Source organism: Gordonia terrae (assembly GCF_001698225.1).
Classification (GTDB): Bacteria; Actinomycetota; Actinomycetes; order Mycobacteriales; family Mycobacteriaceae; genus Gordonia; species Gordonia terrae.
In genome coordinates, this window is record NZ_CP016594.1 from 1,262,810 (window position 1) to 1,378,152 (window position 115,343).

96 protein-coding genes, 4 tRNA genes and 1 riboswitch (2 of these 101 running past the window's edge) are annotated in these 115,343 nt (G+C 68.1%); of the genes, 57 read left to right on the plus strand and 43 right to left on the minus strand.

Features of this window, described 5'->3' with window-relative positions; all coding sequences use genetic code 11:
- The 3 genes in view from BCM27_RS05770 to BCM27_RS05780 are tightly spaced (each overlapping or abutting the next) and all read left to right on the plus strand, a layout consistent with a single transcriptional unit that may run on beyond the window.
- Positions 1 to 4,594: the end of a non-ribosomal peptide synthetase gene (locus BCM27_RS05770; protein WP_004019914.1), read on the plus strand. Its footprint begins 10,397 nt before the window's first position; only the last 4,594 of its 14,991 coding nucleotides appear in the window; its start codon lies beyond the left edge, outside the window; its stop codon occupies positions 4,592 to 4,594.
- Positions 4,588 to 5,178 carry a low molecular weight protein-tyrosine-phosphatase gene (locus BCM27_RS05775; RefSeq protein ID WP_033205307.1) on the plus strand — a complete coding sequence of 197 codons (591 nt, stop codon included), beginning with the start codon at positions 4,588 to 4,590 and terminating at the stop codon, positions 5,176 to 5,178. Before BCM27_RS05770 ends, BCM27_RS05775 begins: the two co-directional genes overlap by 7 nt.
- Positions 5,175 to 6,935, plus strand: coding sequence for a DUF4012 domain-containing protein (locus BCM27_RS05780; RefSeq protein WP_004019910.1), 1,761 nt, complete (start codon positions 5,175 to 5,177; stop codon positions 6,933 to 6,935). The genes BCM27_RS05775 and BCM27_RS05780 overlap by 4 nt, the downstream gene beginning before the upstream one ends.
- A 179-nt stretch (positions 6,936 to 7,114) precedes the next feature.
- Here BCM27_RS05780 and BCM27_RS05785 read toward each other — a convergent pair whose 3' ends face one another.
- Together BCM27_RS05785 and BCM27_RS05790 are read right to left on the minus strand one after the other, a co-directional pair.
- A complete protein-coding gene (locus BCM27_RS05785) occupies positions 7,115 to 8,377 on the minus strand; it encodes an HNH endonuclease (RefSeq protein ID WP_039865859.1) in 1,263 nt (420 codons plus the stop codon).
- A 1,088-nt stretch (positions 8,378 to 9,465) separates the two neighbouring features.
- On the minus strand, positions 9,466 to 10,458 hold the full coding sequence (locus BCM27_RS05790) for a 1,4-dihydroxy-2-naphthoyl-CoA synthase (RefSeq protein ID WP_004019905.1): 993 nt from the start codon (positions 10,456 to 10,458) through the stop codon (positions 9,466 to 9,468).
- Positions 10,459 to 10,637: 179 nt separating this feature from the next.
- On the opposite strand from BCM27_RS05790, the gene BCM27_RS05795 reads away from it, so the two are divergent.
- Both BCM27_RS05795 and BCM27_RS05800 read left to right on the plus strand, forming a co-directional pair.
- Positions 10,638 to 10,865 carry a hypothetical protein gene (locus BCM27_RS05795; RefSeq protein WP_004019904.1) on the plus strand — a complete coding sequence of 76 codons (228 nt, stop codon included), beginning with the start codon at positions 10,638 to 10,640 and terminating at the stop codon, positions 10,863 to 10,865.
- Between the two features lie 34 nt (positions 10,866 to 10,899).
- The gene (locus BCM27_RS05800; RefSeq protein WP_033206368.1) at positions 10,900 to 11,550 is read left to right on the plus strand and encodes a PaaI family thioesterase; all 651 of its coding nucleotides are present in this window, start codon (positions 10,900 to 10,902) and stop codon (positions 11,548 to 11,550) included.
- Position 11,551: 1 nt separating this feature from the next.
- Here BCM27_RS05800 and BCM27_RS05805 read toward each other — a convergent pair whose 3' ends face one another.
- Positions 11,552 to 13,681 (minus strand): Rv1355c family protein, encoded by a 2,130-nt coding sequence (locus tag BCM27_RS05805; RefSeq protein WP_004021365.1) that lies wholly within the window; start codon positions 13,679 to 13,681, stop codon positions 11,552 to 11,554.
- Between the two features lie 170 nt (positions 13,682 to 13,851).
- Here BCM27_RS05805 and BCM27_RS05810 point away from each other — a divergent pair, with 170 nt between their 5' ends.
- Positions 13,852 to 14,610, plus strand: a complete 759-nt coding sequence (locus BCM27_RS05810; RefSeq protein WP_033206365.1) for a hypothetical protein — start codon at positions 13,852 to 13,854, stop codon at positions 14,608 to 14,610.
- On the opposite strand, the gene BCM27_RS05815 is transcribed toward BCM27_RS05810, so the two are convergent.
- On the minus strand, positions 14,556 to 15,761 hold the full coding sequence (locus BCM27_RS05815) for a GGDEF domain-containing protein (protein WP_239450666.1): 1,206 nt from the start codon (positions 15,759 to 15,761) through the stop codon (positions 14,556 to 14,558). The two genes, BCM27_RS05810 and BCM27_RS05815, sit on opposite strands and share 55 nt — an antisense overlap.
- Positions 15,762 to 16,241: 480 nt before the next feature.
- On the opposite strand from BCM27_RS05815, the gene BCM27_RS05820 reads away from it, so the two are divergent.
- Positions 16,242 to 17,447: an EAL domain-containing protein gene (locus BCM27_RS05820; protein ID WP_004021368.1), complete on the plus strand. Its 1,206-nt coding sequence runs from the start codon at positions 16,242 to 16,244 to the stop codon at positions 17,445 to 17,447.
- A gap of 371 nt (positions 17,448 to 17,818) precedes the next feature.
- On the opposite strand, the gene BCM27_RS05825 is transcribed toward BCM27_RS05820, so the two are convergent.
- From BCM27_RS05825 to BCM27_RS05840, 4 genes are all read right to left on the minus strand, one after another.
- On the minus strand, positions 17,819 to 18,265 hold the full coding sequence (locus tag BCM27_RS05825; protein WP_014925585.1) for an Hsp20/alpha crystallin family protein: 447 nt from the start codon (positions 18,263 to 18,265) through the stop codon (positions 17,819 to 17,821).
- Between the two features lie 367 nt (positions 18,266 to 18,632).
- Entirely contained in the window at positions 18,633 to 19,967 is a 1,335-nt protein-coding gene (locus BCM27_RS05830; RefSeq protein WP_004021753.1) for a saccharopine dehydrogenase family protein, read from the minus strand.
- A gap of 57 nt (positions 19,968 to 20,024) precedes the next feature.
- Positions 20,025 to 21,128, minus strand: coding sequence for an AbrB family transcriptional regulator (locus BCM27_RS05835; RefSeq protein ID WP_004021752.1), 1,104 nt, complete (start codon positions 21,126 to 21,128; stop codon positions 20,025 to 20,027).
- A 101-nt stretch (positions 21,129 to 21,229) separates the two neighbouring features.
- Positions 21,230 to 21,847 carry a class I SAM-dependent methyltransferase gene (locus tag BCM27_RS05840; protein WP_004021751.1) on the minus strand — a complete coding sequence of 206 codons (618 nt, stop codon included), beginning with the start codon at positions 21,845 to 21,847 and terminating at the stop codon, positions 21,230 to 21,232.
- An 88-nt stretch (positions 21,848 to 21,935) separates the two neighbouring features.
- On the opposite strand from BCM27_RS05840, the gene menD reads away from it, so the two are divergent.
- Together menD and BCM27_RS05850 are read left to right on the plus strand one after the other, a co-directional pair.
- Positions 21,936 to 23,639, plus strand: coding sequence for a 2-succinyl-5-enolpyruvyl-6-hydroxy-3-cyclohexene-1-carboxylic-acid synthase (gene menD, locus BCM27_RS05845; protein WP_004021750.1), 1,704 nt, complete (start codon positions 21,936 to 21,938; stop codon positions 23,637 to 23,639).
- 54 nt (positions 23,640 to 23,693) lie between these two features.
- Complete coding sequence (locus BCM27_RS05850; protein ID WP_004021749.1) at positions 23,694 to 24,206, plus strand: hypothetical protein; 513 nt, start codon at positions 23,694 to 23,696, stop codon at positions 24,204 to 24,206.
- Here the strand turns inward: BCM27_RS05850 and BCM27_RS05855 are convergent.
- A complete protein-coding gene (locus BCM27_RS05855; protein WP_004021748.1) occupies positions 24,187 to 24,807 on the minus strand; it encodes a Type 1 glutamine amidotransferase-like domain-containing protein in 621 nt (206 codons plus the stop codon). The two genes, BCM27_RS05850 and BCM27_RS05855, sit on opposite strands and share 20 nt — an antisense overlap.
- 108 nt (positions 24,808 to 24,915) lie before the next feature.
- Between BCM27_RS05855 and BCM27_RS05860 the strand changes: the two genes are divergently transcribed.
- Entirely contained in the window at positions 24,916 to 26,070 is a 1,155-nt protein-coding gene (locus BCM27_RS05860) for a glycosyltransferase family 4 protein (protein WP_004021747.1), read from the plus strand.
- Between the two features lie 72 nt (positions 26,071 to 26,142).
- Positions 26,143 to 26,880 carry a demethylmenaquinone methyltransferase gene (locus BCM27_RS05865; RefSeq protein ID WP_004021746.1) on the plus strand — a complete coding sequence of 246 codons (738 nt, stop codon included), beginning with the start codon at positions 26,143 to 26,145 and terminating at the stop codon, positions 26,878 to 26,880.
- Here the strand turns inward: BCM27_RS05865 and BCM27_RS05870 are convergent.
- The gene (locus BCM27_RS05870) at positions 26,877 to 27,836 is read right to left on the minus strand and encodes an oxygenase MpaB family protein (RefSeq protein WP_004021745.1); all 960 of its coding nucleotides are present in this window, start codon (positions 27,834 to 27,836) and stop codon (positions 26,877 to 26,879) included. The two genes, BCM27_RS05865 and BCM27_RS05870, sit on opposite strands and share 4 nt — an antisense overlap.
- A gap of 116 nt (positions 27,837 to 27,952) precedes the next feature.
- A complete protein-coding gene (locus BCM27_RS05875; protein WP_004021744.1) occupies positions 27,953 to 29,212 on the minus strand; it encodes a geranylgeranyl reductase family protein in 1,260 nt (419 codons plus the stop codon).
- 117 nt (positions 29,213 to 29,329) lie between these two features.
- Between BCM27_RS05875 and BCM27_RS05880 the strand changes: the two genes are divergently transcribed.
- Complete coding sequence (locus BCM27_RS05880; RefSeq protein ID WP_004021742.1) at positions 29,330 to 30,346, plus strand: polyprenyl synthetase family protein; 1,017 nt, start codon at positions 29,330 to 29,332, stop codon at positions 30,344 to 30,346.
- A gap of 27 nt (positions 30,347 to 30,373) precedes the next feature.
- Here BCM27_RS05880 and htpX read toward each other — a convergent pair whose 3' ends face one another.
- On the minus strand, positions 30,374 to 31,231 hold the full coding sequence (gene htpX / locus BCM27_RS05885) for a zinc metalloprotease HtpX (protein ID WP_004021741.1): 858 nt from the start codon (positions 31,229 to 31,231) through the stop codon (positions 30,374 to 30,376).
- A gap of 159 nt (positions 31,232 to 31,390) precedes the next feature.
- Positions 31,391 to 31,882 (minus strand): YajQ family cyclic di-GMP-binding protein, encoded by a 492-nt coding sequence (locus tag BCM27_RS05890; RefSeq protein WP_004021740.1) that lies wholly within the window; start codon positions 31,880 to 31,882, stop codon positions 31,391 to 31,393.
- A gap of 127 nt (positions 31,883 to 32,009) precedes the next feature.
- On the opposite strand from BCM27_RS05890, the gene BCM27_RS05895 reads away from it, so the two are divergent.
- The 10 genes from BCM27_RS05895 to rplA all read left to right on the plus strand — a co-directional run bounded on the left by BCM27_RS05895 (position 32,010) and on the right by rplA (position 36,899).
- Positions 32,010 to 32,090: transfer RNA gene (locus BCM27_RS05895), tRNA-Tyr, on the plus strand.
- 117 nt (positions 32,091 to 32,207) lie between these two features.
- A tRNA-Thr gene (locus BCM27_RS05900) sits at positions 32,208 to 32,280 on the plus strand.
- Between the two features lie 21 nt (positions 32,281 to 32,301).
- Positions 32,302 to 32,375: transfer RNA gene (locus tag BCM27_RS05905), tRNA-Met, on the plus strand.
- A 93-nt stretch (positions 32,376 to 32,468) separates the two neighbouring features.
- Positions 32,469 to 32,636: a 50S ribosomal protein L33 gene (rpmG, locus tag BCM27_RS05910; protein ID WP_003929651.1), complete on the plus strand. Its 168-nt coding sequence runs from the start codon at positions 32,469 to 32,471 to the stop codon at positions 32,634 to 32,636.
- Positions 32,637 to 32,733: 97 nt separating this feature from the next.
- Positions 32,734 to 33,831, plus strand: coding sequence for a fused (3R)-hydroxyacyl-ACP dehydratase subunits HadA/HadB (locus BCM27_RS05915; protein WP_004021739.1), 1,098 nt, complete (start codon positions 32,734 to 32,736; stop codon positions 33,829 to 33,831).
- A gap of 241 nt (positions 33,832 to 34,072) precedes the next feature.
- A tRNA-Trp gene (locus BCM27_RS05920) sits at positions 34,073 to 34,145 on the plus strand.
- 39 nt (positions 34,146 to 34,184) lie between these two features.
- Positions 34,185 to 34,658, plus strand: coding sequence for a preprotein translocase subunit SecE (gene secE / locus BCM27_RS05925; protein ID WP_004021738.1), 474 nt, complete (start codon positions 34,185 to 34,187; stop codon positions 34,656 to 34,658).
- 70 nt (positions 34,659 to 34,728) lie between these two features.
- Entirely contained in the window at positions 34,729 to 35,577 is an 849-nt protein-coding gene (nusG, locus tag BCM27_RS05930) for a transcription termination/antitermination protein NusG (RefSeq protein ID WP_004021737.1), read from the plus strand.
- A gap of 85 nt (positions 35,578 to 35,662) precedes the next feature.
- Positions 35,663 to 36,097 (plus strand): 50S ribosomal protein L11, encoded by a 435-nt coding sequence (gene rplK / locus BCM27_RS05935; protein WP_004021736.1) that lies wholly within the window; start codon positions 35,663 to 35,665, stop codon positions 36,095 to 36,097.
- An 85-nt stretch (positions 36,098 to 36,182) separates the two neighbouring features.
- A complete protein-coding gene (gene rplA, locus BCM27_RS05940) occupies positions 36,183 to 36,899 on the plus strand; it encodes a 50S ribosomal protein L1 (protein WP_004021735.1) in 717 nt (238 codons plus the stop codon).
- Positions 36,900 to 36,996: 97 nt separating this feature from the next.
- On the opposite strand, the gene BCM27_RS05945 is transcribed toward rplA, so the two are convergent.
- The 4 genes from BCM27_RS05945 to BCM27_RS05960 all read right to left on the minus strand — a co-directional run bounded on the left by BCM27_RS05945 (position 36,997) and on the right by BCM27_RS05960 (position 42,002).
- Complete coding sequence (locus tag BCM27_RS05945) at positions 36,997 to 38,763, minus strand: HNH endonuclease signature motif containing protein (protein WP_004021734.1); 1,767 nt, start codon at positions 38,761 to 38,763, stop codon at positions 36,997 to 36,999.
- A 241-nt stretch (positions 38,764 to 39,004) separates the two neighbouring features.
- Positions 39,005 to 40,084: an ABC transporter substrate-binding protein gene (locus tag BCM27_RS05950; protein WP_004021733.1), complete on the minus strand. Its 1,080-nt coding sequence runs from the start codon at positions 40,082 to 40,084 to the stop codon at positions 39,005 to 39,007.
- 11 nt (positions 40,085 to 40,095) lie between these two features.
- A complete protein-coding gene (locus BCM27_RS05955) occupies positions 40,096 to 40,899 on the minus strand; it encodes an ABC transporter ATP-binding protein (protein ID WP_004021732.1) in 804 nt (267 codons plus the stop codon).
- A 23-nt stretch (positions 40,900 to 40,922) separates the two neighbouring features.
- Positions 40,923 to 42,002, minus strand: coding sequence for a FecCD family ABC transporter permease (locus BCM27_RS05960; protein WP_033206378.1), 1,080 nt, complete (start codon positions 42,000 to 42,002; stop codon positions 40,923 to 40,925).
- A 47-nt stretch (positions 42,003 to 42,049) separates the two neighbouring features.
- A riboswitch (cobalamin riboswitch) is annotated at positions 42,050 to 42,231 on the minus strand.
- Between the two features lie 116 nt (positions 42,232 to 42,347).
- On the opposite strand from BCM27_RS05960, the gene BCM27_RS05965 reads away from it, so the two are divergent.
- Positions 42,348 to 43,301, plus strand: a complete 954-nt coding sequence (locus tag BCM27_RS05965; protein WP_004021730.1) for an L-lactate dehydrogenase — start codon at positions 42,348 to 42,350, stop codon at positions 43,299 to 43,301.
- A gap of 6 nt (positions 43,302 to 43,307) precedes the next feature.
- On the opposite strand, the gene BCM27_RS05970 is transcribed toward BCM27_RS05965, so the two are convergent.
- The gene (locus BCM27_RS05970; RefSeq protein ID WP_004021729.1) at positions 43,308 to 44,192 is read right to left on the minus strand and encodes an alpha/beta hydrolase; all 885 of its coding nucleotides are present in this window, start codon (positions 44,190 to 44,192) and stop codon (positions 43,308 to 43,310) included.
- Between the two features lie 194 nt (positions 44,193 to 44,386).
- On the opposite strand from BCM27_RS05970, the gene BCM27_RS05975 reads away from it, so the two are divergent.
- From BCM27_RS05975 to BCM27_RS05985, 3 genes are all read left to right on the plus strand, one after another.
- Positions 44,387 to 44,659, plus strand: a complete 273-nt coding sequence (locus BCM27_RS05975) for an excalibur calcium-binding domain-containing protein (protein ID WP_004021728.1) — start codon at positions 44,387 to 44,389, stop codon at positions 44,657 to 44,659.
- A gap of 74 nt (positions 44,660 to 44,733) precedes the next feature.
- Positions 44,734 to 45,435, plus strand: coding sequence for a YoaK family protein (locus BCM27_RS05980; protein ID WP_110117397.1), 702 nt, complete (start codon positions 44,734 to 44,736; stop codon positions 45,433 to 45,435).
- Between the two features lie 10 nt (positions 45,436 to 45,445).
- Positions 45,446 to 46,276 carry a DUF2786 domain-containing protein gene (locus BCM27_RS05985; RefSeq protein WP_004021726.1) on the plus strand — a complete coding sequence of 277 codons (831 nt, stop codon included), beginning with the start codon at positions 45,446 to 45,448 and terminating at the stop codon, positions 46,274 to 46,276.
- Here BCM27_RS05985 and BCM27_RS05990 read toward each other — a convergent pair.
- The gene (locus tag BCM27_RS05990) at positions 46,273 to 47,214 is read right to left on the minus strand and encodes a YihY/virulence factor BrkB family protein (protein ID WP_004021725.1); all 942 of its coding nucleotides are present in this window, start codon (positions 47,212 to 47,214) and stop codon (positions 46,273 to 46,275) included. The two genes, BCM27_RS05985 and BCM27_RS05990, sit on opposite strands and share 4 nt — an antisense overlap.
- A 155-nt stretch (positions 47,215 to 47,369) precedes the next feature.
- Between BCM27_RS05990 and BCM27_RS05995 the strand changes: the two genes are divergently transcribed.
- A complete protein-coding gene (locus tag BCM27_RS05995; RefSeq protein ID WP_033206375.1) occupies positions 47,370 to 47,888 on the plus strand; it encodes a TIGR04338 family metallohydrolase in 519 nt (172 codons plus the stop codon).
- Positions 47,889 to 47,970: 82 nt separating this feature from the next.
- Here the strand turns inward: BCM27_RS05995 and BCM27_RS06000 are convergent, their stop codons facing one another.
- The 3 genes from BCM27_RS06000 to BCM27_RS06010 form a co-directional block, all read right to left on the minus strand.
- The gene (locus BCM27_RS06000) at positions 47,971 to 49,584 is read right to left on the minus strand and encodes a purine-cytosine permease family protein (RefSeq protein ID WP_004021723.1); all 1,614 of its coding nucleotides are present in this window, start codon (positions 49,582 to 49,584) and stop codon (positions 47,971 to 47,973) included.
- 115 nt (positions 49,585 to 49,699) lie between these two features.
- Positions 49,700 to 51,712: a hydantoinase B/oxoprolinase family protein gene (locus tag BCM27_RS06005; RefSeq protein ID WP_004021722.1), complete on the minus strand. Its 2,013-nt coding sequence runs from the start codon at positions 51,710 to 51,712 to the stop codon at positions 49,700 to 49,702.
- 37 nt (positions 51,713 to 51,749) lie between these two features.
- Positions 51,750 to 53,801: a hydantoinase/oxoprolinase family protein gene (locus BCM27_RS06010; protein WP_081487017.1), complete on the minus strand. Its 2,052-nt coding sequence runs from the start codon at positions 53,799 to 53,801 to the stop codon at positions 51,750 to 51,752.
- Positions 53,802 to 54,109: 308 nt separating this feature from the next.
- On the opposite strand from BCM27_RS06010, the gene BCM27_RS06015 reads away from it, so the two are divergent.
- Positions 54,110 to 55,642 carry a PucR family transcriptional regulator gene (locus BCM27_RS06015; protein WP_004021720.1) on the plus strand — a complete coding sequence of 511 codons (1,533 nt, stop codon included), beginning with the start codon at positions 54,110 to 54,112 and terminating at the stop codon, positions 55,640 to 55,642.
- Here the strand turns inward: BCM27_RS06015 and BCM27_RS06020 are convergent.
- The 3 genes from BCM27_RS06020 to BCM27_RS06030 all read right to left on the minus strand — a co-directional run bounded on the left by BCM27_RS06020 (position 55,583) and on the right by BCM27_RS06030 (position 60,226).
- Entirely contained in the window at positions 55,583 to 56,701 is a 1,119-nt protein-coding gene (locus BCM27_RS06020; RefSeq protein WP_004021719.1) for a transporter substrate-binding protein, read from the minus strand. The two genes, BCM27_RS06015 and BCM27_RS06020, sit on opposite strands and share 60 nt — an antisense overlap.
- 95 nt (positions 56,702 to 56,796) lie before the next feature.
- Positions 56,797 to 58,824 carry a CocE/NonD family hydrolase gene (locus tag BCM27_RS06025; protein ID WP_033206350.1) on the minus strand — a complete coding sequence of 676 codons (2,028 nt, stop codon included), beginning with the start codon at positions 58,822 to 58,824 and terminating at the stop codon, positions 56,797 to 56,799.
- Between the two features lie 214 nt (positions 58,825 to 59,038).
- Positions 59,039 to 60,226 (minus strand): glycoside hydrolase family 76 protein, encoded by a 1,188-nt coding sequence (locus tag BCM27_RS06030; protein ID WP_004019498.1) that lies wholly within the window; start codon positions 60,224 to 60,226, stop codon positions 59,039 to 59,041.
- 279 nt (positions 60,227 to 60,505) lie between these two features.
- Between BCM27_RS06030 and rplJ the strand changes: the two genes are divergently transcribed.
- The 15 genes from rplJ to BCM27_RS06105 all read left to right on the plus strand — a co-directional run bounded on the left by rplJ (position 60,506) and on the right by BCM27_RS06105 (position 81,913).
- On the plus strand, positions 60,506 to 61,036 hold the full coding sequence (gene rplJ, locus BCM27_RS06035; RefSeq protein ID WP_004019499.1) for a 50S ribosomal protein L10: 531 nt from the start codon (positions 60,506 to 60,508) through the stop codon (positions 61,034 to 61,036).
- Positions 61,037 to 61,122: 86 nt separating this feature from the next.
- A complete protein-coding gene (gene rplL / locus BCM27_RS06040) occupies positions 61,123 to 61,512 on the plus strand; it encodes a 50S ribosomal protein L7/L12 (RefSeq protein WP_004019500.1) in 390 nt (129 codons plus the stop codon).
- A gap of 436 nt (positions 61,513 to 61,948) precedes the next feature.
- Positions 61,949 to 63,175 carry an ABC transporter ATP-binding protein gene (locus tag BCM27_RS06045; RefSeq protein ID WP_064569568.1) on the plus strand — a complete coding sequence of 409 codons (1,227 nt, stop codon included), beginning with the start codon at positions 61,949 to 61,951 and terminating at the stop codon, positions 63,173 to 63,175.
- 2 nt (positions 63,176 to 63,177) lie between these two features.
- Positions 63,178 to 63,984: an MlaE family ABC transporter permease gene (locus tag BCM27_RS06050; protein ID WP_004023366.1), complete on the plus strand. Its 807-nt coding sequence runs from the start codon at positions 63,178 to 63,180 to the stop codon at positions 63,982 to 63,984.
- A gap of 2 nt (positions 63,985 to 63,986) precedes the next feature.
- A complete protein-coding gene (locus tag BCM27_RS06055) occupies positions 63,987 to 64,868 on the plus strand; it encodes an MlaE family ABC transporter permease (RefSeq protein WP_004023367.1) in 882 nt (293 codons plus the stop codon).
- A 1-nt stretch (position 64,869) separates the two neighbouring features.
- Positions 64,870 to 66,231 (plus strand): MCE family protein, encoded by a 1,362-nt coding sequence (locus BCM27_RS06060; protein WP_004023368.1) that lies wholly within the window; start codon positions 64,870 to 64,872, stop codon positions 66,229 to 66,231.
- On the plus strand, positions 66,228 to 67,310 hold the full coding sequence (locus tag BCM27_RS06065) for an MCE family protein (RefSeq protein ID WP_004023369.1): 1,083 nt from the start codon (positions 66,228 to 66,230) through the stop codon (positions 67,308 to 67,310). Before BCM27_RS06060 ends, BCM27_RS06065 begins: the two co-directional genes overlap by 4 nt.
- A gap of 5 nt (positions 67,311 to 67,315) precedes the next feature.
- On the plus strand, positions 67,316 to 68,422 hold the full coding sequence (locus BCM27_RS06070) for an MCE family protein (RefSeq protein WP_004023370.1): 1,107 nt from the start codon (positions 67,316 to 67,318) through the stop codon (positions 68,420 to 68,422).
- A complete protein-coding gene (locus BCM27_RS06075; protein ID WP_004023371.1) occupies positions 68,422 to 69,753 on the plus strand; it encodes an MCE family protein in 1,332 nt (443 codons plus the stop codon). Before BCM27_RS06070 ends, BCM27_RS06075 begins: the two co-directional genes overlap by 1 nt.
- Positions 69,753 to 71,084 (plus strand): MCE family protein, encoded by a 1,332-nt coding sequence (locus BCM27_RS06080; protein WP_004023372.1) that lies wholly within the window; start codon positions 69,753 to 69,755, stop codon positions 71,082 to 71,084. Before BCM27_RS06075 ends, BCM27_RS06080 begins: the two co-directional genes overlap by 1 nt.
- Entirely contained in the window at positions 71,081 to 72,322 is a 1,242-nt protein-coding gene (locus BCM27_RS06085) for an MCE family protein (RefSeq protein ID WP_004023373.1), read from the plus strand. The genes BCM27_RS06080 and BCM27_RS06085 overlap by 4 nt, the downstream gene beginning before the upstream one ends.
- Positions 72,323 to 72,422: 100 nt before the next feature.
- Entirely contained in the window at positions 72,423 to 73,061 is a 639-nt protein-coding gene (locus BCM27_RS06090; protein WP_033206430.1) for a hypothetical protein, read from the plus strand.
- Entirely contained in the window at positions 73,061 to 74,044 is a 984-nt protein-coding gene (locus BCM27_RS06095) for a hypothetical protein (protein WP_004023375.1), read from the plus strand. The genes BCM27_RS06090 and BCM27_RS06095 overlap by 1 nt, the downstream gene beginning before the upstream one ends.
- Positions 74,045 to 74,404: 360 nt before the next feature.
- Positions 74,405 to 77,893 (plus strand): DNA-directed RNA polymerase subunit beta, encoded by a 3,489-nt coding sequence (gene rpoB / locus BCM27_RS06100; RefSeq protein ID WP_004023376.1) that lies wholly within the window; start codon positions 74,405 to 74,407, stop codon positions 77,891 to 77,893.
- A gap of 63 nt (positions 77,894 to 77,956) precedes the next feature.
- Entirely contained in the window at positions 77,957 to 81,913 is a 3,957-nt protein-coding gene (locus tag BCM27_RS06105) for a DNA-directed RNA polymerase subunit beta' (protein ID WP_004023377.1), read from the plus strand.
- 80 nt (positions 81,914 to 81,993) lie between these two features.
- On the opposite strand, the gene BCM27_RS06110 is transcribed toward BCM27_RS06105, so the two are convergent.
- Complete coding sequence (locus BCM27_RS06110) at positions 81,994 to 82,698, minus strand: TetR/AcrR family transcriptional regulator (RefSeq protein WP_004023378.1); 705 nt, start codon at positions 82,696 to 82,698, stop codon at positions 81,994 to 81,996.
- 111 nt (positions 82,699 to 82,809) lie between these two features.
- Between BCM27_RS06110 and BCM27_RS06115 the strand changes: the two genes are divergently transcribed.
- Entirely contained in the window at positions 82,810 to 84,264 is a 1,455-nt protein-coding gene (locus BCM27_RS06115; protein WP_004023379.1) for an MFS transporter, read from the plus strand.
- Positions 84,265 to 84,273: 9 nt separating this feature from the next.
- Here the strand turns inward: BCM27_RS06115 and BCM27_RS06120 are convergent, their stop codons facing one another.
- The 5 genes from BCM27_RS06120 to BCM27_RS06140 all read right to left on the minus strand — a co-directional run bounded on the left by BCM27_RS06120 (position 84,274) and on the right by BCM27_RS06140 (position 90,074).
- Positions 84,274 to 85,266 (minus strand): alpha/beta hydrolase family protein, encoded by a 993-nt coding sequence (locus tag BCM27_RS06120; protein WP_004023380.1) that lies wholly within the window; start codon positions 85,264 to 85,266, stop codon positions 84,274 to 84,276.
- Between the two features lie 46 nt (positions 85,267 to 85,312).
- Positions 85,313 to 86,827: an acyl-CoA synthetase gene (locus BCM27_RS06125; RefSeq protein ID WP_004023381.1), complete on the minus strand. Its 1,515-nt coding sequence runs from the start codon at positions 86,825 to 86,827 to the stop codon at positions 85,313 to 85,315.
- A gap of 34 nt (positions 86,828 to 86,861) precedes the next feature.
- Positions 86,862 to 87,698, minus strand: a complete 837-nt coding sequence (locus BCM27_RS06130) for an SDR family oxidoreductase (RefSeq protein WP_004023382.1) — start codon at positions 87,696 to 87,698, stop codon at positions 86,862 to 86,864.
- A gap of 53 nt (positions 87,699 to 87,751) precedes the next feature.
- Positions 87,752 to 88,549 (minus strand): maleylpyruvate isomerase N-terminal domain-containing protein, encoded by a 798-nt coding sequence (locus tag BCM27_RS06135; protein ID WP_004023383.1) that lies wholly within the window; start codon positions 88,547 to 88,549, stop codon positions 87,752 to 87,754.
- A gap of 70 nt (positions 88,550 to 88,619) precedes the next feature.
- A complete protein-coding gene (locus tag BCM27_RS06140) occupies positions 88,620 to 90,074 on the minus strand; it encodes an aldehyde dehydrogenase (RefSeq protein ID WP_004023384.1) in 1,455 nt (484 codons plus the stop codon).
- 114 nt (positions 90,075 to 90,188) lie between these two features.
- On the opposite strand from BCM27_RS06140, the gene BCM27_RS06145 reads away from it, so the two are divergent.
- Entirely contained in the window at positions 90,189 to 91,274 is a 1,086-nt protein-coding gene (locus tag BCM27_RS06145) for an AraC family transcriptional regulator (RefSeq protein WP_004023385.1), read from the plus strand.
- On the opposite strand, the gene glsA is transcribed toward BCM27_RS06145, so the two are convergent.
- The 7 genes from glsA to BCM27_RS06180 form a co-directional block, all read right to left on the minus strand.
- Positions 91,205 to 92,419 (minus strand): glutaminase A, encoded by a 1,215-nt coding sequence (glsA, locus tag BCM27_RS06150; RefSeq protein ID WP_004023386.1) that lies wholly within the window; start codon positions 92,417 to 92,419, stop codon positions 91,205 to 91,207. The two genes, BCM27_RS06145 and glsA, sit on opposite strands and share 70 nt — an antisense overlap.
- A gap of 31 nt (positions 92,420 to 92,450) precedes the next feature.
- The gene (locus BCM27_RS06155) at positions 92,451 to 92,822 is read right to left on the minus strand and encodes a VOC family protein (RefSeq protein WP_004023387.1); all 372 of its coding nucleotides are present in this window, start codon (positions 92,820 to 92,822) and stop codon (positions 92,451 to 92,453) included.
- Between the two features lie 205 nt (positions 92,823 to 93,027).
- Positions 93,028 to 93,903, minus strand: coding sequence for an endonuclease domain-containing protein (locus tag BCM27_RS06160; RefSeq protein ID WP_033206459.1), 876 nt, complete (start codon positions 93,901 to 93,903; stop codon positions 93,028 to 93,030).
- 131 nt (positions 93,904 to 94,034) lie between these two features.
- The gene (locus tag BCM27_RS06165; RefSeq protein WP_004023389.1) at positions 94,035 to 94,916 is read right to left on the minus strand and encodes an AlbA family DNA-binding domain-containing protein; all 882 of its coding nucleotides are present in this window, start codon (positions 94,914 to 94,916) and stop codon (positions 94,035 to 94,037) included.
- Between the two features lie 61 nt (positions 94,917 to 94,977).
- The gene (locus BCM27_RS06170; RefSeq protein ID WP_004021206.1) at positions 94,978 to 95,304 is read right to left on the minus strand and encodes a hypothetical protein; all 327 of its coding nucleotides are present in this window, start codon (positions 95,302 to 95,304) and stop codon (positions 94,978 to 94,980) included.
- A gap of 145 nt (positions 95,305 to 95,449) precedes the next feature.
- The gene (locus BCM27_RS06175) at positions 95,450 to 95,989 is read right to left on the minus strand and encodes an RNA polymerase sigma factor (protein ID WP_004023390.1); all 540 of its coding nucleotides are present in this window, start codon (positions 95,987 to 95,989) and stop codon (positions 95,450 to 95,452) included.
- 63 nt (positions 95,990 to 96,052) lie between these two features.
- Positions 96,053 to 96,403 carry a hypothetical protein gene (locus tag BCM27_RS06180; RefSeq protein ID WP_004023391.1) on the minus strand — a complete coding sequence of 117 codons (351 nt, stop codon included), beginning with the start codon at positions 96,401 to 96,403 and terminating at the stop codon, positions 96,053 to 96,055.
- Between the two features lie 215 nt (positions 96,404 to 96,618).
- Here BCM27_RS06180 and BCM27_RS06185 point away from each other — a divergent pair, with 215 nt between their 5' ends.
- From BCM27_RS06185 to BCM27_RS06195, 3 genes are read left to right on the plus strand one after another with little or no spacing between them, the layout of a single operon-like run.
- Positions 96,619 to 98,001 (plus strand): dynamin family protein, encoded by a 1,383-nt coding sequence (locus tag BCM27_RS06185; RefSeq protein WP_239450667.1) that lies wholly within the window; start codon positions 96,619 to 96,621, stop codon positions 97,999 to 98,001.
- A 3-nt stretch (positions 98,002 to 98,004) separates the two neighbouring features.
- On the plus strand, positions 98,005 to 99,888 hold the full coding sequence (locus tag BCM27_RS06190; protein ID WP_004023393.1) for a dynamin family protein: 1,884 nt from the start codon (positions 98,005 to 98,007) through the stop codon (positions 99,886 to 99,888).
- A gap of 45 nt (positions 99,889 to 99,933) precedes the next feature.
- Entirely contained in the window at positions 99,934 to 101,649 is a 1,716-nt protein-coding gene (locus BCM27_RS06195) for an Hsp70 family protein (RefSeq protein WP_004023394.1), read from the plus strand.
- 48 nt (positions 101,650 to 101,697) lie between these two features.
- Here the strand turns inward: BCM27_RS06195 and BCM27_RS06200 are convergent, their stop codons facing one another.
- A complete protein-coding gene (locus tag BCM27_RS06200; protein ID WP_004023395.1) occupies positions 101,698 to 102,285 on the minus strand; it encodes an Rv1733c family protein in 588 nt (195 codons plus the stop codon).
- 306 nt (positions 102,286 to 102,591) lie between these two features.
- On the opposite strand from BCM27_RS06200, the gene BCM27_RS06205 reads away from it, so the two are divergent.
- A complete protein-coding gene (locus BCM27_RS06205) occupies positions 102,592 to 103,269 on the plus strand; it encodes a hypothetical protein (protein ID WP_033206441.1) in 678 nt (225 codons plus the stop codon).
- Between the two features lie 36 nt (positions 103,270 to 103,305).
- Positions 103,306 to 104,436, plus strand: coding sequence for a DNA polymerase IV (locus BCM27_RS06210; RefSeq protein ID WP_004023397.1), 1,131 nt, complete (start codon positions 103,306 to 103,308; stop codon positions 104,434 to 104,436).
- A gap of 232 nt (positions 104,437 to 104,668) precedes the next feature.
- Here the strand turns inward: BCM27_RS06210 and BCM27_RS06215 are convergent, their stop codons facing one another.
- Together BCM27_RS06215 and BCM27_RS06220 are read right to left on the minus strand one after the other, a co-directional pair.
- Positions 104,669 to 105,865 carry an alkaline phosphatase family protein gene (locus BCM27_RS06215; protein WP_033206444.1) on the minus strand — a complete coding sequence of 399 codons (1,197 nt, stop codon included), beginning with the start codon at positions 105,863 to 105,865 and terminating at the stop codon, positions 104,669 to 104,671.
- A complete protein-coding gene (locus BCM27_RS06220; protein ID WP_004023399.1) occupies positions 105,862 to 106,686 on the minus strand; it encodes a GNAT family N-acetyltransferase in 825 nt (274 codons plus the stop codon). Before BCM27_RS06220 ends, BCM27_RS06215 begins: the two co-directional genes overlap by 4 nt.
- 73 nt (positions 106,687 to 106,759) lie before the next feature.
- On the opposite strand from BCM27_RS06220, the gene BCM27_RS06225 reads away from it, so the two are divergent.
- From BCM27_RS06225 to BCM27_RS06240, 4 genes are all read left to right on the plus strand, one after another.
- Positions 106,760 to 107,275 carry a YtxH domain-containing protein gene (locus BCM27_RS06225; protein WP_004023400.1) on the plus strand — a complete coding sequence of 172 codons (516 nt, stop codon included), beginning with the start codon at positions 106,760 to 106,762 and terminating at the stop codon, positions 107,273 to 107,275.
- Between the two features lie 85 nt (positions 107,276 to 107,360).
- The gene (locus BCM27_RS06230; RefSeq protein ID WP_004023401.1) at positions 107,361 to 108,092 is read left to right on the plus strand and encodes a YcnI family copper-binding membrane protein; all 732 of its coding nucleotides are present in this window, start codon (positions 107,361 to 107,363) and stop codon (positions 108,090 to 108,092) included.
- Positions 108,085 to 108,633, plus strand: coding sequence for a copper resistance CopC family protein (locus tag BCM27_RS06235; RefSeq protein WP_004023402.1), 549 nt, complete (start codon positions 108,085 to 108,087; stop codon positions 108,631 to 108,633). Before BCM27_RS06230 ends, BCM27_RS06235 begins: the two co-directional genes overlap by 8 nt.
- A 6-nt stretch (positions 108,634 to 108,639) precedes the next feature.
- Positions 108,640 to 109,545, plus strand: coding sequence for a copper resistance D family protein (locus BCM27_RS06240; RefSeq protein WP_004023403.1), 906 nt, complete (start codon positions 108,640 to 108,642; stop codon positions 109,543 to 109,545).
- Between the two features lie 750 nt (positions 109,546 to 110,295).
- Here BCM27_RS06240 and BCM27_RS06245 read toward each other — a convergent pair.
- Entirely contained in the window at positions 110,296 to 111,219 is a 924-nt protein-coding gene (locus tag BCM27_RS06245; RefSeq protein ID WP_004023404.1) for an alpha/beta fold hydrolase, read from the minus strand.
- 30 nt (positions 111,220 to 111,249) lie between these two features.
- Here BCM27_RS06245 and BCM27_RS06250 point away from each other — a divergent pair, with 30 nt between their 5' ends.
- Entirely contained in the window at positions 111,250 to 112,152 is a 903-nt protein-coding gene (locus BCM27_RS06250; RefSeq protein WP_004023405.1) for an alpha/beta fold hydrolase, read from the plus strand.
- Positions 112,153 to 112,197: 45 nt separating this feature from the next.
- Here BCM27_RS06250 and BCM27_RS06255 read toward each other — a convergent pair whose 3' ends face one another.
- Positions 112,198 to 112,722, minus strand: a complete 525-nt coding sequence (locus BCM27_RS06255) for a hypothetical protein (RefSeq protein ID WP_004023406.1) — start codon at positions 112,720 to 112,722, stop codon at positions 112,198 to 112,200.
- Positions 112,723 to 113,278: 556 nt separating this feature from the next.
- On the opposite strand from BCM27_RS06255, the gene BCM27_RS06260 reads away from it, so the two are divergent.
- Positions 113,279 to 114,832: a hypothetical protein gene (locus tag BCM27_RS06260; RefSeq protein ID WP_004023407.1), complete on the plus strand. Its 1,554-nt coding sequence runs from the start codon at positions 113,279 to 113,281 to the stop codon at positions 114,830 to 114,832.
- On the plus strand, positions 114,829 to 115,343 hold the start of the coding sequence (locus BCM27_RS06265) for a glycosyltransferase family 2 protein (protein ID WP_004023408.1). The gene runs 928 nt beyond the window's last position; only the first 515 of its 1,443 coding nucleotides appear in the window; its start codon is at positions 114,829 to 114,831; the stop codon falls past the right edge of the window. The genes BCM27_RS06260 and BCM27_RS06265 overlap by 4 nt, the downstream gene beginning before the upstream one ends.

A 115,343-nucleotide genomic window follows, 5' to 3' on the forward strand; every position in this document is an offset into this window, starting at 1 on the left:
GGGGTCGACGATCCGCGAAACCGTCGAGCGGGCACGGGATGCCGCCCTGGCCGCACAACTGCACAGCGAGGTCCCGTACGAGGACGTCGCTCGCATGGTTCGCCCCGATGACCGGGCGGCGGGGGACCCGCTGATCTCGGTGTTGCTGGTCAACCAGGACGTCGTGCCCCAATCGTCGGGCGAGGTCGTGCTCGCCGGGCCGTCGTCGAACGACCGAGGACCCGGCGCGGACTCGGTGGTGGCGACCCTGGTGCCGGAGTTCACGGCCACGGTGGACGCGAAGTACGACCTCGAAGTCGTTCTCGCCGAACAGGACGACGAGTTGCACATCACCGTCGTGCACTCCGCATCCGTGCCGACCGAGGTCGCGCGTGCTCTGCTCGACGACTTCCGCGGATTCCTGCTGGCCGCGGCCGGCGATCCGGGGCAACCGTTCCCCGTCGCCGGTGCGCCGGTCGCCGACGATGTGGTGGCCCACCAGGTGCCGGGAGCGCGGTCGGTCGGTGAGCCGGTACCCGTGGCGTCCGTTCGCCCGGCGTCATCGGCTCCACTCGTCCGGGCGATCACCGAGGTGATGTCCGAGGTGCTCGAGGTGCCGCCGGGATCGGTGGGGGAGGCCGACGACTTCTTCACGCTGGGCGGTACCTCGCTGTCGGCCACCCGGGTGACCTCCGCGCTCGGCCGTCGTCTCGGTGTGCGGGTACCGACCCGCGTGCTCTTCGAGAACCCCACCCCGATCGCACTGGCGCAGGCGCTGACCGAACTCCCCGACGAGCCGGCCGACGCCGACCCCGCCCGGGATGCCGTCGCCGTGCCGACGGTGGGCACGGCCGAAGGCGAGGCCGACCACGGCGATCTGCCGCTCGCCCCGACCCAGCGTCGGATGTGGGTCGGCGCGCAGATGCTCGGTGCCGTGCCGATCTACGCGGTGCCCGTGGTGGTACCCGTTCCCACCGGGGTCGGCGAGCCCGCGGTCGTCACCGCGGTGGAGACGCTGATCGACCGTCATCCGGCCCTGCGCACCCGGTACCTCGCCTCACCGGACGGACCTCGGCAGCGGGTTCTGGGTGCGTGGCGGCCGCCCATCCGGCGGGTGGGCACGACCCGGCTCGCGGCCGGCGACGGGATCGGGATGCTCGGGGAGGCCTTCGATCTCAGCGGCGAGCCGCCGGTCCGGGTGTGGCTGATCACCGGCGACGACGAGGTGACGCCGGTGGCGACGGTGCTGATCGCGCACCACATCGCGATGGACGGCGAGTCGGCCGCGATCGTGGAGCGCGAACTCACCGCGCTTCTCGCCGGCACCGACCTCGGCCCGGCGCCGACCGGCTTCCCGGTGGTCGCCCGGCAGATGGTGGCCGACGAAGAGCGATCCCGGGGAGATCTGCTGGACTTCTGGCGTCGTGCCCTCGAGGGGTACAGCGGTGAACTCGACCTCGCGCAGCGACGCCCCGCCGTTCGTGACCTCCGGACCGCCACGATCGAGTACCCACTCGAAGCGGTTGTGGGGCAGGCGGTGTCGTCAGCCGCTCGGCGGTCGCAGGCAAGCGAGTTCCACATCCTGCACGCGGCGGTGGTACTCGCCCTCGCGGTGCAATCAGGGTCCGACGACATCGCGCTGGCCACCCCCGCGTCCATGCGTCGCGACACCGGCACCGCCGGCACGGTGGGCATGCTCATCTCCACCGTCGTGTTGCGTACCCGGGTCGCCCCCGGCATGACGGTCGGCGACCTGATCACGCGTGTCCGCGACGAAGACCTCGCGGCGCTCGACCACGCCGCCATCGCCTTCGATGATGTCGTCGCGCTGATCGATCCGCCGCGCGTACCCGGACGCCATCCGCTGGTGCAGGTCGCGTTCTCGCTCGCGGACCCGGCCGGCGGGCCGAATCCGGTTGCGAACGAGCCTGATTCCGCGGGCGCCGATGCCGACACCGATTCCGCCGACGCCTGGACCGTGCCGCGCAGCGAGTTCGATCTCCACATCGTGGCGGTGCCCGACGCCGGAAGCTGGCGGTTGCGCGTCCACCACGGCCGGGAACTGTTCGACGATGCCATGATCCGAGCGCTCGGTGAGCGGCTGGTGGCCGCGGTGACGGCGGTGGTCGGGGAGCCGTCGCACCGCCTCGCGGCGATCGAACCGCTCACCGGCGCGGAGCGGGGATTCGTCGCAGGCCGGGCGCGGTCGTCGTCGCCGACGGGGGCCGAACCGCTGCTGGCCGAACTCCTCACCGAGGCCGTCGCGGCGTTCGGCGACCGGCCCGGCATCGCCGACGAGAACCGGTCGCTCTCCTACCGCGAGTTCGACGCCTGGGTGTCGGTGACCGCGCGCGCGCTGCGGCGGCGCGGTCTCGGTGCAGGCGACGCCGTGGCCGTGGTGGTGCCGCGATCGATCGAGTCGGTGGTCGCGATCTGGGCGGTGAGCCGGATCGGTGGCGTGTGCGTACCGGTCGACGTCACGTACCCCGCGGCGCGGATCGACCACGTGGTCGCCGGCGCCCGGGCGAGTGTGATCACGTCCGCCGACATCCCCGCACAACCCACGGAACCGGTGATGTCCGAACCGGTCACACCGGTGTCGCGCGATGCGCTGGCCTACATCATCACGACGTCGGGCACCACCGGGACCCCGAATGTCGTCGGGGTGACCCATCGGGGGGTCCACCGGGTGGCCGCGCTCGCCGACGTCGAATCGACGGACCGGGTCGGGATGGCCATCAGTCCCGGATTCGACGCGACGTTCCACGACATGTTGCTGCCGCTCGCCGCGGGTGCAACGCTCGTGGTGGTCCCCGCCGGGATCGCGGGCGGGGACGACCTGACGAGGTTCCTCGACGACACACGCGTCAGCGTGTTCACGGCCACCCCGTCGGTCGTCCGCACGCTACGGCCGGCGGCGATCGGTGCGCTGCGTCTGGTGTACATCGGAGGTGAGGCGCTGTCGGCCGACCTCGCCGCGACGTGGTCCGAGCACGCACAGGTCCGCAACATCTACGGCCCCACCGAGACGACGGTGACGGTGTCCACCTCCGCCTACCGTCGCGGCGACCCGATCCGGCTGGGACATCCGCGCCCCGGCATCGGCGCCGAGGTGCTCGACGCGCAGTTGCGCCACGTCCCGCCGGGCGTCGTGGGAGAGCTGTATATCGGCGGAACCGGGGTTGCCCGAGGCTATCTCGGCGATCCGGCGCTCACCGCGGCGAGTTTCGTCGCCGCCCCCGACGGCAGTCGCCGCTATCGGACCGGCGACCTGGTGCGGTGGGATCGCGACACCGGCGAATTGGTCTACGTCGGGCGGGCGGACCGCCAGGTCAAGATCCGCGGGCAGCGGGTGGAACCCGCCGAGATCGACGCGGTGATCGTGCGGGCGGGTGCCGACCGGTCGGCGACGGTACTACGGTGGGGACCGGTGGGGCCCGCCCTCGTGTCGTACGTGGTGTCGCCGTCGGTGCCGGTCGCCGAACTCCAGGCCGAGTGCCGGTCGTCGCTGCCGCGGCACATGGTGCCGAGCCGGATCGTCGCGCTCGATGACCTGCCCCTCAGCGGTGCGGGCAAGATCGACACACGGCGACTGCCCGAACCCGTCTGGTCGGAGTCGGTGCGCGAACCCGGGACCGAAACCGAGGCAGCGGTTCTGGATGCCTTTCGCACCGTCCTCGGCGAGCCGACACCCGAGCATGGCGCGGGCCGCCATGCCGACGGGAGCGCCACCGGGATACACGTCGGCATGGATGACGACTTCTTCGCCGCCGGCGGGCACTCGCTGGCCCTGCTGCAGTTGCGCGACGAGCTGGCGACCCGGACCGGGAGGGTCCTCGACGCGGCGGACCTGTTCGGCCACCGCACGCCGGCCGAGGTCGCCCGGTTGCTGGACGGGATCGCGGCAGTGGATCTCCCGGCGCGACGCGTGTTGCCCCTGTCCCCGGGCCCCGCCGAGCGGCGCCCGGAGATCTGGTGTGTGCACACAGCAGCCGGCATCGTCGAACCGTTCCGGGTGCTGGGCGACTCCCTGCGATCGGCCTCCGTGTTCGGGCTGCAGCTGCCCGAACTCGTGCTCGCCGGCCGGGAGCTCCCGTCGACGGTCGAGGGCATCGCGGCACTGCACGTCGAGGCCATCCGGTCGACCCAGCCGCAGGGACCGTACCGGCTCGTCGGCTGGTCTGTCGGTGGTGTCATCGCCCACGAGATCGCCCGCCGGCTCGTCGAACTCGGTGCGGAGGTGGCGCTGCTGGTGCTGCTCGACCCCCGGACGCCCGCCGAACTCGCAACGGTCGACGACGAGGAACTGCGCGCCGCCGATCACCCGCTGCGAGAGCTCGCCGAGCGGCACGACCCCGAGGCACTGCGCCGTTTCGACGAACGGACGCGGAGTCTGGCCGGCGCGGCTCGTTCCTACGACCTGGGTCCGGTCGCCGTCGACAAGGTCGTCTACGTTGCGGCGCAGGACAACCCGGACCCGCAGGAGTGGGCACGGGTGGTCGATCCCGGCGGGCGGGGCGTCGTCGACGTGATGTACACCGACGCGACACATGCGCAGTTGGGGAATTCGGACGTGATGGCGCGGGTGGCCCGCAGAATCGAGGAGGAATGGTGACCGTATCCGATCAGGCGGCGACGCCGCAGATGTCGATCCTGTTCGTGTGTACGGGCAACATCTGCCGTTCGCCGATCGGCGAACGCGTGCTGGCCGGTCTCGCCGGCCGGGCCGGTGTCCCCGTGACGTCGACCAGTGCCGGTGTCGGGGCACTCAACGGCCAGCCCATCCACCCGCACGCCTCGGCCGTACTGGTCGAGAACGGCTACGACGCAGCGGGTTTCGAGTCCCGGTATCTGCGGCCGCCGATGCTCGCGGAGTCCGACCTCGTGCTGTGCATGAGTCGCGAACACCGCGCCGCGGCGCAGCAGATGGCGCCGGCTCGGTGGAAGCGGGTCTTCACGCTGACCGAGTTCGCCGCGCTCTGCGACCTCGGTGCGCTGCCGGAGATCATCGCCGGGCGCGGGCGTCTCGACCCCAACGCGGAGCAGCTCGACATCGTGGACCCGATGGGCCGGCCGCGTGAGGACTTCGATCGCGTGTTCGCCGAGATCGAGCCGAAGGTGGAGGCGGTGGTCGGGTGGTTGGCGGCGAATGCCGGCTTGGCGCCGGCGCCGGCGCCGGGAGCGGGGGAGGTCCGATGATCCGGCGTCTCGCGGGCAACCGCGTCGTTCAGGTCGTCGCGGTCCTGCTGGTCCTCGCCGCGGCGGCCACGGTCTGGCTGGCGTATTCGGCGTTCCAGGTGCGCGACGACCTGGAGTCGGTGCGCACGGACGCGAGCCGAGCCCGGACCCTGATGCTCGACGGCGATCAGGCCGGTGCCCGGCAGGCGGCCGAGGCGGCGTCGGCGAGCGCCCGGGACGCCGAGGACCGGTCGTCGGGCTTCCTGTGGTCGGCGGCAGCGGCCGTGCCGCTCGTCGGTTCGCCGTTGAAGTCGGTACAGCAGATGAGCGATGCCGTCGCGGCGCTCTCAGCCGACGTGCTGGTGCCGGCGGCCGACCTCGCCACCGTCCTCGACCCGAACCGATTGCGTACCGGCAACACCGTCAACCTCGCGTTGCTGCGTGACGCCCAACCCGCACTGAAGTCGGTGGCCGAGAAGTCGGCCGAGGTGGCCGAGCAGGTGTCGGCGATCGAGCCGAGCTGGCTGGGCGTGGTTGCCGATGCCCGCGACCAGCTCGCCGAGCAGGTCGATGCCGCCGATTCGACGGTGCAGGCCACGAGCATCGCCGCCGAACTCGTCCCGTCGATGCTGGGCGCCGACGGTCCCCGGAACTACTTCATGGCGTTCCAGACGCCGTCCGAGGCACGCGGAACCGGCGGTCTCGTCGGCGGTTTCGCGGTGCTGAACGCGACCGGCGGGCGGGTGACCATCCCGGAGCTCGGCGCCAACTCGGAGTTCCGTGATCCGGCCACCCCGCAGATCGACCTGGGTCCCGAGTACGACGCGATCTACTCGTACTACCGGCCGTACACCGACTTCCGGAACGGCAATCTCAGCGCCCACTTCCCCGACGCCGCGCAGATCTGGCTCGCGAACTGGCGGGCGCAGACCGGCAAGCAGCTCGACGGGGCGATCGCGCTGGACCCGATCGCGCTGAAGTACGTGCTCGAGGTCGTCGGGCCGGTGACGGTGGGCCGCGAGAAGATCACCGCCGACAACGTCGTCCCGATCACGCTGTCGACGGCCTACCAGCGCTTCGCCGACGACAACCAGGCCCGCAAGGACTACCTGCAGTCCATCTCCCAGGCCGTCGTGAACAAGCTCGTCACGTCCAGTGGGAGCACCCGCAACCTGCTCGAGGCGCTCGGTCGTGGCGTCCACGAGCGACGGATCATGATCTACAGCACCGACGACGAGAACCAGCGGATCCTCGAGTCGACCAAGCTGGGGCACCAGATCTCGGACACCTCCTCGCCCTACCTGCAGGTGGCCGTCGGCAACGCGTCCGGGACCAAGCTGGACTACTACCTGCGCCGCGAGATCAGCTATACCTCCGGCGGATGCAACGGTGACACAAGGGAATCGACGATCACGGTGAAGCTCACCAACACCCTCGACACCGCCGACAGGACCGACTACGTCGCCGGAAACCTCGGCACCGAACTCTCGGTGAAGAAGGGCACCAACCTCGCCAACGTCGAGTTCCTCGCGACCAAGGGCGCGGTCCTGAAGGAGATGACCCTCGGCGAGGGCGGGGCGTTCTATGTGGAGCAGGCCCTGCACGGCCGCCCGTACTACTCGACGCGCGTCGGCATCGCCCCGGGGCAGACCGCCACCATCGTCCTGACGATCGACGAGCCCACCTCCGCGCACGGCGACGCCGAGGTCCCGATCCAACCGCTCGTCGACGACCCCACCGTGAACGTCGACGTCCCCGCGTGCGGCCCGGAGGACTAGCCGAAGCAGCGGGTGAGGTCGTCAACGCCTGGGCGTTCGATCGGGGAGACGGTGATCCGCTGCGGGAGCGACGGGCTGGAGCGGTATCACTGTGGAGTTGTCAAGGGACGGGTGCGATCCCGGGCATCGCCCCGGTGCGGAAGGCGCTGCGCGCGAGTGTGGTGGGCGGGCCCGGTTGGTCAGGCCGCGTCGTCGAGTCGCATGGTGCGGCGGTCGTAGGCGGGTAGTGGTCGGCGCTGCGGGTCGATGGTGGCAGGCGGAACAAGCCAGGGGTGTCGGTCGAAACCCATCACGACGTCCCAGCCGTGGTGGTGGACCTGGGTGTGGCAGCGTTGGCAGAGAAGGCAGCCGTTGCCGAGGTCGGTGGGACCACCGTCGGCCCAGTGCTGGATGTGGTGGACCTGGGTATGTGATGGCGGCGCACCGCATTTGACACAGCATTGGTCGCGCACGATGACCGCCTTGCGTAGATGTGCTGGGAACAGCCGGTGCGTGTGTCCCATCTGCAGTGGTACGCCTTCGGCGTCGAGGATGATCTCGGTGAGAGATCCGTCGCATGACACCTGACGGGTGGTCGTTCGACTGACCGATCCGGTCCACGGCAGGGTGGCGGGATCTGCGCCGGTGGCGGGGATCGTCACCATCAGCTGCGTGCGTGGTGAGCCGACGGTGTCGATGGTGGCACCGATCGCCGCTTGGTCGAGGATGAGCTCGAACGCATCAGCTCGGCGCTGTTCGGCCGAACGCCGGTCGTCGGCGCCGTCGGGTTCGGGTCGTGGGCAGGCTCGTTCGTCGATCATGGAGAGGAACTTCTCACCGACCACCTGTGTGAGGTCGGCACGGATCTCGACGCGTCCGTCGTCGGTGGTGTGGGCGTTGACCGTGTTCAGTGATGCATCGTCGGCGGCGGGAATGCCGCTCTCGGAGGCGTTGGCGATGGTGTTGCCGATACCGCGGGCGTACCTCGCCACCTCCGCCGGTGTTGCTCCTGACAGCCCTTGACCGACCAGAGCAAGCTCGTAAAAGGCGCGATCCTCGTCGGAAAGTGCTGTCGGCGAACGCTTGTCGATCTGAGCCAGGCCGCGGATGATGGCGTCGGCGACTTCCGCGGACAGTCGTCCGTCGGCGGCATGCCGGGCCACGGCGGGTAGCTCGTGGAGAGCGTCGACGCTCCGCAAGGCACGTACAGCCACAGCGGGTGCGTAACCCATCTCGATCAGCACCCCCTTGGTGGTCCCACCGGCCTTGTGTGCCACTCCGAGTTCTTCGAGTTGGGCTGCGTGCGTGACGATCTGGTGATCGATGGCATTGCGGAGCAGTCGCAATGTCTCGAGCGCGTCGAATGTTGCTCTGCCCGTGGGGTCGTCGGCGGGCGGGGTGGTCTCGATGAGCTGCTCGAGGAGGGTGGTGAGCTCTGGCATGACTCCAAGGTACCGGAACATTCATTCGATGACGAGGTGTTTCCACAGCCTGATCATCGCGAAATGTGTTGCTGTTGAGTCGTATTCAGGAACTCTAGACGCGTCTGGCAACAACAGTGAACAGAAGTCACGCCCGTTTCAGATGCGGCCGCTCGCACGCCCCTGGGCTCGTTCGCAGGCAAAGGGTTCGGTTCTGGTGGAGCGGTCTCGGTACGTGCTGTCGGTGGCGGCTGGTAAGGGGCACGTCGGAGGCGGTGCGGAGCTGGCGGTACCGAGGATGTCGGGAGGTGTGATCCGTGTGTCGCGCAAGGGTTAAAGGACTTCATTGCGAGTGCGTGTCCGCCGGTCGAAACCTATCGATTGCGCCGAGGTATCGTCGCGGTTGTGGAGCCGCCGTCAGTCAGGTTGCGGTGACGCACTGGACCACACGGTTGCGCGCGGCCCAAGTCGGTGACGGTGATGCCACCGTGGCGGCGGCAAACGTTCACGTTCTCCGCTGATCCCGAGTTGGGGAGTAGCCAAGTCCAAGCTGAGCCGGGCGCCACCGATCTTGCCGATGCGACGGGGGGGTAGCGGCAGAGGCGACTCGCGACCGCAAGCGAAACGGCACCACGATGCTGTTCGCGGCACTGGAGGTAGCCAAGGGCGTCGTGGCTGATCGATGCTACAAGCCGTCACGGCTGCGCCGATCTCCTCGACGTCATAAAACGGTTGCAAGGGCACATCCGCGCAAGATGGCATCGTGTGCGACGTCCGAAGGCATCCACGCCCACGCCAAGACCTCACCGACTTGAGGCGCGCGACACGAAGCACAGTCGCGTGGTGAGTCGAGCATCTGGGCGGTCACAACACCCGATGGATGCGCCGGCACCAGCGCACGTGGGTCTCGGTGAACCATTGACAGACAACGTATTTCACCCGGACCCGACCCCGGATGCCTGGCCGACGGGGTCCAATCGAGGGTTTGCCCGCCGATGCCCGATGAATCCGGTCAAGGCGGTCGACGCAACTATCGACGTACCCCGCCGGCCGCGTTCCGCGGCGAACTCGCGGCCTGCAGCCGGCGGACGCTCGGGCACCCGCCTCGGTAGTAGTTCAGTAGTGGTGGCTCAGTAGTAGTACGGGTAGTCGTCCCAGCGCGGGTCGCGCTTCTCGAGGAAGGCGTCGCGGCCCTCGACCGCCTCGTCGGTCATGTAGGCCAGGCGGGTCGCCTCGCCGGCGAACACCTGCTGGCCCATGAGGCCGTCGTCGGTGAGGTTGAACGCGAACTTCAGCATGCGCTGGGCCGTCGGGGATTTGCTGTTGATCCGACGCGCCCACTCGATGGCGGTGGTCTCCAGGTCGGCGTGCGGGGCGACGCGGTTGACCGCACCCATCCGGTGCATGGTCTCGGCGTCGTAGGCCTCCCCGAGGAAGAAGATCTCGCGCGCGAACTTCTGCCCGACCTGCTTGGCGAGGTAGGCGCTGCCGTACCCGGCGTCGAAGGAGCCCACATCGGCGTCGGTCTGCTTGAACCGGGCGTGTTCGGCGGACGCGAGGGTCAGGTCGCACACGACGTGCAGGGAGTGCCCACCGCCGGCGGCCCAGCCGTTGACGACGGCGATGACGACCTTGGGCATGGTGCGGATGAGTCGCTGGACCTCGAGGATGTGCAGCCGCCCACCCTCGGCCTTCACCCGCGCCGCGTCGACGGTGTCGGCGCCGGCCGCTGCGACGTCGTCGTCGTGCGAGGTGGCGTACTGGTAGCCCGAACGTCCGCGGATGCGCTGGTCGCCGCCGCTGCAGAACGCCCACCCGCCGTCCCTGGGGCTCGGGCCGTTCCCGGTCAGCAGGATGGTGCCGACATCGGGAGTCCGGCGCGCATGGTCGAGGACGCGATACAGCTCGTCGACGGTGTGCGGTCGGAATGCGTTGCGGACCTCGGGGCGGTCGAACGCGACGCGCACGATGCCGTGCTCGCGCCCCTCGCCGACATGGCGGTGATACGTGATGTCGGTCAGGTCGTCGAAGCCGGGCACCGCGGCCCACGACGCCGGGTCGAAGGGCTGGCCTGCGGAGTCCTGGGTGCCTGGCGTCCCCGTGGTTTCTGGCGTGGCAGTCATGGAATCAGCCTATCGACGCCACGTCCGCGGAGTTCCCCGCGGCCGGCGCCGCGCGGATTGGTATGGAGAGGTCACGAAGTCGACACAACTCCGACGCGGATTGCATTCAAGTACTGGACTGTGGTCGGCCTTCGCCCCAACATCACCGAAATCTCAGTTTCGGGTGCTTAGCTGTTCGTATGGCTGTATGGGGGTGGATTCTGATCGTCGGGGGCGCGTGGTGTGTGCTGGCCGCGGCGGTCGCGGTGATCGTCGGGAGGGCGGTCCGAATCCGAGACGAGAAGGAGCGCGGACCGCGCGGGGTTCCGGACTACATCCCGGAGTCCACGCGACGGCTGGCCCGCGGAGGGGTCTGCGTGGATCTGGCCGACCGCCGACGAACCGGGCGGAAGACCGACACCGGCTAGGCTCCGGCGTCGCTGCCTCTTATACGGTTGATCGGTGAGTGAAGCGAACGACCGCGCCGTCGAGGCCGTCGAAGAGGACCCGCACGAAGGTGGTTTCCGGGCGCACACGGCCGTCACCACCGAGCGCGGCGGCCCACGCTACGGAGAGTTCAGCGAGCAGGTTCGTCTGCTCATGGACAATGCTCGGTACGCCTGCCCCGACGACGCGCTCGTGGACGAACTCATCGACCACCTCACAGCCGTCAACGAGAAGCTGGCGAAGGTCCGGATCGACGAATGGCATTCACCGGCCGGGACCCGCATCGACCTGCCGTCGCGGGGCAACATCACCCTGCCGCCGTACGAGGTCAAGGAACTGACCGAGACCGGGGTCATCGCCGAGCTGACGTTCCGCGATTTCCACCTCGGCGGGAACAACGCCGCACACGGCGGGCACGTGGCGGTCGCATTCGACGACGTCGGCGGCTTCGCGTCGGCGGTAGCGATCCAGGCCGTCAGCCGGACCGCCTACCTGAACGTGCAATACCGGTCCATCACGCCACTGAACACGCCGCTGCGTATCCACGCCTGGGCCGACCGCATCGAGGGCCGCAAGGTGTTCATCAAGGGCTCCCTCCACGATGGTGACCGCCTCTGCGCCGAGATGGACGCGCTGTTCATCAAGCTCAACCCCGGGCAGGCCTAGCTCACCCGCGCACGGGCAGCCGCCGGCTGACCTCCACGGGCGAGTCCGCGCGCGAGAGCCGCAGCACGATGGTCGGCGCCTCGTCGGCGGCGAGCGGCCACGTCTCGAGCATCTCGCGACGCAGGGCGGCCAGTTCGTCGCCGTGATTGCTCGACAGCGCGCGGGCGGTCTCGTCGTCGTCGGCATAGAGGAATGTCGGCGTCATGGGATGGACCGCATAGCCGAGCCGCTCGGCGGCCACCCACAACTGTTCCGCGACGATCCCCCCGCGAAGATAGTCCACCGCTGCCGTGCCCCGCTGCACCAGCACGAGGACCGCGGAGGACGACGCGACCCGTGAGCCGGCGTCGGCGCCGAGCGCGGTGCCGCCACCCCATTCGTCGAGCAGGGCCATCACGTCGGCGCGGCGCAGCACGTCGAGCATGCCCGCCATCGCCGGTGGCAGGTCCAGCGAGGCGACGTCGATGCCCTCGGCGGCAGTCGGGTCGGTGGTGAGCTCCAGGAACATCTCGCGGTGCAGTTCGGGCGTCAGGAACCGGGCGCGGTCCGACCGGGAGATGATCGAGGCGTAGCGGTCGATGTCCCTGCGGTCGGTGAGGGCGATCAGGCGCGTGCGGTCACTCGAGGCGGCGTCGTGCAGCCGACTGCGGTCCGCCGCCGACAGCGGTGACCCGTCCCCGACGCCGCGTCGGGTGCCGCGGGCGAGCAGCGCGCTCAGTTCCGCCTCCGCGTCCGGCGACCGTGAGCCGGTGTCGAGGCCCTTCAACCGTGCCCGACCGGCCAGCGTGCCTGCGTCGTCGGTGATCTCGATGTCGTCGAGCACCCCGCGTGCCGTCGCCGCGACGCGGGCGTTGTACAGCGCCGCACCGACCGCCACCGCCGATGCCCGGTGCTCGACATCGAGGGTGGAGGTACGCGCGCGGTCTAGGGTGATGGTGACGGTGTCGTCGTCGGAGGTGATCTCCCACGGCTGCTGGTTGCCCGCGGACGGCGCGCGCCTCGCGGCGTGCACGACGAGTTCGCGGTCGCCCATCGCCTCGACACGCGAGTCCTCATACGGCGGTGCGAGCGGTTCGATGCTGTGCGCCGCCTGCGGACCGTCGTCGGCGACGGCTGTGTCGATCGGGTCCTCGAGACCGTCGAGCCAGGAGTCACGATCGAAGCGGACGCGTCCCGAACGCAGCGACTTGCCCTGGACGAGGCGGCGAACCGCCGCCGCCACCGTCGCACCGCCCAGCAGGACATCGCCGCCGAGTTGCGGCCAGGCGGTCACCGTGTGGCCCAGTTCGATGGCCGACGCCGCCATCGGCGCGGTCACCTTCGTCGGCTCGAGCACCCGGACGGCCAGCGGGGTGAGGGCCGCCCGGTCGAGGCCGACGAGATCCTCGATCTGCAGATCGCCCGCCAGACCGTGGAAAAGCGGCCGCTCCGGTTCGAGGTCGAACCTCTCGACATCGAGTGTTCCGCCGTCGCTGGTTTCCATCAGGACCGGAATTCCGCGCGACCGACACTTCTCGCGGACGAGGACCTTCACATCGAACGAATCGCATTCTTCGACGACAATATCCAGCCCGTCGAGGAATTGATCGATGTTCTCGGTTGTTATTCCCCCCGAGTACACGACGGTGGTGAGATATGGATCGATCTCGGAAATGCGCCGCGCGGCGACCACGGCCTTGTTGTCGTGAATATCCATGAGCGTCGCCGGAATTCGATTCATATTGGTCAGTTCGAGTTCGTCGAAATCGGCGAGACGCATTTCGCCCGCGAGCCCTTCGAGTGCCAGTGTGAGCGATATCGCATGTCCCACACTCAATCCGACGACACCGATGCGGAGCTCGCCGGCGGCGGCCTGCTGAGCCGCGGTCAGCTTGTGCCGGTTGCGGTCGAGTCGGAGGCGCCGGAACGTGCGCGGACCGGGGATCTTGACGAGAGCGTTGCGCCAGGGGAAGTGCGCGAAACGCGGGCTCTCGTCCCGCAGCGCCGGCTCCGCGGGCGGGAGGAGTTCGTCGAGCGCGCGGCTCGTGCGCCCGGTGATGTCGGACACGATCAGGGCGGGTTCCGCGGTCAACTCGACGGGTAGTTCGTCCGGCGAGTAGAGGGTGGCGGCAGTGTCCGGCGGCGTGTTCATACGCCCATCGTGTCGCACGGGATTGCACGACGCCAACCGTCAATGCGGCGGTTCGGGGAAAAGAAGTGTGCTTGTCGGAGTGCATAAATGCGCCCCTGTGGCAGCATTACACGCGGGGTCGGGGGAGATCTCGTCTCTAAATTTCCTAATTACCGGAAGGCAATACTGCGATGAAAAAGATGTCAGCCACCAATGATCAGGTTCGTACCGGCATGCTGCGAGCGGTCGCGCCCGAAACCGGGACGGAGTACTCGGTGGTCGTGGCGAGCCCGCGGTCCGAACCCGAACTCTGGCACGAGTACCTGTCCGGCGCGGACGTGTCCTACCACCGCCACGGGTGCGCGGCCGCGCTCGAGTACGACGAGGTCGCCGGTGGCGACGGCACGGCGATGTTCTTCGCGGTGCTCGACGCCGAGGGCAAGGTCGTCGGCGGCCTGCGGGTCCAGCCCCGTTTCGATGCGGCCGCGCAGTCCCATGCGCTGGTCGAATGGGCCGGCCAGCCTGGTCAGGTGCAGCTCGTCAACGCCATCGAAGAGCGTTTGCACGGCGGCATCGTCGAGGTCAAGACGGCCTGGGTCGACGAGCGTTCGCCGATCGCCGGCTCGGTTGCGGGGCAGCTGTCGCGGCTGGGACTGGTCATCATGGAGCTGTCCGGGGTCGACGCCATGATGGCGACCGCGGCCGACCACGTACTGCGCCGCTGGCAGTCCGGCGGCGGACGCGTCGACGAGTCGGTGCCGGCGACGCCGTTTCCGGACGACCGCTACCGCACCCGGCTCATGTGGTGGGATCGTGCCCGGCTGAGCGGCCTCACCAGTCCGGAGACCTGGCGTCGCATGCGGCGGGAGGCCGACGCGCTCCAGGCGGTGACGACTCAACGCCCGCTGGTGCGGCTGTCGATGTCGACGAAGTCGGCCGGCCGGCGGTAGAACACCTCGTACAGGCTCGCCGACGGCGGTGACACCGTCCGTTCCGCGTCGGCGGCATGCGCGCTCGGTGCCCCGTCGTTCCAGATCACCTCGTCGATGGACTTGATCACGGTGGTGTCGCGACCGTTCTCCTTCGCCTGATATACGCAGTCGTCGGCCTGTCCGAGGAGATTGCCGATCACGTCGTCGGTGGAGAAGGCGGTCTCGAAGTGACCGGAGACCAGGTGGTCGCCCGCGACGCGCAGCGGCGCGCAGACACCGCCGACGCTGATGGTCACCGGTGCGGCGGCGGCCACCGCAGCCCGTAGGCGTTCGGCGCTGAGCCACAGCTCGTCCGCATCGTGGACGACGTGGAACATGAGGAACTCCTCGCCGCCGTAGCGACACACCTCCGAACCGACGGGGGCGTGTTCCCGGATCGCGGCCGATGCTGCCAGCAACACCCCGTCACCGGCGAGATGGCCGTACTGGTCGTTGATCCGCTTGAAGTGGTCGACGTCGAGCAGCAGGATGCCGATCCAGCCCGTGGACGAGCGTGCGGCCGAGAGCAGTTGCGACGCACGGATCAGGAATCCTCGGCGATTGAGCAGGCCCGTCAGCGGATCGATCCCGACGAGGCGGGTCTGCTGGTCCAGCACGGCTTCCATCGACTTCCGCAAGGCGACCACGAGGAAGACCGGCACCACGATCAGGCCGAGCATCGCGCCGAAGCTGATCAGGTATTCCGGAACGGACGACGTGGTCACGCCCAGGACCACCGACGCGCACACCACCGCGAGCGCCAGATGGGACAAGATGAGCCGGGTCGTGGCGGAGATCGCGCCGATCGCGGGGATGACCGCGACGATCGCCAGGACAAGGGTCGAAGAACGTGGCGAGGCGAGGATCATCGAGGTGCCGCAGATCCCGACGATGCCCAGGCCGCCGAGGAACGCGAACTCGAGATCGGTCAGCCGGGCGCGAATCGCCGTCACCGCGAAGACAACCGCGATGAACGACCAGATGGTGAGCAGGATCGGCATCCCGCCCGGGTAGAGGGTCTCGGGCGCGAGCACGCTGATGACCGGGAGTGGGATGACACCGCCGGTGCTGATCAGCGTCGCCATCGACCGGGCGTCGTAGCGACGAAGCACCCTCCTGATCAACGCCATCAACCACGACCGCTTTCCGTCGGCGGCTGTGGTGTCAACCGCTTGTTCGCCGAACTTCGCTTAAATGCAACTGAGAATCCCTTGGCGAAAATCGCACCGCGGTGTCCTATGCATAGGCAATGAAAGTACCTTACCAGCAGTTTTGAAGCTTCTCCGGGAATCGTTAGCAGAGTTGTCGAAATGAGTCGCGAATCGGCGCTGGGGTCGGCCTCGGCTTTCTTGAACTTCTCATTACAAAGCAATGTGTCAACCCTTGTCGGACCCGACGGGCCACTTTTGTCACCGGATTCGGCGACCGGCGCCGGCGAGGAATGTGAGAACGGTCATATCGGTCGGATGGGCCGCACATCGGTACCGGGTCGTCTTCTTCCCGGGAGCGGGCCGGCTGAGTAGTATCTCCGCGGTAGAGAACTGCGGCGCCCCGGCGCCGCCCGGGGGGATCGGACGGTGGCACGTGGAGCGTGCTCAGCGAATGACGTCGTGTTGACGCTCGGTAGCTCGGTGATCGCGGTGTCGGTCGACCCGTACCACCGAGCCGTGGTCGCCTACGGCTATGAGGCCGCGGCCTCGGCGTCCGAGCGATTCATCGAGCAGGTGCTGATGCCCATCAGTCCGCAGGCCCGATTCCATCGACGGTCGGACTTCTACTGGATCATCTACCTTCCGTGGACCGGCGCCGGTGACGACGAACTCGGACGCAACGCGCTGATCGAGGCCGCTCGCACCAAACTCGGCGCCCACACCGTGAGCGACGGCGATCGAAGTTGGTTCCTCGACGTGTGCATGGGTGTCGCCGTCGGTGACGAGCAGCTCGCGGCGAGTTCCGAGGACGATCTGGTCCGTCATGCCGACGCCGCGCTGTGTATCGCGCTCAGCAGCCGACGGGCCGTCGCATTCGCGACACCCACCATGCAGCGCCACATCCGGGCCGAGGTCGATCTGGCCGGTTGGTTGACCAGGTCGGTCGAGCGCGACTTCTCGGTCTTCTACCAGCCGATCGTCGCGGTGCCCGACCGGCGCGTCGTCGGCTACGAGTCACTGCTCCGCTGGCACACCGAGTCCGGCGTTCTGGCTCCGGACGCGTTTCTCTCGGTGGCCGAGGGGATCTCGCTGCTCGCCCCCATCGGGCGGCATGCCATCGGGGAAGCCATCCGGGACCTGTCGGGGACGATCTCCGATGAGGTCGGCCCGGGTACGTTCGTCTCGTTGAACCTGTCCGGGCAGCAGCTGTGGGACGACGGGCTCGTCTCCTACGTGCACGGTCTGATCGACGGGCACGGTGTGGAGCCGTCGAGGGTGTGGGTCGAGGTGCGGGAGGACCAGGCGATCCGGGTCGACACGTCGGCCTCCCGGGCGATCGACGCGCTCCACGATCTCGGCTGCACCATCTGCATCGACGACCTCGGTGCCGGCTTCTCGGCACTCCGCTATGTCCGCGATCTCCCGGTCGACGTCCTCAAGGTCGACCGCACCCTGATCGCGCAACTCGCCGACAGCTCCCCGGACCGCGCGGTGGTCCGTGCGATCGGCGAGATGGCCGCCGCCACCGGGGTGAAGATGGTGGCCGAGGGCATCGAATCGGAAGAGGTGCTCCCGATCCTGGAGGAGTTCGGGTTCGACTACGCCCAGGGCTACCTGTTCGGCCGGCCCGCGCCGCTGGTGGACCTGTTCGGATCGGATCGATAGGCAGCCCGAACATGTTGTGGCCGAGCGAATCTGATCCTGCTCCCTGAGGAGCGAGCGAAGCGAGCCTCGAAGGGCGTGGTGACTTTTCTCGCCAGGACCTTCGAGGCTCGTCGCTATCGCTCCTCGCACCTCAGGGAGCGAAAGGCTGTCGCTATCGCTCCTCGCACCTCAGGGAGCGAAAGGCTGTCGCTATCGCTCCTCGCACCTCAGGGAGCGAAAGGCTGTCGCTATCGCTCCTCGCGCCTCAGGAAGCGAAAGGCTGTCGCTATCGCTCCTCGTACCTCAGGGAGCGGAATGAATCGTCGTCGATGGCACCTCCCGGTCAGCTCGCGGTTGCCGTGCGAAAAATGTTGTCGGCAAACGAGATCGAATTATGTGACCGTTCCGGTCTCGATCGCCTGTGGTCGGCCGGAACTCTCGACCTCGATCCGTCGCGGCTTGGCTTTCTCGGCGACCGGGATCGTCACGGTGAGCACGCCGTTGTCGTAGCGCGCCGAGATGGCCGAGCTGTCGATGGCGTCGCCGAGGGTCAGTTGGCGGCGATACGTCCCGGAGAAGCGCTCGCTGGTCAACCACTGCACGCCCTCGTCGGATGGCGTACTGCGCTGGGCGGACAACGTGAGGACGCCGTTGTCGACGCTCACGTCGATGGAGCCGGGATCGGCGCCGGGTAGATCGGCGACGAGCAGATAGTGGTCCTCGACCTTGTACAGGTCCAGGGGCATGAATCGCGGAGTGCGGGCGGTTCCGGCCGCTGAACCGGTCATCATGCCTCGTGTCCAGGCATCCATGTCGGAAAAGGGATCGAAACGAAGCACAGCAGTTCACCTCCTGTTCTCAAGGCTGCTCGCCACCCGTCAGACGAGCAGTTCATCGCTGTACTGCCAACGAAGATAGCACCGGATCCGTGGCTCGTCTAGCACTCTGGAGGGGAGAGTGCCAGAAATTTTCCGGACCCGGAAACGACGGCACCCGACCGCGAGTCCTGCTGTGCCGGAGAAGATCCGGACGGCTGCGGAGAACACGATCGGGTGGCGTCTGGGTGGATCGGGGCAGCGGTGCGTGGGTCGCTCGCTACGCTCCCGGCGCCGGGTGGGATGCGGCCCGCTCGCTACGCTCCCGGCGCCGGGTGGGATGCGGCCCGCTCGCTACGCTCCCGGCGCCGGGTGGGATGCGGCCCGCTCGCTACGCTCCCGGCGCCGGGTCGGTGAGCTCGGTCGCGTCGATGCTGAACCCGGCGTTGCGCAGGCGGTCGATGAGGGCGTCGCCCATCGCCACGGCCGTCGTCAGGACCCCGGAGCGCTTGGGTAGGCGGTCGCGATCGAGGGCCAGTGCCAGTGCGCTCTCGGCGAGCATCACCGCGGTGGCCTTGTATCCGGGGTCGCCCTGGGCGCGCATCCGGGCCCGGTAGCGACGGCCGGTGGTGGTCCGGGTGAATGTTCCGACCACGAAATAGCCGTTCTCGCGGGCCTTTTCGCTCGGCCCGTCGCCGGGCTTCGGGAGCACGCGGTCGAGGACTCGACGCGTGGGACCGAAACTCATCGCTCCCATGAACGCGCCGGTGCCGACCGCGACCGCACCGGCGAGCAGTGTCGAGACCGCGGGCACGCTGCCGACGCTCATCGTCTCCGCATAATGGAAATTCTTGCCATAGGCGTTGTCCAGCAGAGCATTCGAGCGTCGGACGATTCGTGTGTTGTGCGCCGCCATGAAGAAGGGGGCGAGTGTGCCGCGCAGCGACGGGTCGACCTTCTTGGCGTTGATGATGGACAGGTCGCTGGGTTCGTCGGACAGGCTGACCCGGGGCACGTCGCCCGGCCCGCTGGACAGCGCCTGCGGGTTGAGCATGAGTCGTCGGGACTGCGCGTTGCGGGCCTCCTCGGCGATCACGCGCATGGAATCGATGGTCCCGCCGGAGATCCCGCCGCGGAACGACTCGACGACGAGGGTGGTGTCGGTCATCTCGCCCGCGGCGTCGTCGGCGATCTTCTTGAACAGCGCGTAGGTGGTGATGTCGGACGGTACGGAATCGAAGCCGCAGGAGTGGACGATGCGAGCCCCCGAGGCGGCGGCGACATCGTGGACCTTGTCGATGGAGTAGCGCACGAAGGGCACCTCGCCGGTCAGGTCGACGTAGTCGGTGCCTGCGGTCGCCGCCGCCACCACGAGGGCCTCGCCGTACTTCAGGTAGGGACCCACCGTGGTGCAGACGACCTGCGTGCGCGCGACCATGGCGTCGAGTGCCGCGGGCGACTCCGCGTCGGCGATGATCAGGGGCCAGTCGTGCGCGCGCAAGGGCAGACGCTCGCGCGCGGCGGTCAACTTCGACTCGTTGCGTCCCGCCAGCGCGATCTTGGTGCCGATGGGTGCGTGGTCGGCCAGATACCGGGCCGTGAGTTCGCCGACGAAGCCGCTGGCGCCGTAGACCACGACGTCGAATTCGCGACCGTGCCCGCCGGGCCCGCCATTCGGAGTCGGTTCTGGAGTGGATGTGGTGTCGGTGTTCGATTCCCCGCTCATCTTCCCGACTTTACGTGGGACGCGGGTCACACGTAACCGCCGAGTCGGATGGAACGGTCATGGTGAGCGCCGCGCCGCGAGACGGGCGGCGAAGGGCGCGACGAACAGCATGAGCAGCACGCGCAGGATCTGGGCGGCGACCACGAAGGCGACGTTGCCGCCGGCGCCGGTCGCGGCCGCGAGCACCGCATAGATGCCGCCCGGTGTGGTCGCGAGATAACAGTCGAACATCGACTCGCCGGTCCAGGCGGACAGCGCCACCCCGAGCAGGGCGCAGCCGGCGCCGATGACGAGGATCAGCACCAGCGCGAGGGGCAGGACGCGGCCGATCGCCCGCAGCCGCGGCATCGTGAAACCGAGTCCCGCCTGCCAGCCGATCACGGCGTAGGCGACGGCGAGCAGGGCGGGGGAGACCTCGGCCGAGCCGGCGATCCCGGTCAGCTCGGCCACGGTGGCCAGCGCCAGCGGACCGAGCAGTCCGGCGGCGGGCATGCGCAGCAACCGGCCGAGCGGAATCCCGACGCCGAGGCACACCGCGAGGAGCAGCAGGCCCCAGGCTTGCCCCTGCAGGGTCTCCGCCGACCACGCGTCGGCACCCGGTGCGACGGCATCCCCGTCGGCGCCGAACACGAGCGAGGCGACCAGCGGGATGGTGACGGTGACCAGGGCGACGCGCAGGTATTGGATGACCGCGACCATCCGTTCGTCGCCACCGAACTCGCGGGCCAGCGCGACCAGCCCGGACGCCCCGCCTGCGACGAGTGCGAGGGAGCCGGTCAGCGGGTCGACGTCGCGGTGCAGGCCGAGCAGGGCGCCGCAGGCGATCGAGATGACCAGGGTGCCCACGCCGATGACGAGAACCGGGAACCACGACGAGCCGAGGCCGCTGACGGTCTCGGGCTCGGCCATCGTGCCGATGAAGACACCGAGGACACCCTGCGACGCCACGAACGCCCACCGCGGGACGATCGGTTCGTCGGCATCGGCCGGTGTTCGGGCGGTTCCGGATTCGGTGCCCGTCCGGCCTGGGGCGCGGCCGGCGATGGCGAGGGCCCCCGCGACCACGAGGCCCGCGAACAGGGCGGCGGCGTCGACGTCGAAGACCTCGAGTACCAGCGTCGCGACCGCGGTGAGGAGTACCAGCAGAATCCAGCGACGCACTGGCTCCACAGTAAGGCCCGCCGCCGGGAGCGGAGCGAGTGGGGCGAGCGGGGCGAATGGTGGCCGCCGCCGGGAGCGAGGTGAGCGGAGCGAGTGGGGCGTCAGGCCGGGCGCGCGGTCCCGAGGCTCAGTGCGCCGAAGGGTTTCGGGACGCCGGGCTGATAGAACGCGTCGACGGGCCCGAGCGCGAAGCCGGCGGCGGTCAGCTCGGCGCGGACGTCGCGGGTGAGGTGGCAGCCGCCCGCGACCCGCTTCTGGATCGGCTCGAGGCGCCGCTGCCATCGACGGACCCGCGCGTCCGGGGCGGATCCGTGCTCGAGGAACGCCAGCTGTCCGTCCGGGCGCAACACGCGACGCAGTTCGCCGAGGGCCGCCCGCACATCGGGGATGGTGCACAGGGTGAAGGTGGTGAGCGCGGCGTCGAAGGAATCGTCGTCGAACTCCAGCCGCTGGCCGTCGAGTCCGGCGCGTTCGATGGGCACCGTGGACGTGGCGACGCGATCGGTGGCCATCGACCATCCGACCGCGGAGGGTTCGACCGCGGCGACCTCCGTGAGAGTGGGCGGGTAGACGCCGACGTTGAGTCCCGAGCCGAATCCGATCTCGATCATCCGACCGGACAGGGGTGCGCAGGCCCGTGCTCGCAGCGGGGTCAGTGCGGCCATGCCGCAGGTGCGTTCGATGAGGTGCGGCAGGACCCGGTCGTCGTAAAAGCCCACGTGACGAGGGTAACGCCGCTCCCCGCCGTGATGTCGGGACTCGGGAGTACCCGGTAGTGGTCCCCGGCCCCACCACTAGGCTTGTGGGATGAACCGACCGGCCCAGAACGCCCCGGGGCCCAATCCGTCCACGCTGCAGGCCCGGGTCATCGTCGACGAGATGATCCGCGGCGGTGTCCGTGAGGCCGTCCTGTGTCCGGGGTCGCGCAACGCGCCGCTCGCCTTCGCCCTCCACGCCGCCGACGCCACCGGCCGGTTGCGGTTGCACGTGCGGATCGACGAGCGTTCGGCGGGTTACCTCGCGCTCGGTCTCGCGGTGTCGTCGGGACAGCCCGTGCCCATCGTGATGACCAGTGGCACCGCGGTGGCGAACATGGGGCCTGCGGTCTTCGAGGCGAACTATGCGCGGGTGCCGCTCGTCGTCGTCAGCGCCAACCGTCCGTACGAGCTCCTCGGTTCCGGTGCCAATCAGACCGTCGAGCAGTTCGGCATCTTCGGGACCCAGGTGCGTGCGGCGATCAGCCTCGGCCTCGCCGAACAGGACCTCGACACCAACAGCCAGTGGCGGTCGGCGGTCGGCCGCGTGCTGGCCGCGGCCCGGGGCGCGCGTACCGGCAACGCCGGCCCGGTGCAGTTCGACATCCCGCTGCGCGAACCGCTCGTGCCCGACCCGGACGAGCTCGCGGGCCCCGACCCGACGGCCGATCTCGGAGCGTTCTCGGGCCGGCCGGGCGGGCTGCCCTGGACCCAGGCACCGGTCGGCAAGCTCGACGTCCCGCTGCCCATCGACCTGTCCCTGGACACCGTGGTCGTGTCGGGACACGGGTCGGGTGTCCATCCGGGTCTCGCCGGCGTACCCACGGTCGCCGAACCGACAGCACCGCGGCCGGCGACGCCGCTGCATCCGCTGGGCCTGAACTCGGTCCGACCCCAGCAGGCGATCATCTGTGGCCGGCCGACGTTGCATCGCGGGGTGTCCCGCCTGCTCGCCGACCCCGAGGTCCGTGTCTACGCACTCACCACGGGGCCGCGATGGCCCGATGTGTCGGGCAACGTCTACGCGACCGGCACCCGCATCGAGGTCGTCGGCGAGCCGCGGGAGGACTGGCTCAAGGAATGCGCGGCGGTACAGGAGCGGGTGGCGTTCGCCGTGACCGCCGAACTCGACGAACCGGGCCCGGCCACCGGACTCCACGTCGCCCGCGCGGTCGGCGACGCCATGGCCGCGGGTGACCAGCTCGTCGTCGGGGCCAGCAACCCCATCCGCGACATCGCGCTGGCCGGCCGGATCACCGACGGTGTGCGGGTGCTCTCAAACCGCGGGGTCGCGGGCATCGACGGGACCAACTCGACGGCGATCGGGGCCGCGATGGCCCTCGACCGGGATCGGGCCGGCGCGCGGACCATCGCGTTGATGGGCGACCTGACGTTCGTGCACGACGCGACCGGCCTGGTCGTCGGCCCGGGGGAGCCGCGCCCGTCGTCGCTGCGGATCGTCGTGGCCAATGACGACGGCGGCGGCATCTTCGGCCTGCTGGAACAGGGTGACCCGCGGTACAACACCGGCCTGTACGCCGGGGCGTACGAACGGGTCTTCGGCACACCTCATCGCACCGACATCGCATCGATGTGCGCGGGTTTCCACATCCCGCATCGGCGGGCGACGGTCGCCGAACTGGGCGGGGTGCTCGCGGAGGAGCCTGCTCCCGGCGGGATCGAGGTCGTCGAGGTCGCCACCGACCGCGAGCGGCTACGGGCAGTGCACGCGGCGATCGCCGCACGTCTCCGGTAGCGCGGCACCGGCCGGGCCGCGAACTCCTCGGGGCGCACCACTAGGCTGAACGGCATGAATCCGGTGATCCAGCGACGCGTGCAGCTCGGTTTGCTCGTCGTCGGCGTCACGATCACCTTCATGGCGCTGACCCTCATCGCCGGGTGCTTCAAGAACGACTCGACGATCGAGGCCAGCAAGGCGACCGTGATGGCCGAGGTCGTCTCGGTGGACAGCCTGCACGCCGCGGTGAACTTCCAGACACCGGACGGCTCGTTCCACAGTCCCCGCTTCGGGCTGCTGTACCCGACGGAACTGAGCGAGGGGCAGCGGATCAGCGTCGACTACGCGGTCTACAACCCCGATCTGGCCCGGCCGACCGGCCGCACCGCGGTGCTGTCGATCATCCCGGCACTGTCGGTGATGGTCGGGGCATGGCTGGTCGTCGGCCTGCTGATGGTCGCGGTCGCGGAGTTCAGCCGCCGCCGGCGACGACGCGACGATGCCGGTGAGAACACGGACGGCCGGGACGCGGACGAGCAAAACGCGGCCGAGCGGGACGAGACGGTCAGCCCGGGATCACCCTGAGCGTGTCGCCGTCGACGACGATCGCCTCGTCGTCACTCAAGAAGTGCAGCCGATGGGTCGCGCCGAATCGTTCCCGCGTCGCCTCGACCGGGCCGCGCCCGCCGACCGTGCCCTCCGCGTGCGGGATCACCGTGGCGTCGATGAGTCCGAGTCCGTCGGTCGAGGTCAGGGGAGCGGCCTCCGTGGGATCGTCGAGCAGTGCCAGAGGTGCGATGTCGGGACCGACCACCGCGGCGCCGGCACTGACCCCGATGTAGGGGAGGCCGGCTCGCACCGCATCGACGAGCGCACCGTCGGCGCCGGCCAGTCGCAGCGCGCCGAGCAGGTGAAAGGTGTTGCCGCCGGCGACGACGACGGCGTCGACGTCACCGAGTCCCCCGGCGAAGGCGGCGGCCCCGATCAGTTCCGGGTCGAGGTCGGTGACCTCGAAGCCCTGTTGTCGCAGCGTGTCCCGTTCCAGGTCGAGCCAGGCGTGGTCGGGATAGATCGACGACGCGGTGGGGACATAGGCGATGCGACGGCGCGGTCCGGTGAGCGGCGCGAGGAAAGCCGGGACGGGGGTGAGCCAGCGGCTCAGCAGCAGGAGATGGATGTCGGCCACCCCTCCAGTCTCCCCGGTGCGCGGGCCACGGACCGTTCATCCCGAATTGGGCGGTCCGTCATGTTCCGGGGTGGAGCCCGGTCAAGTCTCCGGGGGACGATCTCGATCATGCGCGTCGCGATCGTCGCCGAGAGCTTCCTGCCCCAGATGAACGGGGTGGTCAACTCCGTCCTCCGGGTTGTCGACCACCTCGAGTCCACCGGACACACCGCCGTCGTCATCGCACCCGACACCCCGCGCGGGGTGCCGGGTGGGCCGCGGCTGATCGGCCGCCGGACCCCGGTGCATCTGCTGCCCGCCGTGCAGGTGCCGCGGGTGACCTCGCTGCCGGTGGGCGTGCCGTCGCCGCTGCTGTACCGCACCCTGCGCGACTTCGAGCCGGATGTGGTGCACCTCGCGTCGCCCTTCGTGGTGGGTGCCGCGGGCGCCGTCGCCGCCCGAGCGCTCGGGGTGCCGGTGGTGGCCGTGTTCCAGACCGACGTCGCCGGGTTCGCCGCCGCGTATCGGCTGGGTGCGGTCGAGAAGCTCGCCTGGCGCTACACGCGTCGCCTGCATGAGATGTGCGATCTCACCCTTGCGCCGTCGACGGCGACTCTCGAGGTCCTCGCCGCGCACGGTGTACCCCGGCTCGCACGATGGGGCCGCGGGGTCGACGTCGGTCTCTTCTCCCCGGACAAGCGCGACCTGTCGTTGCGGGCGGACTGGCTGGGTACCGCCGACGACAAACTGGTGGTCGGATTCGTCGGCAGGCTCGCGCCCGAGAAGCACGTCGAGCGGCTCGCCGGACTGTCGGGCAACCCGAGGGTGCAGCTGGTGATCGTCGGCAACGGACCCGAACGGGACCGGCTCGAGCGGTTGATGCCGGATGCGGTGTTCACCGGCGAGCTGCGCGGCGAGGCCCTCGCCCGTGCGTACGCGAGCTTCGACGTGTTCGTGCACGCCGGCGAACACGAGACGTTCTGTCAGGCCATCCAGGAGGCGATGGCCAGCGGACTGCCGGTGATCGGCCCCGACGCGGGCGGCCCCCGCGACCTGGTGTCGGCGTTCCGCACCGGATATCTGCTGGAGGTCGAGGCCTTCGCCGCGAAGCTGCCCGCGATCGTCGAGTCCCTGCACGACGAGTCGGTGCGGTCGGCGTTCGGCCGCGCGGCGGTGCAGGCCGTTCGGGCGAGGACCTGGCCATCGGTCTGCGCGGAACTGGTGAACCACTACGCCGCGGTGACCGGCGGCGGGGTCGTGACCGAGGTGGGGCGACCGGCCTGAGGTGCGGGACCGGCGTCTGGGGCGACCCACCTCACGGCAGTCGGACGCGCATCGCCCGGTAGCGTGATCGGCATGGCATCGACGGGCGCGACACCACCGGAACAAGCGGGTCTGGGCGGGACGAGTGTGGGCCGGGCGAGCCTGGAGAAGGACCCGGCCGAGGTCGCCGCGATGTTCGACGGCGTCGCCCGCCGCTACGACCTCACCAACACGGTCCTGTCGTTCGGCCGGGATCGCGGTTGGCGCAAGAAGACCCGTCGGGCCCTCGATCTACACCCGGGCGACATCGTCCTGGACCTCGCGGCGGGCACCGCGGTGTCGACGGTCGAGCTGGCCTCGTCGGGTGCGCACTGTATCGCCGCGGACTTCTCGCTCGGCATGCTCAAGGCCGGAGCCCACCGGGACGTGCCGAAGGTCGCCGCCGACGCCCTGTCGCTCCCGTTCGCCGACGATTCATTCGACGCCGCGACCATCTCGTTCGGACTCCGCAACGTCAATGATGTGCCCACCGCGCTGGCCGAACTCCGGCGCGTGCTGAAACCCGGTGGGCGGCTGGTGATCTGCGAGTTCTCGACGCCGACGCTGAAACCGTTCCGCACGGTGTATATGGAGTACCTGATGAAGGCGCTGCCCGCGGTCGCCACCAAGGTGTCGAGCAGCCCGGCGGCGTATGTCTATCTCGCCGAGTCGATTCGGGCCTGGCCGGACCAGTTCGCGCTCGGCGACCTGATCCGCGAGGCCGGGTTCTCCGGGGTGCGGTGGGAGAACATGACCGGTGGCATCGCCGCGATCCACTCGGCGCGGGCCTAGGAGTTCGCGGCCCGCGGTGTCCCGGCGTCGTGCGACACCGGGCATCCCGGTGCGAACGTACCCAGGTCGTCGACGCGGAAACCGTCGGGGTAGCTGCGGACCTGCTTCGTCTGGCGCCCGAAGAGCGGTTCGGTCCGCGGTGAGGCGAACAGGCGGATGGCGAGTCCGCGTGCTTTGAGTCCGCCCCGCACCAGCACCCGTTCGACCGCCGTCGGCTTCGGGTATCCGAACGCCCCCAGGAGCCGATCGTCCATGAGCGCGAACGACATCCGACGCACCACCGCCCGCGGCAACAGTTTGTACGGCATGAACGTGCCCAATAGATCCAAGGTGGCGTCGGCGACCGCGAGCGAGTCGGGACTGAACGCGAAATGGGCGGTCTCGTACTCGTCGTAGAACTTCTTGAAGTCGTCGTAGGTCTCGGGGATGTCCTTGATGCCCATCAACTGGCCGAGTCGACGGTAGTAGTTGGTGAGGCCGAGGATCTCGTGGTTGGTCAGTGAACGCCATTCGTAGGAGTTCACCCACTCGACCGGGCAGACGACGAAAGTGGCGAGCACGTAGACGAAGTCGTCGTTCGGGATGTCGTACATGCCGTGCATCTGGTTGATGCGCCGGATGCCCGCGCGGCCGGCCGGGCTGTCGACCCCGTGCTCGATCGGGGCGTCGAGCAGCAGCACGGTGTCGTCGTAGCGCTTCTGGGTCGACTCGGTGAACTGGCTGGTCTTGTAGAGGAGGTCGCCGATCGAGGGCACCGCGTAGGTGCGGAAGAGGGCGAAACTCAACGCCTGCGTGATGCCCCAGGGGAACTCCTGGGTGCCGAGTGCGCGGGCGATGGCGGTCGGATCGCCGACGGCATCCATGCGGTCGATCTCGCCGCGCAGGTGATAGCGCTGGGCCAGCCGGTTCTGGAGGGCGTGCTTGGTTCGGGTGGCGAGAGTGGATGCGGCGGACATCTTCCATCTCCTGGGTCGACTGGTGGCCTGATTCTGTCACAGGTGTGGCAGCGACCACACGGTTGGAACATCATAGCCTGAACGTTCCAACGTGCACATCGGCGGATCCGCGGCGCTCAGGAGAACGGCGGACGCGGGTCGATCTGCCGGGAGATGCGTCCGGCGGTGCGCCATGCGCGGGCCACCAGGTCGGCGTCCTCGGCGGTGATCAGGTTGCCCATGACCCGCACCACCATCGACATCAGTTGGGGGGATCGAATGCCGGGCCGTCCGAGCGTGGGCACGGTCTTGGGCATGGTGAGCAGGCCGGCGAGGCGTCGGGCGGCGGAGAACGCGAGTCCGTAGTGCCCCACCAGGACATCACGCCACCGGTCGGTGTAGTCGTCGGTGCCCAGGAGTTCGACGGCGAGTCGTGCGGTCTCCAGGGCGTAGTCGATGCCCTCGCCGTTGAGTGGATTGACGCATGCGGCGGCGTCGCCGATCAGCATCCAGTTGCGGCCGGCGACGCCGGAGACGGCACCGCCCATCGGCAGCAGGGCCGAGGTGATGCGGACGGGCGGCCCGTCGAGGGCCCACTCGTCGGTCACCATCGCGGCGTAATGTTCGAGGATCGGTCGAAGTGCCATGTGCGCCGGGCGTTTCGACGTCGCGAGGGCGCCGACGCCGACGTTGACCTGCCCGCCGCCGGCCGTGCCGAGGGGGAACACCCAGCCGTACCCGGGCAGCAGTCCGCCGTCGGGTCCGCGGAGTTCGAGGTGGGAGCCCATCCAATGTGAATCGGCCCGCGCGGACGGCGCGTACGCGCGGGCGGCCACACCGTAGGCGGTGTCCCGATGCCATTGCCGTCCCAGTGATTTCCCGATTCCGGACCGGACGCCGTCGGCGACGACGAGGTCGGTCACCCGCATGGTGTGGGTGCCCGAGGGGGTCGCGAAGGTGACCGAACCCACCCGGTCACCGTCCATCTCGATGCCAACGGCCTTGACGCCCTGCACCATTCGCGCGCCCGTCGACACCGCGTGTTCGCGGATGGCGTCGTCGAACTCCGTTCGCGCCACCGCGCTCCCGTAGGCCGGGAACCGGCCCGAGGGCCACCGGACCTGTTGGCGTGCACCCCATCCGTTGAGCAGCAGGCCGTCGATGCGCGGACGATCGGCGAGAAGTGTGCCGAGCCCGAGTGCGTCGAGTTCGGCGACGGCGCGCGGGGTGAGTCCGTCGCCACACGTCTTGTCGCGCGGGAACACCGCGGCGTCGGCGAGGACCACGTCCCGGCCGGCGGCGACGGCGTGGGCGGCCGCCGCCGATCCGCCCGGTCCGGCGCCGACGACGAGGACGTCGGCGGAATCGGGGAAAGTGGGGGTCGTGTCCGTGCTCACCCGACCAGTATGTCCGGACCCCCGACGGGATAGGCTCGCAGCAGGTGGGGTCTACGCGGCAATCGCGTGTCCGCCGTCGAGTATTTGCCGGATCAGACGAGATGGGGCCGCGTTTCCGTGAAGTCCACATTCGCCGGGGTTGACCTGGTGTCGGATGAGTTCGCCGACACGGTGCGCTCCTCGCTGCAGCGGGTCGAGGATCTGCTGCTCGCCGAACTCTCGTCGGGTGACGAGGTCATGACCGAGGCGGCGACCCACCTCGCGAAAGCCGGGGGAAAACGTTTCCGGCCGATGTTCGCGATCCTGGCCGCCCAGTTCGGTCCGCGCCCGGACTCCGACGACGTCATCACCTCGGCGACGGTGGTGGAGATGATCCACCTCGCCACCCTCTACCACGACGACGTGATGGACGAGGCCGCCATGCGGCGCGGTGCGGCGAGTGCCAACGCACGCTGGACCAACAGCGTGGCCATCCTCTCCGGCGACTTCCTGTTCGCACGCGCCTCACGCCTCGTCTCGACGCTGGGTCCCGAAGCGGTGCGCATCATCGCCGAGACCTTCGCCGAACTCGTCACCGGGCAGATGCGCGAGACGGTCGGGGTCAAGCCCGGCGCCGACCCCATCGACCACTACCTGCAGGTCGTCTGGGAGAAGACCGGCTCGCTGATCGCCGCCGCCGCCCGTTTCGGCGCGATGGCCTCCGGGGCCACGCCCGATGACATCGAGCGGCTCTCGCGCATCGGCGACATCGTCGGCGTCGCCTTCCAGGTGTCCGACGACATCATCGACATCAGCTCGGTGTCGGTGGAGTCGGGCAAGACCCCCGGCACCGATCTGCGCGAAGGCGTGCACACGCTTCCGGTTCTCTACGCCGTCGCCGGAGACGACGCGACGTCGGCCCGGTTGCGCGAACTGCTGGTCGCCGCCGATGGCACCGCCCGGCCGCTCACCGAGGACGCCGAGGTCGCCGAGGCGATCGAACTGCTCGGCTCGTCGGCGGGTATGACCGCGGCCCGGGCCAAGCTTCAGGAGTTCGCCGACGACGCGCACGCGATGCTCGCGGAGCTGCCGGAGTCGCCGGCCCACCGCGCGCTGGCGTCGCTGGTGGACTACACGATCGAACGCGTCGGCTGAGGGCTTCGCCCAACCGCAGCGACGCGGTCACCGACCGTCGCGGGCCATCTCCTGCAATCTGCGGATGCGTTCGGCGGTCGGCGGGTGGGTGGCGAACATCTTGGCCATCCGGTCGGTGGCACGGAACGGGCTCTCGATCATCATGTGCGACTGCGCGGCGATGTCGGGCTGCGGCGGCAACGGGGCGGCCTGCACGCCCCCCGAGATCTTCGCGAGCGCCGACGCCAGGGCGAGAGGGTCCCCGGTGAGTTCGGCGCCGGACTGATCGGCCTGGAACTCGCGTGATCGGGAGACGGCCAGCTTCACCAGGGTGGCCGCGATCGGTCCCAGGAGTGCGATCAGCAGCATGGCCAGCGGGTTGGGCGCGTTGTCTCGACCGCCGAAAGCGCCCATGAACATCGCGAAATTGGCGAGGCCGCTGATCACCGCCGCCATCGCGCCGGCGATGGAGCTGATGAGGATGTCGCGGTTGTACACGTGCGACAGCTCGTGACCCAGCACGGCGCGCAACTCGCGCTCGTCGAGCAGGTGCAGGATGCCGGTGGTGCAGCACACCGCGGCGTTCTTGGGGTTGCGACCCGTGGCGAACGCATTCGGTGACTCGGTGGGGGAGATGTAGAGCGCGGGCATCGGCTGATGTGCCGTCGTCGCCAGCTCCCGCACGATGCGGTACATGACCGGCGCCTGCAGTTCGGTGACCGGCTGTGCGTGCATCGCCTTCAACGACATCTTCGCGCTGTTGAAGTAGACGTAGGCATTCATGCCGACGGCGACGACCACCGAGCCCCAGAGGATCAGAGGGCTCTGGAACATCGCGCCGATGCCGACGATGATCGCCGACATCAGGCCCAGCAGAGCCGCCGTCTTCAAGCCGTTGAAATGCATCGGGTCCTCGTCTGTCCGGCGCCGCGGGTCTCGGGCTCCTCGGGCCGGTGCCGGACAACCCGCTGCCGGCCGAGGAGTGCTGGCGCCCTCATCCAGTCAAACGACGCAGCACCCGTCTGGGTTTCCGCGGACGGATTCCGGTTCGGGCGCAGGCGCGGATCAGCGGTAGTTGACGAACTGCAGGGCGATGCCGAAGTCCTCGCCCTTGAGCAGCGCGATGACCGCCTGCAGGTCGTCGCGCTTCTTGCTCGACACACGCAGTTCGTCGCCCTGGATCTGCGCCTTGACGCCCTTGGGGCCCTCGTCGCGGATCTTCTTGGAGATCTTCTTGGCGTGGTCGGAGTCGATGCCCTGCACGAGCGAGCCCGTGATCTTGAAGGTCTTGCCCGAGCCGACGACCTCGCCGGCGTCGAACGCCTTGAGGGAGATGTCGCGGCGGATCAGTTTCTCCTTGAACACCTCGAGGCCCGCCTGCGCGCGCTCCTCGGCGTCGGAGGTAATCACGATGTTCTCCTCGCCGGACCACTCGATGCCGGTGTTGGTGCCGCGGAAGTCATACCGCTGGGACAACTCCTTGGCAGCCTGGTTGAGGGCGTTGTCGACCTCCTGGCGGTCGATCTTGCTCACCACGTCGAACGATGAATCAGCCATGTCCGACAGGGTATGTCATGGCCATGGGAGTCCGGTTGACCAGCCGGTTTGCGCGTGGACGTGGTGTTCGTTGTATTCTTCACGGCGTTGTTCGAACGGCTGTCGCGACGGCCTGGGAGAGCGGCACGGCAGGTTGCCCGAGCGGCCAAAGGGAGCGGATTGTAAATCCGTCGCGCAAGCTACATAGGTTCGAATCCTATACCTGCCACAGCGTGGTCCATCTTCGCGAAACTGCACTTCAGACGGTCTCCGACCAGCGATTTGTCTAGCGCAGACGCGAGTGTGTAACCTCGTTAAGGCTCTCGGGCTCAACCGCCCGGGGCACGCCCCCTTAGCTCAGTCGGCAGAGCGTTTCCATGGTAAGGAAAAGGTCGACGGTTCGATTCCGTCAGGGGGCTCGCTGGACGAGAAGTCCGCGGGGCGGTGTAGCTCAGCTGGTTAGAGCGCACGACTCATAATCGTGAGGTCGAGGGATCGAGTCCCTCCACCGCTACACATCGGGTCCGACCGGAACCGAGCGCAAGGGTCGCAAGCCCTGAGGGAACTTCCGAACCCGACCACGTACCACCCGAAAGAAGGCAATCAAGTGGCCTCCTCAACAGATGTTCGCCCCAAGATCACCTTGGCCTGCGAGGTGTGCAAGCACCGTAACTACATCACGAAGAAGAACCGCCGCAACGATCCCGATCGCCTCGAGATCAAGAAGTTCTGCCCGAACTGCGGCAAGCATCAGGCGCACAAGGAATCGCGCTGACGCTGTCGTCGGCCTTTCCGAAGTACATCCAGCAGCGGGCTGCCTCTCCACGAGGCGGCCCGTCTTGCTGTGGTGGGCCCGAAGGGAGTAGTGCTCAATGTCACAGGTAAGCGGAGCCGAGATCCAGGATCGTGCGGACGAGGCGTCGAACGGTGGTGCAAAGCCGACTCCCGAGGAGATCGCCGCCCACACCCAGAGCCTCGTCGGGTTCCACTACACCGTCGACGACTACTACGAGATCGGCCGCGAGGAGATCCGTAAGCACGCCATGGCCGTGCAGGATGCGCATCCCACGCACTGGAGCGAGGAAGGCGCCCGGGCCTTCGGCCACGACCGCCTGATCGCCGCGCCCACCTACGTGTCCGTGCTCGGCATCATCGCCCAGCGCAAGCTGTTCGAGGACGTCATCACCGGCTACGACATGTGGCAGATCATGCAGACCGATCAGCGCCTGGTCTACCACCAGCCGATGAAGGTCGGGGATCGTCTGATCTGCGACGTCTCCCTCGAATCGTTCCGGCACGTCAGCAGCCCCGAGATGATCGACCTGATGGTCACCAAGAACGTCATCTGGAACCAGTACGACGAGCCGGTCATGACCACCTGGACGTCGTTGGCCGCGCGCCCCGGCATGGATGTCGATCCAGAACTCGAGGCCTCCCTCGACCACGTGATGATCAAGGTCGACGCCATCGGCGAATCCGGCCACACCGTCGAGCCGAAGGCCGGTCGTTATGACCTCGACGACCCGACGCAGTCGCCCGGCGCCTTCGGTGCCGTCGACTTCGACACCCTCGCCGTGGGCCAGGAACTGACGCCCAAGCGCTACCTGCTCACGCGCGGCAACCTCGCGAACTATGCGGGCGTCGCCGGCGATCCCAACCCGATCCACTTCTCCGACCACGTCGTGAGCGCGGCCGGGATGGACGACGTGGTCGCCCACGGCATGCAGACGATGGGGCTCGGCGCGAGCTACGTCTCCGAGTTCATCGGTGACCCGGCTGCCTTCTGCGAGTACAACGTTCGTTTCACCAGTCCGGTCTACGTCCCCGCCGACGACAGCGCGGCGGTCGACTTCACCGGCAAGGTCAAGTCCCTTGATCCCGCGACCCGCCGCGGGACCATCGCGATCACGGCCAAGCAGGGCGATCGCCGCATCTTCGGTCGCGCCCAGGCCGTCATCCAGTTCAACTGACCCGATCGTGGGCTGTGCCATCGGCTCGCGGAGGGACGGGTGTACGGTCGTCGGGGGAGCGGAGGCGAGCTCGTTTTGGGTCCACCGCCCCGGTGATCTACACTGAAGTGTCTGATTGATTCAGACTTGCGCGCTACCCATAGGGTGGCGCGTTGGTTTTGTCGGCGACGAAACGCCGGCGGGTCGCGAGACCGGATCGAGAAAGACGGCAACGCCGACCACCCCGGTGGGGGCGTCGCAAAGGGGCGTAGCTCAATTGGCAGAGCAGCGGTCTCCAAAACCGCAGGTTGCAGGTTCAAGTCCTGTCGCCCCTGCCCTGGTGAAGGGCACACGCTGACGAGAGGACCGCGAAGTTGAGCAAGCGAGACCGGGCCGCCCGCGCCAAAGACGCCGCAGAGGGTTCTGCGGCCGATTCGGCTGCGGCTGAGCTCGACGGTCGCGACGAGGCCACCGACGCGGGAACGGTCGACGAGACGTCGACCGAGACCGCCAAGGAGCTGCGTCCGTCCGGTAAACGCTCTGCTCGCGGGCGTCGCTCGTCGGCGGGTGCAACCGATGGTGACACCGACTCCGGATCGGGGTCGGTCGCCGTCAAGGAACGCAAGACCAAGAAGAAGGCGTCTGCCGGGGAGAGCCGGAATCCGATCGTCAAGATCTGGCTCTTCCTGACGCAGGTCGTCGCCGAGCTGAAGAAGGTCATCTGGCCTACGCGGCGCGAGATGATCACCTACACGATCGTCGTGCTCGTGTTCGTCATCGTGATGACCGCGTTCATCTCCGGCCTCGACCTCGCCTTCGCCAAGGGCGTCCTCTGGTTGTTCGGCTGACCCACGCGGTGGGCTCGGCCGGCGACGAGGAGTACGACCGCCAGATGAACCATAAGGAGCGTGGGCTGCAGTGAGCACCCCGGAGAACGAACTCGCCTCGACCGATTCCGTCGACGTGGCCGATGCCGACGTCGACGCAGCCGATGTCGACGCGGCCGTGACCGACGCGGTGGACACCGAGGGTCACGCGGTTGCCGACGACGCGGTCGTCGAGGGTGACGAGGCCGCGGCCGAGGACACGGTCTCCGAGGATGCCGCCGACGCCGACGAGGCCCCCGCCGAGGAGACCGAGGTCGATCCGGTCGAGGAACTGCGCAAGCAACTCCGGCGCGCCCCCGGCGACTGGTACGTGATCCACAGCTACGCCGGCTACGAGAACAAGGTGAAGGCCAACCTCGAGACCCGCGTGCAGAACCTCGATGTCGGCGACTACATCTTCCAGGTCGAGGTGCCGACCGAAGAGGTCACCGAGATCAAGAACGGCCAGCCCAAGAAGGTCAACCGCAAGGTGCTGCCGGGTTACATCCTCGTCCGCATGGAACTCAACGACGAGTCGTGGGGCGCCGTGCGCAACACGCCGGGCGTCACCGGTTTCGTCGGGATGACCAGCAAGCCGTCGCCGCTGTCCCTCAACGAGGTGCTGCAGTTCCTGATGCCGCGCACCGAGGCCAAGAAGCCCGCCGCATCGCGCGGGTCTGCGGCCGACGGTGTCGAGGCCGCAGCGGCAGCCGCGTCGAACGTCATCGAGGTCGACTTCGAGGTCGGCGAGTCGGTCACCGTCATGGACGGCCCGTTCGCCACGCTTCCCGCGTCGATCAGCGAGGTCAACGCCGAGCAGCGCAAGGTCAAGGTGCTCGTGTCGATCTTCGGTCGCGAGACGCCGGTCGAGCTCGGGTTCAACCAGGTCGAGAAGATCTGACCTCAGCTTCCCAAAGCTGGACAAACACAGACTTTCACGTCTCCAGCGGGCGTGAATTCGCAAGGAAACAAGCAAGGAACAGAAGATGCCTCCCAAGAAGAAGAAGCTCGCCGGGATCATCAAGCTCCAGATCTCGGCAGGCCAGGCCAACCCGGCCCCGCCCGTGGGTCCGGCGCTCGGTCAGCACGGCGTGAACATCATGGAGTTCTGCAAGGCGTACAACGCGGCGACCGAGTCGCAGCGCGGCAACGTCATCCCGGTCGAGATCTTCGTGTACGAAGATCGCTCCTTCGACTTCAAGTTGAAGACCCCGCCGGCTGCGAAGCTCCTCCTGAAGGCCGCCGGCCTGCAGAAGGGCTCGGGCGAGCCCCACACCAACAAGGTCGGCAAGGTGAGCATGGACCAGGTCCGTGAGATCGCCAAGACCAAGGCCGAAGACCTCAATGCCAACGACATCGACCAGGCCGCGAAGATCATCGCCGGTACTGCTCGGTCCATGGGCATCACGGTCGAGGGCTGATCTCCACTTACGAACATCCCGTGGGAGGGCCGGCTCGGCCCGCACCACACACCCTGCCGACTGACGGCGGAGAAGGAACAGAGCAATGAGCAAGAAGAGCAAGGCCTACGCGGCCGCGGCCGAAAAGGTCGACAAGACCAAGCTGTACAGCCCGCTGGAGGCTGTGGAGCTGGCCAAGGACACGTCGTCGAAGAACACCGACGCGACCGTCGAGGTCGCGATTCGGCTGGGCGTCGACCCCCGTAAGGCAGACCAGATGGTTCGAGGCACCGTCAATCTGCCGCACGGTACGGGTAAGACCGCCCGCGTGATCGTGTTCGCCGCAGGCGACAAGGCCGCCGAGGCCACCGCCGCCGGTGCCGACGAGGTCGGCGCCGAGGATCTGATCGAGCGCATCCAGGGCGGTTGGCTGGACTTCGACGCCGCGATCGCCACCCCGGATCAGATGGCCAAGGTCGGCCGCATCGCGCGTGTCCTCGGACCCCGCGGCCTGATGCCGAACCCGAAGACGGGCACCGTGACCACCGACGTCACCAAGGCCGTCAACGACATCAAGGGCGGCAAGATCAACTTCCGCGTCGACAAGGCTGCGAACCTGCACTTCGTCATCGGCAAGGCGTCGTTCGACCCGGCCAAGCTGGCCGAGAACTACGGCGCTGCGTTCGACGAGATCATGCGCGCCAAGCCGTCGGCTGCCAAGGGCCGCTACATCAAGAAGGTCACCGTCTCCACCACGACGGGCCCGGGCATCCCGGTCGACCCGGCGGTCACCCGCAACTTCGCGGAGGCACCGCAGGCCTGATCTCGCATCAGGCGCACTGACACCCACGAGGGGCCCGGCATCATGCCGGGCCCCTCGTGTTTATTTCTGCGTGGTCCGTTCGCCGTGTTGCGTGAAGTCACGCGTGGTCGGCGAGTACGCGTGCAAGGGCTGCTTCGACTGGGGTCAGGGGCTGGGTGATGAGGTGCTCCGGCAGTGCCGGTGGGTGGATGAGTTGTCGGTAGGCGAGTTCGAGGCGTCGGCCGCGGTCGCCATAGCCGACGGCGTCGGGGCGCGACGGGTTTGGGCGCGACGGGTCGCCGGGCCCCTTGCTCCCTGAGGAGCGCCCGAAGCTTTCGGAGGGCGCGTCAGCCCAGCTCCCTGAGGAGCGCCCGGAGCTTGCGGAGGGCGCGTCACGAAGGGTCCGGCGACCGAGTCTGCGAAACCCTCGGGTGGTCGGTCCGTGGATCTCGGCGCGTATGTCGCATAGGTGTTCGGCGAACCGCCGGGGTATGTCGGGCCGGCGGTTGATGTGTTCGGGGTTGGGTGGTGCGCCGGGTTCGGCGTTGAGTCGCCAGATGCAGCGGCCTTCGTCGGGTCCGGACCGTTCGATTCGGGTGGTGTATTGCCCGGGTGCGTCACCGACCATGCGGTTGTGGCGGGGGCAGGCGGGTGCGAGGTCGTCGATGTCGGTGAGACCGCCCTCGGCCCAGTCCTTGTGGGCGTGATGGAGTTCGACCTGGGTGGCGGGCTGGTCGCATCCGGGTGCGGAACAGACTTCACCGTCGGGGCGGGCGAAGGAGACGAGGCGTTGTTCGCGGGTGGCGAGGCGTTTGCCGCGTCCGAAGTACAGCGGGACGGCGGTGGCGTCCTTCAATACTGCCAACCATGGTTGAAAGCCGCCGGCCATCGCGACCAGGTCGGGGATGGGCAGCAGGGTGCCGGTGGCGGTGGTGGCGAGCCCGGCTTCGCGGATCAGGTCGGAGAGGTCGGCTTTGATGATCAGTTGCACGGGCAGCCCGCGGTGCGACTTTCCGAGTGCGCCGGCGGCGAAACCCGCGGCCAGGGCGGCATCGAGCGCATCGTGATTGGTCTGCGCGAGGGTGCGCCCATCACGATCGGCCGCGAGCGCCACGGCGTCGGGATCGACAGCTCCCGCCGGCCCGCGGGGCGAATCCGGGTCGTCTAGGTTGTTGAGTCCCGGCTTGCCCCAAACGGCGAACATCATCGTCAGCCGGGCGGCGAGTTCGGGGGTGAGGGTGCCGGAGATGGTGGCGGTGCCGTCGGCGCGTTGGCGTCCGATCCACAGGTTGCGGCGCCGTTTCCGGTCGGTGTCGTGGGCCAGGGTGCCGTCGGGGTCGAGGTGGGCGAGCAACCGCGCACCGAGTTGCGTGATGTCGGCAGGCGTGTGGTCGGCGGCGATCTCGGCCATCTGACGCTCGGCAGCGACTTTCACATCATGCTCGACGGCGTGGGGGATCTGGTCGAGGACATCGAGGGCGGCCTGCACGTGTGCAGAGCCAACCGCTCCCGCAGCGAACGCCTCAGCGAGGCAGGGGTATTCGGGTGGGAGGACCTCGCCGCCGAGGCTGGTCCGGTGGGCGGTGGCGTCCATCTGCTTACGACGCCGCACAGGGTTGGAGACTCGCAGCCGGTGGGTCATGAACTGCATGAGCGTTCGGCAGCCGGTCTTGCGGGGGAGGTCGCGGGCCTCGGCCTGATCGATCTGCCGGTCACCGGCGACGGTCAGTCGCGCGATGGCGCGTTCGGTCTCGGCTGCCACGTCAGTCAACTCGGCGTCGGTACATGGCGCCAGGTCCACGGTCTGCAGTTCGTCGAGGATCGCATGCAACTCGGTGACGAGTTCGACGGCTCGCGGTTTCGGCGTGGCTGATTCGTCAGACATGGCCACCCCCCGAGAACCGTTGCTGCGAATGTACGTTCGAGTGTACACCGACACGGCTACATCGCAACCTCTAAAGCTCTGTTGTGCAACGGTATTCGTCGGACAAGAGTTGTCGGTGCCTCATGGTAGGGGTACGAATCCAGTCAGGTGTTGCGAACTTCGACGGTGGGCGCACTGGATCCCCCAGGGGCGGCGGCACGACAATCGCCGCCGCCCGCGTGCTCTACGAGCGTTCGGCGACTCACTGCAGCCAGTTGTTGCCCCCGAGGTCCAGCTGCGCGACGTCGAGGCTCGGGGTGATTCCGGATTCCGGTGCGAGGCCGTGGTTCTCGAGGACGTTGCGCATGATCTCGGCGGCGTCGATGTTCAGCGGGCTCGACACCCACATCGCGTACGGCAGGTTCACGAATCGGTTCTCGCGTACCGCCTTGAGATTGCGGCTGGCCGGGTTGGACCGCAGCGCGGCGATCTTCTCTTCGACCGTCTGACCGGGGTAGTCCACGAACACGATGACGTCGGGGTCCGCGGTGGTGAGCCGTTCCCAGCTGACGGCGGTCCACGTGTCGTCGATGTCCTCGGTCGCGTTGCGGGCGCCCGCGGCGTCGATGATGCCCTGCGGGCCGCCGTAGGACCCGGAGGAGAAGATGGTGTCGGAGACGCTGTCGAAGACGAAGACCGTGGGCTTGTCGGCGGGTTGCGGTGCGGCGCGGAGCTTCTCGAGGCGGTCGGCGACCTCGTCGGCCGCGGCGGCGCCCTGGTCCGGGTTGCCGGTGATGGTGCCGATGTTGCGCAGGTCGGTGTCGAGCGCGACCCATGGGTCCATGGTGCCGCGCTGCGCCTCACCCTCGACCTGCCGGCACGCCTCGGACAGCTGGTAGACGTCGATGCCGTGGGATGCGAGGATCTCCGGCGTGATCCCGCGGGACTCGCTCATGCCGTAGTTGTATCCGGCATAGAGCACCTGGGGCTTCGCGGCGACGATGTTCTCGAGCGTGGGACGCTCGGCCGCGACCTCGTTCAGGGTGTCCACCTGAGGTCCGTACTCGAGCCGGAGAACATCTTTGTCGCGGGCGAGCGCACTGACCGCCACCATGTTGTCGCGGGCGCCCGCCGCCAGGGCGATCGCGATCATGCCACCGTCGTTGACGAACAGCCGGTCGAGCGGCTGGGGGAAATCGACGTCGGCTCCGCAATTGGCCACCGTCACAGTGTCTTCGGTGGCCGCGGTGCTGTCGGTCGAGCATGCGGCAACCGCGCCAAGGGTCAGTGCGGCGACCAGGACGGCGGCGGTCGGGTGGACTCGGGAGGTGCGCGTACTCAAGGGATGTCCTCTCACAGGGTGTCTGTCGTCAGAGCTCGGGGAGCAGAAGTGTTGGGGGAGTTCAGCAGGAGGTGTGGCAGGCCCGTCGCCGGGTGGGTGACAACGGTCCCGGACACCTCGAAGACGGCCGCCAGCAGATCCGGCGTCAGCACGTCGACGGGTCGGCCCTGGGCGACCACGCCGCCGTCGGACACCACTGCGACACAATCGAAGTGGCGCAGGACGAGGTCGAGGTCGTGCATCGCTGCCAGCACGGTGGCGTCGAGTTCGTCGAGGATCTTCATCAGCCGCAGGCGCCAGGCCGCGTCCAGATGATTGGTGGGTTCGTCGAGCACCAGGATCGGGGTCTGCTGTGCGAGTGCACGGGCGAGGACGACGCGATGCCGCTCGCCACCGGACAGGTGGGTGCACGAGCGGGCGCCCCAGCCGTCGAGGCCGACCTGCGCGAGCACCGCGCCGACCACCGTCGAGTCGTCGGCGTCCCCGGTGGACCAGGCCGATCGGTAGGGGGTCCGGCCCAGGCCGACCGCCTCGGCGACGGTCAGTTCGGCCGAGGGCTGTTCCTCCTGGCCCACCACCGCTATCGAGCGGGCCCGCTGCCGCGACGGGAGTCGATGCAGGTCCTCGCCACCCACGTCGATGGTGCCGGCGACGGGACGTTCGAGCCCACACAGCGTGCGCAACAGGGTGGTCTTGCCGGAACCGTTGGGGCCGACGATGGCCAGTCGGGTGCCCGCCGGGACGTCGAGATCGACATCGCGCAGGACGACGCGGCCGCCCCGTCGACACGCGAGTGCGTTCGCGCGCAACGCCATCGAGCGGATCGGTGGTGGATTGGTCATGAGCCGCCGCCGAACACATACTGGCGTCGACCCATGAGGAACAGGAAGATCGGCGCGCCGATCAACCCGGTGACGATGCCCAAAGGCATCTCCCGAGGCGCGGCCGCGACCCGCGAGATGACGTCGACCCACACCAGGAACAGTGCGCCGCCGCAGACCGCCACCGGCAGCATCGCGCGGTGGGTGGCGCCGACGAGCAGCCGGGCGGCGTGCGGGACGATCAGACCGACGAAGCCGATCCCACCCGCCACCGCGACGAGCACGCCCACCAGGACGCCCTGGATCCCGAAGAGCGCGTTACGCATCGCGCGTACCGGTACACCCAGCGACGTCGCGGTGTCGGTGCCGGCCGCGTAGGCGTCGAGCCAGGAGTGGATGGCGAGCATCGCCACGATGGTGACCAGCACGACCACCCCGGCGATCTGCACCTTCGCCCAGGTGGCGCCGGCGACGCTGCCGAGCATCCAGAACATCACGTTGTCGGCGGCGTGGGGATCCGCGGCGGTGAACACGAGGAGCGACGACAACGCCATGAACGCCGAGGACAACACGACGCCGGACAGGATGAGTCGCAGCGCGGTCAACCCGCCCTGGGCGCGGGCGACGAGGTACACCGTGACGGTGGCCGCGAGCGCGCCGAGGAGCGCGCCGCCGGAGAGTGCCCACACCCCGAGGCCGGCCAGCACGCCGAGGGTCATGACGGCGGTGGCCCCGACCGCCGCGCCGGCGGACACGCCGAGCAGGTACGGCTCGGCGAGGGGGTTGCGGACCAGGGCCTGCATGAGAGCGCCGGCCAGTGCGAGCCCGGCACCGACGAGCGCGGCCAGGACGGACCGCGGCAGCCGGAGATCCCAGATGATCACCGCGTGCGCGGAATCGGTCTCGGCGCCGGTCAGGCGGCCGGCGACGGTGTGCCAGACGTCGCCGACGGGGATGGTCTCGGCGCCGAACGCGGTGGCCAGGGCGATGCTGAGGAGCGTGAGGACGAGCAGAACTGCGGCTAGCGGCGTCGACGGGAGTCGCCGTACCGGCGGGGCGGTGGCGATCTCGGTCGTGCCGTCGATACGACGGGACACGGACTGTACTGCCTTAGGGTCTGGGTATCTGTGCGCGAGATACACGGTGGACTCGAGCGAGAGCGGCCGGTATTCGGACTCGGGTTCGTCCGGAGCCGGCGCCTTCCCGGGTCGCCCCAGTGGCTGTGTGCCGGTTCCGTCCCCCATACCGCTGCGCGCCAGTCCCGGATTCGCACCGGATTCCCTGACACCCACGTGTGCGGGTGTGACCGTTCTCGCCGCACACGCTATCAACACCGTCCAGCGGATCGGTGGGCGGTCGGCGTGCGTCCCCGGACAGCGGCCGTGCGAGGACCTACGCTGGATGCCGACGATCGATGAACCCGACGCGGAAACGGTGAACCGATGGACGTACGAGACACGAAGCTGGCCATCATCGGGGCGGGTGCGGTGGGCACCGCGATCGCCTACTCCTCGCTCATCCGGGGTGTTGCACGGACCATCGCGCTCCTCGACATCAACGCCGCGAAGGTGACCGCCGAGGTGCTCGACATGTCCCACGGCCTCGAGTTCGTCCCTCGTGCCGACATCATCGGCTCCGACGACGTGTCGGTGTGCGCGGACGCCGACGTCGTCGTCTTCACCGCCGGTGCGAAGCAGAAGCCGGGTCAGTCCCGTCTCGAATTGGCCGAGGCCACAATCGGTCTGACGCGCGCCATCCTCCCGGGGGTGCTCGAGGTGGCCCCGAATGCGATCTACGTGATGGTCACCAATCCGGTCGACGTCGTCACCTACGCCGCCCAGCAGATCAGCGGATTGTCGCCCAGCCGAATCTTCGGCTCGGGCACCGTGCTCGACTCGTCCCGGCTGCGTTTCCTCATCGCGCAGCATTGCGGTGTCGCGGTGCAGAGCGTGCACTCCTACATCGCCGGCGAGCACGGCGACACCGAGATCCCGCTGTGGAGCTCGGCGACGATCGGTGGGGTGCCGCTGACGTCGTGGACCCCGCTGCCCGGTCGTCCGGCGCTGAATGTGGTTGCACGCGAACGCATCCACCACGAGGTCGTGCATGCCGCCTACACCATCATCGAGGGCAAGGGGGCCACGAACTATGCGATCGGTCTGGCGTCGACGCGCATCGTCGAGGCGATCCTGAACAACGAGCACCGGGTGCTGCCGGTGTCGACGCGGACCGACGGGATCGAAGGGCTCGACGGAGTGTGTCTCTCGCTGCCGACCGTCGTCGACCGCGGCGGCGCCCAGACCCGGCTCGACGTCCCGCTCTCGGATGCGGAGCGAGCCGGTCTGCTCGCGTCGGCGGAGACGCTGCGGGGGATGCAGGCCCGGTTCGGGCTGTAGTCGGGGTCAGGTCGGCACGGTGGTGCGCAGGAACTGCAGCTGGTCGGCGACGACCTTCTCGAAGTCCTCGCCGATGTAGATGTCGAAGTGCCCGACCGGGTATCGGATGACCCGGGCTCCGGGTGCGCGCCGCGCGTAGGCGATCGTCGAGCGTGCCGGTGCCACCGTGTCCCCGTCGCACACGCACAGCAGGGTCGGGCAGTCGAGATCTTTCAATGCCCGGCCGGGTGAGTGCAACGGAATGGTCAGTCCGACCCGCGCGGCCACCTCGTTGGGCAGTTCGAGACCGTCGGGAACCAGTGGGAGATATCCCGACACCGCGTCCGGTGCGGTCATCAGCGCCGCCGATCCCGGTTCGCCGGCCAGGCCGACCATGACCGGCGGCCTGCGCAGTGCGGATCCGGCCAGATCCGCGAGTGCCCGAACGGTCACCTTCGCCCCGGACACCACGCCCAGGGCTGCGGTCGACGCAGGTCCGCTGGTGAATGGGCACTGGGAGATCACCGCTGCCACCCGGCCGTCGCGTTTGCCGGCGACGAGCACGTGTCCGCCGCCGAAGGAGGTGCCCCACAGCACTATTCGTGAGGTGTCGACGCCGGCGAGAGTTCGTGCGAAGGCGATCGCCGCGGCCCAGTCGTCGAGCTGGCGCCGGATGGACAGGAGCTGTCGCGGTTCGCCGTCGCTGTCGCCGAAGTGACGGTAGTCGAACACCAGGCACGAGTAGCCCGCCGCGGTGAAGCGCTCGGCGAACGCGTCGAGTCGCATCCGCCGGACCGCACCGAGCCCGTGTGCCATCACGATGACCGGCGCCGGTGTGGTTCCCTCGGGCCGGTACCACCAGGCCCGGCATGTCGTCCCGGACGAGTCGAACTCGACGTCGTTCCTGATCATCGTTCCCCCGCTGTCGGTGTGTGGCCTGGGCGGACTGTACCAATACGCATTGTCAAATGACAGGGTGATCTCGCCCGACGTGTCCGTCGGCCGGACCAATCTTCGCGATGCGCGCGCTGTTCGACGACCTGACTCCGTAATGTCACCTCGTCACGATGAGGTGTCGGGGGACACACAGAAGAAGGTCAAGCACGATGCGTTGCTCGCGAAAGATGGTTCTCGGATTCCTGGCCGCGGCGTCCATGACGGTCGCTCCGCTGATGGTGGCGGCGCCCGCCTCGGCGGCAACCGATTACGCCAACTGCTCAGAACTCAACGCCGACTATCCGCACGGTGTCGGCCAGACGGGCGCCGTCGACTCCACGTCGGGTACGCCGGTCACGAACTTCACCGTCGACGACGACCTGTACGACGCGAACACCGAGAGCGACCGCGACAAGGACGGTATCGCCTGCGAGAAGCGCTGAGCGCGACCAGAGCCTGACGACGTCGCGGTCGGCGTGCGCCTGCCGCCGGACATGCAGGCGTTAGATTCGTGCTCATGGCGGCCCGACTCGACAGGTTTCTGAGCAGCGCACACCCGGACATCGCGATCGCGGCCGCGCTGCTGTTCGTGGCCGGCTTGATCGACGCCATCGCGTTCTTCGTGCTCAAGGGCAGCTTCGTCGCCTTCATGTCGGGCAACTCCACCATCATGGGTGCCTCGGCCGCGGCGGGCCGGTGGTCGACCATCGCTCTCGTCGCCGGACTCGTGGTCGCGTTCTTCAGTGGTGCTGCCGGGGGTGCGGCGATCAGCCGCTGGGGCGGGAACCACGCTCCGGTGTGGATTCTCGGGGCGGTGACCGGCGCGCTTCTCGCCGGCACCGTCGTCGCACTCACCGCGTCGCCGACCGCCGGGATGATCGTCGTCGCGGTGGCCACCGGTGCGATCAACTCGGCGCTGTCGCACACGTCGACCGTGCAGGGCGGACTGACCTATGTCACCGGCACGCTGGTGAAGTCCGCGCAACAACTGGTCGCGTCGCTGGGCACCGACCGGCCGTGGGCGTGGCTCGAGGTGTTCTGGATGTGGCCGGTGTTCGTGCTCGGCGCGGTGTGCGGTGGATTCGCCGAACGACACTGGGGTGTCGCCGGGCTGTGGGTCGGGGTCCTGATCGCCGCCTGCGCCCTGCTCTTGCGCGTCGCCGAGACGTCGTCTCGAGGCAATTCGCGGTCCGATGGAACCGATCGGGCCGCTGGATAGTCTGAAACATATGCGCGACGACAAGCTGCTCACCCGGATCTCCGCCCTTCTCCGTCAGGCGGAGAACACCGACAACGAGCACGAGGCCGAGACCTTCATGCAGGCGGCCCAACGGCTCGCCACGGCATCGTCGATAGACCTGGCCGTGGCCCGCGCCCACGATCCGGCCGCGCGTAAGAAGGTCACGCCGATCAGCCGCCAGATCGCCATCGGTGAACCCGGCAAGCGTGGATTGCGCACCTACGTGCAGCTGTTCGTGGCGATCACGGCCGCCAACGATGTGACCGTCGACGTGGCGAGCAACTCGACGTTCGTCCTCGCCTACGGCTACGAAGCCGACATCGACGCGTGCGAGGCGCTCTACACCTCGCTGATCGTGCAGATGGTCGCGGCCAGTGACGCCTACCTGCGGTCGGGGGCCTACAAGGGAGAGACGTTCGCGCGGGTCGTCACCCGGGGGAGCGGGTGGCGTGCCCGACGGGTGATAGAGGAGAAACCGCTGTCGCCGATCACCGCGCGGCTCAACTTCCAGTCGGCGTTCGCCGAACGCATCGGCAAACGTCTCACCGAGGCGCGGGACGCGGCTCGTGCGGAGGCCGTCGCCGCCGAACGTGACTCCGGTGAATCCACTCGTTCGACGGCGGTCGCATTGCGCAACAAGGAGATCGAGGTGACCGACTACTACCGCGCGGAGTCGAGTGCGCGCGGCACCTGGCGCCCCTCGAGCGCGTCCGCCGGATACTCGGAGGCTGCGCGCCGGGCCGGCGACCACGCGGGACGACGGGCGAAGATCGGTGCCGACCGGGAATTCGGCGGCGCCCGCGGCGCGCTCGAGGGTTAGGGCTCGACGCCGGCGGCGGAGTCCTCCGCGGGCCTCGCGCCGGGCCGGTCGTACCACGCCACCGACGGTTGCGGGACGAACGGTGTCGGGGTGCCCGCCCACCGCCGCACCCATCGGCCGACGCGCCCCTCGTCGGTCGCCGCGGCGTGCACGACGATGGCGGTGACCACCAGGATCAGTGCGAACACGAACAGCCAGCTGATCGCGACGAAGACGATGCCGAGGGTGCCGTAACTGCGGATCGTGCCCGCGGCCAATGTCGGCAGCGCGACGCGGCTACCGGCGAGCAGCACGGTGATGAGGAGGCCGGTGCCGAGTCCGTTGAGGACGAGCAGCTTCATCGGCACCTGCGACGACACCAGGAGCCGGGGGATGAACGTGAACGTGGCCGACCAGATCAGCAGGGTCACGGCGGCGACCAGCACGATCCCCAGGACGCCGCGGTCGCCGACATGCACGCCGAAGATCGAGGTGGCCTGCAGTCCGGTGGACAGGCCCTGCACGGTCACCGCCGCGGGGATGAGGAAGACGACGACGACCCACCGCCAAAAACTGCGCCACGGCAGTTTGGCGACGTCCCAGATCGACACATACATTCGGCCGAGGGCACGGGACAGGGAGGTGGCGCCGGCGATGGTCATCAGCGCACCGATGATGCCGAAGGTCGTGGCCGATGTCGGGTCGTCGATCGTGGGCGCGTCGAGACTGCTGGCGGGGATACCGAGTTCGGTGAGCGCGTCGTCGACGACGTCGGTGCCCGGCAGGGTGAGCACGAGGATCACGATCGGGAGGATCGAGGTGAAGGCCTGCGCTGCCAGCGTCATCGATCGGTCGGTGAGGTTCCCCCGGGCGATGTCGATGACGATGCGGAGCACCAGGGAGGCGCCGGGCAGTCGCATCACGCGCTCGCGAACTGCATCGAGATCGGGACGGCGCATGAACTCTCCCATCGGCTCCGGGGTGAGCTTCGGCCCGCTCGCTTCGCTCCCGGCGCCGGACTCATTCGGCCCGCTCGCTTCGCTCCCGGCGCCGGACTCATTCGGCCCGCTCGCTTCGCTCCCGGCGCCGGGTACGTTCCATCATGGGCGATGCCGTGACTGAACGTGACACCGGGCGCGCCCGATTCTATGAGGCCGAGCACCTCGTGCACCGTCTGTTCGACAACGTGTCGTCGTCGCGGACGGTGCAGCTCGCCGGCACCGAGGTGACTCTCCCCGCCGAGGTTCGGTTCGCCTCGATCGACGCCGTCGACGACTACGTGCGCCGGGTGCTCGAGCTACCCGGGGTGCGGTCGAGTTTCGAGCGTGCGGCTCAACCGGTCTCGGTCCGCGAGCGGCGCGGCCAGCGGTCCGCGCACTACGCCGCCCGGGTTCGCAGATCCGACGGCGTGCCGGTCGGCGCCGAGATCGCCATCCCGTCCGCGACCGAGGGGCGCTGGGCGCTGCGCGAACTGGTGGTGCTCCACGAGCTCGCCCACCACCTGGACGGCACGACCGGTCCGGCGCACGGACGCGGATTCGTGCTGACGCTCATCGAACTCGTCGGGCTCGTACTGGGGCCCGAAGCCGCGTTCGTGTATCGCGTCGTGCTGTCGGACTCCGGAGTCGGCTGACCGGCAGATCCACCGCCGATCGACAGGTCCACCCCCGGGTACGGCGGTGGACCTGTCGACCAGTGATGGATGTGCGCGAGTCCTAACGCGTCGTCGCCTCCCGGTCGGCGGCTCGCTGGAACTCGAGATCGTCGGATGCGCAGGCCAGACAGATCGGCGCGTGACCCGCGGACGGGTCGCGGTCCATCTCGTAGGCGATGTAGCTGTCCTCGCAGCGATGGCACCGGATGCGTGCCTCCCACATGTCGTCGACCTCGTCGCGGGGATCGTGCGGACGCACCATGGTGAACCAGCCCTCGCGGCGGAACGCCAGTGCCACCGCATAGATGAGACCGGCCACGACGAACGCGATGGGTGACGCCCAGACGGCGCCGAAGGTGCCGCCGAACAGGACGAGTGCGATGCCGATCACGGACGCGACCGCCCACGCGCCCACGCCTGCTGGGTTCACCGTCGGGACTCGACCCGGACGGAACTCCAGCGAATCGGCAGGGATTCTGCGCAGACGCATCCAGCCGATGTGCGTCAGCGCGATGGCGACCCACCCCACGATGAGGACACCCTGGTACTGCAGGGAAGTGGTGATCCAGGACAGCACGTTGGTCAGCATCATCAGGTAGACGATCACCGCGACGACACCTACCCAGAAGGTCCTGGGCATCGAGAACTTGACGGTCCGGGCGAAGAAGTTCTGGAAATTGGTGGACGCCAGGTAGAAATTGCCGCTGTTGACCCGAGTCTGGCTGACGACGACCCACAGCAGACCCCAGATCCCCATCATGCCGACGATCCCGAGGATCGCCGACTCCTCCGAGAGAGGTCCGGCGATGGTGATGGTCTGGGCGAGGAACATCCCGACAGCCGCGTTGACCAGGAGCGTGACGACATAGAACGGGGTGCCGAAGGACACGCGGGCATTGAAGCCGGCATCCTGCGGGCGGCCGAATCGGGCGTAGTCCCAGGCCATCATGGTGACGACCCAGACGCCCATGTAGATGACGAAGGCATACCACCAGCCGGGCACCCCGAGATCGGCTGCGGCTTCCGGCTCATAGGTGAGCCAGTCGTTGCTGTAACCGTATTCGGCGATCGCCCACACCACTGAACCGACCAGTCCGATGACGTAGAGCGGCAGCAGGACCCCGTTGAGCCGGTCGAGCCAGGTGGCGACGCCGCGCCACGCCAGGGGCGCCTGGTATGCGACGACCACGAACGCCCAGAACGCGATCGGGAGACCACCGAAGTAGGCGTGCAGGGCCGATGCGACGATCGCACCCTCGGCCACCACGTAGTAAGCGATGGTGATCCCGAACAGGGCTGCGGCGAAAGCGGATCCGGCGCGACCGAACACGACGCGGGAGAACAGCGAGACGCTGGTCCCGGTCTGGTTGGCGAACTTGGCGGCGACGGAGTTGATGGCACCGTAGGCCACCACCGAGAGTCCGATGCCGATGAGAGCGTCGGTGGCGCCCACGGAGAGGGAGACGGTGGCGCCGACGACCACGAAGAACATCGCGCTCATCAGGCCGAACCAGGCCATCGACACCGACGAACGCGACGTTCGCCACGAGTTGGGCACGATGTGCATGGAGTAGTCCTCGGCGGCGGCACGAGCCAGGACCTGGGGATCGTCGGTGTAGGTGACGTCCAGGGGCGGAACCCCGCCCGCCCTGGAGGATGAAATATCGAGAGTCATTGCTTTCCTAGGTGTTCGAGTGGTGGTCAGATGCGAAGCCAGCGGCGGGTGGATGGCGTCGATGCCACCACCCGCCGCTGGGTGTTGTACGAATCGGTCCCCGGAGCAGGGGACGTCAGACGGTCGCCGGCTCCGACACCGTCAGCGTGCCCGGGACGAAATCGACGGCGGGGTCGTCGGTCCAGTGGATGACGGTGCGCCGCTGCAACATCTGCCGGAACTGGGACGTCGTGTTGGTGAGCACCGCACCGCTGCCCCAGTCGAGGATCACGCCGTACTGGCGGACGCAGTCCATCTCGTTGATCAGACCGGAGCGATATTCTCCGGAGACCGCCTCCGGGTCACGCTCGATCCATGCATGCCGATTGCTGCGGATGTACTCGCGCGCACCGATGGTGGCTTCGAGATCGACTTCGTAGGCGAAGATCTCGGGATCGACCTCCTTGATGACCACGCCGTAGTCCTTCTCCGCGCGGGCGATCGAGACGTAACCGTCGATGACGTCCTCCAGCACCGCGTCGACGTCACGCTGGAGCGGGTCGCCGAGGCCGCCGCCACCGGCCGATGGGCGGGTGAACTCGTCTCCGGACTTGATGGGGATCGCGGCGAAGATCGAGCCGAGGTATTGCTCGTCGTCGGTGCCCTTGTTGAGCCAGACGCCATGGGGGATCGACGGCAGGCCGCCCCACAGTCCCCAGGTGACCGACCGTTCGCGGTCGCAGCAATAGGACATGACGGTGTTGTCGCTGGCCCACAGCTTTCCGCCCTTCTCGGCGCCGAGTCCGCCCCGGAACTTGCCGGGGCCGCCGGAGTCGGGCACCAGGTCGTGGCACGACGTCAGAACCGGGGCCAGCCGTTCCTGTCCCTCGAAAGGCTGTGTGCCGTACTGGACTCCGAAGACAGCTGCGGACGCGTTGTAACCGTCGGCGCCGTTGCGGGCGCCCCAGCCGCCCATCATCCAGTCGTACCACATGAAATTCGGATTGCCTTCTCCGCGTTGATCGCGACCGCCAACCAGGAGGTACTCCAGGTTGAACGTGCAGGCCATCGCGCGCTCGGGCTGGATGTCCGACCAGATCTCGAAGACCGAACTCATGATCTTCTCGAACGGGCCCGAGCAGAAGCCGGCACACGGTGACGGCCAGTCGGCATTGACCACCGACCCGAGCGGCCCGAGGTCAGCTGTCACGACGCGGTAGAACCCGGAATTCAGTGGGATGTCCGGGAATTGCATCTTGGTGCCGGCGACGATGCCGGCGAACGAACCACCGAATCCGGCGTTGAGCATCGACGAGATCGATGCATGCGATTCGCTGAGATCGTAGTGGACGGTGTCTCCGGAGATGGTCATCCGCGTCTTGATCGGGATGAGTCCCTCACCGCGGGCCGGGTCTTGATCGATGTAATCCTCGGTGTACCAGACACCGTCCGGGAGTTCGGCGATCTTGGCGCGCGTGAGATCCTCGACGTAGTCTTGCACCTCGGCCATCGCCGTCTTGATCGTCTCGACTCCGTACTTGTCGCAGAGACGCTGGATCTCGCGCTCGGCCACGCGGGTCGCCTCGGCCTGTGCCTGCATGTCGCCGATGATGTCGCGCGGGTTGCGGGTGTTCTTCGCGATGAGATAGGCCACGTCCTCGAGGAACAGGTCCTTGCTCCACAGCCTCGTCGGCGGGATCCGCAGTCCCTCACCCATGTGATCGAGTGCTTTGACGTTGAACGATCCGGGAGTGGCACCGCCGACGTCGGCCCAGTGACCGTTGGCCTGGGCGTAACCCAGGAGTTCGCCCTGGTAGTAGATGGGCCGGATGATCCGGGTGTCGTTGAAATGGCTTCCGCCCTCGTAGACGTCGTTGATCACGAAGACGTCGCCGGGATGGATGTCGCCCTCGAACTGCCGGATGACCGCCTTGGCGGTGTAGTGCAGGGTTCCGACGTGGGCGGCGATGTCGCCGGTGCCCTGCATGACGGTGTTGCCCTCGGTGTCGCAGAGGGCCGAGGAGAAGTCCCGCGAGTAGATGACGAACGAGTAGCAGGTGCGCAGGATCTGTTCGGCCATCTGGTCGACGGTGTTGATGAAGGCGTTCTTCAGCACCTCGAAGGTGACCGGATCGAGTGTTGTTGCCATGGTGTGGTTTTCCTGTTCTGTCAGAGTCGATGGGGGATCACTCGGCGGCGGTGAGCAGGAGGTTGCCCCACTCGTCGACCCGCGCGGAGGTCCGTGGCGGGACGACGGTCGTCGAATCGAGCTGGTCGACGATGCACGGTCCGGTCAGCACGGCTCCGGGCGGCAGTCCGGCGCGGTCGTAGACCGGCGTGGCCAGTCGTGCGACCTCGTCGGGGAACAGCACGTCCCGCAGCTCGAGGGGTTCCGGGGTGAAGGTCTCCGAATCGACCAACTCGGCGGGGGTCGCGTCCATCCGCGGCGTGAGTCCGATGGCGCGCAACGAGATCCGGTAGATCTCGACGCCGGTGTCCTCCGCCGCGAAGTTGTGCTCCTTGAGATGTGTCGCGTGGAAGGTCGCGACGACCTCGTCCAGGCTTGTCAGCGGCATCGAGACCGGCACCGCGATCGCCCGCCACTGTCCCTCGTAGCGCATGTCGAGGTAGTACTCGAAGAGCATGTCGTCGGGATCGACGTGCTCGGCCGTCAGACGCTCCCGTCCCTCCTCCTGCAGTTCGGCGAAGGTGGCGGTGAGGTGGTCGAGGTCGGCGCCCGCGGCGTCGGCGAGATACATCCGGGTGATGTCGTGCTGGATGTCGACCAGCATGCAACCCATCGCCGAGGTGACTCCCGGGTGCGGCGGGATGATGACGGTCGGGATGCCCAGGTCCTTGGCGAGATAGGCGGCGTGCAGGGGTCCGGCTCCGCCGAAACCGACCAGCGCGAAGTCCCGCGGGTCGTGGCCCTTGCGGATGGAGATCAGGCGGATCGCGTCGGCCATGTTGGCGTTGGCGACCTTGATGATCGACTGGGCCGCCGTCTCGACGTCGAGACCCAGTGGTGCCGAGATCTTCTCCAGGGCGGCCCGCGCCATCGACTCGTCGAGCTCCTTCACGCCGCCGGCCAGCTTCTTGCCGACGGTGCCCAGGATCAGGTTGGCATCGGTGTTGGTGGCGAGATCCCCGGACGCGCCGTAGCAGGCCGGCCCGGGGTCGGACCCCGCGGATTGTGGACCGTTGCGCAGCGAACCGGCGTCGTCGAGCCAGGCGATCGAACCGCCTCCCGCGCCGATGGTCAGCACTTCGATGCTGGGGAAGCAGATCGGGTGGCCGAACGCGACGCTCCACATGTTGGTCGTCGCCAGCACGCCGTTGTCGGTGAGCGACACGTCGGTGGAGGTCCCGCCCATGTCGAACCCGATCGAGTTCTCGAACCCGCACGTGCGGGCGATGTGTCGACTCGCGATGGCTCCCGCCGCGATGCCGGAGGCGGCCAGGCGGGCGCCGTATTTCTCGGCCATGGTCGGGGTCATGACCCCGCCGCCCGAATGGAGCAGCAGGACGTCGTTGTCGTATCCGGCTTCGGCGAGCCGGCCCTCGAGCGTCCGGGCGTAGGGGCCGATGATCGGGACCAGGGCGGCGTTGGCGACCGTCGTCGAGAACCGCTCGTACTCGAAGATCTCCGGCAGCACATCGCTCGAGGTGGTGATCGACACACCCGGCAGTTCCTCGGCGAGGATCTCGGCCATCCGGTTCTCGTGGGCGGGGTTGGTGAAGGAGTTGACGAAACAGACTGCCACGGTCTCGATCTCGCGTCGGCGCAGGATGCGGGCGACCTCGCGCGCGGAGCCCTCGTCGAGCGGCTCGAGGACGGTGCCGTCGTAACCGATCCGTTCGGGAACGGTCAGGCGGTGACGACGCGGGACCACCGGCGGGGCGACCTCCTGGTACGGGTCCCAGGACTCACGGTCGCCGCGCCGGATCTCGATCACGTCCCGGAACCCCTCGGTCGTCACCAGCGCGACCTTCGGGAACTTCCTCGTGATGAGCGCGTTGGTCGCGATCGTCGTTCCGTGCGAGAAGAATTCGACATCCTCCCACGCGACGCCGGCCTGCTCCATACCGGCCAGCACGCCCTCGATGGGATTGCTCTGGGTCGGATACTTGGCCGTGACGATCGTGCCGTCGGACTGCTGGATGAAGACGTCGGTGAACGTCCCACCGATGTCGACGGCGGTGCGGACCTTGTCGGTCCGGTTGATGGCTTTCGTCATGGGTACTTCCTCGTGGCTCAGCGGTCTCGGGACGCTCATCACGAAACCCGGCGCGGCGCCGTCGAACAATTGGCTCACCAGCCAGTGGTGCGGCGCGCAGGGCTGGACGGACGCACGCGGCCGACCGGCCGCGAGCACGCGACCTGCACAAACCGTCGTACTCGGCGCGTAACGCGCACATGTCGGACACGGACCGGAAACGTGATGTCACACAACGGAAACACTGACGATGATGCCCGGTCGGGTGGTGAGAACGACTGCGAGCGCCGATAATCGACGAACACCGATGGCGGCGAGGAGGCGATGGGATGGCGACCGTGGGCGACGTCGTCATCGGCGTGGGTCTGCTGTCGGTCACGCCGGGGGCCGCCGGGCGGACGCGACACGTCGAGGTGTCCGGCACCTGCGAGGCCGGTCGGATCGAGCCCGCGGACGTCGGCGCGGGCGACATCGTGCACATGGGGTCGACGGGATGGCCCGCTGCGGGCGCGCCGGAGGTGTTCGCGGCGACCCTGCGGCAGCGCGCAGCGGCCGCCGTGGTGGTGGACACCGACGACGACAACCTTTCCGCCGAGTTCGTGTCGGCCTGCGTGAGTCACGGTGTGCCGATCTACATGCTCCCCAGGACCAAGACGTTCCGCGACGTCGAGGTGGTCGTCACGCCGCATGCCGTCGTCGACGACACCGTCGGCGAATCCGGTCCGGTGGCTTCGATTCTGGCGTCCCTCGGAGCGTTTCACCGCGCGTCGGGCATCAGCGGGGCGGTGCTCCTCGACGGCGCGGTCCTCACCGCATCGTCGGCGACCGTCGATACCGATCTGCTGAGGAAGACCACCGCGTTGACCCCCGCCGTCCTGCATGCGATCGGTGGAACCGCGGCGGCCCTGCACATCACCCTGCCGAGGTCTGGTGCGGCGCTGGTCCTCTCGAACCCGCGCCGCCGACCATTCGAATCGACCCGGGTCCGCAAACTCGCGAACGACATCGACGCCGATGCGCACCTGCTGCGGGTGAACCGGGCGATGCGCAGACCGTTGGAGGGGGGCCTCGTCCGCGAGCTGATCGAGGCGCGGATCCCATCGTCGGCGATGGATTCGTGGGTGGGGTCCTTCGGTTACGGGCCGGGCGATCGCGTCCACTCGGTGGCGGTGGTCATCGGTCCGCACAGCGACACCTCGTCGGCGCGGGTCGTCGACGCCATGCACGACCTGGGTGCCTGCGCCGGGTTGGCAACCGTTGCAGCAGCACATGACTCGGTGGCCTACGCGCTGATCAAGACCGGCACGGAGAAAGACTCGGTGCCACCGGCGGGACGCGACTTCGACGCACATCTGCAGGTGTTCACCGACGTCTTCGTCGCCCGGCACGCCGAGCTCGCCGTCGGCGGCAGCTCCTACGTCATCCGGAGCAGCGACGACCTGACCAGGGGGCTCATCAACGCGCGACAGATGGCCGAGCGGAACTCCCGCGCCGACGACGAGTCGCCGGTCACGATCGCGCTTCCGGTGCCGCTCGCCGCGACATTGCTGGCCGGTGACCCGGAACGGTCGGCGGAGCTGCGCCGTTCGCTGCTCGATCCCGTCCTCGCCTACGACAGGGAGAAGGACACGAGCTACGTGTCGACCCTCAGCACGTTCTTCGCGCTCGACTGCCACTCCGGCGCGACGGCCAACGAACTGGGCATCCACATCAACACACTGCGATATCGGCTGTCGCGCATCGAGAAGCTGACCGGACGTGGCTTGCAGTCGATGGTCGATCGCACCGACTACTACCTGGCCCTATGCGTCGGCGAGACGTCCCGCGGACGGGGGGACCGGAGCCGGCGGCCGACTCCCTGACCACCACGGATCGGGCTGGCGTGCGGCGAAGTCGGCGATGACCTCGTACCTGCCACCCGCGGCACGACCGACATAGGACGGGTGCGAGCTGTAGTGGTTGGCGCGGAAGAAGAACGGCGCGCCTTCGGGATTCTCCTCGAATCGGATGCCGATCAGGGCGCGGGACAGGGCGTCGACGTCGAGCGATCGGGCCTGCTCGGCGGCCAGCGCGAGCGCGTGCACCGCGTTGAAGGCCCCGACCTGGGCGGCGTGACTCCAGCGCTGGCCCCGCACGTCGGCCAGCTCGCGCCGGAACGTGTCGTTCACCGGCGACGACAGCTCGGCGAAGTAGGTCGCGACCATGTAGTGACCGTCGCTGACCGCGGTCGGCATGTGGGCCAGGTCCAGCTCGGTGGTGACGGTCGCCGCGATCGGCATCGTGTCCGCGGTCAATCCGCCGAGGTGGTACTGGGTGTAGAAGGCCGTCGTCGAGTCGGCGCCGACGAGATTGCAGACCACCACGTCGGGTCGCACGCGTCCGATGTCGTCGATGATCGATTCGAACCTGGTCTCTCCGAGGGGTGCATAGCGGTCGCCGACGATCTCGATCCCGAGGCTCCCGGCGAGTCGGCGGATGGCTTCGGCCAGAACCCGCGGATAGATGTAATCCGAGCCGACGATGTACACGCGCCGGCCGAGTGTGCCGGCGATCCACGCCAGATAGTCGGCGATGTACTGGTTGGGCGCCGCGCCGCAGTAGAAGATCCGCGAGTCGGTCTCTTCACCTTCGAAGTAGGTGGGATACATCAACAACGAGGCGTTCGCGTGGATGGCCGGAGTCAGCGCCAGGCGGGCCGCCGAGGTGTACCCACCGACAATGGCGTCGACGTTCTCGGTGGTGCACAGATGATCCACCCCGCGGGCGGTCGACGACACCTCCGAGTGGTCGTCATAGATCGCGACCTGGATGTCTGAACCCAGAACGCCGCCGCGCGAGTTGATCTGGTGGACCGCGAGCATCGCCCCGTCCAGGATCGACTGCTCCATCTCCGCCTGGTTGCCCGAGAGGGAATACAGCATGCCGAGTCTCACGTCGGTCCCCGATCGGCGCGATCCGTGTGCATGGCAGCCACTATGCCAGCTGGGCCGCCCCTCGGCTTGTCCGGCGAATGCCCTCAGCGCAGCCCGTCGCCGGCCAGCAGCGTCAGGTGGCTCGGGTGGTCGGGGTCGAGGACCAGACGCTGATGGCGACGCCCGCGTGCCTTGATGAGATCGGGTACCAGGGTCAGGTAACGCGGCAGGCTCGCGGCGTACACATCGACCCGGAGACGATGGCCCGGCTGGAGGACCGCATCGGTGGGGACGAGGTCGACGTCGATGCGGATCGCTTCGTCGGCCGGCACCGGCAGTTTGCGCTTGCGCGACAGGTAGTGGTGCGCCGAGAGCAGGCTGCCGTCGTCGGCGTACGTCGACTTCGACTGGTCCAGAGCGCGATTCGACGCCGACAATGCACCGTTGGTCAGTACGACCGACGTCCCGTCGGGAGCGACGTCGTTGACGGTCACCGCCCAGATGGCCTCGTGTGCGGTCGTCGCGACGTTGAGCCGGAGGTTCATGGCGCCGCTGATCGGGGTGGCCTCGCCGACCGGCTCCGTGGTGAACGACAATGCGCCACGCTCCTGGTATCGCGCATCCCGGGCGAAGTCGGCGCCGAGGGCGAGCGTCGCGCCCGCGGTCACCTGGGTCATGTCGCGGGAGCGGAGGCCCCGGCTGTCCGGGCGCACGTGCAGGGACGACACAGACTGTGCGGGAGCGGTGCTCAGTGAACCGTCGTGGACGCAGTGATCCGCGGTCGACGACGGTTCGCCGGTCAGGTAGAGCCGGGTCGGGGCCACCCCGGGACGGGGGAAGCTCTGCCCCGCGGTCCACGCGCCACCCTGCTGCAGCATCGTGACCGGCCCGTAGTACTCGATCCCGTTGCGGTGTCCCTTGAGCCAGCGGTCGAACCACGCGCGTTCGAGGACGTCGAGGCGTGGCGGCGCGAACTGCCCGCCGTAGCCCGACCCGACGTCGAGGTGATAGCCGTCGCCGACGATCATCTGTTTGCGGCCCGGCTCCATCTGCAGACGTTCGTACACCCCGGTTGCGCTGCGGCCGAACAGATCATGCCAGGCTCCGACGGTGAAGGTCGGCGCCTCGATGCGGTCGACGATCGGGTCGCGGTCATCGAAGTACGGGTCGTCGAAGATGCGGGGATCGCGTGCGGTGAGGAATCCCCACAGCAGCGAGGGGATCTCGGTGGCCGGGGACTTCACCCGATCGATCGCCCAGCGCACCGCGTCACCGCGCACGAGGTCGCGGATCACGTTGGCGGGGTTGGGAACCCACTTGAGCATGTTGACCGCGGACAGCCACACCGGGATGAAGGCCGACGGCATGCCGCCGGTGATGTAGATGTCGCGCACCAGGTCGTCGCACCCCTCGACGGCGAACACGGCCTTGAGTGCGGCGGGCCGCTTGTCGGCGGCCTGCAGCGAGTTGATGGCGGAGTACGACCAGCCCGCCATCCCGACGGTCCCGTCGCACCACTCCTGCCCGGTCACCCAGTCGATGACCTCCACCGAGTCCTGTTGCTCGCGAGGACCGAGGATCTGCCATTTGCCGAGGCTCGCACCGGTACCGCGGACGTCGACGACAACCTGCACATACCCGCTGCGCACCAGGTTGCGGTTGATGCCGAAGACGTCGAAGACGCCACCCGACAGCGTCTGCGTCAGCGTCGTGAGGCCCTCGAGGGCCGTTCCGGTCCCGTCGATGGAGCGGGAGGCGGTGTGCAACGCCTTCCCGAGCACCGGCGCGTGGAGGGTCTGGTCGATGAAGTCGATGGCCGCGCGGTTGTACGGGTTGATGTTGATGACCGCGGGGTACGGCGTGAGGACCGTCTGACCGAACCGGTTGGCGGGCCGGATGACCGTGGCGCGCAGGACCACCCCGTCACTCATGGTGATGGAGACGTCGCGGTCGATGACGACCCGAGGGTAGAGCTGCTTGCCGTCGACCTGCTCGCGCCAGCGGATGCCGTCGGCGCCGCCGGTGGGATCGCCGAGGGGGAGGGTGCCGAAATGCGGCGCACCGGTGGTGCGGGTGCGCGTCGACGGAACGACACGTGCGCGCGACCGTGTGGGATCCAGCTGGTACGTCATGGTGCATCACCCTGCCTGGGATGAGGTGACGCACCCGCGGGTTGTTGCACGGATCGAGACGGCCGGGTGGACACCGACACCCCGTCGTGTCGGTCGCTTGCTTCCCGGCCCGTCCGCTGGCTGCGGATTACAGTGTGGTCCAGGTCACTTCACGTATTTGCTGAAGGATAACTCAGCGTCGATATCGGATGGCTAACGAGGTGGCGTCTTTTGGTCATGGGTGAGTGTGTTCCTGGTCACATTCGGGTAAACCAAGGTCGATGGCGGCGGCCGCCTCGAGCACCATCCACGCCGACAGCTGGACCGACAGGTCTCGCTCCGGAATCTCCGACGGATTGACCGCACCCTCGACGAACTGGGCTTTTGCCCCGTTGTCGGTCGGGATCACGGCTTGCCGGCGCCAGTCGCTGGAGAACACCGCGTGGCCGGCGACCTCGCGGCGGTTGGCCCAGGCGGCGTCGGCGCTGCGGGTGACGATCCGGGCGGCGCGCTCTCGCAGGTCATCCGAACCGTCGACGTCGGGCAGGTCGGTGGCGACGAGTGCCAGGTAGCGGGCCAGCACGCCGTGGAAGAGCCCTCCGTCCCCGCCGCCGCCTCCGTTGATCACCCCGTCGGTGCAGGAGTGGCCTTCGACGGCGCCGAGGAGCCGGGTCAGACGGTCGAGGTGCCGACTATCTCCGGTCGCACGCAACGCCTCCAGCTCGGCGCCCAGGACGACGCCCTGACAGTAGGTGTAGGTGCCGGTCTCGGGCTTCAGCGAACCGTCCGGAAGCTTCTTGAGTCCGTCGATGACCAGATGGGTGTCGGGATCGATGAGGTTGGCGTCCATCCAGTCGCACATCGCCACCGCGCGCTCGACGTGACCCGTGCGCGCCAGCAGGATCGCGGCCGGACCGTTGGCCGGCGCGTTGAAGAACTGATCGGCCTTGCGCCACGGGATTCCGCCGCCGTCGTCGGGCACCCACGCGTCGAGCATCTGGCCGGCGAGGGTGCGGAGTCCGCCCGCGTGGTCGAGGTGAAGGTGACGGTCGGCGCGTTCGATGGCGAGGCCGAGCCAGGCCATGTCGTCGTAATAGTTGTTGGTCCAGCGGCCGCCGTTGCGGATTCGGATGCCGCGCAGCAGCCGGTTGACGTCGTCGGCGACGTCGGGGTCGAAGGAGCGGTCCGCTCCCACTCGGTGGATCGCGGCGTCGACGAGGAGGTCCACGAGGTGCGCGTGCCACCAGTAGTGCCAGGATCCGAACTGGGCCTGCATTCGTCCGATCGGCCATGCCACGGCCGCGGCGCGTGTCCCCGGCAGCCAGAACGCGCGTTGCAGATGCCGGTCGTAGACGGCGCTCGCGGCGGCCGCTGCGCGGCCGTTCGGGTCGTGCCGGTCCGGCGATTTGGATTGTTCGTCCACGTCCGCGTAGCCTAGTCGTCGATGTGATGCACACCCGTGTGTCGTATCGGTTCAACCAGAGACCGTTGGTCGTCGGGATTTCCCGGACGAAGGCGCGACGAGGTCGCCGGCCCACGCAGGATGAACGAGGAATGTCGCCCCACACGAACAGTGTGTGCGTTCACGCCCCGTGCCTGTGTGCCGGGGCATTTGTCATCTCCGCCCTCGATCGCCTCCCGTTGCCCGTCGCTCTCTTGTTGGACTCGACCAACTCATAGTGACGAGGAGAGGAGGCGAAGTATGGCCAAGTCCGAAAAGGTCGCCGCAGTTGCGGAGATCGCGGAGCAGTTCAAGAGCTCCACGGCGACGGTTGTCACGGAATACCGTGGCCTGTCCGTCACCCAGATCAGCACGCTGCGACGTTCCCTCGGTGAGGGTGCAACCTACTCCGTCGCCAAGAACACCCTGGTGAAGCGTGCCGCTGCTGAGGCGGGCGTGGAAGGGCTCGACGAGCTGTTCACCGGTCCGACCGCCATCGCCTTCATCGAGGGTGAGCCGGTCGTGGCCGCGAAGGCGATCAAGACTTTCGCCAAGGACAACAAGGCGCTGGTCATCAAGGGCGGGTACATGGACGGCCGCGCGCTGTCCATTGCCGAGATCGAGCAGATCGCCGACCTTGAGACCCGTGAGGTCTTGCTGGCCAAGCTCGCCGGTGCCATGAAGGGCAACTTGGCAAAGGCTGCCGGTCTGTTCAACCAGCCGGCTTCGCAGGTGGCGCGCCTGGCCGCGGCCCTGCAGGAGAAGAAGAACGAAGCCGGCGAGACCGAATAGGTCGCCCGCCGCACCACCGCAATCCCCGAACCGTACGGGGATGAACACCAAGCCCCGTACGGGGACATACAGGAAGGACGCCGATCATGGCGAAGCTCACCGCTGACGAGCTCATCGATCAGTTCAAGGAACTGACCCTGCTGGAGCTCAGCGATTTCGTGAAGAAGTTCGAAGAGGTCTTCGAGGTCACCGCGGCTGCTCCCGTCGCCGTCGCCGCTGCCGGTGCGCCGGCTGCCGGTGGCGCCGAGGCTGCTGCCGAGCAGGACGAGTTCGACGTCATCCTCGAGGGTGCCGGCGACAAGAAGATCCAGGTCATCAAGGTCGTCCGCGAGGTCGTCTCGGGCCTGGGCCTGAAGGAAGCCAAGGACCTCGTCGAGAGCGCTCCGAAGGCTCTGCTGGAGAAGGTCGACAAGGAGGCCGCCGAGGCTGCCAAGGCCAAGCTCGAAGAGGCCGGCGCCAAGGTTTCGGTCAAGTAAGACCGACTCACGCGCAAGCGTTCACGAGCCCGGGACAGCATCGCTGTCCCGGGCTCGTTGTCTTCCGAGGGGTCGTAACGCCGAGTTCGGTTCGTTCGAATTCAGTAACAGACATCACGTCGACACCCCGCCCGCCGAGCATCGTTCGGCGGGCGTCGAGTCGTCGATCCGATGTTCCGCAGGTGGAGCCCAGGTCTGCGGTGGCCGTCACATCGGGGGCCGTGACCCGACTTCCCTCACCGCGAACCATCGGATATTGTCATCGTCGCGGCGAGAGTTACCGGGCGGTAGGTTTCCCCGCAGCCAATGCTGAGAACCATGCGGTGACGTTGTGGGGTGGGTCAAGTCGGTTAGAGTGACCGCAACCACAAATGCCACCGGTTGGTGCGCGGTCACACCGTGGCCGCCTCGGGGGCAGCGATCGTCTGGAGGAATTGTGGGTGTTGAGGTCAGCGTCGAAGGACTCACCAAGTCGTTCGGTTCGCAGAACATTTGGCGTGATGTCTCTCTGACCCTGCCGGAGGGGGAGGTCTCCGCGCTGCTGGGTCCGTCGGGTACCGGTAAGTCGGTGTTCCTGAAGACCTTGATCGGTCTGCTGCATCCCGAGCAGGGGTCGGTGATCATCGATGGCACCGACATCACGCAGTGTTCGGCCAAGGAGCTCTACGAGATCCGCAAGCTGTTCGGCGTGCTGTTCCAGGACGGTGCGTTGTTCGGGTCGATGAGTTTGTTCGACAACATCGCGTTCCCGCTTCGTGAGCACACGAAGAAGAAGGAGAACGAGGTCCGCGACATCGTGATGGAGAAGATCGACCTCGTCGGTCTGACCGGTGCCGAGGACAAACTCCCGGGTGAGATCTCCGGTGGTATGCGCAAGCGTGCCGGTCTGGCGCGTGCGCTGGTGCTGGATCCGCAGATCATTCTGTGTGACGAGCCGGACTCGGGTCTGGATCCGGTGCGTACCGCCTACATCAGCCAGTTGCTGATCGACATCAACGCCCAGATCGACGCGACGATCCTGATCGTGACGCACAACATCAACATCGCGCGGACGATCCCGGACAACATCGGCATGTTGTTCCGCAAGGAGTTGGTGATGTTCGGTCCGCGTGAGCAGTTGCTGACCTCGGAGCAGCCGGTGGTCAAGCAGTTCCTCTCCGGTGACCGGTTCGGTCCGATCGGTATGTCGGAGGAGAAGGACGAGGCGGTGCAGAAGCAGGAAGAGGCGATGCAGGCCGCGGGTATCTCCGGTGGTGGTACCAAGGAGGACTTCACCGAGATCATCCCGCAGGTGCAGCCCAATCCCGGTATGCCCGAGCGTAAGGCGATCGCCCGTCACCGCGAGCGCGTCCATCAGATGCTGCCCGACCTGCCGCAGAACGCCCAGGAGGCGATCCGCCGCAGCCAGGAACAAGAAGACCAGATCCGCGAGGAGAGCCGCGCCCACGCCGACAACATGGCGAACGGCAACGACCCGGGCGCGAACAACCAGGGCGGCAACGAGTGGACCCCCGCGCAGGGAAATGTGGCGGTCGCGGATTCCAAGACCGACGTCATCGACTACGGCGGCAGTGATGCCCCGACCGAGCAGTGGCACACACCCGGTGATGCACTGACCAAGCCCAGCCATCGTGCTGATGGGAACGAAGGGCGGAATCCCTAAGGATGAGCAGTGCCACCACGCGTGGCGTCGATCGAATCGCGCAAGCCGGGACAGGTGCCCTGTCACAGACCGGCAATATTGTTCAGCTCTTCGTCGATGTTGCACGCCAGACCTTTGTGCGCCCGTTTCAGTGGCGGGAGTTCATCCAGCAGGCGTGGTTCATCGCCAGCGTGACGATCCTGCCGACGGCACTGATCGCGATTCCGTTCGGTGCGATCGTCTCGCTGCAGACGGGTTCGCTCATCAAGCAGCTCGGTGCGGAGTCCTACACCGGTGCGGCGAGCGTTCTCGTCGTCATCCAGCAGGGTTCGCCCCTGGTGACGTCGTTGCTGATCGCCGGCGCGGCCGGGTCGGCCGTCGCCGCCGACCTCGGGTCGCGCACCATCCGCGAGGAGATCGACGCGATGGAGGTGCTCGGCATCAACCCGATCCAGCGCCTCGTCGTACCGCGTGTGCTGGCCATGGTCCTGGTCGCGATGCTGCTCAACGGACTGGTCGCCGTCATCGGCATCGGTGGTGGCTACTTCTTCAACGTCGTCGTCCAGGGCGGAACGCCGGGCGCCTACCTCGCGTCGTTCGGCGCGTTGGCGCAGCTGCCCGACCTCTGGGTGTCGACCCTCAAGGCCGCGATCTTCGGTGTCCTCGCCGGAGTGGTGGCGTCGTACAAGGGCCTCAACCCCAAGGGCGGTCCGAAGGGCGTGGGTGACGCGGTCAACCAGAGCGTCGTCATCACGTTCCTGCTGCTGTTCCTGGCGAACCTGATCATCACTGCGGTCTACCTGCAGGTCGTCCCACCGAAGGGGAGCTAGACGTGACCGACGGTGGGGGCGGCGTGACGATCGCCAAGAGCAGGCCCGAGTACTACATGTACGAGGCCCGCAAGCAGCTGGGCAAGCCGCTGAAGGTGCTCGACGGTGCCGGCGAGCAGATGTCGTTCTACGGCCGGACGCTCGCCTGGATGCCGAAGACGATCGTGCATTACACGCGCGAGGTCCTCCGCCTTCTCGCCGAAGTCGCGTTCGGTTCGGGCGGACTCGCGGTCATCGGCGGCACGATCGGCGTGATGGTGCTGATGTCCGGGTTCACCGGCGTCGTGGTCGGCCTGCAGGGTTATGCAGCTCTCGATCAGATCGGCTCGCAGGCCCTGACCGGCTTCCTCTCCGCCTACGTCAACACCCGCGAGGTGGCGCCGCTGGTGGCGGGGCTTGCCCTGTCGGCGACCGTCGGCTGTGGCTTCACCGCCCAGCTCGGTGCCATGCGCATCTCGGAGGAGATCGACGCGCTGGAGACGATGGCCGTGCCGTCGATCCCGTTCCTGGTGTCGACCCGCGTGATCGCCGGGTTCATCGCGGTCATCCCGCTCTACGTGCTCGGCCTGCTGTCGGCGTATCTGGCGTCCCGGGTGGTGACGACGGTCTTCAACGGCCAGTCCGGCGGCTCCTACGACCACTACTTCAACCTGTTCCTGCCACCGGCCGACGTCTTGTGGTCGTTCGGCAAGGTGCTGGTCTTCGCGTTCGTGATCATTCTCGTGCACTGCTATTACGGCTACTACGCCTCGGGCGGTCCCGCGGGTGTGGGCGTGGCCGTCGGTCACGCGGTACGAGCGGCCCTGGTCCTCATCGCCGTCCTGGACTTCTTCCTGGGCCTGGCGATCTGGGGCACCACGACAACCGTGCGAGTGGGGGGTTAGCGTGACGCTGCTGCGTAAACGGTTGCTCGGGCTGGTCTTCTTCCTCGTGGTCGCGTTGTTCCTCACCTTGACGATCACGAAGTTCAACAAGACGTTCACCGAGTTCACCGACGTCACGCTGGTGACCGATTCGACCGGCAACGCTCTTCCGGCGAATGCCGACGTCAAGGCCCGCGGCATGACGGTCGGCGAGGTGCGCGAGGTCAAACCCGGACCCGACGGCCGCGTCGAAGTCGTGCTAGGACTCAATCCCGACCAGGCCTCGACGCTGTCGGACGAGACCACCGCGCGCATCCTGCCGAAGACCCTGTTCGGCGAGCGTTACGTGGCCCTGCAGGTGCCGGAGGACAACTCGGGGCCGACCCTGACCAACGGTGCGACGATCCAGACCGACCGCAGCGGCAACGCGCTGGAGATCCAGCAGTTGTTCGACAAGCTGCTCCCGGTCCTCGAGGCGATCCCGCCGCAGGATCTGAACGCCACCCTCACCTCCCTGTCGTCGGCGCTGTCCGGGCGCGGCGAGCAACTGGGCACGACGCTGGAAGAGCTCGATCAGATCTTCGGCGAGATCAACGAGAACCTGCCCGAACTGGAGGGCACCCTCGAAGGACTGGCCAGCTTCTCGCAGACGTATTCGCAGGCGCTGCCCGACGTGGTCGACGCGCTCGACTCGCTGCGCACGACGACGAACACCATCGTCGAACGCCAGGACGACCTACGCACGCTCATCGCCACCCTGGGCGTCGCGTCCGACGACCTGACCGGCTGGCTCCGGGCGAACCGCACGGACCTCATCGACCTCGCCGTCGACTCCGAGGAACTCCTCGTCGGCCTGGCCAAGCAGTCGCCGACCTTCGTGTGCACGTTCCGCAACTTCGCGGGCCTGATCCCGGAGTCGCGCAAGATCGTCGGCCAGGGCACCAAGAACCCGGGCGTGCGCGTGAACCTGCAGTTCACCAATCCTCGTGGCCGTTACCTACCGAACCAGGACGAACCCCGCTTCATGGACCTCGATCCGCCCGCCGTGTGTTACGACCCCAAGATGGGCGGCAACCGCCCGTTCCCGCAGTACCCGGGTGGTTCGCTCGCCGACGGCAGCTACCAGCCGCCGTCGCGTAATGCCGGCCCCCGCACCATGCGTGAGCTGCCGCAGCCTCAGTTCAGCGGCGTACCCGCCGGCTCGGTCTCGCCCGCGGCGAAGCCGGTCGTGGCGAAGGCCAACCCCTTCGACGACCCGGATTACCGCAAGCAGCTGCAGGTCATCTACGGCGCCACGTCGGGTAAGTCGCCGGAAGAGGTGCCCACCTGGGTGACCATGATCGGCGGCGGTGCGCTGCAGGGTGCGAAGGTCGACATCAAATGAAGTCGATCGTCGGACCGCTGATCAAGCTGGTCGTCTTCGGCGTGGTCACCGTGGTGACCACGAGTCTGCTCGCCGTGACCATCGCCAACGCGGGCGGTGACGGGGACGCGAAGTTCAATGCCGTCTTCACCGACGCCACCCTGCTCAACCCGGGCGATGACGTCCGGATCGCGGGTGTGCGCGTGGGGCAGGTGGAGAGCGTCGAGGTCTACGACCGCAACAAGGCCAAGGTAGCGTTCAACGTGGACCGCGACCGTCTGCCCGACGGCACGCAGCTCTTCATCCGCTACCGCAATCTGACCGGACTGCGGTACCTCGCGCTCGAGCGCGGCGCGGGCGACCCGTCGCAGACGGTCGCGCAGGGCCACACGTTCGGCCTGACGCCGGGCGTCAAGGACACCCACCCGCCGGTGAACCTGACCGAACTGTTCAACGGATTCCGACCGCTGTTCCAGCAGTTGTCCGCCTCCGACGTCAACAAGCTGACCGAGCAGATCATCGCGATCTTCGACGGGCAGGGTGGTTCGATCACCCGCCTGGTCAGCGACACGGCCGATCTCACCAACGCGATCGCCGACAAGGACAAGGTCATCGGTGAGCTGATCACCAACCTCACCAAGGTCCTCGACACCGTCAACCGCAACGACGAACAGTTCACCAGCCTCCTCGACAACACCGAGAAGCTCGTGACAGGCCTTGCGGCACAGCGTGGTTCGGTGGGCTCGGCGATCACCTCGGTGTCCAACCTGACCTCGGTCACGGCCAACATCCTCGGTGCGACGCGTCCGTCCATCCAGGGCGACATCGCGGGACTGAAGTCGCTCGCCGACCAGATCAACAAGCGTGACGCGGACATCGAGGAGACGCTGACCAACCTGCCGATCAAGCTCCAGAAGATCGGTCGCGCAGCAACATTCGGTTCCTGGTTCCAGTTCTACCTGTGCGGCATCGACGTGGTGGCGGGCAACGGCAAGTCGCCGGTGCTGACGCAACCGCTGGTCCCGCTACCCGACATCAATCATGTGCTCTACACCAGCGCGGCCACGCGCTGCTGGGCCGACGACCGGCCAGGGGGGTGACCACGATGGCAGACAACAACGATCCGAACCCACGCGGCGGTGACCACGACGACACCGAACGCGACGAGGCGCAGGCCCCGGTGCAGCATCCGCACCGGCGTTTCGGTGGCCGGCGCAGCCCGGTCAGCATCGGTGCCATCGGCATCCTGATCCTGCTGATGCTCGGACTCAGTTCGTTCTATCTCGCCGAACTGCCGCTGCTGGGCGCGGGCGCCCGCTACACGGCGAAGTTCACCGAGGCCGCCGGCCTGAAACCGGGCAACGAGGTGCGCGTCGCGGGCGTCAAGGTGGGCGAGGTCGACGACGTGACCCTCGACGGCGATCGCGTCAACGTGACCTTCCGGGTGGAGAACACGTGGATCGGCGACCAGACGCAGGCGACCATCCAGATCAAGACGATCCTCGGTCAGAAATTCCTGTCGCTGAACCCGCGCGGCAGTGAGCCCGCCGACCCCGACGTCCCGCTGACCGACACGGTGGCCCCCTACGACGTCATCGAGGCGTTCTCCGGGGCGGCCGAGCAGATCGGCGAACTCGACAACGACCAGTTGGCGGAGTCCATGCGCGTCCTGTCGGACACGTTCTCGGGTACGGCCGGGACGACCGGTCCGGCGCTCGAGGGCATCGCGCGTCTGTCGGAGACGATCTCCAGCCGTGATCAGGAGGTCCAGCGGTTGCTCGCCGCGACGAAGGACACCTCGAAGATCCTCGCCGATCGCAATGAGGAGTTCGTGCGCCTCATCGGTGGTGCAGGCCAGCTGCTCGACGAACTGAACAACCGGCAGCGCAACATCTCGGCGCTGCTGGCCAGCACGACGAGCCTGGGCGACTCGCTCACCGGCATCGTGCGGGACAACGAAGAACAGATCGGACCCGCGCTCGATGCGCTGAAGGGCGTCAATGAGCTGCTACAGCGTCAGAACCAGAACATTCGCGACTCCATCAAGTACATGGCGCCGTTCTACCGGTTGTACGCCAACGTGCTCGGCAACGGTCGCTGGTTCGAGTCGTCCGTGGTGAACCTGCTGCCGCCCGCGCTGCCGCAGCAGAACACGACGCGGCCGCCGAACAAGCAGGCCATGGAGAACAACGCCGGGACGGGGGTCGGCTGATGACCACACCGGATCTGACCCGGCACGCGGGTCCAGGCCGCTGGTTCACGCCGCGGCACATCGTGGTGCTCGTGATCGGACTGATCATCGCGCTCATCCTGGCGGGAGCGCTGTGGTGGGTGTTCACCTCGATCGGGACCACCAAGATCACCGCGACGTTCAAGCGTTCGGTCGGCATCTACGAGGGCTCCGACGTCCGCGTTCTCGGCGTGGCGGTAGGCAAGGTCGACTCGGTGACGCCGCAGGGCGAGACCGTGAAGGTGACCATGACGGTCGATCGGGGAGTGGAGCTGCCCGCGGATGTCCGTGCGGTGCAGATCATCCCGTCGGTCGTGGCGGACCGCTACGTGCAGCTGACCCCCGCCTACACGGGCGGGGAGAAGGCGCCCCGCGATCTCACCCTCTCGGTGGACCAGACGATGATCCCGGTGGAGGTCGACCAGATCTACGCCAGCGTCAAGGAGCTGTCCGACGCCCTCGGACCCGACGGCGCCAACAAGACCGACGGCACCGGCCGACAGGGCGCAGTGAGCGAACTGGTCACGACCGGCGCGGAGAATCTCGAGGGCAACGGCGAGAAGCTGGGCCAGGCGATCGAGGGATTGTCCAAGGCGTCGACGACGCTGAGCGATTCGCGCGGCAACCTGTTCGACACCGTCAAGAACCTGAACACCTTCGTCGGCGCACTGCGCGAGAACGACGCCCAGGTGCGGCAGTTCAACACGCAGATGGCCTCGTTCAACCAGTTCCTCGCCGGCGAGCGCGAGCAGCTCGCCGCCGCGCTGAACAAGCTGTCGATCGCACTCGGCGATGTGGCGACCTTCCTCGCCGACAATCGTGAGCAGATCGGGGAGACGGTGAAGGACCTCCAGCCGACGACCCAGGCCCTGCTCGACCAGAAGAACAACCTCAAAGAGGTCTTGACCGTGCTGCCGATCACGGTGAACAACCTGATCAACGCGTACGACGCCGAGTCGGGCACGTTGTCGATGCGGCTGACGATCCCGGATCTGCAAGATCTGATCGGGGCCCAGTGCCGCCTGCTCGACCTCGGTGCGCTGCTCCCGGGCAACCCGGCTGCCGATCAGTTCAGCAACACGCTCCGGCCGCTGATCAGCCAGTGCGAGGAGATCGGTGACCAGATCCAGCGCGGTGTCCTGGAGCCGCTGTTGCCGGTGCTGCCGTTCGGCATCATGAGCAACAACAAGCTGCAGCGCGCACCGGTGCCGGGCACCGTCCCGGGCAACCCCGATCCCGAGATCGGCAACCCGTCGCCCTCGAGGTCTCCGGCGGCCCCGTCGTCCACCCCGCGCCCCCGGGGAGGTAACTGATGAACCGCAGGACGATGCGTACGGCGGTGGCCGGCGCCGCTCTGTCGCTCACCCTCCTGGTGTCGGGCTGTATGTCCAACGGCATCCAGTCGATCCCACTGCCCGGCGGCGTGAACACCGGCGACAACGCGCGCACCTACAAGATCCAGTTCGACGACGTGCTCGATCTCGTGCCGCAGTCGATGGTCAAGCGCGACGGAATCCCGGTCGGCCGAGTGACCAAGGTCGAGGTGCCCAACGACCAGTGGTTCGCCCAGGTCACCGTCGAGGTACAGAACAACGTCGACCTCTCCGACGAAGCCGAGGCGAGCGTCCAGCAGACCTCGCTGCTCGGTGAGAAGTTCGTGTCGCTGACCGAACCCGACGGCAGTGCCGAAGCGCCGCGCCAGAATCCCGACCAGCCGATCCCGGTGTCGCGGACACGTACCGCGACCGACATCGAGCAGGTCCTCGGGGCCCTGGCCCTGCTGCTCAACGGCGGTGGCCTCAATCAGCTGCAGCCGATCGTCACCGAGCTGAACAAGGCGCTCGACGGCCGGACCGACAAGGTCCGTGACCTCATCGGCGAGACCGAGGACCTGATCGCAGGCCTCAACCGTCAGCGCGACGACATCGTCACCGCGATCGACGGACTGGCCGAACTGTCCACCCGGACCGCGGCGCAGACCGCGCAGATCGACCGCATCCTCAAGCAGTTGCCCGCGGGCGTCGAGGTGCTGGAGGAGCAGCGGCCGCAGTTCGTCGAACTGCTGACCAAGCTCGATCAGCTCGGTCAGGTCGGCACCGACGTGCTGGGCAAGTCGCGCAAGGCATTGATCAACGACCTGAAGGCGTTGCGGCCGGTGCTGACCCAGCTCGCCGCGGCGGCTCCGGATCTGATCACCGCGGCACCGCTGATGCTGACCCACCCGTTCCCGGACTGGTTGCTGCCGGGTGTGCGTGGTGACTCGACCAACCTGTTCATGACGCTCGACCTCCGCGTCCTCAACCAGCTCGAGGCGCTCGGCGTCGGCCAGGGGACCCCGAAGTACTCGCCGCCCGCACGGGTGAGCGTGCCGGTCGATCGCCGCAACCCGTACTACCGCGGCAACGGCCCGCGCTACGGCTGGCCGACCATCACCCTGCTGCCGCCGGGTCCGAACTGGCGTCCGGGACCGAACACGCCGCCGTCGGGCGGGCGCTACCCGGCGTCCTTCGCCCGGCCCGCGGAGGCGGCCGGCCCGATGCCGACCCCGGCGACACCGGGGCAGGGCATCCTCGACGGCCCGCTGGCCGCGATGGGACTCGCGCCGGCCGCGCCCACCCAGAACCCGTCAGGAGCAGGACGATGATCGGCAAGCTCGTCAAGATCCAGCTGATCGTGTTCGTCGTCGTCGGCCTGGTCGCCCTGGTGTACGTGGGTGCGAAGTACGCGCGCCTGGACAAGCTCGCCGGTGTCGGCATGTACACGGTCACCGCCCAGCTGCCCGACTCCGGCGGCATCTTCACCAACGCGGAGGTCACCTACCAGGGTGTGCCGGTGGGTCGGGTCGGCAAGCTGACGCTGACGCCCGACGGGGTCGACGTCGCACTCGACATCGACTCCGGTGGGCCGGAGATCCCGGCGTCGGCGACCGCGGTCGTCGCGAACCGGTCCGCGATCGGTGAGCAGTTCGTCGACCTGCAGCCGACGTCGTCGGAGGGGCCGTACCTGAAAGACGGCGACACGATCACCAAGTACGCGCTCCCCGAACCGCTCGAGGACGTGGTCGCCTCGGCGATCGACTTCACCGACTCGATCCCGGTCGACGACCTGAACACGGTCATCACCGAACTCGGCCGCGCGTTCAACGGCCAGGGGGAGAACCTCACCCGTCTGGTCGACTCGCTCGGCAAGTTGTCCCGGGCCGGCGTCGACAACCTGAGCGAGACGGTCGCCCTCATCCAGAACTCCGATGTCGTGCTCGACACCCAGGCCGATCAGTCCGACGCGATCCTCACGTGGTCGCGCAACCTGAACCTGGTGACCGCGACCCTGGCCTCCGCCGATCCGGACCTTCGTCGACTGCTGACGACGGGCACGTTGTCGGCGACGCAGATCTCGGAGCTGATCCAGAAGAACGGCAACGACCTCTCCAAGGTCGTGAAGGACCTCGCCGAGGTGGCCCGGACCATCGAGCCGGCGACGTACACGACGTCGACGACGTTCGCGATGCTGTCGGCGCTGTCGGCGGGCAGCCATGCCCCGGCTCCGGGCGACGGTCAGATCCACTTCGGTGTCGTGCTCGAGACCAACAATCCCGCCGCGTGTACGCGCGGATACGAGGGCACCGACGCGGTGCTCGCCGAAGCCCGTCGGAAGAACCCGAACTTCGACGTCCATTACGACGACTTCGCATTCAACACCGACGCGAAGTGCACCGTGCCGTTCGGTAATCCGACCGGCGTCCGAAGCGCCGAGCGTGCCCAGTACGCCAACCCGGCGTACCCGCAGCCGTGGGACAACACCCCCAAGAAGGATCCCGACAAGCTCAATCTCAACCCGCTCGCCCAGCAGCTCGCAGCGTTGCTCGGCGTCCGGCCGCGGTAGACCCCACCACCCGACGCGCGTCGCCGCCGGCGACCGGACCGCACGGTCCGGTTCCCGGCCTTGGCTTGCGCTCAGGAGCGATATATACAGTGTGTTCCCGATGACTGGCACCCCAGAACCGACAGAGAAGAAGCCCAGCGGCATCCGTCCCGCCGTGCGGCGGGCGGCGGGGTTCGCGCCCCGCGCCCTGGCCTCCGCGGCGATCGTGGTCGGCGTGGTGCTCGTCGCCGTGTTCGGTGTGCGTGCCTACAACGTCTACTTCGACGAGTACCCCGCACAGGAGACGCGCGACGCGGCGACGCAGGCGGCCGAGCAGGCCGTCCTCAACATCACGACGATCGACCCCGCCGACGTCGACGGCTTCCGCAAGCGTGCCGAGGCCTCGCTGACCGGCAAGGCGAAGGAAGAGGTGCTGGGCGGCAAGGACGGCAGCGTCCTCGACATGCTCGGCACGGCCGGGCCCAACACCGCCAAGCTGAGCGCGCGCCTGCTGCGCAGCGCGCCCAGCGAGGTCGACGCCGACGAGGACAAGGCCAAGGTGCTCGTCTACGTGGTGACGACCCTGCAGCGTCCCGGCCAGGCCGGTATCGACGAGACGCGCGGCTTCGACGTCAGCATGACCAAGGACGGCGACACCTGGAAGGCCGAGAACGTCCTCGGCCTCGAGGGCATCGCCTACGCCGATGGTGGCGGCGGTGCGCCCGCCCCGGCGGCCCCGGCTCCGGAGGGAGGCAACTGATGGCCAACGATCGCGGTAAGAAGAAGCCCACCCCGAAGCGCCGCCCGACCCCGAAGGTCGCCGGCCGGACCTCGCCGCCCTCCGAGGTGCGAGGCGCGAAGGCGGCGAGCCTCGAAGGGCCTGGTGACGCAACCGCGGAAACCGACACCCCCCTGCCCACTGAGGTGCGAGGAGCGAAAGCCGCCGGGCCGAGCGAGCGAAGCGAGTCGAGGTCGACGAGCCACGAAGGGCCTGGTGACGACACCACCGAGGCCAGCCCCACCGAGGCCGGCACCGCTGGAGCCGACACCATCGACTTGGCGAAGCCCGCAACACCAACACCCGAGCCCACCAAACCCAAGACCAAACCGGTCGCGCGGGTCTCGACCTTGCGTCGGGGCGACGCGTCGGCAGCGGGTTCCGACACCTCGGGCACGCCGAATCGGCCGATGGGCCGGCGTCCCGGCCGGCGGGACCGGCGGGGGAGCGGTGCCTCGCGCGGTCCGCTCGGCATCCGCACCGGGGTTCTCGCGGCCATCGCGGCCGGCTTGTTCGTCGTCGCCGCGATCCTCGCGTTCCATCCCGGTGCCGAGATCGGGCCCAACAAGGCGTTCGTCGACCAGGAGTCGACGGCGCAGCTGACCTCGCAGGCCCAGGAGCGGATCTGCGCGGTGTTCGGGTACGACCACACCGAGCTCGACAAGTGGCAGCAGCGTGCGCAGGACGCCCTGACCGGGCAGGCCCGCACCGAGTTCGACGAGACGCTCAAGGCGCAGCGGGACCTCATCACGCAGACGAAGACGGGCGCCGAATGCCGCGTCGACGCGATCGGCGTGCGGGACCTCTCCGGGGGCGGCGACGGCGCCACGGCGACCGTCATCGCCAATCTGATCGTGAGCGAGACGCAGAACAGCATGGCCACCAACAGCGGTGCACCACGTGCCCAGTTCGCCATGGTGCGTGAGGGTGATCAGTGGCGGATCCGTGCGGTCGAGCCCTTCTGATCGTCCTGCGCCGCACCCTGATCACCAGGTCGGGAGCCGAGTTCGGCACCGACTTCACGAAATTCGCGCGTAGCGCTTGACGTGGCGGCGATGTCGGGCCAGTCTGTGACCAGCGATCGACGTGCAGGCAGCCACCCGCGCGAACTCGCTTTCCAGACGGCTTGACAAAGTGCGTCTATTTTCTGCTACAGTTGGACGTTGCGCTGGCTGCCTCCTGTCCATCTATCGATCCTTCTTCGGCCACTCCTAGACGTGTGTGCTGCGGTGATCGCCGATCCCAGGGTGTCACCAGCGAACGGCCCATCAAGCCACGTACTGCACATCTAGGTTGTGAATAACGTCGTGTTGGAAGGACGCATCTTGGCAGTCAACCGCCAGTCCACCTCAACAATCCCCGGCGCGCCGCATCGCGCGTCGTTTGCAAAGATCAGCGAGCCGCTGGAGGTTCCGGGCCTCCTCGACCTCCAACTCGATTCGTTCGAATGGCTCGTCGGTTCGCCGGAGTGGCGCGCTAAGGCGATCGCCCGCGGTGACGAGAACCCGACGGGTGGCCTCGAGGACATCCTCCACGAGCTGTCCCCGATCGAGGACTTCTCCGGTTCGATGTCCCTGTCGTTCTCCGAGCCGCACTTCGACGAGGTCAAGGCCTCCGTCGAGGAGTGCAAGGACAAGGACATGACCTACGCGGCGCCGCTGTTCGTCACCGCGGAGTTCATCAACAACAACACCGGCGAGATCAAGTCGCAGACCGTCTTCATGGGCGACTTCCCGATCATGACCGAAAAGGGCAGCTTCATCATCAACGGCACCGAGCGTGTCGTCGTGAGCCAGCTGGTCCGCAGCCCGGGCGTGTACTTCGACGCCTCGATCGACAAGACCACCGAGAAGACCCTGCACACCGTCAAGGTGATCCCGGGTCGCGGCGCGTGGCTGGAGTTCGACGTCGACAAGCGCGACACCGTGGGTGTGCGTATCGACCGCAAGCGCCGTCAGCCGGTCACCGTGCTGCTCAAGGCGCTGGGCTTCACCGCCGAGGAGATCACCGAGCGTTTCGGCTTCTCCGAGATCATGATGTCGACGCTGGAGAAGGACAACACCGGCAACCAGGACGAGGCGCTGCTCGAGGTCTACCGCAAGCTGCGCCCGGGTGAGCCGCCGACCAAGGAGTCCGCGGAGAACCTCCTGGAGAACCTGTTCTTCAAGGACAAGCGTTACGACCTCGCGCGCGTGGGCCGGTACAAGGTCAACAAGAAGCTGGGTCTGACCGGCAACCCGATGGTGGGCGAGTCGACCCTGACCCGCGAGGACATCATCGCGACCGTCGAGTACCTGGTGCGTCTGCACGAGGCCGACCCGCACACCACCACCTACATGACCGTCCCCGGTGGCGTCGAGGTGCCCGTCGAGGTCGACGACATCGACCACTTCGGCAACCGTCGCCTGCGTACCGTCGGCGAGCTGATCCAGAACCAGATCCGCGTGGGCCTCTCGCGTATGGAGCGTGTCGTGCGTGAGCGCATGACCACCCAGGACGTCGAGGCGATCACCCCGCAGACCCTGATCAACATCCGTCCCGTCGTGGCGGCGATCAAGGAATTCTTCGGAACCAGCCAGCTGTCGCAGTTCATGGACCAGAACAACCCGCTGTCGGGTCTGACCCACAAGCGTCGTCTGTCGGCGCTGGGCCCGGGTGGTCTGAGCCGTGAGCGCGCCGGCCTCGAGGTGCGCGACGTGCACCCGTCGCACTACGGCCGCATGTGCCCGATCGAGACCCCTGAGGGTCCGAACATCGGTCTGATCGGTTCGCTCTCGGTGTACGCGCGGGTCAACCCGTTCGGCTTCATCGAGACCCCGTACCGCAAGGTCGTCGACGGCAACGTCACCGACGACATCGAGTACATGACCGCCGACGAGGAGGACCGCTTCCTCATCGGTCAGGCGAACACCAACTTCGACGGCAACGGCCGCATCACCGACGAGCGTGTCCTGGTGCGCAAGAAGGGCTCCGAGGTGGAGTTCGTCGGCGCGACCGATGTCGAGTACCTCGACGTCTCGCCGCGTCAGATGGTGTCCGTCGCGACCGCGATGATCCCGTTCCTCGAGCACGACGACGCGAACCGCGCCCTGATGGGTGCGAACATGCAGCGTCAGGCCGTGCCGCTGGTCCGCAACGAGTCGCCGCTGGTCGGCACCGGCATGGAGCTGCGTGCCGCGGTCGACGCCGGCGACGTCATCGTCTCGACCAAGACCGGTGTGGTGGAAGAGGTCTCGGCCGACTACATCACCGTCATGTCCGACGACGGCACCCGCGACACCTACCGGATGCGCAAGTTCGCGCGGTCCAACCACGGCACCTGTGCCAACCAGCGTCCGATCGTGGACGAGGGTCAGCGCGTGGAGTCCGGCCAGGTCCTCGCCGACGGCCCCTGCACCGAGAACGGTGAGATGGCGCTCGGCAAGAACCTGCTCGTGGCGATCATGCCGTGGGAGGGTCACAACTACGAGGACGCGATCATCCTGAGCCAGCGTCTCGTCGAAGAGGACGTGCTCACCTCGATCCACATCGAGGAGCACGAGATCGACGCCCGCGACACCAAGCTCGGTGCCGAGGAGATCACCCGGGACATCCCGAACGTCTCCGACGAGGTGCTCGCCGATCTCGACGAGCGCGGCATCGTGCGTATCGGTGCTGAGGTCCGCGACGGCGACATCCTGGTCGGCAAGGTCACGCCGAAGGGCGAGACCGAGCTGACCCCGGAAGAGCGTCTGCTGCGTGCGATCTTCGGCGAGAAGGCCCGTGAGGTCCGCGACACCTCGCTGAAGGTGCCGCACGGCGAGACCGGCAAGGTCATCGGCGTGCGCGTGTTCAGCCGCGAGGACGACGACGATCTGGCTCCCGGCGTCAACGAGCTGGTCCGCGTGTACGTGGCCCAGAAGCGCAAGATCCAGGACGGCGACAAGCTCGCCGGCCGTCACGGCAACAAGGGCGTCATCGGCAAGATCCTCCCGCAGGAGGACATGCCGTTCCTGCCCGACGGCACTCCCGTCGACATCATCCTGAACACCCACGGTGTCCCGCGTCGTATGAACATCGGCCAGATCCTGGAGACCCACCTCGGGTGGGTCGCCAAGGCCGGCTGGAACATCAACGTGGCCGAGGGTGTGCCGGAGTGGGCGTCGCGTCTGCCCGAGGACATGTACTCGGCCGAGCCCGACACCAACACCGCCACCCCGGTGTTCGACGGCGCGCGCGAGGAGGAGCTGACCGGACTGCTGTCCTCGACGCTGCCGAACCGCGACGGCGAGGTGATGGTCAACGGCGACGGCAAGGCGACGCTGTTCGACGGTCGTTCCGGCGAGCCGTTCCCGTACCCGGTGTCGGTCGGCTACATGTACATCATCAAGCTGCACCACCTGGTCGACGACAAGATCCACGCTCGTTCGACCGGTCCGTACTCGATGATCACCCAGCAGCCGCTCGGTGGTAAGGCGCAGTTCGGTGGTCAGCGCTTCGGTGAGATGGAGTGTTGGGCCATGCAGGCCTACGGCGCCGCGTACACGCTGCAGGAGCTGCTGACCATCAAGTCGGACGACGTGGTGGGCCGCGTCAAGGTCTACGAGGCGATCGTCAAGGGCGAGAACATCCCGGAGCCGGGTATCCCCGAGTCGTTCAAGGTGCTGCTGAAGGAACTTCAGTCGCTGTGCCTGAACGTCGAGGTGCTGAGCTCCGACGGTGCGGCCATCGAGATGCACGACACCGACGACGAGGACCTGGAGCGCGCAGCTGCCAACCTCGGCATCAACCTGTCGCGCAACGAGTCGGCCACCGTCGACGATCTCGCCAACTGACCTGACCCTCACCCGGCCGGGTTCACCCCGGCCACTGACAACAGAGCTCTGGAAAGGTAACAAGTGCTCGACGTCAACTTTTTCGACGAACTGAAGATCGGTCTGGCGACAGCCGACGACATCCACAACTGGTCATACGGTGAGGTCAAGAAGCCGGAGACGATCAACTACCGCACGCTCAAGCCGGAGAAGGACGGCCTGTTCTGCGAGAAGATCTTCGGCCCGACCCGTGACTGGGAGTGCTACTGCGGTAAGTACAAGCGCGTCCGCTTCAAGGGCATCATCTGTGAGCGCTGCGGCGTCGAGGTGACCAAGGCCAAGGTGCGCCGCGAGCGCATGGGCCACATCGAGCTGGCCGCCCCGGTCACGCACATCTGGTACTTCAAGGGTGTGCCGAGCCGGCTGGGCTACCTGCTCGACCTGGCGCCGAAGGATCTCGAGAAGATCATCTACTTCGCCGCCTATGTCATCACCGCGGTCGACGACGAGCTCCGCCACAACGAGCTCTCGACGCTCGAGGCGGAGATGGAGGTCGAGAAGAAGGCCGTCGCCGATCAGCGCGACGCCGACCTGAACGAGCGTCAGCAGAAGCTCGAGCAGGACCTCGCCGAGCTGGAGGCCGAGGGCGCCAAGGCCGACGTGCGCCGCAAGGTGCGCGACGGCGCCGAGCGCGAGATGCGTCGTATGCGCGACGCCGCTCAGCGTGAGCTCGACGGTCTCGAGGAGATCTGGGACAAGTTCGTCAAGCTCAGCCTGGGCGATCTCATCATCGACGAGAAGCTCTACCGTCAGCTCGAAGAGCGCTACGGCGAGTACTTCCAGGGTTCGATGGGCGCCGAGGCGATCAAGAAGCTGCTCGAGACCTTCGACATCGACGCCGAGGCCGAGTCGCTGCGCGAGACCATCCGTAGCGGCAAGGGCCAGAAGAAGCTGCGTGCGCTCAAGCGACTCAAGGTCGTCGCGGCGTTCCAGCAGTCGGGCAACTCGCCGCTGGGCATGGTCCTCGACGCCGTGCCGGTGATCCCGCCGGAGCTGCGTCCGATGGTCCAGCTCGACGGTGGCCGCTTCGCGACCTCCGACCTGAACGACCTGTACCGCCGTGTCATCAACCGCAACAACCGCCTCAAGCGTCTGATCGATCTCGGTGCGCCCGAGATCATCGTGAACAACGAGAAGCGGATGCTGCAGGAGTCGGTCGACGCACTCTTCGACAACGGTCGTCGCGGCCGTCCGGTCACCGGACCGGGCAACCGCCCGCTCAAGTCGCTGAGCGATCTACTCAAGGGCAAGCAGGGTCGTTTCCGTCAGAACCTGCTCGGCAAGCGCGTGGACTACTCGGGCCGTTCGGTCATCGTCGTCGGTCCGCAGCTCAAGCTGCACCAGTGCGGTCTGCCGAAGCTGATGGCTCTCGAGCTGTTCAAGCCGTTCGTGATGAAGCGTCTGGTCGACCTGAACCAGGCGCAGAACATCAAGTCCGCCAAGCGCATGGTCGAGCGTCAGCGCCCCGCGGTGTGGGACGTCCTCGAAGAGGTCATCGCCGAGCACCCGGTGCTGCTGAACCGTGCACCGACGCTGCACCGCCTCGGTATCCAGGCCTTCGAGCCGCAGCTGGTCGAGGGCAAGGCCATTCAGCTCCACCCGCTGGTGTGTGAGGCCTTCAACGCCGACTTCGACGGTGACCAGATGGCCGTGCACCTCCCGCTGTCGGCGGAGGCGCAGGCCGAGGCGCGCATCCTGATGCTGTCGTCGAACAACATTCTGTCGCCGGCGTCGGGCCGTCCGCTCGCCATGCCGCGTCTGGACATGGTGACCGGCCTGTACTACCTGACCACCCTCAAGGAGGGCGCGGCGGGCGAGTACACCGCGGCGAACGGCGACGACGTCGAGCGTGGCGTCTACTCGACCCCGGCCGAGGCCATCATGGCCGTCGACCGCGGCGTGCTGACCGTGCAGTCGCGCATCAAGGTGCGCCTGACCGACCAGCGTCCGCCGGCCGACATCGAGGCCGAGCAGTTCCCCGACGGCTGGAAGTACGGTTCGCCGTGGGAGCTGGAGACCACGCTGGGTCGGGTGCTCTTCAACGAGCTCCTGCCGATCGAGTACCCGTTCGTCAACGAGCAGATGCCGAAGAAGCGTCAGGCCGTGATCATCAACGATCTCGCCGAGCGTTACCCGATGATCGTGGTCGCCCAGACCGTCGACAAGCTGAAGGACGTCGGCTTCTACTGGGCCACCCGTTCGGGTGTCACCGTCTCGATGGCCGACGTGCTCGTGCCGCCGCAGAAGGCGGAGATCCTCGACAAGTACGAGGAGCGGGCCGACGGTCTGGAGCGCAAGTTCCAGCGTGGTGCCCTCACCCCGGACGAGCGTCGTGACTCCCTCGTCGAGATCTGGAAGCAGGCGACCGAAGAGGTCGGTGCGGCCATGGAGGCGCACTACCCGGACGACAACCCGATCCCGATGATCGTGAAGTCGGGTGCGGCGGGCAACATGACCCAGATCCGCTCGCTGGCGGGCATGAAGGGTCTGGTGACCAACCCGAAGGGTGAGTTCATCCCGCGTCCGATCAAGTCCTCGTTCCGCGAGGGTCTGACCGTCGCCGAGTACTTCATCAACACGCACGGCGCCCGTAAGGGTCTGGCCGACACCGCGCTTCGTACCGCCGACTCGGGCTACCTGACCCGTCGTCTGGTGGACGTCTCGCAGGACGTCATCGTGCGTGAGACCGACTGTGGCACCGAGCGTGGCATCACCACGACGATCGCCGAGAAGCAGGCCGACGGCACGCTCATCCGCGATGCGCACGTCGAGACCTCGACCTACGCCCGCACGCTGGCGCAGGACGCGGTCGACACCGACGGCAACGTCATCGTCGAGCGTGGTCACGATCTGGGCGATCCGGCCATCGAGGCACTGCTGGCCGCGGGCATCACGCAGGTCAAGGTCCGTTCGGTCCTGACCTGTGGGACCGGCACCGGTGTGTGCGCGATGTGCTACGGCCGTTCGATGGCCACCGGCAAGCTCGTCGACATCGGCGAGGCCGTCGGTATCATCGCGGCCCAGTCGATCGGTGAGCCCGGTACCCAGCTGACGATGCGTACGTTCCACCAGGGTGGCGTCGGTGACGACATCACCGGTGGTCTGCCGCGTGTCCAGGAGCTCTTCGAGGCCCGCGTCCCCAAGGGCGTCGCGCCGATCGCGGAGGTCTCCGGCCGGGTGCGCCTCGAGGACGACGACCGCTTCTACAAGATCACCCTCATCCCGGACGACGGTTCGGAAGAGGTTGTCATCGACAAGATCTCGAAGCGTCAGCGTCTGCGCGTGTTCAAGCACGACGACGGTTCCGAGCGGCTCCTCGCCGACGGTGACCACGTCGAGGTCGGCCAGCAGCTCATGGAGGGCTCGGCCAACCCGCACGAGGTGCTCCGCGTCATGGGTCCCCGTCAGGTGCAGATCCACCTGGTCAACGAGGTCCAGGAGGTCTACCGCAGCCAGGGTGTGTCGATCCACGACAAGCACATCGAGACCATCGTGCGTCAGATGCTGCGTCGCGTGACGATCATCGACCACGGTTCGACCGAGTTCCTGCCCGGTTCGCTCGTCGAGCGCGCCGAGTTCGAGGCGGCCAACCGTCAGGTCGTGACCGAGGGCGGCGAGCCCGCCGCCGGACGTCCGGTGCTGATGGGTATCACCAAGGCCTCGCTGGCGACCGAGTCGTGGCTGTCGGCGGCGTCGTTCCAGGAGACCACGCGTGTCCTGACCGACGCGGCGATCAACAGCCGCAGCGACAAGCTGATCGGTCTGAAGGAGAACGTGATCATCGGTAAGTTGATCCCGGCCGGTACCGGTATCAACCGCTACCGCAACATCCAGGTTCAGCCGACCGAAGAGGCACGCGCCGCGGCGTACGCGGTGCCGTCCTACGACGACACCTACTACAGCCCGGACGGCACCTTCGGTGCTCCGGCCGGCGCTGCGGTGCCGCTGGACGACTACGGATTCTCCAACGACTACCGGTAGTCGGGTTTCGTAGCAGAACCGAATACGACGACGGCCCCGCACTCGATGAGTGCGGGGCCGTTTCGTCGTGCGCCGGGCACCTAACGGGCGTCGGGGCGCTCCGCGTCGAGCCGTAACCCGGTGAGCAACAGTTCGAGACCGGCACGGAACTGGTCGATGTCCTCGTGGCCGTCGAACTCGTCGACGATGTAGTGCATGAACGGGTATTCCGCGCGGTCGAGCGCGCGCCACTGGTCGGCGATCGAACGCAGATAGTCGCCGGCGGCGACCGTTCCGTCGATGACCTCCTGCGGCGGATCCTGACCGAGGTCCGCGGCGACGCCGATGACGTAGCCGAGGATCGCGGACACCGCATGAAAGCAGCGCCGGGGGGACAGATCCAGACGCATCACCTGTCGGCCCAGGCGCTCGTAGAAGAGCAGGGCGTTCGACTGGACCGTCGTATTACGCATGAAATACGCAGCGAGCCAGGGGCGCTCGGCGATGGCGGCGAACAGGGTCTCCGCCATCGTCCGGATGTTGTCGATCGGATCGGCGTCGGTGCCGATCCCGTCGAGCGCGGTGAGCACTCCCGCCAGCACGTGGTCGGTGGCGCGGTCGAGGAGTTCGTCCTTGTTCGACACGTACCAGTAGACGCTTCCCACGCCGCCGCCGAGACGGGCGGCCAGGGCCCGGAACGTGAGGGCGGCTTCGCCGGATTCGTCGAGGAGTTCGACGGCCGCGTCGACGACAGCCTCGAGTGAATGCGTCACGCGACGCCGAGTGCCGCGCCGTTCGGGGGTCATGACGTCTATCCCATCACACCGCGGGACACGCACTTGCTCCGACTCGAACAACGTTCTAGTCTCGAACTATGTTCGAGAACCGAACAACGTTCGATGAAAGGAGGTGTGGAGATGATCCCGATGCTTCAGTCGTCCCCGGCCCGGTCGTATACATCCCTGCGTGCCGCATGGATTCCTCTCGCCGCCCTGTGTCTGGCCTTCTTCGTGGAGATGGTCGACAACACGCTGCTCACGATCGCTCTGCCGACGATCGGTCGTGATCTCGGTAGTGGTACGACCGCCTTGCAGTGGGTCACCGGCGCCTACTCGCTGACGTTCGGCGGGCTGCTCCTCACCGCGGGTTCGGCTGCCGACCGCCTGGGCCGACGCCGGGTCCTGCTCGTCGGGCTCGCCGCGTTCGGGATGTTGAGCCTGTTGGCGATCGCCGTGCATTCCGCGGGGGAGCTGATCGCCCTGCGTGCCGCCCTCGGTGTCTGCGCCGCAGCCATGGCGCCGATCACCAACTCCCTGGTGTTCCGCCTGTTCGACGCGGACGAACTGCGGATGCGTGCGATGACGCTGATGATCATCGTCGGGATGAGCGGCTTCATCCTGGGGCCGGTACTCGGCGGGACCGCGCTCGCCCACGTGAGTTGGGAGTGGCTGCTGGTCGTCAATGCCCCGATCGCGCTCCTCGCATGGATCGGGGTGCGGCTCGGCGTGGCTGCCGATCGCCCCGAGGGTCTGACCGGTGACGCCCTCGACCTGCCGGGCGCGGTCCTGAGCATCACGACGATCGGTCTGGCCTGCTATGCGCTGACCAGCGGAGTGGAGCACGGATGGGCGTCGATCGTCACGGTGGGATGCGCGCTCGGTGCCGTCCTCGCGCTCGTCGCCTTCGTCTGGCACGAACGTCGCACCGCACAGCCGATGCTCGACCTCTCGGTCTTCTCGTCCGGCACGGTGCGCGGCGCTGCGATCGCCCAGATCGGGACCTCGATCGCGATGGCCGGTGTCATGTTCGGATTGATCCTGCATTTCCAGTACGCCTACGGGTGGAGCCCGGTGAAGGCCGGACTCGCGAACCTCCCGATGATCGTCACCATGATCGCGGCGACACCGATCTCGGAGGGTCTGGCTAAGAAGTTCGGTCACCGGATCGCGTGTCTCGTCGGCGCAGTGCTGCTCGCCGGCTCCCTGGTCGGCCTGGCCTGGGGCGTCGAGCACGGCTACCTCGCCATCGCGCTGTTCATGGTCACCCTCACGATCGGTCTGCGCACGGTCATGACGATCTGCGCGGTCGCCCTAGTCGACGCGATGCCCGAGAACCGGACCTCGATCGGTGCCGCGCTGAACGACACCGCCCAGGAGGTGGGGACGAGCGTGGGGACGGCTGTGGTGGGCACCCTCATCGCGGTGCTCGTGACTGCGACCCTGCCGGCCGGGGTGTGGAGCAGCGATCTGGTCGCGTCGTTCTTCGCCGGGGAGCGGATCACGTATGCGGCTCTTGCGGTGGTCGTCGGTCTGATCGCCGGATGGGGTGCCCTGACCCTGACCGACTCTCGGACGGCGGAAGAGCCCCACTAGAAGGGGACGTCAGCGCACGGGAAGTGTGGTGATGGTGCGGGTGTCGAGCAGCAGGTCGTAGTAGCGGCCGCCGGGATAGTAGGTCGCGGTGACGGCGTCGGCCACCATGTCCGACGACCAGCCGGTGGCCAAGGTTCGGAGGACCCGGCCGTTGCGGGGGCGCGGGACGGCCAGTTCGGACAGTTCGCCGATCAGATCGGTCGACTCGCCTTCGGCGTCGATGTGGATCCCGGTGACCAGCCGCGAGCCGAGGAACGTCTGCCGCGTCGTCCGTTGGAGGACGGACACACCCTGCCCGAAGTTGTTGGAGACCGACGGCTGCGACGCGATCACTCGGATCGGAAGCCGATCGGCGCCGAGAGATGCTGCGGCGGAGGCGAAGTTGACGCCGAAGAACGAATTCACGGGGTCGAACAGCATGAGTCCGGCGAGCCTGCGGTAGGCGACCGGGTCGGCGCGGCGGAGCGCGTCGGCGGCCACGACGACGAACTCGCCGCCGGCCGAATGTCCCGAGAAGATCATCCGGTAGGGCATCGTGACGTCGGTCCGTCCGGCGGCGTCTCGCGCTCGCACAAGGCTGTTCGCCAGCGGGCTGTCGAGGTCGCGCCCCGACCCGAAGACTCCGCCGATGGTCCGGGCGAAGGCCGAGTTGTCGGCGATGTTGTACGCGACCGCGCACCCGCCGAGGTTGACCGAGTCCAGCGTCGGGCTCACGACCAGGAACCCGTCATCGGCGTACGCGCGGGCCACGCGGTCGAGGTTGGCCGCGGTGCGGGAGAATCCGTGCTGCAGCCAGACGAGCGCCGACGGCTGCCCGGGTGGGAAATACCAGCGGGCCGCGACCCGGACGGGCTTGCCCGCACATTCGGTGGCGATGTCCGACGACTCGACGACCGGGCCGCCGGTGCCGGGCGCGGCGGGGGCCGCTGGTGGCGTGGCACCGACGAGCACCATCGCCGCAAGCGTTGCGATCAGGAACCAGCGGAACCATCTCCCGGACATCCGGCCAGTCTAGGGCCGGCCGGATGACGCGGTGCCTGGTTTCCGCCTAGAGCTTGCGCTTGACCAGCTTCCCGGTCGGCGTGCGCGGCAACGTGTCCCGGAAGATCACCTCGCGGGGCAGCTTGAACTTCGCGATCCGCGGGCGCAGATGGTCCAGGAGCGCGTCGGCGAGATCATCGTCCCCGCTCTGGCCTTCGACGGGTTGCACGACGGCCGTCACCCGCTCGCCGAGGTCGGGGTCGGGCACGCCGATGACGGCGGCGTCGAGCACCGCCGGGTGGGCGAGCAGCGCGTCCTCGATCTCCCGCGGATAGATGTTCACCCCGCCCGAGATGATCAGGAACGAGTCCCGATCGGTGAGGAACAGGTGACCCTCGTCGTCGACATATCCGACGTCGCCGGTCGTCGTCCACGTGGGGTGGTCGGGATGCTGTGCGGCGCTGGTCTTCTCGGGATCGTTGTGATACTCGAACGGAAGCGTGTCCCGTTCGAAGTAGATCGTGCCGATGGTCCCGGCGGGCACCTCGGCGCCGCTGGCGTCACAGACCCGGATCGTGCCCAGCACCGCCCGCCCCACCGTCCCCGGATGCTCGAGCCACTCCGGTGTGTCGACGATGGTGAGACCGTTGAGTTCGGTGGACGAGTAGTACTCGGAGAGGATCGGGCCCCACCAGTCGATCATGGCCCGCTTGACGTCGACCGGGCACGGTGCTGCGGCGTGCACCGCGACCTTCAGACTCGAGGTGTCATACCGTGCGCGCACCTCCTCGGGCAGGCGGAGCATGCGGACGAACATCGTCGGCACCCACTGGCTGTAGGTGACGCGATGCTCCTCGATCAGCGCGAGCGCGCGTTCCGCGTCGAACCGCTCCATCACGACGACGGTGCCGCCGAGCGCCTGCACCGATGCGCAGGTCCGAAGCGGCGCAGCGTGATACAGCGGCGCGGGCGACAGGTACACCGTGTCGGGTCCGACGCCCCACACCGAGGCGTTCATCGCTGTCATGGTGTCGCCGGGCTCGTCGATCTGCCGGTTCGGCAGCTCGGGCTTGATGCCCTTGGGGCGGCCGGTGGTGCCCGAGGAATAGAGCATGTCCGCGCCGCGCGGCTGGTCCATCGGCGGCTCGGTCGGCTGCGCCGACGCGGCGGCGTCGAGGTCGTCGTGACCCTCGATCGGCCCGGAGTAGGCGAAACGCGTCTCGACGCCGGGGATGAGCGGGATGAGCTCGACGCCGAGGTCGTCGAGCGCGGCGTCGACGATCAGTGCCTTGGCGCCGCAGTCGGTCACGATGTAGGCGCTCTCGGCCGCGGTGAGGTGCCAGTTCACCATGGTCAGGTAGAGGCCTGAACGCATTGCCGCCCAGTAGATGTCGAAGATCCGGGCGGTGTTGGTGGCGAGCACCGCGAGGTGGTCGCCCGGGCGTAGGCCGCGGTCGGCCAGGGCCCGGGCGATCTGGATGGACCGGGTTTCCAGCTGCGTGAACGTGACCGTTTCACCAGAGTCGGCCATGATGACCGCGGGGTCGTGCGGTCGGGTGGAGAGGTGGGCTCCGGGGTACATCAACACTCCTCGTGCATGAGTGGGGTCGGTCGATCTAGTGCAGGTAGTCCTCGCCGCTGGCGCGCACCGTGACGTCGGACAGGCTGATGCCCCAGGGCTGATCGATGACGTGCACGACGGCGTCGGCGAGGTCGTCGGGCTTGATCAGCCAGTACTTGATGGAGTCGATGTCGGTGAGTTCGGCGGGTAGGTCATCGTTCATCAGAGCGGTGACGTGCTCGCCGTAGGAGGCGGCGCGTTGGCCGACGAGGCCCATGATCGCGGTGTCGTTGACGATCCAGCTGGCGAGGTTGGTGCCGGTGATGCCGGTGGGCTTGACCGTGGTGACCTTGATCTTGCCCTTGGCCTCGATGCGCAGGGAGTCCGAGATGGTGGTGACCGCGGCCTTCGTCGCGCTGTACACGCCCGACCCCTCGATGCCCGCGTTGCCGTAGATCGACGAGATGTTGACGACGTGGCCGCGCCCCTGGGCGATCATCTGGTCGTAGACGGCCGAGATGCCGTTGACGACGCCCTTGATGTTGATGTCGATGGCGGCGTGCCACTTCTGCCATGCGCGTGCGTGATCGGCGAAGTAGGCCAGCGGCATGACGCCTGCGTTGTTCACGAGCACGTCGATGGCGCCGAACTTCTCGACGGCGGCAGCGGCGGCCGCGGCGACCTGCTCCATGTCGGTGACGTCGGCGACCTGGGCCAGCGCCGAACCGCCGGCCGCGCGGATGCCCTCGACGACGGTGTTGACGTTGTCGGCGTTGACGTCGACTCCGACGACATGGGCACCGGCCGCGGCGGTCTTCTCCGCGATGAGCTTGCCGAAGCCGCTACCGGCGCCGGTGATGACGATGACCTTGTCCTTCAGGTATTCGGACATGGGTGTACTCCGTTCAGAGGTGAAAACGATTGCGGGAGAGTAATTCGCGGTGATCAGACGATGTCGACGGCGTCGAGGACGCCGGCGACGTGCTGACGGTCGCCGCTGATGGTGACCGCCGACCGCCAGGCGCTGCGGGTGGTGCCCCAGCGCAGGAAGTCGGTGGCCGAGGACGTGGCGACGTCGGCCGGGAGGTCGGTGGTCTCGCGGACGGTGACGATGGTGCCGGCGGTGTCGCGGTCGAGGACGAACGAGCGGTCGGTCGCGCCGGTCAGGCGCAGACCGATGGGCCGTTCGAGCGTGGGATACAGTGCGGCGCCGTTCATCTGCGGCAGGCCGGCGATCATCCAATCGATGGCGGGGTCGATGGCCGCGCTCACCGACACCTCGGCGGAATCCAGCGGACCGAACGGTTGCATCAGGTCGCTGGTCAGGTGCACCAGGTGATCGAAGGCGACGGCGTCGCTGAGCTGACGCAGCCGGTAGGTGCCCAGGTCGAGCATGTCCAGCGGCTGGTCCCGCAGGTCTTCGCCTTGCAGCGCCGACAGGGTGGCGAGACCGGCCTCCGACTGTGCGCGGTGGTAGTCGACGGCCTGCGCCGACGTCCAGTCGGCGCGCTCGCGCACCGCGGCGTCGTTGAGCCGCTCGGACTTTCCGCTCGGATTGTCGGGGAAGACCAGGTTGGGGTCGGCGATGAAGTTGAAGAAGAACCCCATGTGGGTGACGACGTCGTGCACGCGCCATCCGTGGCACGCGCTGTCGGCCGCCCAGTCGGCGGGCGTGAGCCGGTCGAGCAGGGCGAGAGTGTCGTTCACCAGGGCCTTGGCAGCGGTGACTCCGGCATCGGACATGGCCGATCGCCTCCTAGAAGAATGATGTGGGAGAAGTTTTGTGGGAGAGAGTTGAGTGAGGAGCGGTTGCTCAGCCCGGCAGGAAGATCGACTTCAGGTTCTGGTAGGCCGCCAGTCCCTCGGGGCCGAGTTCACGGCCGATCCCGCTGGCCTTCACGCCGCCGAACGGCGAACCCCAGTCGAGGTTGAAGTAATTGACGCCGAAGGACCCGGTCTCGACGCGGCGGGCGACGTCGACGCCGCGGTCGGGGTCCGACGTCCACACCGTTCCACCGAGCCCGTACGACGAGTCGTTGGCCAGGCCGATGGCGTCGTCGAGGTCGTCGTAGCGCAGGACGGTGAGCACCGGGCCGAAGACCTCCTCGCGGGCGATGGTGGCCGAGTTGTCCACGCCGCCGAAGACGGTCGGCTCGACGAAGAACCCGCGGTCCAGATCGGACGGTCGGCTGCCGCCGGTGGTGATGGTGCCGCCCTCCTCGCGAGCGCTGTTGATCATCGCCAGCACGCGGTCGCGGTGCCGACCACTGGCGAGCGGACCCACCGCCACGGACTCGTCCATCGGGTCACCGACCGGCAGCGACGCGCACATCGCACTGATGGCGTCGAGGTACTCGTCATAGCGGCTGCCGGGCACCAGGATTCGGGTGGACATGTAGCAGGTCTGGCCGGTGTTGAGCAGCGAGGCGGTGGCGAGGCCGCCGACGGTCTGCTCCAGGTCGGCGTCGTCGAGCACCAGGGCGGCGGACTTGCCGCCGAGTTCGAGGGTCACCGGGCGGATGAGTTCGCCACAGACACGGCCGATCTCGCGACCGGCCGGGGTCGAGCCGGTGAACGCGACCTTGTCGACGTGCGGGTGCGACACCAGGTGGCGGCCGATCTCGCTGCCGCCGTTGACGATGTTGAGGACGCCGGCGGGCAGTTCGGCGGCGATGGCCGCCTCGGCGAGGACGTAGGCGTCGAGGCTCGTCTCGGGGGAGGGCTTGAGGACCACGGTGCAGCCGGCGGCCAGCGCGGGAGCGATCTTGAACATCGAGAGGATCGCGGGGAAGTTCCACGGCGCGATCGCCCCGACGACGCCGATGGCCTCGCGGCGCACGATCGTCGTCCCGGGCAGCGGCTGGCTGGTGCGCGTCTCCTCCACCGGGGTCGACTCGACGAGGTCGGCGTAGTAGCGCAGCAGCTGGACCGGCGCGGCGCCCTCGGCGAACCGGGCCAGCGCGATGGGCATGCCGTTCTCGGAGGTCACCGCGGAAGCGCGGTCCTCGGCACGCTTGTCGAGCTCGTCGGCGAACCGGCGCAGGTGTGCGGCGCGGTCGGCGGGGGACAGGTCGCGCCAGCCCGATGACCGGAAGGCGGTCCGGGCGGCTGCCACGGCGGCGTCGACGTCGGCGGTGGTCGCCTCGGGGACCGAGCCGAACTCCTCCTCGGTGAGGGGCGAGATGACCGGGATCGTCGCCGAGCCTGACGGCGCGCGCCAGCCGCCGTCGATGAAGAAACTCGTGCGAACCGATTCGATGGTGGTCATCTCGTACTCCCTTGCTGTGTCAGCCGTCGAGCGTCCGGCCGTGTGTGTCCATGATCACTCCTCGAACCGGCTGATTTCTTGACATCTGATGACGACTATTTGACAGTTGAGACCATGGCCGACCTGATCTGCGCGTCGTCGCTCAGCCAGCTGCCCGAACTGATCGAGGAGTTCGACGGCGACGCCCGCTCGATGCTGGCGCGCGTCGGCATCGACCCGGCTGTGGTCGGTGCCTACGACCGGTTCGTCCCGTTCACCGCGCTGTCCACGATCATTGGCCTGTGCGCCGCCGAGTTCGGCGTGCCCGACTTCGGTCTCCGTCTGGCCGCCCGGCAGGATCCCGACATCCTCGGGCCGGTGGCGATCGCGGCCCGCAACGCCGAGACCATCGGCGACTCCTTCCGGCAGGTCACCGAGTTCGCACACGTGTACAGCCCGGCCATCACCGCGCAGCTGCACTACGGCGAACGCGAGGTCGCCTACGAGTTCGACACGGTGCTCAAGCGGGTGCCCTACCGCCCGCACGTCGTGGAGCTCGCGATGGGCGTCACCCGCTCGACGTTCCAGATGACTCTTGGGCACGATTTCCGGGCGAACCGGATCACGCTCGCGCACCCCGCCATGTCGGAGCCGCGGGTGTACGCCGAGTACTTCGGCTGTCCGGTGGAGTTCGAGGCGCGGGCCAATCTGGTGGTGTTTCCGCGCGGGGTGATGCAGCAGACGCTGCGCCGGGTCGACGCCCTCGCCTATGACGTGGCGATCCGGTTCATGACGGGCCACGACCGGGAGACGGCCTTCGTCGACGCGGTGTCGCAGCTCATCGTGCGGGCGCTGCCCGCCGGCGCCGCGACGCTCGACGCGGTGTCGAAACTGCTGATGATGCATCCGCGCGCGGTGCAGCGGGGCCTGGCCGACGACGGCGCGACCTTCGAGCAACTCGTCGACGACGCCCGCCGCGATCTCGCCGTCTCGCTGCTCGCGAATCGTGGTGTGCCGCTGTCGGCGGTGGCACGTCAGATCGGGTACTCCGAGCAGAGCACGCTGACCCGGAGTTGCAAACGCTGGTTCGGGATCCCGCCGCTGGCGAAGCGACGTGAGCTGAGCGCAGCCGGTCTCGGCGAGGCCGGGCGTCAGGTATCCGGATTCACCGCGTCATCGGGGTCCATGAGATCGCTCGGGTCCTCGATGCGTACGTCGTAGTCGTCCCCGAGTCGCCGGGCGACCTCGTCGATCAGCCGGCGGGCGGCGTCGTCCATCACCCGGACGTGGGTCAGGTCGAGAACCACCGACTCGGTGTCGAAGCCCTCGCAGGCGCGGCTGGCGACGATCTCCGCTCCCGCGAAGCGCACATCGCCCTGTAGTTCGACGACGGTCGCGCCATCGCGTTCGGTCACCGATCGCAGCGCGGGCCGACCGGTGGGGGCCACGTGCATCATGTGCAGTTCCATGTCGCGGGACAAGCGCTCGAAAACCGCGACGCCACGCACGCTGTTGCCCTGTTCGTCGAGCCGCGGCGACCACACCGCGAGCCCGACCTGACCGGGCAGCACGCCCAGGATCGCGCCGCTGACACCGCTTTTCGCGGGGATTCCGACGGTCGCCATCCAGCTGCCGCTGCCGTCGTACATGCCGCAGGTGGCCATGACCGACAGGACGTGCCGGGTGATCCAGCCTTCGATCAGGCGCTCGTCGTCGCCCGTCGACAGCCCGCCGTTGGCGAGTACGGACCCCATCACCGCGAGGTCGCGGCAGGAGACCCGAATGGAGCACTGGGCGGCGTAACCGTCGACGACCTCATCGGGTTCGCAATCGAGTTTGCCTGCCGACCGCAGCAGATATGCCAGCGCAGTGTTGTGGTCGTCGGAGGCGAGTTCGGCGCGGTGGACGTCCTTGTCGACCGTGACGCGGCGGCCGGCGAGGGTGCTGACGAGATCGATGACGCGGTCGGTCCGGTCGGTCGCGTCGGTGCCGTCGATCAGCCCGTGGACGGCGACCGCGCCCGCGTTGATGAGGGCATTCCGCGGCCGCCCGGTCTCCGCCTCGAGTGAGATCTCGTTGAACGCATCGCCCGACGGTTCGGTGTCGACGCGTTCGAGCACCGTGTCGAGCCCTCGGTCCCGAAGTGCGAGCGCGTAGGCCGGGACCTTGGAGATGGACTGCAGGGAGAACTCGTGGTCGGCGTCCCCGGCGGTGTACACGGTGCCGTCGATCGTGGCCAGCGCGATCCCGAACGACGACGGATCTGCCTGCTCCAGTTCGCGATTGCCCGCCGCCACCTCACCGCCGTCGTCGTCGCGGCATTCGTGCAGGACACGTTCGAGGTAGTCCTCGATGGGGGAGCGCATATCCCACGGTAGCCACTCCGGGTCGGCGGGCTCAGTTCTGGCGGTACGGCATGTACTGCACGGACCAGGAATTGCCGTCCGGATCGGCGAAGTACACGAAGTGGCCCCAGGCCTGCTCGTCGACCTCGCCGGGGTCGACGCCCGCCGCGAGCAGTTGTTCGCGAGCCTCGTTGATGTCGGTGACGACGATCTGCAGTCCCTTCACCGACCCGGGTTCGGCGTCGGTGAGCCCCTTGCCGAAGGCGATGGAGCATGCGGACCCGGGCGGGGTGATCTGGACGAAGCGGATTTCGTCGGAGACGACGTGGTCGTGGTCGACGTTGAAGCCGATCTTCGAGTAGAAGTCCTTCGCGCGGTCGACGTCGCTGACGGGCAGGATGACGAGCTCGAGTGTCCAGTTCACGGTTCCTCCTGGGGTTGTGGTGTGACACCAGCCTCTCAGGAGATGCGGACAGTTACGGTCCTTATTCGACGATGTTCACCCGCCGCACCCTGAGGAGGCCCGGAGCCTGCGGAGGGCCGTCTCGCCCGCACCCTGAGGAGGCCCGGAGCCTGCGGAGGGCCGTCTCGCCCGCTCCCTGAGGAGGCCCGGAGCTTGCGGAGGGCCGTCACGAAGGGTCCGTGTGTCTTGTGTCAGCGCGTCGTCGGATCCGGTGCCGGTCAGGGCGAGTCACCGCGCGGATCTCTTCGAGGACCTCGTCCCACCCGTAGAGGACGTCGTCGTAGGTCAGTCGCATGGTCATCCACCTGTGGATCATCGTCTTCCGATCGCGTCGGCGGTCGTTGCGGAACGCGTCCGCGTCGGAGTGGTAGGAGCGCCCGTCACACTCGATGAGCAACGACCCGGTCCGCAGATCCGCGTGTTCGCGACCACCGATCGACGGTTGGACCTGCACGCCGAACCCGGCGGCGACGAGCCGTAACCGGGCGACCGACTCGGTCCCCGACTGCGAACGTGCATCGCACCGCTCGAACATCGCCGCCACCGTCCGTGCGACGCGCCCCATGTCGGCTTGGATGTCCGGGATCGTCCACTCGCTGGTGTTGAGAATCGAGTCGACGACGGCGATCCACTCCTCCGCCGCGAGACACCTTGCCGCGCAGCCGATCGCCAACGGGATCGGATCGACGGCCGTCCGCACCGGCAACGGTTGTCCGAATCCCCGGCACCAGCGGAACGGACCGCTGGGCCGTGGCGTGGACTTCATGTGCTTGCTCAGGCGGACATGGGTCTCGCTGTGGCCCGGCGGAATCCAGATCCCGGGGTTGCCGTGCACCTGATGAAAACGCAGCGCGCTGACGCAGGACAGCGCGCCTCCGGCGCTCACCGCCGCGACCGCACTCGAGTCGGCGCCGGATGCGCGAACCCACCCGTAACCGAGCGAGGTCAGCCTCCCGGCGCGCCGGGCTTGTTTGATGCCGTCCGCCGTCCAGCCCATCGCGGTCAGTTCGTTCAACCTGAAGACGCCACAATCGGAGCTCATGCCTGCTTTGACGCAGCGGAGGGCCATCCGGTTTCATCCGGTTCGGCCGATGCTCGCGATTTTTCGTCCATCTCACGGGTGCCGGAGGGCAATCTGCCCTTGGGGGCTGCTCAGGTGGATGAGACTTTCGCTCATCCGGCTGAGAAGCGGATGGCGGCGCGGATCTGGGCGGCGATCGCGCGGCCGGCGCCGAGGGGCCAGCGGTGCATGACGTAGTCGGCGGCGGCATCGACGGTGAGTTGGCGAGTGGAGTTGCCCGCGCGCACCCAGAACTCGGGCGGGTTGTTCTTGCCGGCCCGCAGATAGACCGGCCGCGGCGACGGCGAACACGTCACGCGGCACACCGGGACCGTTCCCGACTCCCCGGGCCGGGCGACCGATTCGACAGTGATCCCGACGGCCGCCGCCGTGTTCTGCCCGAGCGTGGTGGTCAGGAGATCGCGCAGCCAGAGCTCGAAGCGGTCGGCGTCGGGCACCTTCAACGTCGCGAAGTCGGGGTCGAGCCCGAGGGGTGTGCCGTCGTCGGCGACACCGATGAGCAGGGTCCCGCCGTCGGAGTTGAGGAACGCCGAGACCGTCTTGACGATCACCTGCTCCATCCGCGGGTCCTTCTCGCCGCTCCGCAGGTTCACCCGGGCGGTGGACTTGAACTCGAGCCGATCGGACTCACCGTCGGAGAGCAGTTGGGCGACTGAGGCATTGGATTGCCGCTGCAACCGTGCGGCGAGTAGACCATAGGCCCCCACCGCGACGATAGAGCTGATCAGTCCCAGCACGACCGTTGTCACGCTCCACACCCGGAGATGTTTGTCGACGAGGCCGGCGATGTAGAGACCGAGCGCGGTGCCGAGGATCGACAGGACCATCGCCGTGGTCGCGTCGAGCCGAGCGCGCCTACGCAGCAACCATCGCGCGACGACGCCGAATACCCACGAGACCACCAGCACCAGGACCAGCGCGGTGGCGGTCGCCCAGACCGGTACCGCGAATTCGATTCCGCCGATCGTTCCCACACCGTTTTATAGCCCGAAGCCGCGGTGATCGCGGCTTCGGGCTATGTATGTGCGGGTGGGGTCAGACGGCGTCGCCGCCGTCGATGCTGCCGAAGTCGCCGACCTCGACGTTGCCCTCGTCGTCGACGGCGGTGTCGAAGGTGCCGTCACCGTCGGTGTCGGCCACTGCGATGTCGGTGAGACCGTCGGCGTCGGTGTCGGCTTCGATGACGTCGATCTCGCCGTCGGCGTCGGTGTCGTAGGCGATGGAGTCGGCCTGGCCGTCGCCGTCGGTGTCGAGGATGGCGTCGGTGGTGCCGTCACCGTCGACATCGGTGAGTGCGGCGTCGACGGCTCCGTCGCCGTCGGTGTCGATGAGAACGGCGTCGGCGGGGATCTCGGTGCTCATGGTGGGGGTCCTTTCGGGAGTGGGTGCCGGGGGCGGCGTGTGCGGTTCTGGTTACTTGGAGTCGAGCGTGCCGGGGTTTGTTCCCGTCCGTTCCGAAGTCGCGGTGAGGTCATTCACCTGGGCGACGATCAGGGCCGCAACTCGACTATCGAAGGTCCGCAAGCAATTCGGACAAGATGGACCGCGCGCGCGAGATTCGACTGCGTACCGTCTGCAGACCGATGCCCTGCGCCTCGGCGATCTCCGAGTAGCTCAACTCGCCGTAGACGCGCAGCACGAAGGTCGCCCGGTAGGCGTCGGGGACCTGCGCCAACGCGTCGGCGATGCGGTCGGACACCACGACCTGCGCCGCGACGTCCAGATGGCTCATCGGGTCGTGATCGGCGATGTCGTCGGCGTCCGTGCGCTTGCGGATGCGGGCGAGCGCGGCGTTGGACCCGATCCGGTACAGCCAGGTCGACAGTTGTGCATCACCCCGGAAGTTGCCGATCGCGCGCCATGCGGCGACGAGCGCGTCCTGCATCGCGTCCTCGGCGTCGTGCTGGTTGCCGGTGATGCGTAAGCAGATGGCCCACAATCGGTCTCGGTGCTGTTCGACGAGTGTGGTGAAGGCCGCCTGGTCACCGGCGCGGGCACGCTCGAGCAGGTCTGCGCCGGAGGAGGATTCGTCGATCAACGACTGCACCCGCTCATCGTAGGACCGCCTCCCGGGCACGGCAGCGCATCGCGGTTTTCGATGCGGGCGATCTCAGAAGTCGTCATCGAGCGCTCCGTCGTCGAAGGAGTCGTCCGCAGAATGCTCGGAACCGCTGAAGACATCGTCGTCCTCGTCGAGGCCGGATGCCAGGTGATCCCCGGTCACGTCGTCCGCCGGCGGGTCGTCGAAGCCGCCGACGTCGGGGTCGGATTCGGAGTCGCCGTCGGAGTCCAGCGGATCCGGCCCGGGCGCCGCGGTCAGGTCGGTGGTGAGTTCGTATGACGGATCGAACGCGGTCTCGACGGCGGCGTCCCACGCGGCCTCGGGCACGCTCAGCTCGTCGGGCGGGTCGCCGGCACGTAGCCACGCCTCGAAGTCGTTCTCATCCAGATTGTCGGTCATGCTCTTCCGCCTCTGCTGGTGTGTCGGTCATCCGATATCGGTACCGATGGATTCGTCGACGCGCGGCGCCCGACACGGATACTGTCATCCGGTCGAGGGGTCGGCACGCCGACTCCGAGGGACATTCTCGGCATGTCCCTAGGAGTGTCGCCGAGCCCGGAATGTTCCCATCGGTCGACGAAAGTCTCGGGAGGTCGGATTCCGTGGAGCAGCGCATGACCGTGCGTGGCCGCGTGGAGCAGTTGCTCGACGAGGTCGGCCCGCTGTCGCCGGACACCGCGGGCCTGTCCGCCTTGCGCGCCCAACTGGCCGAGCCGTTGACCGTTGCGCTCGTCGGACGCGTCAGTTCGGGTAAGTCGACGCTGCTCAACGCCCTCGTGGGCGACCGCGTCGCCCCGACCGACCGCGCCGAGTGCACCCGCGTCGCCGCGCTGTACACCGAGGGCAACCCGCAGCGGGTCGAGGTGATCGGCCTCGACGGTACGGTCACCGAACTCCCCGGCCCCATGCGCGGCGACCTCGGCCGGCCACCCGAGGAGATCGACCACGCGATCGTCCACACCCCGTCCCGGTTGCTGCGTGAGCGCTTCCGGGTCGTCGACACCCCCGGCCTCTCCGGATTCACCGACACCGCCGAGATCGCCACCCGTCGGGTGTTCGGCCGACAGGGGAGGCTGGCCCGACCGGACGTCATCCTCTTCCTGCTCGACGACGCCGCGGGCCCGAAAGCCGACGAGGTCGCGTTTCTCGCCGAGGCCGGTGCGTCGGCGCAGAACACGATCCTGGTGATCTCGCAGGCCGACCTCATCGCCGCCGACAATCCGATGCTCAAGGCCCAGGAGATCGCGCGCCGGGTGTGGCGACGGTTCCCGGCGATCGCGGGCGCGGTGGTCGCGGTGTCCGGACTGATGGCCGAGGCCGGGGTCTGCGGGGTCACCGAACGTGAGACCGCGCAGATCTCGCGGCGCGGGCAGCTCGAGTCGTGGGAGTTGCTGACCATCCTCGACGGCGGGATGCCCGCTCCGCCGGGCATCGACGTCGATGAACTGGGCCGGCTCGAGCAGCTCGTGGGGACCTATGCGATGGATGCCGGGGGTGAGATCGCACAGCAGGGTGCGCGAGCGTACTGCGGATGGCTGCACCGGGTTTCGGGCATCGACGAGTTGCGGCTGGCGATCGGACGTCGATTCCTCGCCGTCGGCGACATCCTCAAGGCCCGCACCGTCCTGGCGGCGCTGCGCGAGACCGCCTACCGCAGCCCGCGCCGCGACGTCTTCCTGGAGGCCATCGACGAGGCCGAGACGTCGCCGGCCCTGCACCGGTTGCGCGAGGTGTCCGCACTCGAGGCCCTCGCGCGGTGGCAACCCGACAGCGACCTGGTCGGCGAGCTCAATGTCGTGGTCGCGAGTCGTGATGTGCGGGTGCTGTTGTCGCTGCCGCCGACCGCCGGACCACCGCAGATCGCCGACGCCGCGCGAGCGCGGGCCACCGACTGCCGGTCGAGGCGCGCGTTCGCTGCGACGTCGGCGGAACGCGAGGCGCTGCTGGTACTCGAGCAGACCTATCAACTCGTCCGGCGCGGACTCTGGGTCAACTGACCGATGGTGAACGAGGAGCAGGCTGTGACCACCAGCGAACCCGGGCCGGCCAAGGGATTGGTGAAGGCGCCGGCGAAGACCACGACGCCGACACCGGAGGCGGTCTTGCGCACCGCGATCGACGCGTTGCGCAAGCACGGTGAGGACGCGATCGCCGACCGGGCGCTGCGGGTCCGCGACCGGCCGGCGCCGCAGGGCACCGTGGTGGTCATCGGTGAGGTCAGCCGGGGCAAGAGCTCGCTGGTCAACACCCTCCTCGGGGTCGGCGACCTCGCGCCGGTCGACGCCGAGATCACCACCTCGGTCTACGTCCGGTTCACGCCCGCCACCGACGACGTCCCCGCCGGGACCGCGCTCGTGGAGTTCCCCGGTGCCGCCCACCGGATCCCGGCCGCCGAGCTCGCCGAGTGGGTGACCGTCGGCGGACGCCACGCGGCCGGCGTCCCCGCGGAACGTCTCGCGCCCGGTACAGCGATCGATTCGGTTCTCGTGCCACCGGTCTCGGCACGCGTGGGTGTCGACGCCGTGGTGCTGCCCGGGGTCACCGTCGTCGACACACCCGGTGTCGGGTCGCTGGTCCCCGAACACGTCGAGGCTGCCGTCAGCGCGGCTCGCGGAGCGTCCGTTCTGGTCATGGTGTGCGACGCGACCGCACCGCTGAGCGCACCCGAACTCGACTTCCTGCGCAGCGTCAGCGAAGAGGTCGCATCCGTGGTGCTGGTGGTCACCAAGACCGACCTCGTCATGCGCCAGTGGCGGACGATCGTGGCCGAGAACCGAAAGCTGATCGGCGCCAACGCCCCCCGCTTCGCCCACATCCCGATCATCGGCGTCTCCAACCGCATCGCCGCCCAGGCCGCGGCGATCACCGACCCCGACCGTCGCGAACGGGCCCTCGCGGCCTCCGGCGTCCCCGAACTCGTCGACGCCCTGACACCGCTGGTCCGCGACGGGGCCACGTCCCCGGTGCGCAACGCGCTGCAGCTGACCTTCGCCGGCCTCGACGACGTCCGCACGCGTCTCGTCCTGGAGATGAAGGCCGCGACCGCGACCCCCGCCGAGCGCGCTGAGATCGAAGCCGAGCGCGACCGACTCCAACGTCTCAAGGATCGCCGTCGGGAGTGGCGGGCGCGCCTCACACAGGACATCACCGCGGCGTCGCTGCGGACCGACGACCTCATGCGCGATCGCTTCGACACGCTGCTCGGCCAGTGGTCCACGCGGATCGACAAGCTGCGCTTCTACGAACCGCACCGGGCGGGTCAGGAGCTGATCGCGCAGATGACCGTCGATCTCGAGGCCGCCGCTCGTGAGGTGAGCGCCTCGTTCGTCGCCGGCATCGAGCGGATCGCCGACGCGCTGTTCGCCGACGCCGCCATCTCCGAGGAGCTCGTCGGGCAGATCGCCGGCGGAGCCGGCGAACTCAAGCTCCGTGAGCAAGAGAAGATCTCGCCCTGGAAGAACATGGTCGACCCGATCCTGCTGTCCATCGTCGCCGCGGGCGGCCCGCTGGCGATCATCCCGGTGGTCAATGTTGTCGCGGTACCGGTGTGGGCGGGTGTGGTGGTGGGGTTCCGCGCGTCGAAGGTGGGTAAGGAGAACCACCGCAAGTGGTTGACGAAAGCGGTCAACGACATGAAGGCCGACGTCCGGTCCCAGCTGCAGTCGATCAAGGCGCAGGCGAGCGGTGATCTGCAGATCGCCTACGACGAACTGCTCGAGCGGCTCCTGGCCGAGTCGACGAAGATCCTCAACGACGCCGCGGCGGAGTCCAAGAGATCGGCGGCCGAGCGCGAGAAGACGGCCGCGGATCTGCGTAATCAGATCGTCGCCGTGGACAACGTGCGCAAGGCGATCGCCCGCGCTCTTCGAGCGCCCACCGGATGAATGCCGGTGTCGTGTGCAACGATTTGCACCTGAGGAGGTGACCACGTGGCGCAGGAGAGCAGGCGGCGACTGTGTATCGACTTCGGCACCAGCAACACTGCGGCTGCGTACCGGGTCGGGCTGGGCGAGCCGGTCATCGTGCCGCTCGGACAGGGCGGACCCGCGATGCCGTCGGCGGTGTTCGCGGGGGACGGGTCCGTCGTCGTCGGTCACGATGCGGTGCTGCGGCGGCTGCAGGCCCCCGACGCCTTCGAGGACACCCCGAAGTCGCGTATCGACGATGGTGAGATCGAGCTCGGTGACCGCTTCTGGCCGGTCGAGGATCTGATCGGCGCCGTCCTGCGACATGTGCATCAGATCGCGTTGCGCCACAGCGGACTGCCTGCCTTCGACTCGATCGTCATGACCCATCCCGACCGCTGGAGCGAGCGGCGCAAGAACGTCCTCCGACGCGCGGCCGGCCGGGCCGGAATCCCTGCCGAGACGCTGCGAATAGCGTCCGAATCACTGGCTGCCGCTTGGTATTACGTCTACCGCGGGTACGACGTCAGCGTTGCCGAACGGATGTGCGTCTTCGACTTCGGCGCCGGCACGTGCGACGTGGCGCTCCTCGTCCGCGACGGTGTCGACGGGTTCACCGTCACCGGCTCGGGTGGCGACAACCATCTCGGCGGCCGTGACCTCGACGCCCGGATGATCCGCTGGGTGCACGACGAGGCCGCCGAACTCGATCCCGACCTCCCGGGCCGACTCCGCGCCCCGGCGGCCGCGATCGCCCTGGCCGATCGGGTGCGGACGGCGAAGGAAGCACTGTCCGACACCGCCCAGGCCGTCATCGAACTCCCCGGCACCCGGCACACGTTGCTGCTGACCCGGCGCGAGTTCGAGTCGATGATCGGGCCGTTCGTGGAACGGGCCGTCGAGCTGACCCGGGATGCGATCGCCCGCGCCGACGCCGCCGGCACGGGGCCGGGCGGACCCGTCATCGTCTACGTGACGGGCGGGACCAGCAGCATTCCGATGCTGCAGTCCGCGTTGTCGGCGGTGGGTCGCGTCGCCCGGATCGGCGACCCCAAGGTCGTCGTCGCGCAGGGCGGGCTCCTCCGGTCGACCAATGTCGTCCAGGGCGTCGACACACAGAAGGTCGGCGCGGAGGTGTCGGCTCGCCGTATCGCCTTCCCGCAGCTGCCGGCCGGCTCGGTGATCGCGGGTGTCACCGTGCGCGACGGGCAGGTCGTGCGCGTAGGCGAGCCGCTGGCCACCGCGGACTCCCCGGCCGGCCGGGTGACGATCGACGCGCCGGTCGCGGGCACTCTGCACGGTCTCGACCTCCGGCCGGGCGTGGCCGTTCAGCCGGGGGCGGTCTTCGCGGCCGTCGGGCCGGCCGGTCTGCGGCCCGACCAGTGGCCGCGGTTGCACCGCACACCGGCCGGGACCTCGCCGGTGCGGGGCCACTCCGGTCCCGTGCCGCCGGCTCCGCACCGCGTCGTCCCGCAACCCGTTCCTGCGCAACCCGTGCTCGCGCAACCCGTTCCAGAGCAACCGGAGAAGGTGAACGGGTTCGGTCTGGCCGGATTGATCGTGGGTATCCTGGGCTTCCCGCTGTGTCTGGGCACGATCGTCGGGCTCGTACTCACGGTCGTGGGGATCACGCGGGCCGGCGGACGACGCGATGCCCTCACGACGACGGCGCTGGTCGTCAACGTCCTCGGTGCCGTCGCCTGGGTGGCGTTCGTCATCTGGGCGGTCGTGAGCGGCTGAGGCCGGGTTCATTCGGCCCGCTCGCTCCGCTCCCGGCGCCGTCGCCCGTCAGGGGTGGCTGTCGATGTCGAACTGCCGCCACTCGGCGTCCCATCGTCGTGACCGGTGCTGATCGGCGACCATCCGGACGAGCACGGTCGAGCCCCACCAGCCGAGCACGACGAGCATCCCCACCGCGGCCCCGGCGATCAGGCCCTCCATCACGGCGTCCGTGGTGGTGACGGGTGGGTCCACCACCGAACCGGAGTCGTCGAGCCAGACGACCCGGACCCGACCGACCGAGTCGAGCGGCTCGGCGCCGACGGCTGCGGTGAGTCGGTGACCGTTCGGGTCCTGCCACGCCACGGTGGTGAGGCCGGCGTCCGCCCCGCCGCCGCTCTGGGCGCTGCCCTGGCCGGGCGTACGAATGATCGTCGCGCTCACCGAATGTCGGGGTTCTTGATGTTCCGCGGCAGCCTTGTGCGCCGCATAGGTGTCGCCCCCGATGGTCAGGGCGATCATCATTCCCGCGACGGCGGCCAGCCACAGCATCACCAGCGTTGCGGTCTCCAGACGGTCGCCGCGGCGGACCAGACCGTTCGACGATGCGTGCATGACACGCCAGCTGTGGAGTTCGCGGGCGAGGAATCGCAGCATGTGCACCCTCCTGTGCCGTTCGCCCCTTACATGGTCGCGGGCGGGCGATCGCCGGGACAGGGCCTTTGGTCCCTATGCGCGCGGCGATACCCGTGTTTCAGTCATTCGACTCACAAACTACCCCGACACCGCGTATTCTCACGGTGCGTCACGGTGGCCGGCATCGCGCGGGGGGTGCCGGGGCGTTGGGGGTCGACTCGAGGGGCATCACATCGTGGCCCTCGTCGGTGTTCATGAATGTCACTGTTCGTGATTGTCACTGTTCATGGTCTATGTGGAGGGGTTCAGTTGACCAGCGCATTGTCTGTGCGTGCATCTAGACGTGGTGCACGCACGTTTCTCACCTCGTCGGCGATCGTCGAGGCGATCGGTATCGAGGAGTCGATCGTCCTGTCCGGGTACGCGGTGCTCGCCGAGAACCCCGCGGAGTTCGGGGTGACCGCCGATCTCCTGGGGGAGGTCGACGCCGCCATACGACGCCACCGGGCGATCGTGGCGCGGCTTCGGCTGATGCACGACGAAGCCGTTGACGCCGAGCGGGATTCGTCTCCGCGCGATGAGGCGCTCGCTGTCCTTGGGCTCGCCGGACCCGACGCCGACGCGGACTCTGCCGTCGGCATCGTGGAAGGTCCCGCTGACCGGCGGCCGCCTCTGGTCGCGGTGGCTCTTCTGGTCTCCGCGGCCCACGCGTTGACCGACCCGACGAACTGCGGGACCGCTTCTCCGGCACTCAATCTCATGCCGCCGCCGCTGCATCGGGACCGAGCACTGCTGGAGAAGGTGCTGACCGACGCCGTGGCGACGTCCGATGCTGCCGCGCGGGCGGAACTCGCCGCTCACATCGCCGCCGCGAGTGCGGTCTTCGCCGAGGCCGGTCACGGATCCGACCGGCGGCTCTCCGTGCTGCGCTACAACCCGCACTCGTTGCGCACATCGTGCCGTGCGGCGGGCCTCGGTGAGGTCGAGGTCTGTATCGCCGACTGACCGGTGACCTGACAACCGGCGGTTACCCTGGGCGTCGTGACCACTTCGGTTCCACAGCGCTATCGGTGGCTGCTGCACGTCGATCTCGACCAGTTCCAGGTGGCGGTCGAGAGGTTGCGGGCTCCCGAACTCGTCGGGGTGCCGGTGATCGTCGGCGGCAACGGCGATCCGACCGAGGCCCGCAAGGTGGTCACCTGCGCGTCGTATGAGGCGCGTGACGTGGGTGTTCGTGCGGGTATGCCGTTGCGGGCAGCACACCGCAAGATGCCCGACGCGGTGTATCTGCCGCTCGACATGAGTGCCTACGATGCCGCGTCCGCCGACGTCATGGACGTCTTGCGCGCCACCGGCCACCCCGTCGAGGTCTGGGGCTGGGACGAGGCCTACCTCGGGGTCAACGCCCGCGGAGCGGAGGTCGATCCGTTCGACGACGAGGCCATCGTCGACCTCGCCGAACGGATCCGGTCGGAGATCCTGGACCGGTGCGGACTCACGAGTTGCGTCGGGATCAGTGACAACAAGCAGCGGGCGAAGATGGCCACCGGGTTCGCCAAACGGCCGCCGGGCGACGGGGCGAACGGCGCCGACGCCCCGCGGGTGTTCCTGCTCGACGATCGCAATTGGCTGGATTTGATGGGGGACAGGCCGACTCGCGATCTGTGGAGCGTCGGGCCGAAGACGGCGTCGAAGCTGACCGCCGCCGGCGTCACCACGGTGACCGAGCTGATCGCCACCCCTCGCGACGATCTCATCGCCATGTTCGGTCCGCACCAGGGCAATTGGCTGTACGTGCTGTGCCGCGGCGGCGGCGACTCGGCGATCACCGTCGAACCCTGGCTGGCCCGTTCGCATTCCAAGTCCCGGACCTTCGCGACCGACCTTAGCGACGCGACCGAGATGCGGGCTGCTGCCGGCGAACTGCTTCGTGAGTTGCTCGATCAGGTCGTCGGCGAGGAGCGACTGCCGTTCCGGGTCGCGGTCACCGTCCGCACCACGACCTTCTACACCCGCACCAAGTCCCGGAAGCTCCCCGCCCCGAGCCTCGACTTCGCAGAACTCGAGTCGGTGGTCGCCGACCTGCTCGCCAGATTCGACATCGACCGCCCGGTTCGACTCTTGGGCGTCCGCCTCGACCTCGTCACCGACGACGAACCCGCTGCTCACTGATCCGAGAGAGTGGCTTCGACACGGCTCCTCGCTGCGCTCGGTGCCGGCTCAACCAGCGGGACATCGACCCCGTGACCCCCCTGCTGGTCGAGCGACCCCCCTGCTGGTCGAGCAGCGTCGACCCCCTGCTGGTCGAGCAGCGTCGACCGAGCGAAGCGAGGACGCCGCGCCCGTCGAGGCCACTTGGCGACCGGCCCCGCGATCCCAGCCAGAGACTTCGACCAAACCCGCGCTACCCCGACGCCACGATCAGGGGCACGAGCTGTTCGGCAGCGGTCCAGGCGCCGTGATGGCCGAGCATCATCGACTCCATCGTCTCGCGGGTGCTGCGGGTGAGGGTGGTGGCGCCGCGGGCCACCGCGACGACGTCACCGATGCGTTGTGCGACCGCATCACTCACCACCGGGCCGAACCATTCTTCGTCGATGGTCTGCTCTCGGGACACCACGTGCGCGGCGTCGCCCAGGTACGACGACCAGCCGGCCAGGACGTCGTCGGCCGAACCCGGCGACGCGTAGACGTGGCGGACCCGTGCCTCGCCGGCCACGGCGTCGACGCCGTCGAGCAGCGCGGGCGCGGTGTCGATGTCGATCGCCCGGTCGGCGGTGATCATCCCGTGGTCGCCGGTGACGAGAAGGGTTGTCCCATCGCCCAGTTCGGCGGCGAGGTCGGCGACAAGGCGCTCCACGACGCGCAACTTCTCCAGCCACTCCGGTGATCCCGGCCCGTGGATGTGGCCGGCCATGTCGAGTTCGCTGTAGTAGGCGTACACGAAGCGTCGGTGGCGGCTTCGTCGGCGCAGGGTGGTCAGCACGGCCTCGCGGATGCCGTCGGGAGTCACGGCGGGCAGGAACTGGCCCGCGGCGCGGAACGCGGCCATCGTCAGGCCGGTTCCGCGGAACTCGCCGGGCATCACATAGGTCACTCGGACGCCGTCGGCGGCAATATCTTCCAGACTGCCGCGTTCGGTTCGGACGAGGGCCGGGGGATAGGTCATCAGCGCGGACGGACCCGACGCGTTGTCGAGAGTCCACCGGAGCGAGTTGAGCACGCGCCGGGACCCGCGGGTGCGGCATTCGTCGCCCGGGCGGAAGCTGTACCCGATGATCCCGTGCACGCCGCACGATGTCCCGCCGGTGAGGCTCAGGATGCTGGTGGCGGTGGTGGCCGGGAACCCTGCCCGCAGCGTCGTCGAGGTGAGCTCGCGCAGTGTGGGTGCGTGGTCGGCGTACTCGTCCAGCAGCGTCGCACCGAGTCCGTCGATCAGCAGCACCACGACCGAATCACCCGGCGGCACAGTCGGACCCGCGCCCGCAGCGGTGACCCCGAGCGCAACCGACGCCGCCGGGAGGACGTCGGCGAGCGTGTGAGGAAAGGTGTGCCAGTCGGCCGGTGCCAGTTCGGCAGGAGCCACATCTGCGTCCGTCACCGGGCCCCCGAGCCGGCCGGACCGAACACATAGTGTCCGGAACGCAGGAAGCGCACGTCGCGGCGAGCGTCTCCGTCGACGAGCAGCGGCGAGAGGGCATCCCGCAGCGCGATCCGCCACCGGGCGGCGTCGAGTGGTGCGCTGACCCGCATCGACTCGACGTCCCGCGGAACTTCGACGACGACGCCGGCGTCGGGGGTGACGCGATCGTGGTGCGCGACGGGTCGGGATGGCTGGTCGGCATCGATGATCGACACCGCGCCGTCGGCGAGCACGTCGTCCACCGACACCGGGGAGGCGGACGGGGCCGCGGCGTGCAGATTCCAGGACATGAGCACCCGGTCGGAGTCGGCATCGCCGCCCAATTCGTCGCCGAGTTCGCCGTAGAAGTCCTCGTAGTAATGCACCGGCGTCGCACCCAGTTTGGTGAGGTTGAAGTAGGCGTTGCGCGCGACGAGCGGATCGAAGGTCCAGGTGATCGTCGACAGTCCGCGCTCCAGTGCCCAGCGGCGCTGGTGCATCTTCAGCGCGTAACCGACCTGGTGGCCACGGCCGCGTCGGGTGACCCCGGTGATGTGGCTGTGCAGGGTCTCGCCGACGGGCGCACCGAAGAACGCGACGCTGCCACCGGCGAGGTGGTCGCCGATGAACGCGCCGGCGACGTAGTTGCCGGCGTGGGTGAGCGCCCGCAGCATGTCGGTCCCCACGGGCCGGTTCGTCGGGTCGGGCCGCCACACGTCGTCGAAGATCCGCAGAAGGTCCTCGAGCTCGTCGGGGGACGAGAGTTCACGAACCTCCACACCGAGGCTTGCATCCGACATGGGAACGATTCTGTCACCGCCCGGCGACACCGTGGTCGGAGATGGCCCAGTCCACCGATCTAGGATGAGCCCCATGCCCCACACCGTCCGACCGCCCGACGCGTTCTCGCGCGCCGCCGCGGCCGGTGTGGTTCCCGCGGTCGCGGTCGCCGCGCACGGTGCGGCGAGCGGAGCGATCCCGAGTTCGTCGGGCATCCTGCTGAGCGCCGCGATCGGTGCGATCGCGGCGATGCTGCTCGCGCCGCGCCGAGGACGACTCACGACGGCGGCGGCGTCGACCACGCTGGTGCTCTCCGTCGCGCAGGCGGCGAGTCACTGGGCTCTCGCGCTCGACGCGGGGCACGCCGCCCACGACGCCTCGACGCTGCCGATGCTGCTCACCCACCTGGTGGCGATCCCGCTCAGTGCGGTCCTGATCGTCGTCGGTGCGCATCTGCTGTCGTCGATCGGCACGGTGATCCGATCCCTGATGCCGCCGGTCGCCCTCGCGGCGCGTCCGACTGCACCGGTCTTCTGGACGCAACCGTGTGTTCTGTCCGCACCTGCGCTGTGCGGCACCGGTGTTCGCGGACCGCCCGGCACGTTCTGACGCGCCTGACCCCCGATCGCCCAGATCTGGGGTCGATGCGTGCGTCCACGCGCCCGATCCAGACAAACATCGAAAGACACTCCTGATGAAATCCAGTTCTCCGCGGGCCACGATCGCCCGCCGCCTCATCGCGCCCGCAACCGCCGCTGCCGTCGTCGGTCTCGCCTCCTTCACGGGTGCGGGTGCCGCGTCGGCGCACGTCACCGCCAACGCACCGACGGTCACCCAGGGCGGGTACGGCGTCGTCACCTTCGTCGTCCCCAACGAGTCCGACGCCGCGGCGACGACCGCGCTGCGGGTGACGCTCCCCGGCCTGACCTCGGCCCGTCCCGAGGTGATGCCCGGCTGGAAGTCCGTCGTCACCAAGAAGGACGACAAGGTCACCGAGATCACCTGGACCGCCGACCCGGGTTCGCCCGGCGTGCCGGTGGGCCAGTTCGGTCAGTTCCGCTTCTCCGGCGGTCCGTTTCCTGAGCAGGAGACCGTCGAACTGCCGGCGTTGCAGACCTATGCCGACGGTGAGACGGCCGACTGGAACCAGCCGACGCCCGCCGACGGCCCCGAGCCGGAGAAGCCCGCCCCGACCCTGACGCTGGCGCCCGACACCGGCGAGGGCCATCACGGCGGCTCGCACTCCGCCTCGACGACGGGCACCGCCGACGAATCGGACACCTCCGAGTCGTCGGCATCGTCTGAGGACTCCGCCGCCCGGTGGCTCGGCGGCATCGGCCTGGTGGTCGGCACTCTCGGCGCGGTCATCGGCGTCGCGGCGCTGACAGCCCTGCGACGCAACGGCCGTGGCGGCGGCGATGCCTGACCGTCGCGCGCCGGTTCGACGCGTCGTCCTGGTCCTCGCGACGCTGCTGTGTCTCGGGCTCGTCGGGTCCTGGGCGGCGGCCCCGGCGTCGGCGCACTCGCGGCTGGTCTCCTCCGACCCGGCCGAGGGCGCGACGTTGCAGACCGGCCCGCAGACGGTGACGCTGACCTTCAACGAGTCGATCCAAGAGCCGTACGCGGTGCTCAACGTCGTCGGACCCGACGAGCACTACTGGCAGTCCGGTGATCCGGTCGTCGACGGACCGAACCTGCGAGTCGACGTGCGCGAGCTCGGCCCGGCCGGGCGGTACGTCGTCAACTACCGGGTGACGTCCGCTGACGGCCACGTCATCAGCGGGCAGCGCACCTTCGAGCTCGCGGTCGCCGGCAACGGCGAGCCGGGCCCGGCGATCGAGGCCGTCGACGCGTCGTCGGACGAGGGAATCCCGGTGTGGTGGTTCATCGCCGGTGCCGCGGTCGTGTTGATCGTCGGACTCGGCGTCGTGTTCTGGGTGAGCCGGCGACCGTCGACACGGAGCTGACAGCAGATGACCGTCCGCAACGGGTTCATCCTGGTGGTGACCCTCGCCGGCGGTCTGATGGTGAGCTTCGTGCTCGCCCGTCCCGACGGTCCGGACCTGGTCGCCGTGCCCACGACCCTCGCACTGGGTGTGTCAGTGGTATTGCTCGGACTGGGCGCCCTGCCGACGGTCGACGCCGAGCCCTCGACCAGAGTGATCGGCCTGCTGGCCGGGGTCTGGGTTCTGGCAACGCTGGTCGGCGCCTGGGTCCGGACAGCCGATCGGGCGGGCATCGAGGTGCTCGACGTCAAGGCAGGCGACTTCGGTGACGTCCTGTTCTCGGGCGCGCCCGAGATGGTGGCGCTGGTCGCCGGGCTGCTGGTTCTGGTGTGGGTGGTCCTGGATCTGCTGACCGGGGTCGAGATCCCCGTCCTCGTGGTCGGCGCGCTCGCGGCGATCGGGGTGCTCGCCACCTCGATCGCAGGGCACGCCGGCAACGACTCGTGGGGTCCGTTCCTCATCGGTGCACACGCGCTGGCCGCGGCCTGGTGGTGCGGTCTGCTCGCGGCGATGCTGATCTCGGTGCGCGGCCGGTCCGGTTGGGCGCGCAGTCTGCCGGTCTTCTCCGGCCGCGCACCGTGGGCGGTCGGAGTGCTCACGGTGACCGGCCTGATCTCCGGACTGGTCGAGATCGACGGCCCGGCCAACCTCGTGAGCAGCGGCTACGGCCGCATCCTGCTCGCGAAGGCCGTGGTGCTCGTGATTCTCGTGGGCCTCGCCGCGTGGCACCGGCGACGCTGGCTACCGGCCGTGCAGCGGCACCGCAGCAGTGAGACGGCTTCCGTCCGTGCCGCGGTCGTCGAACTGGCGATCATGGCCGTGGCGCTGGGTCTCGCCGCCGGGCTGTCGGCCACGGCGCCGATCCCCGCCTGACCATTCCGCTGGTTGAGCAGGTGACTTTTTCTGCTGGTTGAGCTGGTGACTTTTTCTGCTGGTTGAGCCGGCTCCGAGCGTAGCGAGGCGCCGTGTCGAAGCCACTGCTTTCGGGTCGCCAGGTGGTCTCGACGGGCGCGGCGTCCTCGCTTCGCGCGGTCGACGCTGCTCGACCAGCAGGGGTTGCGCAGGTGACTTTTCCGCTGGTTGCGCAGGCGACTTTTCCCGGCTGGTTGAGCCGGCTCCGAGCGTAGCGAGGCGCCGTGTCGAAGCCACTGGGCGACCACTGGAGTGGTCTCGACGGGCGCGGCGTCCTCGCTTCGCTCGGTCGGCGCTGCTCGACCAGCAGGGGTTGCGCAGGTGACTTTTCCTGCTGGTTGAGCCGGCTCCGAGCGTAGCGAGGCGCCGTGTCGAAGCCACTGGGCGACCGCTGGGAGTGGTCTCGACGGGCGCGGCGTCCTCGCTTCGCTCGGTCGACGCTGCTCGACCAGCAATGGGTTGCGCAGGTGACTTTTCCCGCTGGTTGCGCAGGTGACTTTTTCTGCTGGTTGAGCCGGCTCCGAGCGCAGCGAGGCGCCGTGTCGAAGCCACTGGGCGACCACAGGGGAGTGGTCTCGACGGGCGCGGCGTCCGCGCTTCGCGCGGTCGGCGCTGCTCGACCAGCAGGGGTTGCGCAGGTGACTTTTTCTGCTGGTCGAAGCCACTGGTCCGCGCACGACGTCGGTCGCCCCTACTCGACCAGGGGAAAACTCACTCGCCCAGCGGCGGCCGCGACTGGTCCCACAGTGCGAGGAGTTCGTCGATGATGTCGGTCGCCATGTGCAAAGTGCTGAGGTGACTTTCGCCGGGCATCTCGAACAGTTTCGCGTCGGGCAGCAGCGACACCATGTGTTCCCCATGGGCGTACGGGATGATGTGGTCGTCGTCGCCGTGCCACCAGCGCACCGGCACGGTGACGTCGCCGACGCGGAAGCCCCAGTCCCGTGCGAACACCACGACGTCGGCGAACGGTGCGGCCATCCGGCGGCTGCCGCCGTGGAGCAGGTCGTCGAGGAACATGGCCCGGAACTCGGGGCGTGCCAACAGTTCTCGATCCGCCTGCGGGGACAGCCGACCGTAGATGGTGATCGCGGGTTCGGCGATCGGCCGGGCGAAACCGAGAGCGACGCTGAGTACCTGGCCGATCGGGGCACCGGCGACGCTGACGAGTGGCGCCAGCAGTGTGCCGAGTCGCATGGCGCCGCCCTCGATCCGGTCGGGCCCGACCGTCGGCGCGACGCCGCCGAGGATCCCGGCCGCCGTCACCCGGTCGGGCATGGCGTGCGCGACCCCGAGTGCGTAGGGTCCGCCGCCGGAGAGTCCGATGATCGCGAAGTCGTCGATGCCCAGGGCCTCGAGGACCTCGGCGAGGTCGGGCGCGAAGTCGGCGACGTTGTCGTATCGATGGGGGGTCGACGACCCCACGCCCGGCCGATCCAGTCCGATGAGCCGGACCTTGCGTTCCAACGCATACGCGCGCGCCTCGACGGGGATCTGGCGCCGCGCACCGGGTGTCCCGTGCAGCCAGACGATGGCCCGTCCGGTGGCCGATCCGTACTCGGCGAATCCGATCCGACGACCGCCGTCCGCAACGGCGATCGACCCCTCGATTTTCGGACGGGCGATGTCGATCATGTGATCAGCATCTCACGTACCGTTGACTGCGTGATCCCCGAGTTCGTGCACGGCACCGCGCGCGCCATCCGACACGTGTTCACCCCTTACCCGGCCCGGGACATCCCGGAAGGCCGGATGGTCGAGCTCCCCGGGCGCGGACGCGCCTTCGTCACCGACTCGGGCCCGCGCGACGCTCCGGCGGTCTTCCTCTTGCACTCGGTGCTGACGACCGGGTTGCTCTGCTGGTACCCGACGATCCCGGCGATCAACGACCGCTACCGCGTCATCACCCTGGACGCGCGCTGGCACGGTCGCGGGATCGAATCCGAGACGTTCGACCTGCGTGACTGCGCCGACGACGTTGTCGCGCTCGCCGATGTCCTGGGCATCGACCGGTTCACGGTGGCCGGGTTCTCGATGGGCGGGGGCATCGCTCAGCTGGTGTGGCGGCGACACCCCGAGCGGGTGGCCGGCCTCGTGCTGTGTTCGACCGGCCCGTACTTCAGTACCCACGATCCCCGGCATCGCGCGTCGTCGGAACGCATGGGACGCATCCTGCGCCCGGTGTACCGGGTCCTGCCGCGGGTGTCCGACAAGAGCCTCGACAAGGCAGCCCACACCACCGTCTGGGCGCTTCGGCAGTTCTTCTCGACGCCGCTTGCGCATCTCGGCGATTTCGGAAACGGGCTGGGGGAGTTCGATTCCCGAGGTTGGCTGCACGAGGTCGACGTCCCGACCGCCGTGGTCGTCTCCACCCGCGACCGGGTGGTCGAGCCCGAGCGTCAGCAGTTGCTGGTCGACGGCATCCCCGGCGCACGGCGGTTCGAGGTCGACGGCGGGCACGCGTGCTGTGTGCTCGGGGCCCGGTTCTTCATCCCGCCGTTCACCGAGGCGGTAGACGCGGTGTCCGAGGCATCGAACACTGCAGTCACAGAGGCTCCGGTCGGCTGACGACCCAGGGGCGAAGTCGGCCGTCGATCAGGCCGAGAGTTTCGCTCAGGAATCGGCGCGAAGAGCTGCGCTGAGTCGGCCGACGGCAAAGACTCGGGGGTCTGTTCCGGCTCGGTGAGCCCAGTGAGGCTTGCCGTCGAGCATGGCCGGTTCGAAAAGTCGGCCACCGATGTCCGGCCACACGACGTGGTGATAACCGGTGAGGTCTCCTTGAACAAGGTCGGCCGTCCAGTAGATCGCCTCGTCTTCGGTGCAGTCCGAAGGAGTCGGTTCGTCAGTCGAAATGAACCCGGACTCTTCGCCGTCGCGCATTACGTGGACCTCGACCATCAGCAGGCGGTCCGGGGAAGTGAATATGTGCCACGAAGCCTCGCGGAGTTCGACGACACCCGACAACAACCCGCACTCCATGTCGTGGCCGACGACGTGAATCGCTGTCGTCCAGGCCTCGGGTGGTGTCCCCGGTGTGCCATCGATTCCGCGCCACTCGCCATGCCAGTCTTTCCGCCAGTGCGACGCGGAGTCGCGGAATTGCTGGGCGAAATCCACGAAGTCTGTCCAGCGAGTCATGGAGCGATTGTGCCCCGGCGCGTTGGTCGACCGTGGACATCACGCGGTGAACGATCCCACCACCATTGCCTTTCATCAACTTTTGGTTGTTAGTGACCGTCCTCAGGTCGGGCTCGTTAACGATCGTCAAGCGACCCTTGCTGATCAACAGGAAATAATTGTGAATAGTTGTGCCGCACTAGTTTTCGGAATCACACTAGGACGGCCGACCCAGTATCCATCTCCCGATGTCCGCTGCAAATGTGTGACATAAGTCAAGTGATTCGGTGCACGGTGATGGACCTGGGCGAGATCCGATCGCGCTCGCGATGACAGATCAAATGTACTGCTGCGCAGAAATATCCGATACTTAGGATGTTTCTGCAGCGGGCCGATCGCGGGCCGCGGATCGTTCCCTTGATCAGACGAACACCGGGGCGACGTGCTCCAACAACTTTCTTTTTAGCGTTACTCTGCTTGTAGTTCGCGATTCGGACGCCAGGGGGGCCACGGGGGTGGCGGCGAGTCGCGGCCGGCGCCGACGCTCGATGCTCAGGCGCCGTCCTGGGGAGGGCTCATGACTGTTCTTGATTCTGTCGCGCCTGCGTCACCGCCGTATGCGGACGCCGACGCCGACACCGGCACGGCTGCGCCGACCGCGCACCACACCGGCCGGCGTCCATGGCGGGAGACCCTGACCGCACCTCGCGAGATGTCGATGGGCGTTCGCTACGCGTCGACGATGGGTGCGGGCATGCTGGCGTTCGCCCCGGCGATCGCCGCCGAGTTCGATGCGCTGCGCCAGGGGTCGCCGACGGCGTATCTGCTGTTCGTGCCGCTGTGGTGTCTGATGATCGCGTTCGGGCTCGATGTGTCGTCGCGCGGCCGCGAGATCGGGGACGGCGAGTTCGACCGGATCCTGGTCGTCGTGGTGGGCGGCGCGCTCGGCCTCACCGCGGCGCTCGTCATCCCCCGGGTGCCTGCCGTGGCGGCGTTCTGGCACGCCGATCTGATCCCGTTGCTCATCTGGGTGTTCGCGGCGTCGATCGTGGTGTTCGGAATCCGGCGGGTTGTCCGCGATTACCTCGTCTGGTTGTTCCTGGTGACGTGCTTCCCGCCGAACTACCTGCTCATGGGGCAGCTTCTCGGCGGTTCGACCGTCGCGTTCGGCCTGTTGTCCGTGGCGGTTGCCCTCGTCGTGACGTTCATGTCCCTGCGTCGTCATCCGCGCGTCGCCATTGTGACCGCCGTGGTGTCGGGGGGTGTCGGAACCATGTGTGTGCTGGTTGTCCAGCACACACCGATCCTGGCCTACACGGTTCCCACAGCGGTGGTCACCGCGACCGCGATCGCCGTGCGATTCCGTTTCGGCAGAGCCGGTTCGGCGCACGCCGGGTTGCCCGAGCAGTCCGTCGCCACGCTCGCGTCGGCCTGGTTGGTGGCATTGGCGATCCTCGCGATGATGCCGCTCGCGCCGGATTCACCGAAGCCCGTGGCGTCACCGCCGATCGGTGCGGAGTGGCTCGAACAGATGCGGACGCTCGGCATCGGCATCACCGAACCAGAGGTGTTCGACTGGGGTCCGCGGGTCATGGGTTCCGGTGGCGACGTGCGCCGGTACCGGGTCACGACGGGGCAGACCGGCCCCGCGGACAGACCGCTGTCCACCGCGTATCTCGACGTCTACTCCACCACCGATCTGGGGCGCTTCTCCAGCTACCGTCGTGGACTGTGGTACGAGACGGTGCCTCCGGCGACGATCTACGCGACGCCGGCCTCGTCGAATGGGCGACACACCCAGATCGGCAGTATCGCCAACACTCTCGAGTCGGTACGCACCTCGGATGAGGCCCTGTGGACCGGTCGGTTCTGGGGGTGGCGAGTTCCCACGCCGGCCGGCGAGCGCTACTACGCCATCTACCTCATGGCGAACCGTGACCAGGCGAGTGGGTCGGATGTCGCGGAACCGCGGCCACCGAGCTACACCACCACCGTCGTCGAACCCCTCAGCTGGCTCGTGCGCGGTGGCACCGATGCCCGAGATCAGGTCGTCGGCAACCCCGACCTGGACCTCGCGCTGACCGACCTCGCCTGGTCGATGATCGACGCAGTCGAACGACCGTCGCGGTGAGCGTGTCCGGGCGTACCGGTTCGACTGCTGCCCATGTGACGGCGCTGTCGGCGCGCCATCCGCTGAGTCGTGGGCAGCGCCTCGGCCTGGTGGTCGTTGCGGTGGCGATCGCGGTCGCGTTCGCGCTGACGTGGCGGGTGTCGCTCGCGGTCGTTCTCAGTGTCTGCGCCGTGTACTTCCTGGCGTCGAGCATCGACAAGTTCGTGCTCATCACCCGCGGAATGTCCGGTCGGGGCGTCCTACGGGTGTCTGACGAGGACGCCCGGGTGATCCCCGACGACGATCTGCCGGTCTACACGGTCCTGCTGCCGGTGTACGGCGAGCCCGAGATCGTCACGAACCTGGTCGCCGGAGTCGGCAGGATCGACTATCCCGCAGACAAACTCGACATCTTTCTGGTCCTGGAGAGCGACGATCACGAGACGCGCGCCGCGGTCGAAGATGCCGATCTCGACGGGATCACCACGGTCCTGGTGCCGCCGAGCGAACCGCGGACCAAACCCAAGGCGTG

Coding starts and splice junctions, on each gene's coding strand:
- BCM27_RS05775 (WP_033205307.1), top strand. CDS start 4,588: ATGGTGACCGTATCCGATCAGGCGGCGACGCCGCAGATGTCGATCCTG.
- BCM27_RS05780 (WP_004019910.1), top strand. CDS start 5,175: ATGATCCGGCGTCTCGCGGGCAACCGCGTCGTTCAGGTCGTCGCGGTC.
- BCM27_RS05785 (WP_039865859.1), bottom strand. CDS start 8,377: ATGTTCCGGTACCTTGGAGTCATGCCAGAGCTCACCACCCTCCTCGAG.
- BCM27_RS05790 (WP_004019905.1), bottom strand. CDS start 10,458: ATGACTGCCACGCCAGAAACCACGGGGACGCCAGGCACCCAGGACTCC.
- BCM27_RS05795 (WP_004019904.1), top strand. CDS start 10,638: ATGGCTGTATGGGGGTGGATTCTGATCGTCGGGGGCGCGTGGTGTGTG.
- BCM27_RS05805 (WP_004021365.1), bottom strand. CDS start 13,681: ATGAACACGCCGCCGGACACTGCCGCCACCCTCTACTCGCCGGACGAA.
- BCM27_RS05810 (WP_033206365.1), top strand. CDS start 13,852: ATGAAAAAGATGTCAGCCACCAATGATCAGGTTCGTACCGGCATGCTG.
- BCM27_RS05815 (WP_239450666.1), bottom strand. CDS start 15,761: ATGGCGTTGATCAGGAGGGTGCTTCGTCGCTACGACGCCCGGTCGATG.
- BCM27_RS05830 (WP_004021753.1), bottom strand. CDS start 19,967: ATGAGCGGGGAATCGAACACCGACACCACATCCACTCCAGAACCGACT.
- menD (WP_004021750.1), top strand. CDS start 21,936: ATGAACCGACCGGCCCAGAACGCCCCGGGGCCCAATCCGTCCACGCTG.
- BCM27_RS05850 (WP_004021749.1), top strand. CDS start 23,694: ATGAATCCGGTGATCCAGCGACGCGTGCAGCTCGGTTTGCTCGTCGTC.
- BCM27_RS05860 (WP_004021747.1), top strand. CDS start 24,916: ATGCGCGTCGCGATCGTCGCCGAGAGCTTCCTGCCCCAGATGAACGGG.
- BCM27_RS05865 (WP_004021746.1), top strand. CDS start 26,143: ATGGCATCGACGGGCGCGACACCACCGGAACAAGCGGGTCTGGGCGGG.
- BCM27_RS05870 (WP_004021745.1), bottom strand. CDS start 27,836: ATGTCCGCCGCATCCACTCTCGCCACCCGAACCAAGCACGCCCTCCAG.
- htpX (WP_004021741.1), bottom strand. CDS start 31,231: ATGCATTTCAACGGCTTGAAGACGGCGGCTCTGCTGGGCCTGATGTCG.
- BCM27_RS05890 (WP_004021740.1), bottom strand. CDS start 31,882: ATGGCTGATTCATCGTTCGACGTGGTGAGCAAGATCGACCGCCAGGAG.
- BCM27_RS05915 (WP_004021739.1), top strand. CDS start 32,734: ATGTCACAGGTAAGCGGAGCCGAGATCCAGGATCGTGCGGACGAGGCG.
- rplK (WP_004021736.1), top strand. CDS start 35,663: ATGCCTCCCAAGAAGAAGAAGCTCGCCGGGATCATCAAGCTCCAGATC.
- rplA (WP_004021735.1), top strand. CDS start 36,183: ATGAGCAAGAAGAGCAAGGCCTACGCGGCCGCGGCCGAAAAGGTCGAC.
- BCM27_RS05945 (WP_004021734.1), bottom strand. CDS start 38,763: ATGTCTGACGAATCAGCCACGCCGAAACCGCGAGCCGTCGAACTCGTC.
- BCM27_RS05955 (WP_004021732.1), bottom strand. CDS start 40,899: ATGGCGTTGCGCGCGAACGCACTCGCGTGTCGACGGGGCGGCCGCGTC.
- BCM27_RS05965 (WP_004021730.1), top strand. CDS start 42,348: ATGGACGTACGAGACACGAAGCTGGCCATCATCGGGGCGGGTGCGGTG.
- BCM27_RS05970 (WP_004021729.1), bottom strand. CDS start 44,192: ATGATCAGGAACGACGTCGAGTTCGACTCGTCCGGGACGACATGCCGG.
- BCM27_RS05975 (WP_004021728.1), top strand. CDS start 44,387: ATGCGTTGCTCGCGAAAGATGGTTCTCGGATTCCTGGCCGCGGCGTCC.
- BCM27_RS05980 (WP_110117397.1), top strand. CDS start 44,734: ATGGCGGCCCGACTCGACAGGTTTCTGAGCAGCGCACACCCGGACATC.
- BCM27_RS05985 (WP_004021726.1), top strand. CDS start 45,446: ATGCGCGACGACAAGCTGCTCACCCGGATCTCCGCCCTTCTCCGTCAG.
- BCM27_RS05990 (WP_004021725.1), bottom strand. CDS start 47,214: ATGCGCCGTCCCGATCTCGATGCAGTTCGCGAGCGCGTGATGCGACTG.
- BCM27_RS06000 (WP_004021723.1), bottom strand. CDS start 49,584: ATGACTCTCGATATTTCATCCTCCAGGGCGGGCGGGGTTCCGCCCCTG.
- BCM27_RS06005 (WP_004021722.1), bottom strand. CDS start 51,712: ATGGCAACAACACTCGATCCGGTCACCTTCGAGGTGCTGAAGAACGCC.
- BCM27_RS06010 (WP_081487017.1), bottom strand. CDS start 53,801: ATGACGAAAGCCATCAACCGGACCGACAAGGTCCGCACCGCCGTCGAC.
- BCM27_RS06015 (WP_004021720.1), top strand. CDS start 54,110: ATGGCGACCGTGGGCGACGTCGTCATCGGCGTGGGTCTGCTGTCGGTC.
- BCM27_RS06020 (WP_004021719.1), bottom strand. CDS start 56,701: ATGCTGTATTCCCTCTCGGGCAACCAGGCGGAGATGGAGCAGTCGATC.
- BCM27_RS06025 (WP_033206350.1), bottom strand. CDS start 58,824: ATGACGTACCAGCTGGATCCCACACGGTCGCGCGCACGTGTCGTTCCG.
- rplJ (WP_004019499.1), top strand. CDS start 60,506: ATGGCCAAGTCCGAAAAGGTCGCCGCAGTTGCGGAGATCGCGGAGCAG.
- rplL (WP_004019500.1), top strand. CDS start 61,123: ATGGCGAAGCTCACCGCTGACGAGCTCATCGATCAGTTCAAGGAACTG.
- BCM27_RS06050 (WP_004023366.1), top strand. CDS start 63,178: ATGAGCAGTGCCACCACGCGTGGCGTCGATCGAATCGCGCAAGCCGGG.
- BCM27_RS06065 (WP_004023369.1), top strand. CDS start 66,228: ATGAAGTCGATCGTCGGACCGCTGATCAAGCTGGTCGTCTTCGGCGTG.
- BCM27_RS06070 (WP_004023370.1), top strand. CDS start 67,316: ATGGCAGACAACAACGATCCGAACCCACGCGGCGGTGACCACGACGAC.
- BCM27_RS06075 (WP_004023371.1), top strand. CDS start 68,422: ATGACCACACCGGATCTGACCCGGCACGCGGGTCCAGGCCGCTGGTTC.
- BCM27_RS06080 (WP_004023372.1), top strand. CDS start 69,753: ATGAACCGCAGGACGATGCGTACGGCGGTGGCCGGCGCCGCTCTGTCG.
- BCM27_RS06085 (WP_004023373.1), top strand. CDS start 71,081: ATGATCGGCAAGCTCGTCAAGATCCAGCTGATCGTGTTCGTCGTCGTC.
- BCM27_RS06090 (WP_033206430.1), top strand. CDS start 72,423: ATGACTGGCACCCCAGAACCGACAGAGAAGAAGCCCAGCGGCATCCGT.
- BCM27_RS06095 (WP_004023375.1), top strand. CDS start 73,061: ATGGCCAACGATCGCGGTAAGAAGAAGCCCACCCCGAAGCGCCGCCCG.
- BCM27_RS06110 (WP_004023378.1), bottom strand. CDS start 82,698: ATGACCCCCGAACGGCGCGGCACTCGGCGTCGCGTGACGCATTCACTC.
- BCM27_RS06115 (WP_004023379.1), top strand. CDS start 82,810: ATGATCCCGATGCTTCAGTCGTCCCCGGCCCGGTCGTATACATCCCTG.
- BCM27_RS06120 (WP_004023380.1), bottom strand. CDS start 85,266: ATGTCCGGGAGATGGTTCCGCTGGTTCCTGATCGCAACGCTTGCGGCG.
- BCM27_RS06125 (WP_004023381.1), bottom strand. CDS start 86,827: ATGTACCCCGGAGCCCACCTCTCCACCCGACCGCACGACCCCGCGGTC.
- BCM27_RS06130 (WP_004023382.1), bottom strand. CDS start 87,698: ATGTCCGAATACCTGAAGGACAAGGTCATCGTCATCACCGGCGCCGGT.
- BCM27_RS06135 (WP_004023383.1), bottom strand. CDS start 88,549: ATGTCCGATGCCGGAGTCACCGCTGCCAAGGCCCTGGTGAACGACACT.
- BCM27_RS06140 (WP_004023384.1), bottom strand. CDS start 90,074: ATGACCACCATCGAATCGGTTCGCACGAGTTTCTTCATCGACGGCGGC.
- BCM27_RS06145 (WP_004023385.1), top strand. CDS start 90,189: ATGGCCGACCTGATCTGCGCGTCGTCGCTCAGCCAGCTGCCCGAACTG.
- glsA (WP_004023386.1), bottom strand. CDS start 92,419: ATGCGCTCCCCCATCGAGGACTACCTCGAACGTGTCCTGCACGAATGC.
- BCM27_RS06160 (WP_033206459.1), bottom strand. CDS start 93,903: ATGAGCTCCGATTGTGGCGTCTTCAGGTTGAACGAACTGACCGCGATG.
- BCM27_RS06170 (WP_004021206.1), bottom strand. CDS start 95,304: ATGAGCACCGAGATCCCCGCCGACGCCGTTCTCATCGACACCGACGGC.
- BCM27_RS06180 (WP_004023391.1), bottom strand. CDS start 96,403: ATGACCGACAATCTGGATGAGAACGACTTCGAGGCGTGGCTACGTGCC.
- BCM27_RS06185 (WP_239450667.1), top strand. CDS start 96,619: ATGACCGTGCGTGGCCGCGTGGAGCAGTTGCTCGACGAGGTCGGCCCG.
- BCM27_RS06190 (WP_004023393.1), top strand. CDS start 98,005: ATGGTGAACGAGGAGCAGGCTGTGACCACCAGCGAACCCGGGCCGGCC.
- BCM27_RS06200 (WP_004023395.1), bottom strand. CDS start 102,285: ATGCTGCGATTCCTCGCCCGCGAACTCCACAGCTGGCGTGTCATGCAC.
- BCM27_RS06220 (WP_004023399.1), bottom strand. CDS start 106,686: ATGTCGGATGCAAGCCTCGGTGTGGAGGTTCGTGAACTCTCGTCCCCC.
- BCM27_RS06225 (WP_004023400.1), top strand. CDS start 106,760: ATGCCCCACACCGTCCGACCGCCCGACGCGTTCTCGCGCGCCGCCGCG.
- BCM27_RS06230 (WP_004023401.1), top strand. CDS start 107,361: ATGAAATCCAGTTCTCCGCGGGCCACGATCGCCCGCCGCCTCATCGCG.
- BCM27_RS06235 (WP_004023402.1), top strand. CDS start 108,085: ATGCCTGACCGTCGCGCGCCGGTTCGACGCGTCGTCCTGGTCCTCGCG.
- BCM27_RS06240 (WP_004023403.1), top strand. CDS start 108,640: ATGACCGTCCGCAACGGGTTCATCCTGGTGGTGACCCTCGCCGGCGGT.
- BCM27_RS06245 (WP_004023404.1), bottom strand. CDS start 111,219: ATGATCGACATCGCCCGTCCGAAAATCGAGGGGTCGATCGCCGTTGCG.
- BCM27_RS06255 (WP_004023406.1), bottom strand. CDS start 112,722: ATGACTCGCTGGACAGACTTCGTGGATTTCGCCCAGCAATTCCGCGAC.
- BCM27_RS06260 (WP_004023407.1), top strand. CDS start 113,279: ATGACTGTTCTTGATTCTGTCGCGCCTGCGTCACCGCCGTATGCGGAC.